Below are 115343 nucleotides of genomic sequence, written 5' to 3'. Positions count from 1 at the left end.
TGCGTGGTTGGCAGCGATCAATAGAGCCCCTTGAGGCACTCGCACCAAAAGATTGAATCAGTTATAAAGAAACATACGTTTATTACTTTTAGGCTTATGTATGAACATTAGCCTTATCTCGGCTGCCCCCCCTGTAGAGAGAATGTGACAATTTGTCGCACGCATCACATCGGGTCCTGCGCGCATAATTCGAGCCTTCTCCCATCCAGGGCGAGTCAACGTGCCTCGCCCCATGAAGACTTAAAACATCATGGAAGTCAGTCCTTACGGCCTTCAGAGTTTGTGGGCGCAGGGTGACATCGTCACGCGCGCAGTTGCCGTCCTGCTGATAAGCATGTCCATCGCCTCCTGGCATGTCATGCTGACCAAGGCACTTGACCTGCTACGCATGCGTAAATCTGCGGAGGCCGCCCGTCGTGATTTTTGGATAGTCGCCGACCTGGAGGGCGCCCTGGCTACTTTAGGGCATGACAATCCATTTGCCGCGCTCGCCCGTGCGGGCAGGACTGCGCTGTTTCATCATCAACAGCATCGTGGATATTTGCATGAACAGCTCGCTGTCAGCGACTGGGTCACCCTGGGCTTGCGACAGTCCATCGATGAAGCTGCTGCGCGTCTGCAAGCAGGCATGGCCGTTCTGGCATCCGTAGGGTCCACAGCGCCGTTCGTCGGTCTGTTCGGAACAGTCTGGGGTATCTATCACGCACTGGTCTCCATCGGTACCACCGGCCAGTCAAGCATCGACAAGGTTGCCGGCCCCGTTGGAGAGGCGCTGATCATGACTGCGCTGGGACTGGCGGTAGCCATTCCCGCCACCTTTGGCTATAACGCGCTGGTTCGAGGCAACAAGAGCACGCTGGCACGCCTGAACAAGTTCGGTTTCGACCTGCATGCGTTGTTCGTGACTGGCGCTCGTGCAGCGGCGTACCAAGTCAATGAATTGACCTTGAGCGTGGCGCCGTCCCCGCGGTAGAACATACGCGAGCCTGGCATGTCGCTCCGGCGGTAAGGCTGATGAGCCGTTATCCGACCTTCTCCGAGTTCCTGTCCAACAGCCAGAGAATTGAAAAATCAGTTTGCTTTACGGTTGCCAGAAAATTACTTTAAACGATGAAAAAGACTTCCATCGCAGCCGCCATCGCATTGATCTATCCATTTGTAACAGCCGTCATGGCGCAATCCAGCAACGCCACCTCGACACCCATCACCAATGCGGTTGCTGCTGAAAGCATTTCAGACAAGCAGCCCGTGTCTTCGGAGCTTCCTGAGGTTGTCGTTACAGAGGAGAGTCCGGGCTACGCTGCTTCACGGTCCAGCTCGGCGACGCGCACGGATACACCGTTGCTGCAGACACCGCAGTCTGTCTCTGTATTGAAGCGATCCCTCCTTGATGACCAGGACGTCCACAGCCTCTCCGATGCACTCGTCAACGTTTCCGGGGTGATGCCGACCAAGCCGGAGGAAGCATTGCTGATCGCTCCCATCATTCGAGGGTTTCCTGCTGAGACCTATCTGGATGGCCTGTCCATCTTCGGCGGAAATCAACAAGCATTCAATCCAGCAGGCTTGGTCGGCGTCGAACGCATCGAAGTGCTGAAGGGACCAAGTTCGACCCTGTATGGTGGTGGCCTGGGCTCTCCCTTGGGCGGACTCATCAACATCGAGTCGACGCGTCCCGAGATTGGCAGCAATGGCGGCTTTCTTGGTGTACGAGCCGGCAGCTACTCCACCACCAACCCCTATGGCGACTACAACGTAACACTGAGCGACAAGCTGGCAATACGTCTCGCAGGGGAATACCAGGACAATACAAGCTGGATCGACAAGGTCCACGGGAAACGCGTATTTTTCCAGCCCAGCATCCTGTTCAAGCCCGACGCGCAGACCGAGATTCTTTTTTCTGGCCAGTACAACCGTACCCAGCAGCTTGAGTACTCAGGGCTGCCGGCTCAACAGGCGCTGGCGGGTCAGCTTTATCGCAATGCCTTTCCAGGTGCGCCCAATGGCCAGCCCATGACGGATATCAACAATCGTCTCGGAAAGATCGAGTTGCGCCACAAGTTTGACGACGGCGTTCGCCTGGAGGCGTCCGCACAGTTCTACACCAGTGACGTTGGCCAATACGGAAGCTTCATCTATCCGGCACTGGCAGCGCCCAATGCTTCTACACCGACCACCTATCCGATCTTCCCGCTCACCATGCCTTCCGCGCACCATTCGGTTTCATCGGCTCAACAGTACCCAAGCCCGAGACCTCCAGGAACATCGAGCTTGGTATCAAGCTTGACGATAAAGTGCGGAAACTGTCGGGCACGCTGGCCGTGTTCGAACAGACCCGCGACAACGTCGCTACAGCGGATCCCAGCAATCCCCTCGTGTCGATTCAGACGGGGCAGCAACGCGCACGCGGATTCGAGGCCGACATGACCTGGGAACCGGTGCGAGCGTTGTCCTTGCTGGCGAACTACGCCTATACCCAAGCGGTGGTCACGCAAGACAACACGATCCCGGTTGGGGACACACTGGCCCGCGTGCCAAGGCATAGCGGACGCCTGGCCTTCCGCTATCGCGTACTGGATGGCGCCGCTGAGGGATTGTCGTTCGGAGCCGGTATCACGGCACTCGGTCGCCGTCAGCTGACCTTGCCCAATACCGTCTCCGTGCCAGGCATGGCGACTGTGGATGCCCAGGCAGCCTATGATTTTGGTCGGTACACCCTTCAGCTTTCCGGATACAACCTGACGGGACGACGAAGCTACGAGTCCTATCAGTATTTTGGCTTTCCGGTCGTCATTCCGACACAGCCGAGATCGTTTTACCTGACGCTCAAAGTCAATATCTGAGCACGGCAGGTGGTGTTGTCATGGAGGTCAAGGTTATTAGAACGCATCTCACGCCTATTTATGAAATGGGTTCTACAGACGTAATTCGAAGCAGAGCTGGTCGCCGCAGCATCGTGCCTTGTTCCAGTGTAACGGGGAAGCTGCGGGTATTGGCAAAGCGGGAGGGCTCGAACTGCCCTTCCGCTTTCATCGAGTGTTGCGTGTAATCAAAGCGTCGGGTTCGGCCCCTTTTGCAATTCTGTCTCAGGCAGCCAGCTTTTCTGTATCCCACTGCGCCGGCGCCCTGCCCTGCATGAGTTGCTCCAAGACTTGCGCCAGCCGTGTCATCCAGAGCCGCTTCAGGGCATCGTGAGCATGCCTGTCTGCAGACAAGCGGAGACGATTGCCGCGCTGTCCCTGGATTGCGGCCAGGATTTCCGGTGGACATTCCAGTGCTTTGAGCAACTCCACGGCTGTCCGTCGGAGATCGTTGGGCGTCCAGTCCGAAATTGGCAGGCGTGGTCGCTGATATTCAGGACGTGAGTCACAGTCCTCTCGCGCATTCCAGACCGCCACGCCGACGTTCTTGGGATCGAAGCGTCCGCCCTTGCGTCCTTTGAACAGGTAACCATTCGTGCTGGCCAGCAGCCGACGCTGCACGATCTCCAGAGCCCGTCCCACCAGGGGGATACGAAAATCGCTCGCGGCACCGCGTCGTTGGGGACGCAACTTTGCCTCCGGGATGATCCACCACCAGCCGTCCTCCTCCTGGCTGATCTCGCTGGCGTACATGGCGCAAATTTCCTTTCCAGGAGCACATGTCCACGCAAACAGCGTCAGGATGTCTTCATTGGCGCTGGTGAAATGATGCAACCACGGCAGCAGGATGGCGAGCTCATCGACCGACAGCAGACGTTTCTCGGCGCCACGATGCACGCCCTTGACACGAACGCCCTTGCTCTTGAACTCCCCACGCAGGATACCGCGCCAGACATTGACGTTCTCCGCAGGAAGCAATCCATGGGTAATGGCGTAGTCCCATGCCGCGCCCAGTTCGCGTCGCGTGATGGTGCCTTGGGTGGGCCGGTCCAGGAACCCGCGAAGAAAGTCAGCAGCCAGGTCTGCATCGACCTTCTGTGCGGGTAGGCTACCGAATTCACCGAGCGTGCGAGCGAAAATGCGCCATACTTCCCTGGCCCCTCTCTCGCCCCAATGATGCTTGACGTGCCCCTCGTAATAACGCAAGCCAATTTGCTGCACCGACAGTTGCGCAGCGGATTCATTGGGCATGGCGATGGAAGCCCGTCGTGGGTGTTCCGTTTGCCGATGTACTGTTGAGGGATCGACGCCCTGATCACGCAGACTCTTGAGCTGCCTCCAATGGCGAACGGCCGGGGTCAATGACATGTTGGGCCACTCGCCCAGCTTGACCTGACGGATCCTGCCATCATCCGGATTCTTGTAGCGATAGATCCAGTTGTACATGCTTTCGTTGGCACGCAAACGCAAGCCGCGATGCTTGGGAATGGTGAGATGCTCGCCGGCGGCCAGCGACTGGACTGCAACTGCGACTGCATTAAACATGTTTTCTTCTCCGTTGGAGCAATTCGATCTGACCAAATTCATTTGGCTTTGCTGATCAATGCAATTGACCGCCAGTTTGAATTCGGCGTCGGAATAGCTCGCATCAAGGCGCCAAACTCTGCGTGAGACGACTTCAGCTTGTTCATGTGCTATTTCGGTCGATATTTCTGCTCATAACGAGCTGCCGGTGGCACTGCAAACCTCCATCCAGCTGATCTGGCTATTGGAGGCCAGCGCCCGCGAAATGCTTGGAGCGGCAGCGACAAAGAGCATCACGCATAGCGCAAGCCATGCGATCAGTCGATGAAGGCGTTTACTCAAACTCATGTTCGGAGGTCCGGAAACAGCAGACAAAGTCACGTTGAGGGCCGCTTATGATAAGCCTGCTTTTCTAGCTGATGACACTGCATCGATCTGGTTGCGTCAATTTGCCGCAGTCAGGAAATTGACGTTGTGCGCTCCGTAGTGGCGCAACGCGGGAGAATCTGGCAAAGCGCGATGGATCGGGATACCGCGCCGGCGGTACCGACGCCAGCCGCGGCAGCGGCGGATCAGCGCAGCGCACAGGTCGATCCGGAGTTCGTCTTGAACCGCCCACATGGCAGCGTTTTCAATTCGGTTGCAACATTCCCAGCCAAGCCAGCAACACCAGCGCAAAACAGGACAGCAAGATTTCCGCCATGGTCAGAAGGCGTATCCGATGCAGCGCATTGCGCTGTTGACGCATCGCCGGCACCAGTACATACCTGTTGAATACAGCAATCGCCACCATGAAGCCCGCCACCATGATCTTGATGGTCAGCAACGCTTGATAGCGAAAATGGAAGTCCAACGGCAGCCTTCCAAGAATCAGGATCGTATTGACCAAGCCTGTCAGCAAAACCAACGCAACCACTGCGTGACCGACATTTGAAAAGCGCCGCAGAATCGCGCTGACCAGCTCAGGATACGCGCAGCGATATTGCCCTGAAAGGATCAGCAAGACGATCGGCAGGGCCCCCATCCATGCCCCTACGCTCCAAACGTGGAGAAGGTCATTGGCCTGATGCAGCAGTCCCTCCCCTCCCTCATTCATGACGGCATGTCCGGTCAGCGCCAGACTCGCGAGTACGATACCGCTGCCCCCGAGACATGCCAGCAAGCGCATGCGATCCGTTTGCGTCACGCTGAGCAACAGCAGGGAAACGGCTAATAACTGGAACCACCATGCCGTACCGATCGAGGTGCCATTGGCGACCGCAGCGAGCGTGTCGAAGCGCCAGGCATCAGCCCAGCCGTCCCCCAGAATACTGGCTTGCAGCGGCAAACTTGAAAGGACGGCGATGAACAGGAGTCCATACAAAAAGCGTCGCCATCCGGCCAGGCGTTGCCACAGATGGCTCCTGAGCGGCTCGGCCACCAGCACCAGCAGCGTCAGGCTCGCTCCCCACAGGAACAGTGCCGCACCATCGACAGACAGGCGGCACAGGCCCAACAAAAGCGTTGATGAAATCAAGGTGTCACGGAGAAGCTGTACGCACCCTCGGTTTTGTGTCCATCCACGGACAAGGCATGCCATTGCACGGTGTAGGTGCCCGGCGTCAGCCGTGCTGGAATCCCGACCATGAGAGACTTTCCTTCGTCCATGAGCGTGACTTGGCCCAGGTGGACTTCCTTCTGGTCCGGACCGGAGAGCTTGAGGCCGCTAAACTTCAGATTCAAGCCTTCGGAGAAGTTGAGGGTCAGCTCTGCTGGTGATGTCACTACCGCCTTGTCGGCGGGGATGGTCGTCTTCAGGTGGGCATGCGCCCAGACGGATGGCGCCAGGAACAGGCTGGACAGAACTACCAATGACAGGAGGCGTTTGATATTTTTCATGATCGTCAATTCCACTAGGGCATCAGTTGAGGAAGTGCACGAACCCTGAGCCGGGCTGACCACTTGAGCCATGAAAAGTGAGGGAACCCGGGTCAGCGCGTACATCTTCGCGGGCCACAAGTTTGCCACGACCAGAGCGCTGCGCCTGCGACATATTGTCGCAGAGAAGCGAAATACGCATTACCCGCATACGCATGATCGCGTGGCTCAGCATTGATCGTTCAGCGCTGCATGAGCAAACAGGCCCTAACCGCGATCAGACCCGGTCGACTTCATCCGCCTGTACAGCGTACGTTCACTCATCCCCAGGCTGGCCGCCAGTTCCTTGCGACTCCCCTTGAACTGGCGCGCCATCTCCATCAAATCAGCTACTTCGGACACAGGCTTGTCCATTCCGGGCGAACGTGTCGGCTGGAAAAGCTCCAACGCCAGATGCTCACTCTTGATCACCCCGTCATCGGCAAACAGCCTCGCACGCTCAATCACGTTGCGAAGTTCGCGGATATTGCCCGGCCAGTCGTGGTGCATCAATTGCGCCATGGCCTCCGGCGAGGTTTGCAGCGGTTTGCTTCCGACCCCGGCGCCGCGCTGAAGCAATGATTCGACCAGCAAGGGTATGTCGTCGCGCCGTTCCCGTAACGGCGGCAAATGGATGGGAAAGGCGCTGATACGGTAATACAGATCCTGGCGGAACTCGCCCTTGGCGACCATTTGCTGCAAGGGCTTGTGCGTGGCCGCCACCAGGCGGAATTCGGCCTGCTGCGTATCGACCGCACCGACACGCCGAAAGGTGGCCGATTCGATCAGCCGCAGCAGCTTGACCTGCATTCCCAATGGCACGTCGCCGATCTCGTCCAGGAACAAGGTGCCGCCCTTGGCCGTTTCCACCAGCCCCGCCTTGCGAACGTGGGCCCCGGTGAAGGCCCCCTTTTCGTAGCCAAACAGTTCACTTTCGAACAGGCTCTCGGTCAATCCCGAGCAATCCACGACCACGAAAGGACCGCGCGCCCGCGGACTGGCCTCGTGTACCGCGCGTGCAAACAGTTCCTTGCCGCTGCCAGACTCCCCCAGCAGCAGGACCGGCAAGTCCGACATGGCCACGCGCTGCAACTCGCCCAGCGCACGATTGAAGGCCGGTGCCTTGCCAACCAGCCCCTGCCGACTGGCCTGCACCGAGGCATGGCGCACAGTCTGCAAGCGCTCGACGAAACCCACCACGCGATGCTGCTGATCGATGATCGGCCGCAACTCCACATCCACATGCTCCGGCCCGCGCGGAGTGTGATGGATGTGCAGCACCCGATCCGGTCCCTTGGTCACCAGAGCACTCTGCAAAGGACAGTGCTCTCCAGCCTGGTCGCAAGGCACCTGGTAATGATGAGACATGGCATAGCACTTCTGACCGATCGGCGCCCTGCCCGCCGTGGCGAACTGGCGCCGGTAAGCCGTATTGGCCGCCAGAATCTCGTAATCGGTGTTCATCACGATCATCGGTGTCGGCTCGTGGTCCAGATAGGAAATCAGGGCCTGTACTTCGAACGGTTGCAATACATCCGGTAATGACGACACGACGCTCTCGCTTTCTTCCATAAAAATCCAGGCGCATAGCCCTCTCATGACCCACTCACCCTGTCACTGCCACTGCCATTCGGACTGCCTTCGGCACTGCCAATTGGCAGTATGTCACTGCCAGTTGGCAGTGTCACTGGCAGCCGGGGGAAGCACTCATTGCGCCCGAAGAGAAATTTATTCAAATAAATCAACAACTTGAATGAAGGCATCGCATTGGCACAGATTTTGATATGAAGAAAATATCTGACAATCAGAGGAGGACAACATGGACAACCTGCATATTGAAGGCCATTTCGACCCTGCCACCAGTACCGTGAGCTATCTCGTACTGGATCGCGCGACCCGGCAATGCGCGCTGCTCGACAGCGTGCTGGACTACGATCCCAAATCCGGACGCACTTCCACCAGCAGCGCCGATCACCTGATCCGGCGCGTGCAGGAACTCGATGCCTCGGTGCAATGGATCCTGGAAACCCATGCCCATGCCGATCATCTGTCGGCAGCGCCCTATCTCAAGCGCAAGCTGGGCGGACGTATCGCCATCGGTGAACATATCCGCCAGGTGCAAGACGTATTCGGGGCGCTTTTCAATGCCGGCAGTGAATTTGCGCACGATGGCAGCCAGTTCGATCACCTCTTCGCCGACGGCGAGCATTTCCAGATCGGGACCTTGCAGGCGCGTGTCATGCACACGCCCGGCCACACTCCGGCCTGTATTACCTATGTCGTGGAGGAAGGCGACCAGATCGCCGCCTTCGTCGGCGATACCCTGTTCATGCCCGACTACGGGACCGCGCGCTGCGATTTCCCCGGCGGGAATGCCCGCACGCTCTTCCATTCCATCAACAAGGTCCTGAGCCTGCCGCCGCATACCCGCATCTATCTGTGCCACGACTACCAGCCCAACGGCCGGCAGCTTCAATTCGTCACCACCGTGGCCGAAGAGCGCAGCAACAACATTCACGTCCGCGATGGCATCAGCGAAGAGGAATTCGTGGCCATGCGCAGCGCCCGTGACGCCACTCTGGCCATGCCGGTGCTGCTGCTGCCGTCGGTGCAAGTCAATATGCGTGCCGGCCAATTGCCACCGGCCGAGGCCAATGGCGTGCGCTATCTGAAGATCCCGCTGGACGCAGTCTGATCCCCAACCCTGAGGAGTCATCGTGAAATGCAATGTAGGCGGTATCGACCGCATCTTGAGAATCATCGTCGGCCTCGTGCTGGTCATCCTTGCGGCTACCGGCACCGTGGGATGGTGGGGCTGGCTGGGCCTGATCCCGATAGGGACCGGCCTGCTGCGCTTCTGTCCGCTATATCCGCTACTGGGCATCAGCAGTTGCGCTACCCGGGATCGCTGATCCCCCTCCCCTTGCTGGTCGACGCCGGGGCGTCGCCGCCAGGGATACATCCATCGAGGAGACATTCCATGAACATCAAGCAACTGACGGCCAACCTGTCCGTCTCGGCCCAGGTCATGCCTGCCGATATGGCAGAGATCGCTGCGGCCGGCTTCAAATCCATCATCTGCAATCGTCCGGACGGGGAAGCCGGCGACCAGCCCAGTTTCAGAGAGGTCGAGCAACAAGCACAGGCTGCCGGCATCGAGGCTCGCTATCTGCCGGTGATCCCGGGTCAGGTGGCCGATACCCAGGCTGACGAATTCGACCGTCTTCTCGAGGATCTGCCCAAGCCCGTGCTGGCCTATTGCCGCAGCGGCATGCGCAGTACCACGCTGTGGGGGCTTTCACGTGCCGGCCGTATGCCCACGGGAGAAATATTGAGCCGCGCCGAGCAAGCAGGTTACGACCTGAGCGCGCTGGTGCGCAGAATCAACCAGAGCAATGCCACGCCATTCGATGTGGCCGACTCGACGCACAAGGTGGTCATCGTCGGTGGCGGTGCTGCCGGGATCTCGGTGGCGTCGAGCCTGCTGGCGCGCCAGCCTGGGCTGGATATCGTCATCATCGATCCGGCCGATGTGCACTATTACCAGCCCGGCTGGACTTTGGTGGGCGGCGGCGTATTCACACCCGCGCAGACGGCCCGGGTGATGGGATCACTCATCCCGCGCGGGGTACGCTGGATCAAGTCGGCCGTGGCCGGCTTTGAGCCGGAGCGCAATGCGGTGCTGCTGGAAGGATGTCGCGTGGTGAAGTATGAACAACTGGTGGTCTGCCCCGGCCTGAAACTGAACTGGGACGGCATCGAAGGTCTTACCGACACCCTGGGTCGCAATGGCGTGACTTCCAATTATCGCTATGACCTGGCGCCCTATACCTGGGAGCTGGTGGAGCGCTTCAAAGGGGGGAATGCCGTTTTCACCCAGCCGCCCATGCCCATCAAATGCGCCGGGGCCCCGCAAAAGGCCATGTATCTCTCTTGTGATGCGTGGCGACACGCCGGTGTACTGGAGAAGTCGAATGTGCAGTTCCGCTCGGCCGGTGCCGTGCTCTTCGGCGTGGCCGAGTACGTGCCAGCCTTGATGGAGTATGTGCAAGCCTATGGCATCGATCTCAACTTCGGACAGACCCTGACCGCCATCGATGGCGGACGCAAGATCGCCACCTTTGCCGTCAGCTCCCCCGATGGTAGCTCGCAGAAAGTGGAAGTGCCCTTTGACATGATCCACGTGGTGCCGCCGCAGACGGCACCGGACTTCATCCGCAGCAGTCCTCTGGCCGATCCGGCCGGGTGGATCGATGTTGATCAGTCGACCTTGCAGCACAAGCGCTTTTCCAACATCTTCGGACTCGGCGATGCGGCCAACTCGCCCAACGCCAAGACCGCTGCCGCGGCCCGCAAACAGGCACCCGTGGTCGCCCACAATGTGCTCCACAACCTGGGCCGTCAATCCGTTCAGGCCCGCTACAACGGTTATGGATCTTGTCCCTTGACCGTGGAGCGCGGCAAGATCGTTCTGGCCGAATTCAACTATGGTGGCAAGCTGGCGCCCAGTTTCCCGGCGTGGATGCTGGATGGCACGCGGCCATCGCGGCTGGCCTGGCTGCTCAAGGAGCGCATTCTGCCGCCGCTGTACTGGGAGGGCATGCTCAAGGGACACGAGTGGCTGGCGCAACCCGAAATGGTCGGTTGAGGAGACAGAGATGAGCATGAGCCTGTTACTGGGTGCCTTGGTGGGCTGCATCATGGGCCTCACCGGCGCCGGTGGCGGTATCCTGGCCATTCCGCTGCTGGTGTTCGGCCTGCATCTGAGCGTGCCGCAGGCCGGTCCCATCGGCTTGCTGGCCGTAGGCATGGCTTCGGCCATGGGGGCGGTGATCGGTTTGCGGGCCGGCATCGTGCGCTATCGGGCTGCCGCGCTGATCGCTGCCGTCGGCATCGTCCTCACGCCGCTGGGAACGTGGCTGGCGCATCAGCTCGATACGCGCTACCTGACGCTGCTGTTCGCCCTGGTCATGGTGTGGGTAGCCATCAAGGGCATGCGGGATGCCCGGCGCAGCAAGACAGCCGCGGCCACCGTATCGGATGACTGCCCCTGCCTGCGTGACAAGAGCGGGCGCTTCGTCTGGACACCCCGTTGTGCCAGTCGTCTGGCCGTCATGGGTGGCGTGGCGGGCGTGCTCTCGGGTCTGCTCGGCGTGGGGGGCGGGTTCGTCATCGTACCGGCCTTGCAGCGCGTGACCGACCTCGCCATGCAGTCCGTCATCTCGACTTCGCTGGCGGTCATTGCGTTGATTTCACTGGTCAGCGTCGGCACCAGCATGGTCAGTGGTCACTTCGACATGGGCATTGGCCTGCCATTTTCTGCCGGAGCGATCGCGGGCATGTTGCTCGGAGGAAGGCTTGCGGTACGCTGGCATCCTGCCCACCTGAAGCTGGCGTTTTCGGTCGTCTGCATGATGGTCTCGGCGGGCTTGATCGTGAAATCCGTTCACTGATCTATCTCTGGCTCGCTGGCGCTCTGGTTGCGCCACTGCTGCTGCAACGCTTCATGCGTTTCCAGCCGCGCGCGTGCCGCCGCCAGATCGCGCTCCCCTTGCTGCCATTGCTGACGCATGCAGGCGGCCTCTTCCTCGGCCTTGCTTGCGCGGGATTGCAACTGCTTGAAGGCCTCGTTGCTGGCAGCCAGTTGCGCCTCGAGCACGAGTTTGGCCGAGGCGACCTGTTGCAGCGAGTCCAGCTGCTGCTCCCGACGCGTTGCCAGCGTGAGCTGCTCAGCCAGCGCCTGGCGGCTGTGCGACAACTCGGCGATCAGGCGCACGCCTTCCTGGTTCAGGCGGGTGATATCCTCCTGGCGAATCACCGCTTCCTGACGCAACTGGCGCAACTCGGCCTGCAGGCTCTGGAGTTGTTGTTCGTGGCGCCGCTGATCCTGCTCGCGCTGCTCCCTGGCCGCACTGCGGTAGTGCTCCAGGGCCTGGCGTGCGTGCTGGTGCTTTTCTTCCAGCGACTGGCGATGCTGTTCGTTCTCGTCCAGACGTTCCTGCAAGGCGGCCAGACGGACCTCCAGCGTGCGGACAACGGCAGCCTGTTCCTGGCGCTCCTCACGGGTCTTGTCATGCGCGGCGCGCTCGGCAATGAGGGCCTGTTGCGTCTGGCCCAGATGCAACCCCTGCTCGGCATGGGCCGCACGCAGCGTCTCCAGCTCCTGGCGCATCCGCGTCGTTGCCGCCTCGGCGTCGGCGCGCACGGTCTGTACCTGGATCGCGGCTTCGGCCTGCAACTGGGCCGCCAGGCGACCGACCAGATCCTGCAAGGTGTCGCTAATGCTGCGCGGCCGGTCCTGGCCGCCCTCTTCTTCTTCCAGTTCTTTCAGATATTTGTGGATGGTCGTCTTGGAACCGGTATTGCCCAGTTCCACCCGCACCGCATCCACCGATGGATGACGGCCTAGTGCCAGCAAGGCATCACGGGCTTTCTTCACTTCCGATTTGTAGAGGCCGGTGCGCGCCATGGTTTCAATCCGTTATTTGATAATGTATTACATAATACGTAATTACATAATATATTCAAGGATTTTTCCTGGATTATCTTTTCAATATTAAGATTGAATATTGGATCATTATTCAATCTTATCGGCTAAAATCGCCCGAGATCCTCCCATCGGGCTGTAATGCCCGTTCATTGCGCCCTTGTCATGATCGATATCGACGACTACCTGCACGCTGCCACCCGTGACAACACGCGCCGCAGCTATCGCGCCGCCGTGCGTCACTTCGAAGTCGAATGGGGAGGCTTCCTGCCGGCCACGGCCGACAGTCTCTTGCGTTATCTGGCCCACCACGCCGGAAAACTGGCGCACAACACCCTCAAGCAGAGGATCTCGGCGCTGGGGCAGTGGCATGTAGACCAGGGATTTCCCGATCCGACCAAGGCGCCCGTGGTGCGCAAGATGCTGCGCGGCATCCAGGAGCTGCACCCGACGCAGGAAAAGCGGGCCAAGCCCTTGCAACTGGCCGCCCTGGAACAAACCGTGACCTATCTCGACCAGCAACGCGAACTGGCTCGCCAGCAGTCTCGTTTCACCGATCTGCTGCGCCATACGCGGGACAAGGCCCTGCTGCTGATCGGATTCTGGCGGGGCTTTCGCAGCGACGAACTGGCGCGCCTGGATATTGCCCGCATCGAGGCCGTGGCAGGCGAAGGCATGCGCATCCACCTGCCGCGCACCAAGACCGACCGCAATCTCAAGGGCAGCACCTACAAGACGCCGGCGCTCTCGCGGCTGTGTCCGGTGGCGGCCTATCTGGACTGGCTGGCAGTCAGCGGCCTGAGCAGCGGGCCGGTGATCCGCGGCATCGATCGCTGGGGCCGCATCAGCGAAGAGGCGATCCATGCGGTGAGCATCATTCCGCTATTGCGGCGGATCCTGAGTTCGGCCGGCATTGACGATACCCATCTCTACAGCTCGCACTCACTGCGCCGCGGCTTTGCCAGCTGGGCCAGCGCCAACGGCTGGGAGATGCGCGCCCTCATGGAGTACGTGGGATGGAAAAACATTCATTCGGCGGCACGCTATGTGGAATCGCAAGACCCCTACCACCGCGCCATGCTGGAACGCCTGCTGCCGGAGCAGCCCGCCACATTGGGCACAGCAGATGAGGCTGACCTGCCATAGGATCAGCCCGCGTCAACGCAAGACGCACGGAAAGACTTACTCGCAGTCCGGATTGCCGTGCGTCTTGACGCACTGGCTGCGCGCGCAGGCGGCAATGACCTGGTTGCGGCCATATTCATTGATGTCGACTGTCACGTAGACAGGATATTGCTGATACTCGGTGCGCAGGATGTCCTGGCATACCGTATCGGTGCGATTGCCGTTGACCACCGAGCTGCAGCGGGTCTGTCCGGTCGGCACCTGGATGGCGCGGGTCCGCATCTCCATACGGGTCTGCTGGATGATCGGGTACTGCGCATAGGCCGCCGGAGCGCACTGGCTCTCCGTGGCGCGATAGGCTTCGGTGGCGCAGCCACCCAGCGCCAGCAGCAGGGCCAGCCACGGGAGTACGGCGTGGTTTTTCATCGAGAGGGTCTCATTGCTTGTTTGCCGGGCAGAGATTGTAGCCGCGCCGCACGGCCAACACCATCGACTCTCCCCTGCCTGATGATGGGAGTGAAATCGGCAAGCGCCTGCCGATGTTGTATGACATTCACACTCGCGTACTCTCAAATGAAGAGTTGGCAAGACATTCCGTGCAAGCTCGCCTATGCTGGGACCGCCGCATCCATGGCCGCCAGCGCCATCGACGGCACCCATAAACAGATCAATATTCAGAGACAGAGACCTTCATGAACCGATTCCTGCGCATTGCCCTTGCCTCCACCTTGTTGTCGGCCGCCGTAGCCCAGGCTGCGGACCGCCTGCCGGTGATTCCGCCCGACCAGTACACACCGGAACAGAAAAAAGCCGCCGATGAATTCCTCGCTGCGCGCAAGGTGCCTGTGTTCGGCCCCTTCGAACCCCTGATGCACAGTCCCCAGGTGATGACAGAGGCGCGCTCCATGGGCGACTATCTGCGTTACAAGTCGGCCATCGGCAACACCCTCAGCGAGCTGGTGATTCTGATCACGGCGCGCGAATGGACCCAGGATTACGAGTGGTACGTGCACTATCCCATCGCCATCAAGGCCGGTATCAAGCCGGAAGTGGCCGCCGCCATCGCCGACGGCCGCCGTCCGGAAGGCCTGAGCGAGGATGAGCAGATCGTCTATGACTTTTCGCTCGAACTGCATCGCAACAAGCGTGTTTCCGACCAGACCTTTGCCCGCGCCGAAAAACGCTTCGGCAAAAAAGGCGTGGTCGATCTCACCGGCATCAATGCCTACTACACGCTGCTGGCCATGCAGATGAATGTCGCGCAATACCAGACACCCAAGGACGCCAAGCGACTGGTGCGATTCCCCGACTAAGAGAAAAAACGGCCTCCCACATGGGAGGCCGTTTTGCTTCAGTACCGCCGGCGCCTGTCTGGAGAAGTCATTCCCAGGCCGTCTCAGGCACGATCCCCAGCGACTGGAACGCCGGTCTGGCAAACCAGTACCCCTGCATCAGGTCGATTCCCAGTGCCGCCAGATGATCTCGTTCGGCACGGGTCTCCACGCCCTCGGCCAGGATCTCGATGCCGAGCTCACGACAGATGGCGGCAATGCCGGCCACGATGGCCTGGCGCGGCTTGTCGGTATCAATGTTGCGGACCAGGTCCATGTCGATCTTGATCAGATCGGGCTGGTATTCGGCCAGCAGGTTCAGGCCCGCATAACCGGCACCGAAATCGTCGATGGCAGTGCGAAAACCGAAGCGGCTGTATTCCTTGAAGATGTTCACCAGATGCGGACGGTCGTCCACCCGCTCGCCTTCGGTCACCTCGAAGATGATGCGTTCGATCGGAAAATCATGTTTGCGCGCCGCCTTGAAGGTGCTCTGGATACAGACCTCCGGACGATAGACCGCATTGGGCAGGAAGTTGATCGACAGGAACTGCGTCATGCCCAGCTGCGCCGCCCCCTCCACGGCCTTGGTGCGGCAAGCCTGGTCGAAACGATAGCGATTGCCGTCGTTGACCTGGGCCAGTACGGTATGGGCGGGCTCCCCCTGGGGGCCGCGCACCAGCGCTTCGTATGCGTACACCGAGCGCGTGGACAGGCGCACGATGGGCTGATAGGCATACTCGAATTCGATGTCCAGCGTGCCCTCCTCCGAGCAACCCTCGCAGGAGCGGCGCGCAGCGTCCTCTCCCGGGTTGGCTTGGGAGGCTGGGAGTATGGGAATCATTCTCTCTCCGGCAATCATGAATTGCAAAACGGCATCCATGCTACATCATCTCGCCAACGATACCAGAAGTTTCACAAAGCAATTGATTTCCAGCCCTCGCGCCGCCACTGCTCCAGGCCCTCTTGGCCAAAGCGCCAGAGGTGCAGCCAGCCGTGCTCCAGCAACTGCCGCACGATGGCATGGCGGGTGACGATGGCGTCGATGGCCTCGGCCGGGGCATCGATCACCACGGTCAGGCGCAGCGGCTCATGTATCCACTGCTGACCATCATGCAGGGACTGACGCGACAGGCCGATGCGCAAATCTCCGCCATTGCCCTCGAACACGCCGATGGTGCCGCCCACCACGTTGTGCAGCAGCTTGTTGCCACTTCCCAGGCGCAGCGGGTCGCTGGTGGAGGCGTGGTACTGCCAGTTGATCCAGTGGGTCACCAGCATGGGTGCGGTCATCAGCAGCTCCAGTACGCTGCCGTCGTGATCCTGGCAGGCATCGTAGTCGTGCAGGAAGCAGCGTCCGCCCAGATCCAGGCCACGGCTGCGCGCGCGCGGCGCGATCAGGAAGGCGGCGTTGCCGGTCAGGCCCCACTCGGGACGCGTCTGGGCGCCGTCATTGGCGCGGCGACGCAATTGCTTGAGCAGGACCGGTGCGGCCTGGGTCGGATCCATGCCCAGGCGCAGCGCACGTTCACGGCGCACACGATCACCGGCCTCGGCCAGCACCGGTTGCAGGGCTTGCCAGCGCGACCGCGCGGCCGTCGGCAGCAGGTCCAGATCGAAGGCTTCGATTTCGTCGGTGGTGGTGTTGTGCAGGACGGCCAGGAAATGGCTCTCTTCAGGCAGGAAGATCTGCCGCTCCAGCAGGCCGCGTCGCACGTCGTGCTCGTTGAGCAGTTGCGCCAGCGTGCGCGCGTTGACTTCGCCGGTCTGGCCACAGCAGGCCCCGCAATCCAGCGCCGCCGCGTGGGCGTTGTTGGCCGACTGGCTGCCATGTCCGACCAGCAGGACCAGCGGCGCCACCTGGCGGTCCAGTCCCATGGCGTGCAGGACGCGGGCGGCCAGCGCCACCTTGTCTTCCAGCGGGACGCCGACCAGTTGCGGCCGGCACAGGTCGCGATACCGCGCCGGCAGCCCGGCCAGATCATCGCGCGCACGCTCGGCCTGACCCGGTCGCAGCCATTGCCACAAGCCGCCCAGCGCCGTCACACCCGCCACCTCCACGAACGAAAACGCCGAACCCGGCCAGCGTGTGTTGCCCGACCACTGCTCTCTGAAGGCCAGCGTCTTGCGCCGCGCCCGTGCCACGGCGCTGGCCAGCACGCCGCCGTCGGCGGTTGCAGCGGCCGGCATGAACACATCCTGCACCTGATAGGCCGGAGCCAGCAGGCCCGGCAACTGCGGGCGACTGGCCTCGGTCGCCAGCGGCGTATAGGCCACCGGCAGGCCAAAGAAACCGGCAAAGCCCAGCGTCTGCATGCCCGGATGCACGGCCTCCAGTGCCCGCCGCAAGGGTTCGCTGCGCACGTCGATGCAGAAGGCGGCCTGCACCTCCACCGTGGGCGTGCCGCCGGCATCCTGCTGTAGCAAGGCGGCCGCCAGCTTGCGCTGGTAGCCGGCCTCCAGCGCGACCTGCCACAGTTCATCGACCAGCAGATCCTGGCGAACCTGCTCCAGCCGTTCCTGCGAACGTGCCCAGGCCTGCTGTACGGTATGGAAGGCGTGGCTGGCGGCTTCATCATCCTTGCACTCCAGCAGCAAGGCGCCCCACGCCATGCGAATGGCCAGCAGCTCACGCAGGTGCTCGTCGCTGCCGCCTTCCAGTTTGGCCTGCCAGCCCAGGTAGGCACACCAGGAGGCCCAGCCATTGACAGTCAGCAGTACCGACTCCAGGTAATCGGCCCAGACCTCGGGTGGCAGGTCCATGTGCCGCATGACCCACCGTTCGGCCTCGCGTGCACAGGCAGGCAAGGTACGGATGCCCTCGGCAATATGCGGCAGGCCCATGAGCAGGCCGATACCGTGGTCGTGCTCCAGCGTCTCGCGCCAGAAGGCGTACAGGCCCATGCCGCGCTCGGGCTGCCAGTCGGCCTGGTGGCGGTCGAAATAGGCGGCGCAGGTCTGGCTGACCTGGTGCGTGATGGCCTGCCGCCAGGAGAGCCGAGTATGACGCTGGGGGTCGTTGTCCAGCACATCGATGAGCAGCGGCAGGCGTGGCGCCGGGCTGGCCGAGGCCAGTACGGCAAGACAGTGGGCGACGTCGAAGCCACGCTCCTGGGCCTCGACGGACTGCGCCAGCGCGTACTCCAGGTCGGCCTGCGTGACACGGCCCTGGTCCCAGGCCTGCTGCAGTTGATCCTTCGGCGGAAACACCTGGATGCCGCCCAGCAGCGCCATGCGCGCCGCCACCTGGCGCAGCGGCATGCCGACCCGTGACCAGTGCGGATTGACCGCAATGGCGCGATCCAGCGGCCAGGCCGGAGCGATGGCGCCGCAGGCATCCTGGCAGGCTTGCTGCAGCTGCTGCTCCAGTTCAGCGTTCCAGGCGGCGACCGGCATGGTGGCCTGCGGCTGGCGATGTTGGACAAATTGGTTCATGCAGATTCTCCGGTGAGTCGGGTTCAGCCCTGGCCACGGCCATCGCTGGCAAGATTGTTCATTTGTTGCCCGGTGGCGGCCCGGCGGGCGCTGGGTGCCCAGTTGGAGGGCCAGAGTTGCAAGGCCAGCCGGGTGTAGGCTTCATCCAGATAGAAGCCGGCGTAGCTGCGGCGGCGCCAGGCGGCCATGGCCTGCGGCGCCAGTTGCATCAGACCCATGCAGACATACAGGGCCAGCATCGCCAGCAGCGCCGTCACGCCAAACACGGCGCGCGGGTAATCGTTGATATGCAGCGGCAGCAGGTGGGCCAGCAGCGCGGCCAGGGTGAGCCCGGCGGCCCCCAGCAGGCCCAGCAGCCAGCCGCGCACCCGGCCACTGCCCTTGGCCGTGGAGCACCACAGCAGCGGCGCCCAGGCCAGCCCGAGAATGCCGCTCCACCACCACGGCCAGGCGGCATGCGGGCTCAAGCTGTGCAGGCCCAGCACCAGGGCGATACTGACCACGGGTGCCAGGATCACGCTCCAGGCCGACGGAGTCGCGGCGCTGTAAAGGGCCGACAGGCGGGTCTCCCGCACCACCGAGGAAGCCGACAGAAAGGCATGCGCCTTGTAGAGCGAGTGACCGATCAGGTGCAACGCAGCGAACAGGTACAGGCCGGCCGCGCATTCCAGCAACATGAATCCCATCTGCGCCACGGTCGACCAGGCCAGCTTGACCTTGATACTGATGCGGGTGAGCATCACCAGCCCGGCCAACAGAACGGTGCCGGCGCTGACGATGAGCAGCACGGCGCGCGCGGCGACGGCCTGCTCCAGCAGGGGCGCAAAGCGCACCAGCACGAATCCGCCCAGGTTGACCACGCCCGCATGCAGCAAGGCCGACACCGGGGTGGGCGCCTCCATCACCTGGATCAGCCAGCCGTGCACCGGCAGCAAAGCCGTGCGCAGGATCACCGCCAGGGTCAGGCACAGTGCGCTCATCTGCAAGGCGCTCGACATGCCGTGCTGGTCCAGGTACAGCCACAAGTCCGAGAACGAGCCGCTGCCCACGCTCACCCAGGCCAGTGCAGCGGCGGCGATCAGCAGGCAGTCGGCGATACGGTCGGCAATGCTCTTCTTGTAGGAGGCCAGCCGTGCAAACGGACGGTCCGGATAGAAACACAGCAAGCGCTGCAAGGCCAGGCCGACCACTGCCCAGGCGGCGATGAGCACCACCCAGTGATCGGCCAGCAGCAGCAGGTGCACGGCCGTGAGCACCAGCGCCAGGGCGGCGGCATATTGACGCTGCCCCTGCTCGCCTTGCAGATAGCGCGCGGAGAAGCTGCCGATCACCGTGCCCAGTCCCTGCACCAGCAGGGCCAGCACCAGCCCCAGCGTGGTCGGGTGCAATACGCCCGGCCAGGGCGCGCCAGCGCGGCCCGCCACCAGATTGAACAAGGCCGACAGCAAGGCCAGCAGGGACAGCAACCGGAACAGCGTCCAGACGCGTGGCGGCGCCAGCCGGGACAGGCCCAGCACCAGGGCGGCGGCCATCGTCAGTGCGGGCGGTGCCCAGGCACTGCAGGAGATCAGCGGGATGGTCGTCATGACAAGCAACCTCATGAATTGGAATGCCATCATGATGCTTGCCATCGATCGTTCTGTAAATTACATTTATGAGAACAAATTCATTCAAAAATAAGAACGATGCGTCTAGAACAGCTTAACTTTCATCATCTGCGTTATTTCTGGCGGGTTGCCAAGCTCGGCCATCTCACCCGGGCGGCGGAAGAGCTTCATACTTCACAGTCGGCCGTATCGGCCCAGATTCGGCAGCTGGAGAAGCAGCTGGATGAAGATCTCTTCATCCGTGAAGGTCGCCGCCTGAGCTTGACCGATACCGGGCAGTTGGTGTTCAACTATGCCGACAACATCTTTGGCCTCAGCCAGGAAATGCTGGGCCGGCTGGAGGGGCGCTCGGCCGGCGTGACGCGTCTGCGGGTGGGCAGCGTGGCCACGCTGTCGCGTAACTATCAGGAAAACTGGATCCGGCCCATGCTCTCGGATCCCTCGGTCTCCCTGACGCTGGAGTCGGGCTTGCTGGAGGGCTTGCTGGAACGACTCATGCAGCACCAGCTTGATGTGGTGCTGGCCAACGAAACCGTCCCCTCCGATCCCGACCGGCCGCTGCACTGCCGCTTCCTGGGCAGCCAGGCGGTCTCGGTGGTGGGGCCGGCGCATCGCTGGGAAGCCCGCAGCCTGCGTATTCCGCAGGATCTGGAAGGGGTCGACATGGCTCTGCCCGGTCCGCGCCACGCCTTGCGCATGCAGTTCGATGCGCTGTGCATTTCCAACGATGTGCGCCCGCGCATGCGCGCCGAGGTCGATGACATGGCCATGCTGCGTCTGATCGCCCGTGACAGCGGCTGGCTCACGGTGCTGCCCGAGGTGGTGGTACAGGACGAGTTGCGCAATGGCACACTGGTGGTAGCCGGCCAGACCAGCGAGCTGGTGGAAAGCTTCTTCGCCATCACCACCCCCCATCATCACTACGACGAATTGCTGGACCGGCTCTTGGCCGGCGGCCCGCATTCTGCCTGAGGCTGCCTGAGCATCTCGGGCATGCCTGGCCGCCGCCGGTTACCACTCAGCAATAAATGTTACTAATGGGTAGAATGGAAAGCATAGTAGCGACTATATGCAATCTAATGCCATTATTGACAAGCTGGTAATGGCGTACACTTTGGCAACTCAGGAGCAAGTGCTGTCGAGCTTGCTGCTTCACCATAAGAAACCCGGCGGGCAGGATGAGGAAGGCACTTTTCAGGTATCGCGACGAGCTGGTCAGAATAGAGCTCAAGTGTCCGAGTGACACCGGCAGCGGCTGGACCTGGGATCTCTACATCAACGGCAAGCTGCAATTCTGCGGTGAGGATGCTCCTTTTGCCTTTGCCGAAGAAGCCATGGCCGCCGCCAAGCAGGCCAGCCGGCACCTGATCGACCTGCTGCACGCCGCCTCCTGAGCCGCGCTCACTGGCCGCCCGACCTTTTCCCTTTTTCTTCACTTGCGCTTGTGCTTAGGCTTGCAATTGCCATGCGGTCCATATATTATACATTTAAATATATTATTGAAAAGCATATTGAATCCCATGACCACCTCTTCCCCGCTGCAAGCCGAGCAGATGCGCCGTGCCGCCGGCCAGGCCGTGGCTGCGCTCAAGGTGCTCGCCAATGAAGACCGGCTGCTGCTGATGTGCCAGCTCTCGCAAACCGAAATGTGCGTGAGCGAGCTGGAGGAAGCACTCGACATCCGCCAGCCCACCCTGTCGCAGCAACTCGGTGTCTTGCGCAATGAAGGCGTGGTCAGTACGCGGCGGGAAGGCAAGCGTGTGTATTACCGTGTCGCCGATCCCAGGCTGCTGGAGATGCTGGGCCTGATGTATCAACTTTATTGCCCGAAGGAATGACCATGGAGATTGCCTGGAATAGCTTCACCCCTGCTGCCGCCTTGGGCGGTGGCCTGCTGATCGGACTGGCCGCGAGCGTGCTGGTCCTGTGCAATGGCCGCATCGCCGGGATCAGCGGCATCGTGGCGGGGCTGCTGCCACCGCAGGCAGCGGACCGTGCCTGGCGCCTGCTGTTCGTACTGGGCTTGCTGCTCGCACCGGTCCTGTATGCGCTCATACACGCCCTGCCCGCCCTGCGCATTGATGCCGGCTATGCGGAAATCATTCTGGCCGGCTTGCTGGTCGGCGTAGGCACCCGCTACGGCGCCGGCTGCACCAGCGGTCATGGCGTGTGCGGGCTGTCGCGCCTGTCGCCGCGCTCGGCGGTGGCCACGGCCTGCTTCATGGGCGCCGGTTTCCTGAGCGTCTATCTGCTGCGTCACGTACTGGATCTGCAAGGAGCGCTGCCATGAATTTCCTGCGCATGTTGGCCGCGCTGGTCGCGGGTCTGTTGTTTGGTCTTGGTCTGATCGTCTCCGGCATGGCCGATCCGGCCAAGGTATTGGGTTTTCTGGACCTGGCGGGTCATTGGGATCCCTCGCTGGCCCTGGTGATGGCCGGCGCCATCGCCATCGGCATGCCCGCCTTCACCTTGGCGCGCCGCCGCTCACGCGCCTGGCTGGATGCCCCCATGCAGTTGCCTGCCACGCGCACGATCGACCGTCGGCTGGTGCTGGGCAGCCTGCTCTTCGGTGTCGGCTGGGGTATCGCCGGCATTTGCCCGGGACCGGCGCTGGTCTTGCTGGGCATGGCGTCGGGCAAGGGGCTGATATTCGTGCTGGCCATGCTGGCGGGCATGCTGCTGTTCGGCCGAATCGAGGGTTTCGGGGCGAAATGAAGCTGGATGCAGGCGGATGCCGTCAATAGCGGCACTTGCCGCCCCTGCCCGGTTGGAATATGAAGAAATTTCACCAGGAATGGCCATGGACAATCGGCACGTCGCTGGCCGTGTCGACCTGGCCGCCTGCATCAGATTGCGCGCGATGGACCGTGACCGCAATGGGCGGTAGCTGCAAAGCGAATCCGGCCCGCCCCGGCCACAATGGCTGCCGGGCAAATACGAATTGCCCTCATTTTCGCTAATTGTCGTGGCCTTTGCGTCAGTGCGGCCCTAGAATCTGCGCCATTCTGCAACCTCGCAATTGAAGTGCCATGGCCAAATTCCATCTCGAACATCACAAGGTCGACGCCATCTCCTGGCTGCGCGCCGCCGTCCTCGGTGCCAACGACGGCATTGTCTCCACTGCCAGCCTGCTGGTGGGCGTGGTGGCGGCCAGTGCATCGCATGAGAACGTACTTCTCACCGGCGTAGCCGGGCTGGTGGCGGGGGCCATGTCGATGGCCACCGGAGAATACGTATCCGTCCATTCGCAGGCCGACAGCGAGCATGCGGCCCTGAGCCAGGAGCGCGAGGAACTGGCGACCGATCCGGAAGGCGAGCATCGGGAGCTGATGGGCATCTACATGCGGCGGGGGCTGAACCAGGAAACCGCGCATCAGGTCGCTACCCAGTTGATGGCCCACGATGCGCTGGATGCGCATGCGCGTGATGAGCTGGGCATTTCCGAAACCACGGCGGCGCGGCCAGTGCAGGCGGCCGTGGTGTCGGCCTTGAGCTTTGCGGCCGGTGCGGCCTTGCCGCTGGCGGTGGTGCTGCTGGCGCCGGCGGCCAGCCTGTTGCCGGCCATTGTAATTGCGGCCCTGCTGTCGCTGGCGGTACTGGGCGCGGTCGCCGCCAAAACAGGCGGTGCCAATCTGTGGAAGGGCGCTTTGCGCGTGAGTCTGTGGAGCTCGCTGGCCATGGGCTGTACGGCCGCCATCGGGTCTTTCTTTGGCGCTGCAGTCTAGGGCCTGTGGTGGCCTACAGCCAACCCAGCCATTGTCCCCACAGCAGCTGACCGAGATAGCGTGACGGCAGCAAGGTGAACGCGCCTGCCACCAGGCAGGCTCCGATGTAGACCCGCTGCATGGTGCGCCGATGCAGCGCGATATCGCCGCGCAGCACCGCCGAGAGCCCACGGTAGAGCAGGAAAGTCGTAGCTGGCACCAGCAGATGCAGCGGCGTGTATCCCGCGATGTTGGGCAGGTCATGCGAACGGATGAAGAGTGCCGACAGGACCGTGATGGCCATGCAGCTGAACCAGGCATAGCCCAGGATACGGTGCCATCGTGGCCGCGCCGTGCGACCCAGCCGGGCCCAGAAGGCGAAGGGGCCCATGACGACGGCAGCGAGCGCGACGCTCAGGTGGAGTGCAATGAGGGGTGTGAGGGACATGGCAGGCTTTCAGCGAATCGGTGGAGCGATTCTGCTGAGGCCGCTGGCAGGACGATAGCGGGATGCGACGAAATGCAGAGGGAATGCCGCAGAATGCAGCGTCAGTGCCAGCTTGTAGCGATGACGGTAGCCAAGGCCGTCTGATAGCCGGGTGTCAAAGTCGCCTGGCCGGTTGGTGGCGGTGCAAAAGCGGCCATGGCAGAGACAAGCGCCTCCACCTCAGGTGCACCCAGCCATCTGCCGTTGCTCAACTCCATGCGGTCCCAGCGCTTGGAATCGTCGGCGAACCACTCCTTGAAGCTGAGTTTGTCCCCCGATGCAAACAGGCTCAGTTCAAGATCCTCTTCCACCCGGCGCAGCCAGATCTGTTGCTCGAGAACGCCCGCCCCGATCCTGATGCGATCATCATCCGCACCGTCCCCGTCATTGATGTCGATGATATCCGTACCTGAACCTGGCCCGAAGAGATAAGTATCGCCGCCACCACCACCGGCAAGATAGTCGTCACCGGCACCGCCATCGAGGACGTTCCTGCCCCAGTTTCCCAGGAGGCGATTGGCCCCAGCATTGCCCCGGCCATCGATGTCCCCGGTCCCGGTCAGTTCAAGGTGCTCCAGCTCGGACGTCAGGATGAAGCTCATGCTGCTCATGACCTTGTCCACGCCCTCGCCGCGTTTCTCCACGATGACGTCGCCGGCATGATTGACGACATAGGTGTCATCGCCGGCCAGCCCTTCAAGCCGGTCGGCACCGCCGGTCCCGACGAGATAATCGTCATGACGAGTAGCTATTGCGGATCGTTCCGTCAGCTTCCCGGCATCCCAGGCGGTACCGTCGCAAAACCTGATCTGGTCGATGGCACTCCCGGCATCGGAGAACCAGCCTGACAGCATCAGTTTGTCGGACGTGCCCACCACGTTGAGGACCAGGTCATCCCAACGGTTGCGGGACACGTGCAGGTCATCCTGAGCGATACCAGGGCCCAGGGTCACCACATCCATCGATGCTCTCGCCGCGGCGCTGCGGTCGGCCTCATTGATCGTGTCTTCGCCGCTGCCACGACCGAACAGGTAAATATCGCCGCCCGTGCCACCGTCCAGCCAGTCGTTATCTGGCCCGCCGTCCAGGGTGTCGGACCCTGCGCCACCATGGAGGGTATCGTTGCCACCGCCCCCGCTGAGCCGATTGTCGCCCTGGTTGCCATTGATCGAGTTGGGGCCTTCGTTGCCGCTACCGTCGATAGCCATGGTACCCGTCAGGGTCAAGCTCTCCACATTGTCGGACAAGGTATGGCTGACGCTGGCATACACCGTGTCGATACCCTCGAAAAGCCCCTCGACGATCACGTCGCCGGCGTGGTTCACGATGTATTCGTCATGGCCCTGCAGTCCGACCAGCCGATCCGCGCCGGCCGTGCCAGCCAGATAATCATTGCCTGAACTGCTCACAATGCTGCGTCCCAGCGGCCCGAGGTTGTCCCATGGGATGCCCAGCTTGCCGAGAGGCGGCTGTACCAGTTTGAGCGTACTCCCAAGGGCATCGGCAGACCACTGCGGTTGGTTGCCAAGCACTCCGTGCAGGTCAACCGCCGTATTGCTGACGGCCAGGGGCTCACCCGGTATCAGCTCGCCGCTGAAGGGCACGGCGCTGACCGGCTCGTGACTGGCGCTGCCAATCTTTTCGCTCACGGCGCTGACCCGGCTCTCCTTCTTGCCATCCTCCATCATCGACTGCATGGTGGCGCGCAAGCGATGCCCGACCAGGTCAGCGCCCAGCAGCAACAACGCTTCGGTTGCACCGGCAATGACCGTCCAGTCGAGGCCATTGGCGGAGCGTTCCCAGCGATAGGAGATATTGCCCAGGCCATCCGGCTTGGACAGCGCAGTATTGAGGGAGACGGTCTGTCCTTGCCTGAGCTGGCCGGTGATGGTCAATGGCCCGGCAAGGGTCGGGACATACCCGGATCCATCGGCCCGCGCATGCCACACGGTGCCATCGGCGAACTGTATCCGGTCGACCAGTTTGCCGGCCTTCGCTTCCATTTCCACGCTGCCGCCTGCCAGGGCCAGCGTCAGCCGTCCTCCCTGCACCGTGGTGCGCACCGATGAGGCCGCAATCCCTTCGCCCAGGAGCAAGGTATCGTTGCCGTCGGCATCCTGGATCACATCGGCACCGTCTCCCGCCTGGTAGCGATAGGTATCGTCACCGCTGCCACCATCAAGGCGATCATTGCCCGCGCCGCCGGTCAGGATGTCATCGCCTGCCGCTCCCGAGAGTACATCGTCACCCGCCATGCCTTGGAGCACATTGTTGCCGCGATTGCCGACGATGTTGTTGTCCAGTTCATTGCCGGTGGCGTCGATGTTTTCCTGCCAGTATTTGACCGGCTCCAGCGTATGGATGGCGTAGGCGTTGGGCAAGTCCGCAGCACGCCGCAAGCTGCCGATATCGACGAAGCGCGTCATGTCGCTCACGCGACCGCGGCCGGAGTCGGTCAGATAGAACCCCAGCAGTGCGCCATCGGATTCGCCGACCACGGCACCGGTCAAGGTCACCGCATGGTTGACCGCACCGTTTCCCTTGTAGGCTTCCTCACCCCACAACAGGCCCGCATTGACGGCCAGGATCACCCCGCGTCCGCTGCGCAGGAGATTGGCCATGCCCACCTCGTTATAGCCGGTCACGACGTCATTGCGCAGGCCGTAGCTGCTCAGGAGCTTGCGCTGCTCTTCCACATTGGTCCCGCCCAGCTGGTGGGCCGGCAGCGCCGGATTGTTGACGGTCCAGTTGTTGTTGATGGCCAGCCTCACTACCTGCGCCTCCGTGGTCGGTCGCCCGGCCTGGGTCAGCAGGTTGGCAATCGAGGTCAAGGCGCAGGTACCGGTGTAGTTGTCGACGGCGTCGCCTTGCATGTAATCCAATTCATTGCGCTTGGGATAGCCGTAGACCAGCACGTTCCTGCCATCTACCGAGCCCTTCTCAGGCTTGGAAAAATCCAGCAGCAAGAGATCTTCCACCTGGGCGCCCAAGCGATAGCTGACGCTGGACTGCACCATGTCCCGGCCTTCGCCGGCACGCTCACTGACTACGTCACCGGCGTTGTCGACATAGTAGGTATCGTTGCCCGCACCGCCGCGCATGAGGTCGGCACCGGTCACGCCATCCAGGATGTTGTCGGCGCTGTTGCCAATGAGCGTGTTGTCGAGGGCGTTGCCGGTCGCATGGATGCGGTAACCTTCCAGCAGACGCAGCTCCTCCACATGGGCATTGAGCAGATAGTTGCTGCTGGCGATGACGGTGTCATAGCCTTCACCCTCTTGCTCGTAGACCGTATCGTTGACGCTGTTGACGATGTAGACATCATCACCCTTGCCACCGACCATGGTATCTGCCCCTGCGCCACCATCGAGGTAGTCGCTGCCCACGCCGCCCACCAGGATATCGGTGCCGGCACCGCCATAGAGGAAATCGTCGTCCGTCTCACCGGCCATCAGGCGCTGCTGGGATTCATTGCTGGCCGTGAAGCCTTGCAGATAGTCGTCGCCCTCACCCCCATAGAGCGTATCGTTTCCGGCCTGCCCGAACAGGTTGTCGTTGCCGCCTTCGCCCATGAGCATGTCATCGCCGGCGCCGCCCTGCAGCTCGTCACGATCATCGCCGCCATACAATTGGTCCGACCCCACTCCGCCGATGAGCACATCGCTGCCGGCCCCACCGTACAGGACATCATCATCGGTCTCACCGGCCAGCAAGGTCTGCTTGGGGTCATTGCCGGCAGTGAAGCCGATCAGCAGATCATTGCCCTCGCCGCCCCACAGCCTGTCATTGCCTGCCTGGCCGAACAGCTTGTCGTGTCCGCTGCCACCGTCCATCTGGTCATTGCCTGCGCCACCCTGCAACTCGTCATCGTCGCTGCCGCCCCACAGGCTGTCCTGCCCTTCGTCGCCCAGCAACAGGTCGCGGCCCGACTCGCCACTGAGCTGATCATCACCCGGTCCGCCGAAGAGATTGTCGTTGCCTGCACCGCCTTGGAGGACATCGTCATCGGACTCTCCTGCGACCAGACCTTGCCGTGCCTCGTTACTGGCCATGAAGCCGACCAGCACATCGTCGCCATCGCCCCCGATGAGCAGATCATTGCCCAACTGGCCGAAGAGCCGGTCATTGCCTGCCCCGCCCAACAGCGCATCACCGCCTTCATTGCCTTGCAAGTCGTCGGCGCCATCGCCACCCCATAGCGTGTCGTTGCCGGCCTGGCCATAAAGGCGGTCATTGCCAGCCTGCCCCAGCAGCAGATCATTGCCCTCATTGCCTTGCAACTCATCGGCCCCCTCCCCGCCCCAAACCAGGTCTTCCCCGGCACCGCCCAGCAGCAGGTCATTCCCGGCGCCCCCATCAAGCTGATCGTTACCGTCGTGGCCGAGGACGGTGTCATCACCTTCCTCGCCGTACAGAAGATCGGCTCCGGCATAGCCGTACAGCGTGTCATTGCCCGTCCCACCCCACAAGGTATCTGCGCGGTCGGAACCACCCATGACATCATTGCCCGCGCCGGCCATGAAGAATCTGACCCGGCCGGTGTACCGGCTGAGATAGGCCGGTGCCGCAGCAAAGTAGTTGACGTCGAAACGGTCATCACCGTTGGTACCGATCATGTAGTCATACTGGTTCCTGTTCCATCCGAGCATGATCTCGCCGGCCTTCCACAGGAAAATCCCCGAGAACATGGGATAGACCTGCATCCGCTTGCGCAGCTCCTGATCATTGCTCGGGGGAACGCCCGCATAGGCCGGCTCGCTGCGCGTGTGGGCAGGTGGTGCCGCCATGCTCATGGCGTTCGCAACGACCCGTCCGCTGCCGCGCGTCAGGAAACCGTAATCGTCGCGGGAGATGTTCCTGGTCACGCTCATGAGTTCGTTGCTGCCCAACTGCCCGTCCTCGTTGATGTCTGCCCACAGCCGCAGCGCCCCGGCTTCGCCGGAGCTGACCTGCCCGTCACGATTGACGTCCAGCGCTGCCAGTTGGCTGGCGGACAGCGCCTGGCCAGTGGCCGACATGGCGCGTACGGTTGCCAGGGCGATACTGGCGCTGCGGTCGTAGCTGGCACTCTGACTGTCGTAGAAGGCTCCGATCGGGTCGGACCAGCCTGCCGGCAGTTTGAACCCGAGCTCGCCGGCCGGCTTGAAACCCAAGCCGCCTGCGGCGCCGAGCAACCATCGTGTGGTCAGGCTGCTGAAGTCAAGCCAGTAGCGCTGGTTCAGTCGACCATCATCATGGAGCGAAGAGAGCTGGTATTCCGCATGGGCACGCTGGCCGGGGTCGTAGAGGTCATAGCTGGTCTTGCCGAGTTGGATCGCACTGCTGACGGGGCTGCCACTGGCGTCGCGATAGGTATCGGTCTGATAGCCGGCATCGGAGAACCAATCGCGGCGGGTATTGGCGGGAGGCGAAACTGGCCCTGTCGTTTGGGCATGGTGGAAGGTCAAGATGAATTGACTGACCTTGATCTGGATGTCCTGCCAGTGCGGCAAAAGTCCGGGAGGATAAAGTGTGCTGACCCAGATATTCAGGTCCAGCGATTCCAAGCTCCACTCGTGCTGACATAGGGAATATCGCCGGGTACCGCTGCGGAAATTGCAATTGATGTATGTGGTGGGCCTCCCGCTCGAATCACGGTGAAAGTAGGTATCTCCGGACCCGATCGAGGAATACCGCCATGACTCGCCGGTGGTCGGATGTGCACCCAGATCAACAAACAGTTCAAGCCCAGGAATCTCTGACTCTATGGGCACGAGCTGGTCACCCATTACCCGGGTTTCGGGGTGCGAAGTCGTTGCTTGATACAAGCGATCCATCGCTCCGTGCCCCGGATAACGAGAACCGGACCTAATCCCGCCACCAATCCAAGGATTGGTCCATCTGAGCTCCGCCCCGAGTGAAGAAGACAACGGGTGATATTTTTCGTAATCTGCTTGCGCATCCTTGTCGGCGCGCGTTTTCATATCGGGGTACCGGACCTCGAAAGCGAAGCTGCTCAGGCGCGAGCTGTAGGTACGTTCAGGACGAGGTCCTCTGCGCCTCTCGCCCCAGCCAGGATCGCCGTCGTACTCGATGAATTGGACAATTCCGTGATCAATCTTGACCGGCATCCCGCCCAGATCACCAATCACATACTCGGGAGGCGAATTGGCCGTCCTTACTGGTGGCGGAGGCGCTATCAATTCGGGATTGTCAATCACGACATAGCACACGGACGCGAACCCGATGCTCAACACCGCCAGCAGTCCAAACACGATCAGGACCATAACCCCTCCTTCATGCGATCTGCATCATCTGAGCTGTTTGCATGGATCAGAGGCGCTGAGTCCACAACGACGGAGGTGACGCCAGCGCGGCCTTTCCGACAACTCTGCCCCGGGACGACGCTGGCGCACATCAGACATTGCACCACCCTGCGTTCTTTCCTCACGCACGGACAAGCGCACCGGCAACTGAGACATGGACCGGACCACCACACCGTGGCGACAAAAGACAAAGCCGAGAGGGAACGAAGCGAGGATGTATCAGGCACCAGCGTCGCAGTCGACGCGTGGCCTGCCGAGAGTTCCTGCATGCAGCACTCCAACGATGACAGAGTGCCGATGATTGCTCAAGAATGAGAAGCCCGCCTCTCAATATAGAGAACAAGCCTTCATTTTTCGAAATTATTTAAATCATTTTTTGATGGCCGACCATTTCGTTTTGCCAGCCGTACCAACACCCGTCGGAGACGGTCTTGCCGTGAGGGGCAATCAGTGCGGTGCAGCGCCATCGTCCCCGATCAGCTCCTTCACCCTGCGCGCCAGCACATCGGCCGCAAACGGCTTGGTCAGCACCTGCATGCCGCGCTCAAGATGCCCATGATTGAGCACCGCATTCTCGGCATAGCCGGTCACGAACAAGACGGGTAATTCCGGACGTGGCGCACGGATGGCATCGGCCAGTTGTCGACCGTTCATGCCGTTGGGGAGCCCCACATCGGTGACCAGCAAATCCAGCTCGGGATAGGCGGCCAATACGCGCAAGGCCGAGGGGCCATCTTCGGCCTCCATGACGCTGTATCCCAGGTCGCTCAGGACCTCCACCGTCACCATGCGCACCAGCGGTTCATCATCGACTACCAGGATGGTCTTGCTGCCAGGCGCAGCCGCAGCACTGCTGTCCTCGGGCAGCGGCAGATCGTCGTCCCCGGCCTGGCCCACGTAACGCGGAAGATAGATGCACAAGGTGGCGCCCTGCCCCAGCTCGGAGTAGATGCGTACGGCGCCGCCAGACTGGCCGGCAAAACCATACACCATCGACAGCCCCAGCCCCGTGCCCTGCCCGGTCGGCTTGGTGGTGAAGAAAGGATCGAAGGCGCGCGCTACCACGTCCGGCGACATGCCGGTGCCGGTATCACTCACGCACAGCGACACGTATTGCCCCGGTGCCACACCGCGCTGCATGGCGGCGATGTCGTCGAGCCAGCGGTTGGCGGTCTCGATGGTCAGCCGCCCGCCATGCGGCATGGCGTCGCGGGCATTGATGCACAGGTTGAGCAAGGCATTCTCAAGTTGACCAATGTCGACGAAGGTATTCCAGAGACCGCCGGCGGCGATGGTTTCGACCGTGATGGCCGGGCCGACGCTGCGGCCGATCAGCTCGTGCATGTCGGCCACGATCCGGTTCAGATCGGCCGACTTGGGATCGAGCGTCTGCCGCCGCGAGAAGGCCAGCAGCCGTTGCGTCAAGGCCGCCGCGCGCTTGACGGCGGACTGCGCACCATTGAGGTGGCGCTCGATGTCGGAAATGCGGCCTTGGGCCAGCCGCACTTTCATCAATTCAAGACTGCCGCTGATGCCGGCCAGGATGTTGTTGAAGTCATGCGCCAGCCCGCCGGTGAGCTGCCCCACGGCCTCCATCTTCTGCGCCTGACGCAGGGCTTCCTCGGCCTCCAGCAAGGCAGTGGTGCGCTCCTGCACGCGTTGTTCGAGGGTGTCGTTGAGGGCGCGCAGCGCGGCCAGGGCACGGTCGCGTTCGGCTTCCACCGCACGCCGCCCCTCGATGTCGATCAGTACGCCCGGGAAGGTGCTGGCCTGGCCATCCGGCATCAGTTCCACCCGGCCATTGGCTTCCAGCCAGTAGTAACGGCCATCGCGCCGGCGGGTGCGGTATTGGTGGGCATAGGCACCACCACGTGCCAGGGCTTCGCGGATGCGGGTGGAAAGCAACTCGCGGTCATCCGGATGGACCGACTGCATGAGGTCGTCCAGTTTCAGACCGGTCAGGCCCTTTTCCGGCGGCACGCCGAAGGCCGCTGCAAAGCCCTCATCCACGTTGAAACGATCCGAAGGGATATCCCAGATCCAGGTACCAATGATCGCCCCCGCTTCCATGGCCAGCTGCACACGCTGAACGTTTTCTCGCAGGGCGGCTTCGGTGCGGCGGCGTGCGGTAATGTCACGGAACAACACCGAGACCTGGCGCATCTCCACCGGCCCCACTCGGGTGGCCGAGACTTCGATGTGGCGGCCCACGGCCTGGAATTCCTGTTCGAAACGCAGCGGCTGGCCTGTCAGCAGGACCTGGCCATAGACATCCAGCCAGACCTGGGCATTGTCCGGTTCGATTTCCCGCAGGCGCTTGCCAACGATGCCCTCAATACCGGTATGCCGGTAATAACCCGAGTTGGCTTCGATGTGCACATAGTCACTGAGCGGCCCATGCGGACCATCGATGAATTCGATGATGCAGAAACCGTCATCGATCGCCTCCAGCAAGGCGTGTCGATACGCTCTGCTCAGGGGAGAATTGCCTTCCATTGCTGCTTGCTGATCCAAGATAACGCCCTTCCTCGTCGCACCGGTCTGATTGAGCGTCCTCCGCCAACACGGCTGCGTGATCACGGTAGAGCTTGTCGGCATCTTGATGGAATCACCGACCCTGAGGTCAGCTTCCCTGACGACTCCCCCCTGCCATGACCGCGCATGTGGGCGGGCACGCTCTGTCTTGTTGATTGGCTTCTATGACTGTCACTTCCTGCAAAACGCTCCCGCCGCGCTGAAATAATCCTGCCCGTACCAGTTCAAGAGGGTGCTGCGGCCGCGTGGGGGGCGCAGTCGTCGGGGATCTTCTGTCCCGGCGTAATGAGCGGAATCACCGCCGCCACCGGTGCCACCAGCGCCAGGGCGGCGGCGGCACCGGCCCGCGCTGCCAGGGCTTGCTTGCTGGCACCGATGTCCGGTTTTGCGAATGTGCCACGTACATACAAGGGCGTGCGCAGCGACAGGATGCGAAGCTGCTTGGTGCGCGGGACCACGTCGAGGGACAGGGTCTCCCGGCCCAGATCGACCTGGCCACGGATATCGATGGCGGCATCCTCGGTGTTGAGAATGCCGTGGCGCACCTCTGCCAGACCATCCTTGATGCGGATATCGGCGGCACCACACAGCAGCTTGACCTGCTGGTCGCGATACAGCTTGGCGAACACTGCGTTGGCCAGGTTCAGCCCCGTTGCCTCCAGGATGAATTGACTGATGGTGCCCTGGCTGAGATCGGCCTTGATCTCGCCGTTGGCATGCGCCAGCATGGCCGCGACCGAATTGCCGCTACCGCTCAGATCGGCCCGGCCATCGACCTTGCCGAAGCTGGCATCGAAGCGGGCCAGGCGCGGGAACAGCTCACGCACCTGCACCCCCTGCAATTGCAGTTGCAGCTTGCCCCCGATATCAGACTGACGCCCATCCAGACTGATCTCGCCCTCTCCCTTGCCGCCAGCCAGCGCAAAGCGCAGTGGTGCGGCCGTCAGCACCTGGTCCTGCAGGCGCAGCGTGGTGCTGGCGTCCTGCAGGGCAATGTCCGGATGCAGCTGCAGCCGCTCTGCATGCAGGCCGATCTCAGCATCCAGCTTGGCCCAGCGCTGTGGCTTGGCCTGCTGTTCGGGCAATACCCGTGCGTCGGACTTGTATGGATGCCCGGCGGATTTCTTCCCTACATCGGGCAGGTAGTCCGACAGGCGCAGGAGCTTGGCTTGCGCCGTCACGCGCAGGCGGTTCTTGGGCGGGCCCCGATAGTAGTGGGCATCCCCGGAAAAATCGCTGTCGCCGACCTTGCCGGTGAAGTGGGCATAGTGCCAGTCCCAGGCGCGGGTGTCGGGATCGATGCGGGTGATGGTGAGCGCGCCTTCGGTACTGAAGGGTCGCGTGGCGGGAAGCGGCACGCCGCTGGCGGCGTAGAGACGATCGAGGCTATCGCCGTTGAGCCGCAGCTGCAGTTCTGCTCGACTCAATTGATGAGGGTTGATGAGTTTGCCCGAGAGCACCGCGTGGACTTCACCCACCTCGCCCTCGGCCTGCAAGGGATAGACGCTGTCTTCGTTGAGCAGATCGGGCAAGGCGCCGCCGCGCAGATTGCCCTGGATGCTGGCTTGGCCAAGGCGCCCGGTGACGGCGGCCTGCACGACCGGTGCGGACGGGGCGGCCGGCGCGAGGCGCAGTTCTGCTGACTGATTGGTCGGGCTGACCAGGGGCCGGGCATCGAAGCGCAGATCCATGTCCAGCGGCTGGTCCACGTAACGGATCAGCGCGCGCTCGAAGACGATCTGCTGTATGTCGAAACTCCAGCGCGAACGCGGCTGGTCGGAAAAGCGCCAGCTCTTGTGGCGTTCATCGACGCGCTCCATGACCAGATCCAGTCCCTCCACGCGCAGGTCGCTGATGTGCCAATGCCAGCGCAGCAAGGGCAAGGGAGAAAAGTGCAAGTCCAGCGTGCGGGCCCGCAGGAGGTGGTCCGCACTGCGGGCCCAATCGGGATTGCCGATGTGCAGTTCGCGCGCGGTGAAATGCAGTTGCGGCAGCCAGCGACTGCTGCCGTCCCTGTGCGCGGGGGCCAGCGACCAGCCCAGCGTGATGGGGCCATCGACCCGGATCTCGCGCGCCAGCACGGAAGAAAGCTCACGCGTGATCCAGGGCTTGGCCAGGTTCCAGTCGAACAGGGCAATGAGCAGTGCCAGCATGACCATCAATGCCAGCAGCGTCAGGGCCACCCAGGTCAGGAACCTGCCGACCCTCCTCGTCATCCTTGCCGTCTGTCCGCCTGCTCGCATGTCTCCCTTCCCCGTGGTCGCTTTGCATCGACTGATTCCTGCCCTGCAAACGCAACAGTATCAGCTGGCGGGCCGGCCACGGCTATAGGAGATTGCGCCGCCTCCCTGTCGGAATAGCGGCAGCCGGGCAAGAGCGTGCCGGACGCAGCGGCTCAGAAGGTTTCCCAGAGATCTTCGTCAGCGCGTACGGCGGCCTTGCTGGCAGGGGCAGGGGCAGACGCGGGCGCCGCCACTGCCGGTCTGCGCAGAACGGGGACCGTCGCAGCTTTCCGGGTCGCCACAGTCGAACGGGCCAGCACTGCCGGTTTGGCCGGTGCCGCCACGGATACCGTGGCAGTTTGTGCCAGCCTGAAAATGCTGATCGCCGAGGCCAGCGCGGCCGCCTGCTCCTGCAAGGCTCCCGCTGCCGCGGCGGCCTGTTCGACCAGGGCGGCGTTTTGCTGGGTGCTTTGATCCATCTGGCCGACCGCCCGGTTGATTTCCTCGATCCCGGTACTCTGCTCGACGCTGGCGGCCGAGATCTCGCCGACGATGTCGGTGACGCTGCGAACGCTGCTGACCACCTGCTCCATGGTATGGCCCGCTTCAGCCACCAGCAGGCTGCCGCCCTCGACCTTGGCCACGGAGTCGCTGATGAGACCCTTGATTTCCTTGGCTGCCGCCGCCGAACGCTGCGCCAGCGAGCGCACTTCGGAGGCCACGACCGCAAAGCCACGCCCCTGCTCGCCAGCACGAGCCGCCTCCACAGCTGCATTCAAGGCCAGGATGTTGGTCTGGAAGGCGATGCCGTCGATGACGCCGATGATGTCGACGATCTTGCGGGAAGACTGATTGATTTCCTCCATGGTGGTCACCACCCGGCCGACGATTTCACCTCCCTGCAAGGCTACCTGCGAGGCGGTGGCCGCCAGCTGGTTGGCCTGACGGGCATTGTCGGCATTCTGGCGTACGGTTGAAGTCATCTCCTCCATGGCCGAGGCGGTTTCTTCCAGTGATCCCGCCTGCTGCTCGGTGCGGGACGACAGATCCATGTTGCCGCTGGCGATTTCTCCCGAGGCGGTGGCGATGGAGTCGGTACTGCGTCGCACACCAGTGACGATATCGACCAGGTTGTCGTTCATCTTGCGCAAGGCCGCCATCAACTGGCCCGTCTCGTCTCTGGAATGGGGTTCGATGCGCGTGGTCAGGTCACCGGCAGCGACATTTTCGGCCACACGGACGGCCTCGTTGAGCGGCTTGATGATAGAGCGTGCCATCAAATACCCCAGCAGGATGGCGGCCAGTACGGCAGCCACCGAGCAGGCCAGGGTCACCTGGATTGCCAGCGCGCCGTCAGCGACGGCCTTCGCACCTTCGGCGCGCAACTGGCTGTCCTGCGAATCGGCAAAGGCCGTGGCCAGAGAAAGGTACTTGTTCTGGCTGTCGGTAATCTTGCGCAAGACGAATTCGTCTGCCGCACTCCCCTGACCCGCCCGGATCAGGGCCAGAAACTGCTCCCGACTGGCATCGAAGACCTGCCGTGCATCGTCGAGCACCTTGGCCTTCTTCTGGCCGACCGCAGTGACCTGGCGCGCCGTGATCTTGTCGAGGGCTTCCTTGCTGGCGCGAACGGCACCGTCGAGCTGGCCGATGCGCTTTTCATTGCCGGCCAGGTTGCCGATATCGATGGCCATGCCGCGCAGGTACTTGATCTGCTCATTGACGCCATCGCGCAGATCGAACGCCCAGCGCACCTTCAGGTAACGGTCATTGACGATCTGGTCGATCGCGCGATTGATGTTGTTGATCTTGATGAAGGCGGTCACGCTCACCACCGCCAGCAGTGCCACGATGAAGGCAAATACGATCGCCAGGCGCGCGCCGACCTTGAGATTCCCGAAATATCCAAACATGCTGCTTCCCTATGCTGTTCATTTATTGTCTGTCTCTTCCAGTCCTCGAAGATCCAGCTTCTTGTTATCGAACAGGGATGCGAACCCCACTGCATTTTTTATTCTGGAGCCCGCATGATGCGCCAAGGAAACTCATCGCACAACTATTGCATCACACTATTTCAGCAAGTGTCGCAAAGTCATCACACAACTAGTTGTATCAATGTGTTTTCTTGTCACTTATTTGTTCAGAACACTACGCCGGCGCCCAGGATGATGTTGGCATAAGGCGTGCATTCACCGGTGCGGATATGAGCTTTGGCGCGCGCGGTAGCCTGCTTGAAAGCCTCGTGCGACATGCTGCGCGCTTGTGGCAGGTCCAGCGTGGCGATCTGTGCGGCCAGTGCCGGGCTGACGCTCTGCATCTCATCGGCCACGATGTGGAATTCGACCTGCAATTCCGTGAGCACCGTGGTGAGCACCGTCATGAAGTCGGGCACGCCGCGGGTCACGGCGAGATCGATCACCGGTACACCCGCTGGTGCCGGCAGGCCGACATCACCGATGACCAGGGTATCGCCATGCCCCATGGTGGCAATGACCTGGGAAATGGCGGCGTTGAGCAAGGCTGTCTTTTTCATGGCAATGAGAATGGAAAGCGATCAGAGCACGACTTCGTCGCGCAGGGGAATGGAAGTCTGGGCGCCCACGCGGGTCACGCTCAGGGCGGCCGCCGCCTGGGCATAGGCAAGCGCATCGAACTGGTCGCGACCTTGTGCGATGGCACCGATGAAACCGCCGATGAAGGTGTCGCCGGCTGCGGTGGTATCGACCGCCTGCACCTTGCGCGCCGGCAGATGCCGCTGCCGACCGTCGGCGAAGGAACCGTAGACCCCCTTTTCGCCCAGCGTCACCACCACATTGCGCGCGCCCAGGTCGTGCAACTTGTGCGCCAGCAAGGCAATGTCGTCGGACTGTTCCTCGGCCAGCATGGCGGCTTCGATCTCGTTCAAGATCAGGTAGTCGATCTTCTGCAGCAGTTCACGTGGCAGGGACTGCGCCGGTGCCGGATTGAGCACCACGATCTTGCCCAGGGCATGCGCCAGTTCGATGCTGTGGATGACGGTGGCCATCGGCACTTCCAGTTGCAGCAGGACGATGGATGCCTGTTCGATCAAGGGTCGGGCGCGTTCGATGCGCTCCACGTCCAGGCGGCCATTGGCGCCGGCGGCGATGACGATGCTGTTCTGGGCGTTGGCGTCTACCATGATGGAGGCGATGCCCGTGGCTTCACCGGCCACCTCATCGATGTAGCGGTCATCGATGCCACAGGCGGTAATCGACTGGCGCATCTGCTGACCGAAGGCATCCTCCCCCACGCAGGCCACCATGGCCACGGCCGTACCGGGCGCGGACAGTCGGGCGCAGGCCACAGCCTGATTGGCACCCTTGCCGCCGGGGATGGTCATGAATTTGTCGCCGGCCAGGGTTTCGCCCGGCAAGGGCATGCGCGGAACGCGCAGGACCAGGTCCATGTTGACGCTGCCGATGATGACGATCATGTGTACTCTCTTGTGCTCTCTGGTGTTCTGTTGCGTGATGCCGTGTTCAGGGGGTTTTCCGACGTGGGGCGGTCGAGCCGCGCAGCTGGAGCTGTGGCGCCACCGTCTCGCGCCGCGCCGGCAGAGCAGGATCGGCGATGCGTTCCAGCAGGAACTGCGCCGTCAGGTTGCCCAGCTTGCGGGTATTCTGTGCCACCGTGGTCAGCGGCGGATGGACGAACTGGGCCAGTTCGATATCGTCGAAGCCCACCACCGACAATTCGCCCGGCACGTCGATCTGCAATTCACCCGCCGCGCGCAGCACGCCGATGGCCATCATGTCGTTGCAGCAGAAGATGGCGTCCGGACGTGCACTGCGCTGACGGCCTTGCAGCAGCTGCATGGCCGCCTGATAGCCGCCGATGCCGCTGAAGTCCGCATGCAGCAGGTCGCTGTCGGCCAACGCCAGTCCGCCCGACTGCAAGGTCCGGCGGAAACCTTCCACCCGTTCGTCCGACAGTTCCAGGCCATCCGGTCCGGCAATGCAGGCCACGTGACGGCACTGCAACTCCAGCAGATGACTTGCCGCCAGGCTGCCGCCGAGGGCGTTGTCGGTGCTGACCAGATCAATATCGAGCTCCTTGGGCGCCCGGTCCAGCAGTACCGTCGGGATATCCAGCTTGCCGGTCGGGTTGAGGTCGGCCTGGTTCAGGGTGGCGATGATGAGTCCATCGCAGCGCTTGGTCTGCAAGACCTGCAGATAGTCGCGCTGCTTGTCCGGATCATCGTCGGAATTGCAGAGGATGACGCTGTAGCCGGCCCCGTAGCAGTGATCTTCGATCCCGCGCGCCAGCTCCGAGAAGTACGGATTGGTGTTGTTGGGAATGATCAGGCCGATACTGCCCGTGACCTTGCTGCGCAGCGAGCGCGCCAGGGCACTGGGCACGTAGTCCAGTTCCTTGACCGCGGCCAGTACGCGCTCGCGGGCGTCGCTGCTGACCGGGCGCGTCTGGTTGAGCACATGCGAAACCGTGGTGTAGGACACCCCGGCCAGCCTGGCGACATCCTTGATGGTGGCCATGGCGGTTTCGCTTAGCGTGCGTGGCGTTGACCGCGACGGCGATAGGTATCCAGGATCACGGCCACCACGATGACGGCGCCGGTGATGATGCGCTTCATCGGTTCGCTCACGCCGACCTGGGCCAGGCCGGCTTCCAGCACCGAGATGATGAGCACGCCGATGAAGGTGCTGACCACCGAACCACGACCGCCCATCAGGCTGGTGCCGCCAATGACCACGGCAGCAATCACCTGCAGTTCCATGCCCACGCCGCCGTTGGGATCGGCCGCTTCCAGGCGCGACACCTGGAACAGCGCCGCGATACCGGCCAGCGCGCCCATCAGGGCAAAGGCCAGGATCTTGCTGGGATTGGGGTTCACACCGGACAGGCGCACCGCTTCTTCATTGGTGCCGATGCCGATCCAGTAGCGACCCAGCACGGTGCGGGTCAGCACCAGTTGGGCGATGATGACGATGGCAATGGCCGCCAGGAAGGCCGGCGACATGCCCAACAGAATGGGAGAGCTGACCACGTCCACGGCGCTGCCGATGTATTCGGTGCGCGAATTGGTGACCTGGTAGGCCAGGCCGCGTGCGATTTCCAGCACACCCAGCGAGACGATGAAGGAAGGAATGCGCCAGTGCACCGAGACCATGCCGGTGAGCGTGCCGCACAGCGCAGCCACCACCACACCCAGGGGCGCGGCAGCATACAACGGCCAGCCCCAGCGCACCATGGCCATGGACAGCATGGAGGCTGCCAGCGCCATTACCGAGCCCACCGACAGGTCGATGCCACCGATGATGAGGATGAAGGTCATGCCCACCGACATGACCACCAGTGGCGGGATGTCATTGGACAGCGTAATGAAGGTCGCCGCACTGAGGAAGTTCTCGCTCAGGAAGGCGAACATCACGCACATGGCCAGGAGCGCTGCGATCAGGCCCAGGTAATTCTTGAAACCGGCCAGATAGGCCGCTTGCCGGCTGACGGCGGGGGTAGAGGAAGAGGTTTGCATCTGTCTCGTTGATTCTTGGCAGTTGATAGTCGGGCCGAGGGTGCCGGCCGCTCAGGCGGTATTGCCGGCCACGTGCGCCGTCGCGACGGCTTCCTGGCGGCCCACGTAACCACTGAAGGCAGCCGCAAGAATGCGCTCCTGCGACCAGTCATCGCGACTGAAGGTGTCGGCAATGCGGCCAGCGCTCATGACGGCAATGCGGTCACAGATCTGCATGAGCTCGCGCAGGTCGCTGGAGACCACCAGCAGGCCCTTGCCTTGTGCGGCCAGTTCGGCAAAGAGGCGGTAGATATCGGACTTGGCGCCGATGTCGATGCCGCGCGTGGGTTCGTCGAACAGCATGATGGGGCAATCGCGGTACAGCCAGCGGGCGATCACCACCTTCTGCTGGTTGCCGCCCGACAGCTCTCCCGCGGCTTGCGCCACGCTGCCGCTGCGGATGCGCAGTTTCTTCACATAGTCTTGCGCCACGCTGCTCTCGCTCGCGTGATCAAGCATGCCGACGCGGCTCACGCTGCCCAGATTGGCCAGCGAGGTATTGACGCTGATGGCTTGCGGCAGCAGCAGGCCCTGCCCTTTACGGTCCTCGGTGACCATGGCGATGCCAGCCTTGACCGCATCCCTGGGACTGCGAATGCGTGCAGGCTGCTGGCTGTCGCCGATCAAGATTTCACCTTGATCGGCACGATCGGCACCGAAGATAAGACGCAGCAATTCGGTGCGACCGGAACCGATCAGGCCGGCAATGCCCAGCACTTCACCGGCATGCAGCGCCAGGCTGGCCGGCTGCACGACGGGGGCGCGACCCAGGCCGCGGATACGCAGCACAGGGGCGCCGATGCGCCGATGTCCGGCATCCAGATCGACCTTGGTCAATTCACCGGCCATCAGTTGCACCAGTTGTTCGGTGGAATAACGGCCGATGTCGTCATTGCAGACCAGCTTGCCATCGCGCAGGACCACGATGCGGTCGGCGATGCGCTTCAACTCTTCCAGTCGGTGCGAAATGTAGATGATGGCCACACCTTCGGCGCGCAGTCGCTCGATGCGGGAGAACAGCAGTTCCACCTCGCGGTTGGTCAGCATGGCCGTGGGTTCGTCCAGGATCAGGCAGCGACAGCTGCCAATCAGGTTGCGCGCGATCTCGACCATCTGTTGATGGCCCAGGCCCAGATCACCGACCGGGGTCCAGGGGTCCAGCTCGCCCAGTCCCACCACTTCCATCTGGGCGCGGGCGGACTCGGCCAGCTTCTTGCGGTCGATCCAGCCGAAACGACGCGGCAATTTTTCCAGAAACAGGTTTTCGGCAATCGACAGCGTGGGAATCAGGTTCAGTTCCTGCATCACCATGCGGATGCCGAGGGATTCAGCCTGAGTGCGCGAGACCGGTTCATAGGGCAGACCGTCCAGCGTCATGCGACCGGCGCTGGCATCGACCAGACCGCAGATGATCTTGGAGAGCGTACTCTTGCCGGCGCCGTTTTCGCCGGTCAGTGCCAGCACCTGGCCCGGATGCAGATCCAGGTCGATGCCATCGAGCACCGGTGCGGCGTAGCGCTTGCCGATGCCGGACAATGTCAGCAGGGGCGAGCCTTGGGAGGGGGAGTCGTTGGGCTGCATGGTTCTGTAGCGCACAAGGAGGGAGAGGCAAAGCCCTGCGCCCGGTCACGGGCGCAGGCACCTTGCAAGGAAGACGCGCGAGGCGTCGGTGTTACTTGGTGACCAGCGAGACCTTGGTCTCGACCACGCCACCCAGGGCGCTTTGCGGCTTCTTCTCGGCGATCGCCTTGAGGGCGGTCTCGATGCCGAAGACGGCTTGCTGCTGGGCGAACTGGTCGACGGTGGCCAGCACGCGGCCATCCTTCAACATCGGCTTGATGGCGTTGATGTTGTCGTAGCCCACCAGCAGCACCTTGCCGGTCTTGCCGGCGGCGCGGATGGCGGCCACGGCGCCCAGCGCCATGTTGTCATTGCCGGCCAGGATGGCCTTGATGTCCGGATGGGCGTTCAGGATCGAGGCAGCGACCTTGTTGCCCTGGTCGATTTCCCACTGGCCGGACTGCACCGTGACCACGTTGGCGCCGACATCCTTCATGGCATCCTGGAAGCCCAGGGTGCGCTGCTGTGCGTTGAAGGTGGTGGAGACGCCTTCGATGATGGCAACCTTGTCACCCTTCTGCAGCTTCTTGCCCAGGTAGTCGCCGGCCAGCTTGGCGCCCTTGCGGTTGTCGGGGCCCACGAACGGCACGGTGATGCCCTTTTCCTTCAGGGCGGCGTCGTCCAGCTTGTTGTCGATGTTGACCACGATGATGCCGGCGTCGATGGCCTTCTTGACCACCGGCACCAGAGCCTTGGAGTCAGCCGGCGCGATCACCAGGGCATTGACCTTGGAGACGATCATCTGCTCGACGATCTTGATCTGGTTGGCAGTGTCCTGTTCGTCCTTGATGCCATTGGCGATCAGGTCGAACTTGCTGGCATTGGCCTTCTGGTATTCGCGGGCGCCGTTCTCCATGTTGAGGAAGAACTCGTTGGCCAGCGACTTCATGACCAGCGCCACCTTGGGCTTGGCCGGGGTCTGCGCCATGGCGGCGCCGGGGAGGACTGCACAGGCCAGAGCGGCGATGGCGAAATGGCGGCGGGTGAATTTGTTCATCTGGGTCTCCAGTATTGATGTTGCCGGCGTTTCCTAGAAGATAGACGCCGTTATCGGTGCGCAAACGTTTGCGCGGATTGGAGAATAGCACCGCAAAATCAGAAAATAAAGCTGCGGTGCAGCTTTTTTTTCATCTCGGATGAACGCGTAAGGAAGGATTCGGCAGACCGGCACCGGCACCGGAACGACAAACGGCGGGGAGCGCCGAGCGGACGCTCCCCGCCGTTGCGAGAAGAAAATGCGGTAGTGAAACGACCAAGCGCGCAGGTCACCAGCACGGCACCGTTCCCATGTCCACGCCCTTGCGCAGGATGGAAAACGGCATGCTTCAGGCCAGTACTGGTACGGACTCCCCGGCTTGCCTCGAACACGCAGCACCGGCCACAAGGCCAGTCTGCGTCAGGATGATGGTGAGAGGATCAGTGACCGAAATGCGTACGGCGCCAGACGTAGGCACCAAAGGCGCAGCTGCCCACGACCACGTACATCGCGTACCACACCAGTGCCTGGCTACCGTAGCTCATGAGCAATTCCATCAGTTTCATGCTTGTCTCCTCTGCTTTTGATGGCCGGACTGTTATTCGCCCGGCTTATCGTCCCAAGGGGTGAAAATGTCGAAACGACAATATCCCCGGCTTGCTGCGGGCGCTGTTGTCAGTAGTATCAGCGTCAGCGCCCTTCCACGCCGCGCCGCTACAGGCCCGTGCAAGTATCTTGCTACTGCCAAAAGCTGATGTAAACAAGGGCTTGTTCTGCGCAGCAGCAATTCATGGCCGAGCTCATAGTGCGCATTTCGTTGTCGTAGGGATTCACTTCGTCATGTGGAAGCGAAAGCCCGCGAGAGGCCCGTTTCCGGGTGGAATCGCACTAATGGTGTGCAATAACTTATTTTTTATATAATTTTTTGCATTGCAAAACAAAAAGTCGGTAAATCGTCGCCAAATAGCGACTTGGTGCGTCTCGTAAGCGTATTTATGATGTTTATGTAGGACATCGCGCCAAGTGGATACGAGGAAAAAGAGACGCACCGAGATGTTCACGCCGCTTATATCTCCTTGCGCCACAGCACCAGGGTTCCCAGCATTCCGGCCAGGATGGAGCCGCCCAGTACGCCCAGTTTGAGCTTGGCTTCGAAGTCCGGGCTCAATCCCTGGAAGGCCAGGCCGCCGATGAAGAGGCTCATGGTGAAGCCGATGCCGCAGAGCACGCAGACGCCCACGAACTGTCGGGTGCTGGCGCCGGCAGGCGCGGCCGCCAGTCCGCTGCGGATCATCAGCCAGGCCGCACCGAACACGCCGATGGTCTTGCCCAGCACCAGCCCGCCGGCGATGCCCAGCGGAATCGGTTCGAACAGACTGCCCAGCGACATGCCCTGCAAGGACACGCCGGCATTGGCGAAGGCAAACATGGGCAGCACCAGGAAGGCCACCCAGGGATGCAGGCCATGCTCCAGGGCGCCTGCCAGCGGCTGGTCGTCGGCATCGCGCATGGGGATGGCCAGCGCGGTGACCACACCGGCCAGGGTGGCGTGAATGCCGGACTTGAGCACGCACACCCAGATCACCAGCCCGACGACGATGTAGATATCGGCGCGCCGCACACCGCTGCGATTGAGCAGCAGCAGCATCAGCGTCCCGACTCCGGCACCGGCCAGCATGCCCAGCGAGAGATGGTCGGTATAGAAGAGCGCGATGACCACAATGGCGCCCAGGTCATCAATGATGGCCACGGCCGTGAGGAAGACCTTGAGCGAGGTCGGCACGCGCGAACCCAGCAACATCACGATGCCGATGGCAAAGGCGATGTCGGTGGCCGCCGGAATGGCCCAGCCGCGCAGGGCCACCGGGTCGCCCAGGTTGATGAGGGCATAGATGCCGGCCGGCACCAGCATGCCGCCCAGGGCCGCCGCCGCTGGCAGGATGGCCTGCTTGCGCGAGGCCAGTTCGCCCTCGACGAATTCACGCTTGATTTCCAGCCCGACCAGGAAGAAGAAAACCGCCATCCACAGATCGTTGACCCACAGCAGCAAGGGCTTGGAAAGGACCACCAGGCCGCCGATGTCGACCGTGCCCGGGATGCGGGTGAAAGCCTCGTAGGTGTCTCGCCAGCCGCTGTTGCTGATGATCAGGGCCAGTACGGCCGCGATGCCCAGAACGATGCCGCCAGCGGCTTCATGGGCGAAGAATCGGGCAAAGGCGTTGCCGCCTTGGTGCTGGTGAGGGGATGGGGTCAATGCGGGCTCCTTGTTGTCGTCATCAAAACAAGGCCTGACTGTAACAAAGGCGGCGGCTTTTCTCCAATCTTTCGGCCGAAGGCTGGCCATGCGCGGACAAAAAAAATGGGCCGTCCCTCTCCACAGGAACGGCCCGACCCTCCACACCACAAACCTTCATGACGGTATCTTGAACCGTCCGATGCGCACGCATTTCATGCGCATCTCTTCATCTCCTCATCTTTTCGGCAATCAGCGATACCAATCAGCGATACACCAGCACGGGAACCTTGCTGTGTGCCAGCAGCTTCTGCGTCTGGCTGCCCAGCAGCAGCCGCCCCAGTGTGGAACGCGCCTTGGAGGCCATGATGATGGCATCACAATGCTCGCGCTCGGCTACGCGCATGATTTCTTCGTAGGGACGTCCGCCCTGTGCCACCTGCACGGTGCAGGGCACGCCTTCTTTACGGGCCATCGCGGTGATCATCTCGACGCTGGCCATTGCGCGTTCACGCCCGGCCTCATCGGTACGCGCCACATCCACGCCGACGCTGACTTCGGGAATCGACAGGGCCCGCAGGTTGCCTGCCACCGACAAGCCGACCAGAGTGCTGCCGCAGCTCTTGGCCAGCGCGATGGCAGCCTTCACGGACTCGTTGCATAGACGGGAACCATCGGTTGCCAACAGGATGTTCTTGAACATGATGACCTCAGCAGGTGACTGGAATGCGTTGACTTGGTATGACTGCATACTAAGCCTCACCTGCATGGACGGATTTGACATGTATCAAGCCGTACCGGCTGCAGCGTCACAGCCGCCCTGCCTTTGCGCTGGATCAAATGGCGCCGGCCGCGGCGGGTCGAAACGCCATGAAGCGCCTCACCAGTTGCGCCAGCACCGGCCTGACCTGCTCTGCCAGCGCGGCCTGCAGGGCGTAGGGCGACTGTTCCTGCATGTAGCTGCGCTGGGCCAGCTCCAGCTGGATGGCGTACACCTGCTGTGCCGGTTGTCCGTAATGCCGGGTGATGTAGCCGCCCTTGAAACGGCCATTGAGCACCGCCGGACTATGCGGTGCCAGTTGCTGCGCCAGCGCCAGCAAGTCCTCGCCCACGCCGGGGGCGCAGGCGGCGCCGCTGGCCGTGCCGAAATTGAAGACCGGCAGCTCGCCGTCAAACAGGTGCGGAATCACCGAACGGATCGAATGGGCGTCCCACAGCAGCGCGTAACCGTGCAGTGACTTCAACCGTGCCAGCTCGGCCTGCAGGGCGGCGTGATAGGGATGCCAGTAGCGTTGCAGGCGCCGTGCGATCTCGGTGGCATCGGGCTCGCAGCCATCACGGTAGAGCGGCAGATTGTCGAAGGTCGTCAGCGGACACAATCCGGTGGTGTTCTGCCCCGGGTACAGGCTCTGTCCGTCCGCCGGCCGGTTGAGATCGATCACGTAACGTGAATGAAAAGGACGAATTACCGACGCCCCAAGATCGGCCGCAAAGTCATAGAGTTCGGCGATGTGCCAATCGGTATCGTCGACCTGCAAGCCGACCGGGCTGTAGGAGGACCGCAGTTCCTCCGGTAGCAGCGTACCGACGTGTGGCATGGAAATGAGCAGCGGCGAGCTGCCCTGGTGAAGCTGGTAGATCGCATTGGGCATGTCTTGCATGGAACTTCCTCACTCTTTCAACAAATCGGCCATCGTGTCGCGATAGGCGCGGCGCGCCTGGTCCTGCAAGGGGTGCTGCCCGGCGCTGACGACCCGACGCCCGCCGACATGGACATCCCGGATGGGCTGGCCATCGTGTTCGCAAAATACCAGCGCCGAGAGCAGTTGCGCCGGACTGCGGTCGGCCAGGTTGACATCATCGCCGTCGAGGATCACGAAATCGGCCTGCTGTCCCACGGCCAGCCCGGCGACCGCGCGGCCGCAGGCGGCGGCACCACCGGCGACGGCCTGGATGAACAGACGGTCGGCCGTGGCCGGTGCCGCTTCGGACGCCAGGACATTGCGTCGCCGGTGATGCAGCCGCTGTCCGTACTCCAGCAGCCGCAATTCGGACCGCGGGTTGATGGCGATATGGCTGTCCGAACCAATGCCCCAGGGCGTACGGGAATGCAGCAACTGCCCGGCATCGATGATGCCATCACCCAGATTGGCCTCGGTGGTGGGGCACAGTCCCACCACCGCGCCACTGGCCGCCAGCGCCTGGTATTCCGCCTGATCCATGTGGGTGGCGTGGATCAGGCACCAGCGGCCATCCACTTCCTGCAGGGAGAGCAGCAACTGCACCGGGCGCTGGCCGCACCAGGCCAGGCAATCCTGGATTTCGCGCCATTGCTCGGCGATGTGGATGTGGACCGGGGCGTCGTGCCCGCCGCGCTGGCGGCGCAAACCGATGACCAGTTCCTCCAGCCCCTGTGGCGACACCGCCCGCAGCGAATGCGGTGCCACGCCATAGCGGCGCATCGGGTTCTCCGGCAAGGCTTGCAGCAGGCGTTCGCGCAGCGCCAGCAGCTCATCGGGGGAGCTGATGAAGCGCGCCTGCTCGCCCGAACTGGGCTGGCCGCCAAATCCGCCGTACTGGTACAGCACCGGCAGCAGGGTCATGCCGATACCGACATCGGCCGCCGCCTGCATCAGCCGCAGGGCCAGTTCGGCGCGATCGGCATAGGGCAAGCCGCCTGGGGCATGATGCAGATAATGGAATTCGCAGACCGAGGTGTAACCGGCCTTGAGCATCTCGATGTACAGATGACGGGCGATGGCTTCCAGATGCTCGGGCTGCAGGCGCTGGGCAAAGCGATACATCAGCTTGCGCCAGCTCCAGAAAGAGTCCGACGGGCTGCCCATGACTTCGGTCAAGCCGGCCATGGCGCGCTGGAAGGCATGTGAATGCAGGTTGGGCATGCCGGCAATCACCGGCCCGGCGGCCTGCCTGGCCGTGCCGCAGGAGCTGCCGGCGCTGACCTCAATGAGCCTGCCGGTATCATCCCAGCGCAGCAGGACGTTGCGCTGCCAGCCATCCGGCAGCAGCGCCAGCGGGCAGAACAGCGCCTGCTGCTGTGGATGCGCCTGCGCTTGTTGCAGTGTTGGTTCGCCAAGCGATGCCATGTGCTCACCTTTGTTATTGGCGGTTGTGTAGTGTATGCCGGACCTCGCTCTGCCGCTTGCAGCGGGTGGAATCAGTGCGATATCGGCGTTTCGAGGCTCACCTGCTCGTTCTTTCCGTCACCTCGGGACGATGCAGACCAGCAATGCAATTGCTCCCGGCGCGCACAGAAGGTCCGGCATTGCTGCGCCATCGCCCGGAGCCAGGCGCGCAAATTCGCCCGCGCGCAGGGATTGTTGCAGGCCATGTTCATCGGACAGGCAGGCCGAGCCCTGCGCCACATACAACAAGGTACTGTTGCCGGGCAGGCGGCGGGAATTGCGCTCGTCCAGTACCACTACCCTGCCCTCTGCGAATTCGCGCCGCACCATCAGGTTGAAGTCCAGCGTCGGTGCACCATGCAGCCGCACCTGGACCGCTTGCTCGCCGGGGAAGGCATGCGGGACAAAGCAGTGCGCCAGATCGTGCACCTGCCGCCCCGCACTGTGCATGGTGAAGCCGCCGCCTTCGAGCAGAACGATGGTGCGGTCGATGCCCTCGAAGCTGGAAAAATCGGCATCCGCGCCCACATCGGCCACGCTCACGCGCCACACGAAACTGGCGAAATCAGCCTCCGGGGGCTCCACGCACAGTTCGCGGGTCTGCCCGCCCTCGTTCTTCCAGGGCACGGCATCCACCTCGCCCAGCGCACCGACAAACCGGATGGCGCCAGTCCGTGACGGCGGCCCGGAGACCGCCAGTCTACCGGCCTTACGCGTCATGGCCCACCTCGCGGGCCAGCATGGTTTGCAAGAAACTGCGGGTGCGCGCCTCACGAGGTGAAGTAAAAATCTCGGAAGGGGGGCCGGATTCGACGATGCTGCCGTGATCCATCACCACCACCACATCGGCCACCTCGCGCGCAAAACCCATCTCGTGCGTGACGATGAGCATGGTCATGCCTTCGCCGGCCAGGTCCTTCATCACTTGCAGCACTTCGCCGACCAGTTCCGGATCCAGCGCCGAGGTGGGTTCGTCGAAGAGCATCACCTTGGGCGCCATGGCCAGCGCACGGGCAATGGCCACCCGCTGCTTCTGGCCACCTGACAGGGTGCCGGGATAGTCCCTGGCCTTGTGCTCCAGCCCGACCTTCCTGAGCAGTTGCAGCCCCTGCTCCTGGGCCGTCCTGCGCGGTACGCCGCGCAGGCAGGTAGGCGCCAGGGTGATGTTGTCCAGCACGCTCAGATGGGGAAACAGGTTGAAGGACTGGAACACCATGCCCACCTCGGCACGCAGGGCGTCGAGCATGGCTTCGGGCATCATGCGTCCGCCCTCCACCACCGGATGTCCGCTCACCACTACCGTGCCGCCCTCGGCGGTCTCCAGCCCGTTGAGGCAGCGCAGGAAAGTACTCTTGCCGCTGCCGCTGGGGCCGATGATGACCACCACCTGACTGGGTGCCACGACAAAATCGATATCCTTGAGGACCAGCTGGCTGCCGAAGGATTTGCGCAAGCCCTTGACGTTGACCATGAGTTCTTGCATCACACCCTCCCTTCCGAACGCAGGACCTTCTCGATGCGGCGCAGCGCCAGCGTGGTCACGCTGGTCAGCACCAGGTAGATGAGCGCGATGACCAGATAGGTCTCCAGCGAGCGGTAGGTAATGCTGATGATCTTCTCGCCTTCGTGCATCAGGTCGGCGATGGTCAGCAGCGAGACCAGAGCCGAGTTCTTGATCAGCGCGATGAATTCATTGCCCAGGGGCGGGATCATGCGTACGAAGGCCTGCGGCAGGACCACGCGCCGCATCGCCATGCGATATGGCAGACCCAGCGAGCGTGCCGCTTCCATCTGCCCGCGCTCGATGGACTGGATGGAGCCGCGCACGATTTCAGAAATGTAGGCGCCGCTATAGATGCCCAGCCCGAGGATTCCGCACACGTAGGCCGGCAGGATCACGCCCACGTGCGGCAACCCGAAGAACCACAGGAACAATTGCACCAGCAAGGGCGTCCCCCGCACCAGCGTGAGATAGAAGGTACACAGTCCGTAGAGCAGGCGGCGCTGCGGGTTGAGCCGGCCCAGTCCGACCAGCAGGCCCAGCACGCAGCCCAGCACCAGCGAGGCGGCGGTGATTTCCACGGTCACCAGGGTGCCGTGGAGGAGCGAGGGCCAGCTGTCCCAGACGCCCGAAAAATCCAGTTTCATGAGGTGCTCCGGCAAAAGGAGGCCCTGGCCCGGCCGGCATCAAGCAGACCAGGTCGAGCATGCACAAGGAAGATGGAGGTGCCCGGTGCAATGGCCGGGCCAGGCGTGGAGGCGCTTACTGTTTCTTGCCGAACCACTTGTCGGTCAGCGCGTCGTAGGTCCCGTTGATGCGCAGCGTCTGCAGCGCCTTGTTGAGATGCTCGGTGAGCACGGTATCGTCCTTGCGCAGGGCAAAGCCATACAGTTCGGTCGTGAGTCCCTTGTCCAGCACCCGCACCAGCGGCTGGGTACGCGCATATTCGACCGCAGCCGGACGGCCGGTCACCACCGCATTGACGCGGCCGGTGGCCAGCAGATCGAACATGGCCTGGTTCTTTTCGACTTCCACGCGTTCCACGCCGGGGAAGTTGTCACGCAGATAGCTCACCGACTTGGTGCCGACCTGGACCGAGACGCGCTTGCCGCGGTTCAGGTCTTCCGGCACCTTGATGCTGTTGTCGTCACGCCGCACCAGCACGGCCAGACCACCACGGTAATAGGGATCGCTGAAGGTGACCACCTTGCGACGCTCGTCGGTCATGTAGATGGCCGAGGCGGCAATGTCGAAACGGTTGGAGATGAGGCCGGGGATCAGGCCCTTGAAGTCGATGTCGACCCACTGGATCTTCTTGCCCATGGTCTTGGCCAGGGCTTCCATCAGTTCGACATCAAAGCCGGTGCGCTTGCCATCCTTGACGAACTCCATCGGCGGGAAGGTGGCATCGGTGCCGACACGGATCACGTTATCGGCAGCGCGGGCGGCCGGCGCGACCGCCACCAGCAGGGACAGGCTGGCCATAAAGGCGCAAAGCAGCTTGGAAAGCTTCATCATGAGTTCCTCGGTAGAAACGACGACATGGACTGGACGCCGGGTTACCGGCGCAAATGGATTATTCATCCCCGGACCCGGACAGGGTCCTCCCGCGTCCAGCCAGCACCGTCTTCTGCGGACGGCGCAGCCTGACTGGCTTAAAAACGATTGCAGATGCGCTGCGCGGACTCCACCGTCATGCGGACCAGTTCCTGCTCGCGATTGCCCACGCGCAGCGCCGGTGCCATCAAGGTGATGGTGCCTTCCAGACGGCCATTGGACGTCATGATGGGCACCGAGACACCCCACACGCCCAGGTCCACTTCGCTCTCGCTGATGGAGTAGCCACGGCGGCGGATTTCATCGAGCTGCGCCTCCAGCGCGGCGGCTTCCTCGGGCTTGTCGCCCAGCTGGTCGGCCACCAGTTTCTGTTGCAGCTTGCGTGGCATGAAAGCCAGCAGGCTCTTGGCCGATGCTCCCTTAAGCAAGGGATGTGCCCGCCCCTTGGTAAAGGAACAGCGCAAAGGCTGGTCACTTTCTTCCATGGCGATGCAGACCATCTGGCCGTTGATCGGTACCAGCAGGCCCACGCTCTCGCCGCTGCGCTGGACCAGGGAAATGATTTCCTCGCGACTCTGGCTGATCAGGTTGGAATTCTGATCGAACCCCCACGCCAGCTGCACACCGGTCGGACCCGGCTCGAAGGTGCCGGAATTCATGTGCTCCTGCAACAAGCCCCACTTCTTCAGGGATGCCAGGTGGCGATAAACGGTACTGACCGGTTGTTGCACCATCGCAGCAATCTGCTTGGCACTGACGGGCTTGCCGGCACGGGCCACGCCGGCGAGTACGTGGAGAACGCGGTCAACGATGGTAGAGGTTTGTGGAGAGTCCATGGCGGCAATATAAGGTTAAATTCTCACTTTGGGCGAACGATTCCCGCATATAAGGAAATAAATAGAAAAATTTTGAGACGCTTCTTCATATATTCCCAGCGGGCGGCTGAATTTTCTCACCTGTAACGAAAATTGCCTCATGCTATTTTTTTACTACCCAGTGCCGAAAATATTATAGTGTCGACACTTCTTCCCTTTTTTGGGCAAAGTGCTATGATGAAACGCATCAATTTCAAAATATTGTCGACACGACGAAAAACCCATGAGCGAGCTGATTGCACTGCCCGGCGCCGAACGTGAGGGAGAAACGCTCTCCGAACACGTTTTTCGCAAGATTCAGAGCGCCATCGTGCAGGGTGAGATTGCGCCAGGCAGCAAGATTTCCGAACCTGAACTGGCGCGCACCTATGGCATCAGCCGGGGGCCCTTGCGTGAGGCCATCCACCGGCTGGAGGGCCAGAACCTGCTGGTACGCGTGCCGCATGTGGGTGCGCGGGTGGTGTCGCTGACGCTGGAGGGGCTGGTGGAACTGTTCCAGATCCGCGAATCGCTGGAAGGCATGGCCTGCCGCCTGGCCGCGCAACGCATGAGCCGGGCCGAGCTGGACGAACTGCGACGGGTGCTCGATACCCACGAGAAAGACGAGGCCTTCCAGGCCGGGCGCGGCTATTACCAACAGGAAGGCGACTACGACTTCCATTACAAGATCATCCAGGCCAGCGGCAACCAGATCCTGACCCGCATCCTCTGCGGTGAGCTGTACCAGCTGGCGCGCATGTACCGCATTCAGTATTCGGCCACCCCCAACCGTCCGCGCCAGGCCTTTGCCGAACATCACCGCATCCTCGATGCCCTGGCAGACGGCGACGGTGAACTGGCCGACCTGCTCATGCGGCGCCACATCGGCGCTTCCCGCCGCAACATCGAACACCAGATCGCCCAGACCGGTCCCGGCGGCTCAGGCCAGCAGCGTGACCAGGCCTGAACGCATCCCCCGCACAAGAACCATTCCATCAACGAGACACGAGCCAACCGCCATGAATACCCAATACCGCAAGCAACTGCCCGGCACCCGACTAGACTACTTCGACGCCCGCGCCGCCGTCGAGGCGATTCGTCCCGGCAGCTGGGAAACCCTGCCCTACACGTCCCGCGTGCTGGCAGAAAACCTGGTGCGCCGCTGTGATCCGGCCACCCTCACCGATTCGCTGCGCCAGTTGATCGAGCGCAAGCGTGAGCTGGATTTCCCGTGGTTCCCGGCGCGCGTGGTGTGCCACGACATCCTGGGCCAGACCGCGCTGGTGGACCTGGCCGGCTTGCGCGACGCGATTGCCGACATGGGCGGCGACCCGGCCAAGGTCAATCCGGTGGTACCGGTGCAACTGATCGTGGACCACTCGCTGGCGGTGGAATGTGGCGGCGATGATCCGCAGGCGTTTGAAAAGAATCGTGCGATTGAAGACCGCCGCAATGAAGACCGCTTCCACTTCATCGACTGGACCAAGCTGGCCTTCGAGAACGTGGACGTGATCCCGCCCGGCAACGGCATCATGCACCAGATCAATCTGGAGAAGATGTCGCCGGTGATCCATGCCAAGGATGGCGTGGCCTTCCCCGACACCCTGGTCGGCACCGACAGCCACACCCCGCACGTGGATGCGCTGGGTGTGATTGCAATCGGCGTGGGCGGCCTGGAAGCCGAAAACGTCATGCTGGGCCGCGCCTCCTGGATGCGCCTGCCCGACATCATCGGGGTGGAACTGACCGGGCGCCGCCAGCCGGGCATTACCGCCACCGACATTGTGCTTACGCTCACCGAATTCCTGCGCAAGCAGAAGGTGGTGGGCGCCTATCTGGAATTCTACGGCGAGGGCGTCGCCAGCCTGACCCTGGGTGACCGCGCCACCATTTCCAACATGGCGCCGGAATATGGCGCCACGGCGGCCATGTTCTCGATCGACCAGCAGACCATCGATTATCTGAAGCTGACCGGCCGCGACGATGAGCAGGTCAAGCTGGTGGAAACCTATGCCAAGCAAGCGGGCCTGTGGTCCGACACTCTGAGCAAAGCCGAGTACGAGCGCGTACTGCGCTTCGACCTCTCCACCGTGGTGCGCACCCTGGCGGGGCCGAGCAATCCGCACAAGCGCCTGCCGGTCTCCGAACTGGCCGCCCAAGGCATCGCCGGCAAGGTCGAGAACGAACCGGGCAAGATGCCCGACGGCGCCGTCATCATCGCCGCCATCACCAGTTGCACCAATACCAGCAACCCGCGCAACGTGATCGCCGCCGGTCTGCTGGCGCGCAACGCCAATCGCCTGGGCCTGACCCGCAAGCCCTGGGTCAAGAGCTCGCTGGCGCCCGGCTCCAAGGCCGTTGAACTGTATCTGGACGAAGCCGGACTGACCGCCGACCTGGAAAAACTGGGCTTTGGCATCGTGGCGTTTGCCTGCACCACCTGCAACGGCATGTCCGGCGCGCTCGATCCCAAGATCCAGCAGGAAATCATCGACCGCGATCTCTACAGCACCGCCGTACTGTCCGGCAACCGCAATTTCGATGGCCGCATCCATCCTTACGCCAAGCAGGCTTTCCTGGCCTCGCCACCGCTGGTGGTGGCCTATGCCATTGCCGGCACCATCCGCTTCGACATCGAACAGGATGTGCTGGGCGTGACCGCCGAGGGCCGCGAAATCCGCCTGAAGGACATCTGGCCCGGCGATGAAGAAATCGACGCCGTGGTGGCCGCCGCCGTCAAGCCGCAGCAGTTCCGCAATGTCTACACGCCGATGTTTGCCGCCCGCGTGGACCGCAGCCAGTCGGTCAGCCCGCTGTATGACTGGCGTCCCCAAAGCACCTACATCCGCCGTCCGCCCTACTGGGAAGGCGCGCTGGCCGGTGAGCGTACGCTCTCGGGCATGCGTCCGCTGGCCGTGCTGGGCGACAACATCACCACCGACCACCTCTCGCCCTCCAACGCCATCCTGCTCGACAGCGCCGCTGGCGAATACCTGGCCAAGATGGGCTTGCCGGAAGAGGACTTCAATTCCTACGCCACCCATCGCGGCGACCACCTGACCGCCCAGCGCGCCACCTTCGCCAATCCCAAGCTGTTCAACGAAATGGTGAGGAAGGCCGACGGCAGCGTGCAGCAAGGGTCACTGGCGCGCCTGGAACCGGACGGCCGTGTCATGCGCATGTGGGAAACCATCGAAACCTACATGGAGCGCAAGCAGCCGCTGATCATCATCGCCGGCGCCGACTACGGCCAGGGTTCTTCGCGCGACTGGGCTGCCAAGGGTGTGCGTCTGGCCGGTGTGGAAGCCATCGTGGCAGAAGGCTTCGAGCGCATCCACCGTACCAACCTGATCGGCATGGGCGTGCTGCCGCTGGAATTCAAGGCCGGTGAAAACCGCAATACCTACGGCATCGACGGTACCGAAACCTATGACGTCATCGGCCAGCGCCGTCCGCGCGCCGACCTGACGCTGGTGATCCACCGCAAGAATGGCGAACGCGTGGAAGTGCCGGTGACCTGCCGCCTCGATACCGCCGAAGAAGTCTCGATCTACGAAGCCGGCGGCGTGCTGCAGCGCTTCGCCCAGGATTTCCTGGAAGCCTCCGCCAACGTCGGCCAGAACGCCAAGGAACAAGCATGAGCCAAGTCCCCCAGATCCGTATCCCCGCCACCTATCTGCGTGGCGGCACCAGCAAGGGCGTCTTCTTCAAGCTGGACGAGCTGCCCGAAGCCGCCCGCGTCCCGGGCCGCGCGCGTGACAAGCTGCTGCAGCGGGTGATCGGCAGTCCCGATCCCTACGGCAAGCAGATCGATGGCATGGGCGGCGCCACCTCCAGCACCAGCAAGACGGTCATCATCTCGCGCAGCGAGCGACCCGGCCATGATGTCGATTACCTGTTCGGCCAGGTCTCCATCGACAAGGATTTCGTCGACTGGAGCGGCAATTGCGGCAACCTGTCGGCGGCGGTCGGCCCCTTCGCGATTTCTGCCGGTCTGGTGGATCCTTCGAAGCTGCCGCAGGATGGTGTGGCCGTCATCACCATCTGGCAGGCCAACATCGGCAAGACCATCGTGGCCCACGTCCCCATTCGCGGCGGACAGGTACAGGAAACCGGTGACTTCGAACTGGATGGTGTCACCTTCCCCGCCGCCGAAGTCCAGCTGGAATTCATGGACCCGGCCGCTGAGGAAGAAGGCGCGGGTGGCGCCATGTTCCCCACCGGCAATGTGGTCGATACCCTGGAAGTGCCCGGCGTGGGCAGCTTCCAGGCCACCATGATCAATGCCGGGATCCCGACCATCTTCCTCAATGCCGACGAGATCGGCTATACCGGCACCGAACTGCAGGACGCCATCAACAGCGATCCCGCCGCGCTGGCGCGCTTCGAAACGATCCGCGCGCATGGGGCGATCCGCATGGGCCTGATCAACAAGGTGGAAGAAGCAGCCACCCGCCAGCACACGCCCAAGGTGGCCTTCGTTGCACCGCCCAAGCAATACATCTCCTCCAGTGGCAAGACTGTCACGGAGAAGGACGCTGACGTACTGGTGCGCGCCATGTCCATGGGCAAGCTGCACCACGCCATGATGGGCACGGCTGCCGTGGCCATCGGCACGGCAGCGGCCATTCCGGGGACGCTGGTGAACCTGGCGGCGGGTGGGGGCGAACGCCACAGCGTGCGCTTCGGCCATCCGTCCGGGACCTTGCGTGTCGGTGCGGAAGCGAAGCTGGAAGACGGCCAGTGGGTCGTCACCAAGGCCATCATGAGCCGCAGCGCGCGGGTGCTGATGGAAGGCTGGGTGCGGGTGCCGGGGGATGCGTTCTGATCTGCCTGCGCAGTTCCTGCCCCGAGAGACCTTCCTGGCCTCGGACGCCGCCAGTCTCATGACCGGCGCCATTGTCAATGCAGACGGTGCTTATACCTGCATATGAAGCTTTGTACCGTCCGCGCAGGCAACAAAAAGGCCGGCCACCTTGCGGTGCCGGCCTGATCGGCTGGTTGCTGGTCCAGGGCGGGCTCAGACGCGGTAGATCTTTTCGCCGGTCTGAACGATCCTGAATTTCTCGTTGGTCAGGGGATCCAGCGCACGGCCATCGGTTAGCTTGTAGCTGCGGCTGAAGGCCTGGGCAGCCTGGTCAGCCTCGTCCTGTTGCGTCTGGTACACCTCTACGTGGTAAGGTGCGCCGGTCTTGCCCTTGGCATCGAATTTTTCCACCAGATCCATATGTCGTCTCCTTAGTCGTGGCCTTGCGCCAAGGTCAACGATAGCAGATTTGGCGCGGCTTTCCAGCGCATTGCATGTTGCAGCGCACAGAGATGAAGTTCCGTGCGCTGCCCCGAGGCTCCCCGATCAGAAGTGCAAGGTCACGCCGACACCAAACTGCCGCGTCACCTCAGCCTTGTTCAGACCGAATTTGGCACCGGCATCCAGGTCCACCGTCTTGTTGGGTGACCAGATCGCACCCACCAGGGCATAGGAAGGCAACTTGCGGCTGGAAGCGTCGGGGTTCTGTGCCAGGCCGGTATCGGCCACCAGGCGCCACTGCTCATTGAGGCCATATGCGACGGCTACCGAAGCGCGCCACAGGGTCTTGCGTTGCCCCTCCCGGTCACTTTCCAGCTTGAAGCGGTTGTAGCGCAGGCCCAGGTTGCCATGCAGCGCCCACGGGCCCGTCTCGTAGGAGGCGATGCCGGTGAGGGCCATGCTGTTTCTGCCGGTGCCCAGGCCCTTCTCTTCGTCGCCGCTGGGCATGAACAATTCTGGCTTGAGCGCCAGCGCCAGGCCATCGGCTTCATGGAAACGCCATTTGGCGCCCACTGACACATCCCCCACCCCGGTGCCGCTTGGAGCCTGGAAGGTCTGCGGCAGGTTGAAGAACATGTCCAGCTTGTCCGTCACGCCGTAGGTGAAGGTCAATCCGCCCACATGAGCGGCGTTGCCGTCCTGCCTGCTCCAGTCGGTATTCATTTCCAGCTGCATGCCGCCACTGCCTTGTACGCCGGCATCATCGGTGACCAGCGGATGAGCGGCAAAGGCCGGATGACTGGCGGCCAGCAGCAGTGCGGTCAGGCAGGACACTCGGATGGTTTTGTTTTTCATGAAAGACCCCACTTTCTTGTACTTTATTTTGATCGGTACGGCATTCGCGTGGCCACGATGACACACCCGTGCCTGCCGCAGACGTGACGGAGCACGTCGCAGGCGACGGAGACAACATTGTGGTCGGAGCGAACCGAAGGGAAATCGCGCCGCTGCCATGCCGGGGACACATTAGCAAAGGAAATTGCCAGGCATTCCGGACAGGAAAGGCGCAGGCAAGGCCCTATTGATGAATATGTCCTCGTTGGTGGCTGCGGTAAATGCCGTGGCTTTTACGGAAGGAACATCAATCTGGCTGGGTTCATCGAGCCTTGCGAGCCGCCGGAAGCGAAGTCAGGACAGAGTCTGATGATGACGGGGAGATGCGGGCCACGGGCGGTTCCTGCAACGTTCCTGACGATCAACAGAGGCGCTTCACTTCCAGAGCGAGGGGGATAGTACCATCGGCACCTGACAAATCAGCAACGAAAAACTTCGATTTTTCATGACTAAATCTGACGCTGACTGCAATCCATTCACTCGGGCCGTTGCGCCGCAGCGAGCAGCTCCGGGCCAATCTCGCGCAGCACGCGGGTCGGCACCTTGAGCAATGCTCCCCATTCACTCCAGTCCCAGGACACGCGGCCGCACAGGTATTGCAGACTGGAGAGCGGCAACTCGAAACGTTCACCCAGTTCCAGCAGACGCGGCAGCAGGGCCGGCCGCTGGGCATCGCTGGCCACGCAGACGTCGGCCACGCAGGCAGCCAGTTCCAGCAGGCGGATCAGGCGCTGCTGACGGTCTTGCTCATCCATGCCGGTGTTGTCGGCCTGGCCGTGATACAGGACGCTTTCGCAGAAGAGCTTGGGGAACAGCCAGTCCTGCATCATCGCTGCGGCCAGTTCAAGATGGTTGAATCCGAACAGTGCCTTTTCTTCCTGTCGCAACGAGGCGCCCTGCACGCCGGTGCGCAGCAGCTCGCCGTAACGTTTGGGACGCGCCGAGGCCAGCCCCAGCCGGCCGATATCGGCCAGCAGACCGATGGTGAACATTTCTGCCGGCGGCGCCACCTGCAGCAGGTCGCCCAGGGCCTGACCGGCGCAGGCCATGGCCGTGCAACGGCTCCAGAACAGGTCATAGTCGAACTGCTCGCAATCCCCGCGCCGCGCCGATTCGGTCAGCGAGATCGCCAGCGCCATCTGACGCACCGCATGCAGACCGACCATCAGCAACAGCTCGATATTGACGGCGGCCACCATGCGCCCCTTGTTGATGTTGGGGATGTTGGCAATCTGGATCAGGCGACCGGCCAGCACCGGATCACCCTGCACCTGCGCCACCAGCTCCGGCAGCGCAATGTCTTCCTGCTGGCACATCTGCATGATCTTCAGACGCACACCCGAAGGCGCAGGCAAGACTTCAGAGTCTTGCAGTTCACGGAAAACCAGGGGATCGACGTAATGAGACATGAGGATTCGTGTGATTCTTTTGAGTTCGATGCTTGGCGCAATGCCAATTTGAGTTCACCACAAGCATACCCAAATAATGTGCATTGTGCGTTGCGGCAATGCAAACGGAAATCAAGTTTCATCAGGACACGTCGGCCTGCTCACTGACAGGAATGCAGGGCGGGCACTGACAGTGGCGTGCGGTGCTTGCCGTTAAGCTGACAAGTGGAACCGGCATCGGCAACTCGGCAACTCTGCAAAAAGCTTCATATAACTTGCGACAAAGCCGCGACAAGACCGCTGCAGGCATGGACAAAGCGGGCCGGACACGGCAAAACGGAGCCGCACGATTTTTTCAAGGCAGAGCAAGGACAACTCCCGCATGGAAGACATGGTAGTGGTGCGCAAGGAAGGGCTGTATTGCGTCCCCGGCGATTTCTACATCGATCCCTGGCGCCCGGTGGCGCGCGCGGTCATTACGCACGCCCACGCCGACCATGCCCGTGTGGGCCATGGGCACTATCTGGCGGCGGCACCGGGCGCGGGCATCCTGCGGGCGCGCCTGGGTGCGGATATCCCCCTGCAAACGTTGCCTTATGGCGAGCGCATCAACCACAATGGCGTACGGCTGTCGCTGCACCCCGCTGGACACGTGCTGGGCTCGGCACAACTGCGCATGGAGCACGAAGGCCGTATCTGGGTGGCCTCGGGTGACTACAAGCTGGAACCTGACGGTACCTGCGCGCCCTTCGAGCCGGTGCGATGCCACGCCTTCATCACCGAATCCACCTTCGGCATGCCGATCTACCGCTGGCAAGCGCAGCAGGAGATCTTCGACGAGATCAACCGTTGGTGGCGCAGCAACGCCGCGCAAGGGCGCGCCAGCGTGCTGTTCTGCTATTCCTTTGGCAAGGCGCAGCGCATTCTGCATGGCATCGACGCCAGCATCGGTCCCATCATCTGCCATGGCGCAGTGGAGCCGCTCAACCTGCTCTATCGCGAAGCCGGCATCGCCCTGCCGGAGACGCTCACCGCAGGCCAAGCGGAGGCCGACAAACGCAGCAAGGCCACCGTCTACGCCGGCAGCCTGGTGATCGCGCCGCCTTCGGCGGCGGGTTCGCCCTGGATACGCCGGTTTGGCGACTACAGCGATGCCTTCGCCAGCGGCTGGATGCGCCTGCGAGGGACACGTCGGCGGCGCGGGGTCGACCGTGGCTTCGTCCTCTCCGACCATGCGGACTGGCCGGCCCTGCACGAGGCGATCCGCGCCACCGGCGCCGAGCGGGTCATCGTGACCCATGGTCAGGTCGCCACCATGGTGCGCTGGCTGCGGCAGCAAGGGCTCGATGCCGGCGCCTTTGCCACCGAATACGGAGATGAAGAAACGCAAGACAGCACTACCCCGGCTGCGCCCGTAGCAGCGCAGGAAAGCGGCCATGCGTGAATTTTCGCGGCTCTATGCCGAACTGGATGCCACCACCTCCACCACCCGCAAGCTGGCCGCCCTGCAGGACTACTTTGATCGTGCTCAAGCCGCCGATGCGGCCTGGGCAGTGTACTTCCTGGCCGGGGGCAAGCCGCGCCAGACGGTTCCTACCAGCTTGCTCAAGCAATGCGCGATGCAATACGCGCAGATCGATGAATGGCTGTTCGAAGAGTGCTATCACAGCGTGGGCGACCTGGCCGAGACCATCGCCCACGTCCTGCCGCCGCCCTCCGGCGCCAGCGACCTCGGGCTGGCGCGCTGGATGGAGGAGCGCATCGCGCCCTTGCGTGGCGCCGATCCGGCCGTCATCCGCAGCGCCCTGTTCGCCGCCTGGGATGAACTGGACTGGCAGGGACGCTTCCTGCTGTCCAAACTGATCGGCGGCGGTTTTCGCGTGGGCGTGTCGCGCCTGCTGGTCACACGGGCGCTGGCTGGCGTTGCCCGGCTCGATCCCAAGCTGGTCGCACAACGCATGGTTGGCTGGACCGATGGCCGCACCCGGCCCGATGCCCTGCGCTTTGCCGCACTGATTGCGCCGGCCGCGGGTCAGGATACGCAGTTGCAGGGTGGGCAGCCCTATCCTTTCTTCCTGGCCCATCCGCTGATGGAGGTGCCAGACACTCTGGGAGCGCTCTCGGACTGGCAAGTCGAATGGAAATACGATGGCATCCGCGCCCAGCTGGTGCGCCGACAGGGGAGCAACTGGCTGTGGTCGCGCGGAGAAGAACTGATCACCGACCGTTTTCCCGAACTGGCCAGGCTGGCCCTGCCCGATGGCACCGTCATCGATGGCGAGATCGTCATCCGCCTGGCCGATTGCGGACCGCAAGCTGATCGCGTGGCGCCTTTCGCCGACCTGCAAAAACGCATCGGTCGCAAGAACCTCACCGCCCGCCTGCTGGCTGACCTGCCCGCCGGTCTGATCGCCTACGATCTGCTGGAACAGGACGGCCAGGATCTGCGCGGCCTGCCCCAGCATGAACGCCGCCACCGACTGGAAACCCTGGTGCAGGCCCATGCCGCGCCCGCCCTGATGCTGGCGCCCCGCATCGTCGCCTCTGACTGGAGCAGCCTGGCGCAGCTGCGCAGCAGCGCGCGCGAGCGTGGCGTGGAAGGCATGATGTTGAAGCAGCGGGAGGCACACTACGGCATTGGGCGCACCCGCGATGTCGGAACCTGGTGGAAGTGGAAGGTCGATCCCTATTCCATCGATGCCGTGCTGATCTACGCCCAGGCAGGTCATGGGCGGCGTGCCTCGCTGTACACCGACTACACGTTTGCGGTGTGGGACGCTCCGGACGAACACGGCGAGCGTCGGCTGGTGCCCTTCGCCAAGGCCTATTCCGGCCTCACCGATGCCGAGATTGCGGTGGTCGACCAGGTCATCCGCAAGACCACCATCGAGAAATTCGGTCCGGTGCGCAGTGTCAGGCCGAGCATGGTGTTCGAGATCGGCTTTGAGGGCATCGCCCTGTCGTCCCGCCACAAGGCGGGCATCGCCGTGCGCTTCCCGCGCATCCTGCGCCAGCGCCCGGACAAGACGGTCGAACAGGCCGATACCCTGACCAGTCTGCGGGAGCTGCTGGGGCCAACCGCCAGCCTGCCCTCCGAGGAAAAACAGAAAGAACTGCATCGTGCCACGCAAGACGACTAATTCCCGTTCCAGCGGGAAGATCGCCCTGTCTCAGGCTGAACAATGGTTCAGCCAGCGCGGCTGGGAGGTTTTCGATTTCCAGCGCGCCGTCTGGCAGGCCGCCACCTTGGGCAAGAGCGGCCTGCTGCATTCCGGCACGGGCTCGGGCAAGACCTATGCGGTCTGGTTCGCCGCACTGCTGCACGCCGAACCCAGGCTGGGGCAGCCGGACCTGCCCACCCATGTGAGCGGCCTGCGGGTCTTGTGGATCACCCCCATGCGCGCCCTGGCCACCGACACTTTGCGCGCCCTGCAAGCGCCGCTGGCCGACCTGCTGCCGCACTGGCAGGCTGGCATGCGCACGGGAGACACCGCCGCTGGCGAGCGTGCGCGCCAGATGAAATCCCTGCCCCAGGCCCTGGTGACGACCCCGGAAAGCCTGTCGCTGCTGCTGTCGCAAGCCGATGCCCAACAACGCTTTGCGAAGCTCGATGCCGTGATCGTGGATGAGTGGCATGAACTGATGGGCAACAAGCGTGGCGTACAGGTGCAGCTTGCCCTGGCGCGCCTGCGACGCTGGCGGCCAGGGATGGTGGTGTGGGGGCTGTCGGCCACGCTGGGCAATCTTGAGCAATCGCTGCAAGTCCTGCTCGGTCCTGCGGCTGCCGGACAGGGCGTGCTGGTACGGGGCGAGCAACGCAAGCGCATCGTCATCGATACCCTGTTGCCACCGCAGCCGACCCGCTTTGCCTGGGCTGGCCACCTCGGCATGCAGATGCTGCCGGCCGTGGTGCAGGAGATTGAGGCCAGCGGCAGTACGCTGGTCTTCACCAACACACGTTCCCAAGCTGAACTCTGGTACCAGAATCTGTTGGACGCCCGGCCCGACTGGGCGGGCATCATCGCCCTGCATCATGGCTCCCTGGACCGTGAAGTGCGGGACTGGGTCGAACACGGCCTGCGTGATGGCCGACTCAAGGCCGTGGTCTGTACCTCCAGCCTGGACCTGGGGGTGGATTTCACCCCGGTGGAGCGGGTGTTGCAGATCGGCAGCCCACGTGGCGTGGCCCGGCTGCTGCAGCGCGCCGGGCGCTCCGGCCACTCACCGGGGCGCAGCTCGCGCGCCACGCTGGTGCCGACCAACAGCCTGGAGCTGGTGGAAGCCATCGCCGCCCAGGATGCGGTAGCAGCCGGCCGCGTCGAAGAACGTGCGGTACCCGGGACACCGCTGGACGTACTGGTCCAGCATCTGGTGACCATCGCCCTGGGAGGCGGTTTCCGCGCCGATGAGCTGTTGCAGGAAGTGCGCCAGGCCTGGTCTTATCGCGACTTGCACGAGGACCAGTGGCAATGGGCGCTGGACTTCGTGGCGCGCGGCGGCCGGAGCCTGAGCGCCTATCCGGAATACCACCGGGTCGCCCTGGGGCAAGACGGGTTCTACCGCGTTGACGTGCCGGCCATTGCGCGGCGGCACCGGATGAACATCGGCACCATTGTCGCCGACGCCAGCCTGCACGTGCAGTACCTGAAAGGCGGACGCATTGGCACGATTGAAGAAGGATTCATCGCGCGCCTGCGTCCGGGTGATCGTTTTCTCTTTGGCGGGCGCGTACTGGAGTTCGTCCGGGTCCATGAGATGACGGCCTGGGTGCGCCGCAGTACTGCTGGCAGCGGCGCCGTCCCGCGCTGGCAAGGCGGGCGCATGCCCTTGTCCTCGACCTTGGCGCAGGCCGTGCTGGAGCGCCTGCAACAAGCCGAACAACAGCATTTCGACGGCCCGGAAATGCAGGCGGTGCGGCCACTGCTGGCGCTGCAGGATGCCTGGTCGGCACTGCCCACCGGTCAGCGGCTGGTGGTGGAAGCACTCAAGAGCCGGGAGGGCCATCACCTGTTCTTCTATCCCTTCGCCGGCCGCCTGGTTCACCTGGGACTGGCGTCTCTGCTGGCCTGGCGCCTGGCCAGTACGCGGGCAGCCACGTTCTCGATGGCCGTCAACGATTACGGTATCGAACTGCTGGCGGCGGAGCAAGTGGAGTGGGCGCGCCTGGCCCCGGACCAGGCACAAGCGCTCTTCAGCGAGGAGCACTTGCTGGACGACATACTCTGCAGCCTGAACGCCACCGAACTGTCGCAGCGACGTTTCCGCGAGATCGCTCGCATTGCCGGGTTGATCAGCCAGGGCTATCCCGGCCAGCACAAGAGCGCGCGCCAGTTGCAGGCTTCGTCGGCGCTGTTCTTCGAGGTCTTCCGCAAGCATGATGCCGGCAATCTGCTGCTCACCCAGGCCCAGCGCGAGGTGCTGGAACAGGAGCTGGAACTGGAGCGCCTGCGCAGCACCCTGGCCGAGCTGCGCGCACGCACTCTGAGGCTGGTGCAGCTGGAGCGCCCTACCCCGTTTGCCCTGCCGCTGATGGTGGAACGCTTCCGCGAGAAGCTCTCGACCGAGAAACTGGCCGACCGCGTGGCGCGCATGCTGCGCGAGCTGGAAGGTGCCGCCGACAAGACCGCCTCGCGTGAACAACCCAAGCCCGCCACCCGGCGCAAGGCCAAGCCCGAGACTGCCGCATGATGCCCTACCCCAGCTTCGACGCCGATGGCGCCATCCTGACCATGCTGCCCGAACGCGCGCTGCTGTGGCGCCAGCGTGCCATGCTGATCCTGGCCGATGTGCATTTCGGCAAGGCAGCGGCCTTTCGGGCCGGCGGCATTCCGGTGCCGCACGGCACCACGCGGGCCAACCTGGAGGCCATCGATGCGCTGGTACAGCAGCATGCAGTGCGTCACATCGTGTTCCTGGGGGATTTCCTGCATGCCCGCGCGGGGCGTGCTGCTGGAACGCTCTCGGCACTGGCGCAATGGCGTGGCCGCAACGCGGGACTGACGCTCACGCTGGTGCGTGGCAATCACGACCATCATGCGGGTGATCCGCCCGAAGTCCTGGGCATGGAACTGGTCGATGAGCCCTGGCGGGTCGGCCCGCTGGCGTTCTGCCATCATCCGCAGACGGTGGACGGTGCCTTTGCCATTGTGGGCCATGTGCATCCGGTGTATCGCCTGTCCTCGGCGGGCGACAGCTTGCGGCTGCCCTGCTTCGTGGTGGACGGGCGCTGGGCGATGCTGCCGGCATTTGGCGCGTTCACGGGCGGCTATCGTGTCGATGCCTTGCCGGGACAGCGCATCTATCTGGCGGCCGAGGATTGTGTCTTGCCGCTGCCGGGCTGAGCCGCCACGCAATAAGGGGTATCATCGACGCGCTGATATTCATACGAGGAGACAAAGACAATGACATGCAAACACCGCCTGCTGGCCCTTTCGATTGCACTCGGCCTGGGCGTTCTCGCCAACGCGCCGGCACAGGCAGATGCGCTGGCCGACATCCAGAAGGCTGGCGTGGTCCGCATCGGCGTACCGCAGGACTTTGCACCTTTCGGTTCAGTCAATACGGACCTGCAATTGCAGGGGCTGGACATCGACGTGGCCAAGCTGATCGCCCAGAAAATGGGCGTCAAAGTGCAACTGGTGCCGGTGGCCAGCGCCAACCGCATCGCCTACCTGCAGACCCACAAGGCCGACCTGGTCATTTCCACCCTGGGCAAGAATGCCGAGCGTGAGAAGGTGATCGATTTTTCCCAGCCCTATGCGCCCTACAACAACAGCGTGTTCGGTGTGGCCAGTGTGGCGGTGAGCGGCCCTGCCGACCTGGCCGGCAAGACCGTGGGCGTGGCGCGCGGTACCTTCCAGGACCTGCAACTGACTGACACGGCGCCCAAGAGCGCCACCATCAAGCGCTACGAGGACAACAATGCCATGATCTCGGCCTATGTCTCAGGCCAGGTGCAGCTGGTGGGCACGGGGGACTTTGTCGCCTATGCGCTGGCCGAAAAGGCACCCGGCAACAAGCCGGTGCTCAAGTACATCATCCATGAATCAGCCTGCAGCGTCGGCTTGAACAAAGGCGAAACCGCCTTGCTCGGCAAGGTCAACGAGGTGCTGACCTCCGCCAAGAAGAACGGCGAACTCAATGCCATCGTGCAGAAGTGGCTCAATGTGCCGCTGCCGGCGAAGATGGCCAGCACGTTCCAGTAAGCAGCAAATCTGTTTGAAGCTTCATGCCGCGATGTTGCGTCATGAAGCTTTATTTTTTCACCCATATTTCAGTCATGAATTAACGAAATTTTTCGATGGAGGTAGCCAGCCCGGATTGGCAAAATGCACGGCACAAAAATGAGCGGCCTGATTGCTGAGCGCCGCTGCCATGCAGCAGTCGATGACAGGGGATAGCACGGGGACAACTTGATGCCAGCGTGGTGTTGAAAACCAACACACGTTCGTTCGCAGCACAGCGAATGGCGGACCATCAAGATGAGGCTCTCCCGTGACGCAAGATGCAGCACCGCCCCGCCGGCAGCACAGCGCGCCTGTTGCACCGCGCTTGCTTTCCGCGCTCCTTTCTGGTTTCCCCTCTACGCTCTTCGGCCCCGGACTGTCGCAACACGCTCGCCTGATCACGCTGGCCAGCGCCCAGGAAGCTGGCTTGCCTGAATCCTTGGTCGTGGAGCGCTTCCACGGCCAGGAGAGCGTCAATGACAACTTCCAGTTCGACATCGACGCCCTTTCGGTTTCTACCGATCTCGATCTCAAGCAATTCATCGGCACCGAGCTGACCCTGCGGCTGCTTCAGGCTGACGGCAGCCGGCGCGCCTGGCATGAAAAATAAAAGGTGCCAAAGAACTCAAAGGAATGAGTGATGCGGCTAAAAAAACATACCAGTTGAAGACTGATTACTATGCGTTGGGACCAAATTGTACGACGCTAAGTATCGACGGGGCGAAAACGGCATTCCCCGAATTCGATAAAGGGGGTGAGAAATACATCCGTCTAGATGAGGTACTAAGTTTTGGAGAAAGATTGGCGCTTCAAACTATCGGCGGGCCATCACGGCTCTTTCTGCCCGCAAATCTTAAAGATTTTTTATTAAATGGTTCAACGCATAAGTCTGTTCGGATAAATAGCTACGGATCGAGGAAATGAAAAGCAAGATATTTATTTTCTTTGCAGGATGTACTGCCGCAACCTTGTTCTTATGTGGTTATTTTTATTGGAAATCCCAAATGACACATATTCACCGTCTGACGACGCCCTTACAACTTCGTACCAAAGATGTTTCAAATGGATTACTCCCTCTCGGCACAACACTCTATTACGAGACGTCTTTGGCTGAGGGGATCTCGCGCTACAAAATCTACGTCAACATTGATCGGATGCCGCTGCCGCTAGAAGCTCTTCAAGATCCCACGAAGATCGCCCCGATTGAAGCAGCCCCATTTACTCAAAGTGCACTGCTAAGACTGCTCAAAAACCATCCCATTACAAAAGATGACCTGCGAACAATCGTAAGTTCGGGCTATCTTTCCAAGGAGGAGATCCAAGAGGTCTTATACGAATTCACAAAGGGGAAATGAATATTGGCATCGGTGACGAACATTCGTATCCACTTGCGCTCCTAAGCATCGAAGCCTCTTCCGCTGTAACGCGATTAGAACTCATTTCATAAATAGCGCCGCATGAGGATGACGGAGAAAGCGAGATGAACAAAGCCGGTGTAATGATCGGCGCAACGCTCCCATCGGGTCAGTACACGCTTGAAGGCATTAAGCCAGGCAAAGAGCCGTTCGATCTTCCATCGGCGCCGGTATCGGCGCAGCGCCCGGCCATCTTGAGTGACCGCTCTTTTTCGATTGCTCTTGTGTGGTGCGATCAGTTCAATGCCTTTGGCAGCAAGTCTTTGATCGAGCGGATCACTATCGTAGGCGCGATCCCCAATAATTCGTTCGGGTCGTCCCACGGTGACAATCTCATCGAGGGTAGCCTCGACAAGGGTGACTTCATGTGGGCTAGCAGAAGACGTGTGCACGCCGAGTGGAAGACCAGTAGCGTCTGCAATAACCATGAGCTTCGTACCCTTGCCCCGCTTGGTCTTTCCGACCTTTGGGCCCCTTTTTTTGCCAACACAAACGTGCCGTCAATAAAGCATTCAGAAAGATTGATTTGGCCAACCTCTTCGAGGTGTTGCGCCAGTGCTTCGAGTATGTGCCGTAGCACGCCATTCTTGACCCAGCGCGAGAATCGTCGGAAGCATGTCGTGCCAGAGGGGAACCGATCTGGCAAATCACACCAGGCCGCACCGGTGCGGAGCACCCAGAGAATTCCGTTCATGACGGCGCGGTTGCTGTGCAATTCCGGGCGCCAACGCCCATCATCGCGTCTAGGTGTTTCTGGTATCAGCGGCTCCAGAATCGCCCATTGTTCGTCTGTTAGTTCTTCTCTTCGCGCCATACGAAGAAGTTAACACGCACGACAAAAAGTTAACAGACCCTATTTATGAAATGAGTTCTAGTTAATCCTCATGAACGATCACTAGCTCCGAGACGATTGACCGAAACATTGATTTCCTACCGTGTATTAAGTGATGAAAAATAAGATTTTGATTTTCTCAATACTACTATCAGCACTTCCTGTTTCAGGTACGGCTAACGCCGCGAATCTCGATTCGCGCAGTTCGTTCAGCAGCGGGAAGAATTCGTTTTCGTTCAAACAGGGAAGGCGGACGGTTAGATTTCATCTCGACATCCACGTCAATGGTTGGTCCATCAACTGCACAAGAACTCGGGCCGTCGTCTGGGGGGTCGATCTTGGCCTAAGTCAATCAGGTGTACCGTCAGTAAGCAAGGTTTACATCATTAACCTTGATAGCAGAAAAATCATTAATCACTACACGATCACACGTGGTCCATTTAGTGCCGCATTCAGCGCGGATCATGGAACGGTGATAGTAGATGACTATGTGGTAGACCAAAAATCGGGAAAAGTGCTGAGCATGACGGATAACGTAAAGATAGCCACTGAAGCTTGTCCATCATTCCCCGGAAAGCATTCGGAACAAAAGTAATTGATTAGTACTTCAGAAGCAGGTCAGCTCCGCAACACCACGTACGCAATTCTCATCGCCCTTGCTGCTCATCAGGCCAATGCAAGCGCAGCCATGGCTTCGCCATTAACATCAATTTGGAGAAAAAATGACACTCCGCAATACCGCGCAAGCGATCCTGATCACCCTTGCAGCGCCTCGAACATTGAACTTCGCAATTCGTTCCGCGGCGGAGCAAATGGATTCGCGTTCAAAGCAGGAACACGTACAGTTTCAATTCCGCTCGGTATCCGAGTGAGCGACTGGGCCGTCAACTGTTCAAGAACCCGTGCCATTGCATGGGGACAAGATCTAAGTAAAGCACGGATAGGTGCCCCGCCCGTTAATAAGGTTTACGTCATTGATCTAACAAAGAGAAAGCCGATTAATCATTTCACGAGAACGAGGGGCCCCTACGAAGCGGCCTTCAGCAGGAATCACAAAACAGCGATAGTGGATCACGATATCGTGGACCTGACGACAGGAAAGGTGGTCGACGTGATTTACGACATGAATCTTGATTTGGAAACTTGTCCCGCATTTCCCGGAAAGCAGTCGAACTAGTACGACTTCAGCTCTGTCAGCGCATAAATTCCCAATCACCTCAAATCGGATTCCAAGGCAGCTCGGATTTCGGTTTCCTGGTGTTGCGCAACGATGATCAATCCATGTTTTGAATCAGCCTTTCCTTCATGAAAAGAACTGCTCTACTGATCATGGCTACGGTTTTAGGCATCGCCACGGCCCTGCTCCTTGCAAGCGCAACAAAAGTCGAACAGTCATTCCCACCGCTGGAGGTGCAAGGCACAACGTATCAAAATGCCTGCACAGCGCCTGAGCGTTCCGAGCTGCGCCGCGAACTACCGCACGAGGCGCATGAATTGATCGAGACCTTGCTCTGCGCAAGCAAAACTCCCGCCCGCAAGGCCTATCTCAAGCAGCATGTCACGCCCAACGTCAACGCCGAATACAGTGGAAGCGGCCAAGAGGACCTACAAGAAGTACTTCAAGGTGACGACGAACTGCTCGATCACCTGATGAAAGCCGGTGAAGCCTGGCAAGTCACCACAACCGTCACCGATGAGCAAATTGAGGTGATGTTCTTCGTCAACGAAGCCTGCGTGCAAAGCCGCAGTCTCCGACTCGACCAAGGAAAATGGATGCTCTACGGGCTTGGTGCAGGATGCGATTAAGCAACGCGACAGCGCGCCGCCCCCGTCACTGCTGCCTCCGCTAATCAGAACTTGCTCGACACCCCCAACCCCCACTTGCGCTCCGCATCCCCGCTATCGGGCAGCAAGCCATTCGAATAATCCAGGCTCAGGCCCACGTTCTGGTTGAAGTTGTAAGTCAGCACCGACTTCCAGTAATGAATGCTGCGATTGCCCTGCAAGGCCTTCAACCCGGTATAGGTCGTGGTGAAATCAAACGGCAAGGCCGGATTGGTGGAAGACAGCGTGAACCCCGCCTGCGCCCCCAGGCGAATGAAGTCGCGATGCTGGTCAACCACATCCGCATCGCCCCGGTTGATGTAGATACCATTGCGGCTCTGACCAATCAGGATGGGCTTGAAGGCCAACCCATTGTTCCAGCGCAGGAAATCGTTGAGCACGCCGGGACGCACCGGTGTCAACGTGAAGTTGACCGTCAGCAGCCGGCTGCCGTCGGTACTGTTGACCAGGTAATCGGGACGCGCCGTCAGGTCCTCGGTATTGGCCGTATCAGCATGGGCAAAGTGGAAGGCCGACAGCATCCCTACCTGGCTGGTGCGCGTCGTGGTGATCTCGGCACTGCCACTGTCATAGTTGGTCACCCGGTTCTGCTTGAACCCGACATAAGGCACCGCCTCATAGGTGCTGCCGGGCGTCCCCAGGGGGCGCTTGTCCAGCGCATAGCCGGCAAAAACCACCACGTCATTGGTGCGTGATTGCGCTACATAGTCATTGGCCAGCGCCACCCGCGCGCGGTCGACCGAGGAGAAGCCAGCCTTGTCCCGATGGTCGATGGAAAGCTGGTCAGGATTGCCCCGAATCCGCACACGATCCATCCAGCCGGCCGGCTGTGCCGGACCGCCAGTCCCGTTAGCCGGTGGCGTTGCAGGACCAGCCGCCGGGGTAGGCACCGCCACCGGCGCTACGCCCATGCGCAAGGCCGTCTCTGCATGCGCCAGCGTCGGTGCCGCACCCGTCCCTTCACAACGCAGCGCCACGCGGCTGTTGTCCCGGAAAAAAGCCACCACATCACTGCGACCACTGGGCTGGAAGCGCGCATCCTTGCCGTCGAGCAGCGCCTGTACATCCGCAGCCATATGGTCAACGTTGCAGCTGTCGCCCTGGCAGCCCTGCCCCCCAGACTTCTCCATGGCGCGCTTTTGCAACAACCAGGCCACCAGGGCGCGCGGCGAGTTCAACGGGGCCGGATCCTGGCCAACCGATAAATAGGCCGTGCTCACCGGATAGGTACGGATCAGGGTGGCGGCGAGCCGGTCCTTGTCCAGCGTCTGCTCAGCGTTGCAGAAGCCGGTATCGGCTGCATGGGCCAGGTTCAAGCCAAGAGGAGCAAGCAGCAGGATAGCCGCTACAGGATGAGGAAGTCGTCGTTGCATCAGATCGAATGGAGAAAACGCAGAAAAACGGTGGAATTCAAACAGACGGGGTCCAGAACAGCCGACCAGGCCCGCCCGCCGAAGACACCCGGCCCGGCACAGACCTGCTTCAACTCTGCGCCAGCGGCAGGCCCGGCAGCGGACGCAATTCCAGCTGCCCCAGCAGGTAAGGCTGAATGACCAGCTTGTAGCTTTCCAGGTCAAAACCCTTGAGGCTGGCGGCCGGACGGCGGATCAGTTGCCGATGGTCACGGTCCAGCGACCCAAGATAACGCCAATGATCGATGACATGCAGCTGCTGCCAGCCATCGCCCTGCTCCACCAGTCCCATCGGACCGGCGTAAGGCCAAGGCAGGATGCGCAAGTCTTCCAGCGCCTGCATCAGGCGATGCTGGTGCTGTTCATGGGATTCCTCCCCGGTGCAGGCGCCCCGGCAGCGACGGATCTGACGACCGAAGCAGGCCATGCCGATGCCATCGGCCTGTTCCAGCCCCGTCACGATGGAGCACAGACCGTGGCGCTCGACCAGCTTGTTCAACGCTTCCCGGGCGGCGCGCTCGCTGGTATAGATGCCGAAGAGGTTCTCGGCCCGACTGAAGTGGCGCTCATCCACCTGCGCCACCCAGGGCTGGCCCGCAGGACTGAGCCGCAGCGTGAACAGGCCACGCCTGGTGCGCGGCTTCTTGTTGTGGGAAGGACGCAGATCGTGCAGCAGGCAGTTCTCCAGCAGGGCCGCGCCCAGCTCACCGGCCGTACGACGGCATTCGATACGGCGCGTGCGGCCGATCAGGTACTGTTCCTCGTGACTGTGCAGATGAGCCAGCACGCGGCTGCGCAGATTGACGCTGCGTCCCACATACAGGGCCTCGTCATCCACACCGCGCAGGATGTAGACACCGCAGGCGGCGGGCAAGGCGTCAATGCTGGCACGGTCGATGTGCAGCGGATAGCTGAAGGTGGCCGCGCGATGCGCTGCCGGCTGAGGGGCGTTGAAAGTGGCACAGGGCAGATCGAGATGGCGCAGGCCGCGCTGCCCTTCCTGCTCCAGCAGGCGCTCCACCAGGGCGGCAGGCAGCTTGCGCGGCTGAGCGGCTGGCGCCTGCGGCATCAGGGCCGGCATCGCGGCCTGCAGGGGGTGGGTCAACAGCTGGGTCAGTGAGGTGCGGTGGCGGATGGTATTCATGGCACTGGCCAAATCCTTCTTGTTGTTCATGTCACGGCGGGTGGGGCGTACTCTGTCAGGTTGCAGACGGTCCGGATCGGCCGGCCCCTCAAGTTGAAGTGGATTATGAAGTCGACCCTCTGCCACCACAGTCGGCAGGAAGATGAAGATCGTGTAGGACATTGCCGCCTGGCAGCGCCGCCACGGGTCTTCTCCTACAAGGATTTACCGCTCTTGCCGATACTGGGCGGGGCCTGCCTGGACTTACTCTTGGGCGATTCCGTCCTCTTTCCTCTTCATGGAGTCGCCATGCCCGCCACCGTTGCAGACATCCTCATCGACACCCTCTACGACATCGGCGTACGCCAGATCTTCGGTGTTGTCGGTGATGCCTTGAATCCTCTGACCGACGCCATCCGTCGCGACAAGCGTATCGAATGGATCGGTGTACGCCACGAGGAAGGTGCCGCCCTGGCCGCCGCCGGACAGGCCAAACTGACCGGCCGCCTGGCCGTCTGCTGCGGCACCACCGGCCCCGGTGCCAACCATCTGGTCGCCGGACTTTACGAAGCCCGCAAGGACCACGCGCCGGTACTGGCCATCTCGGGAGGCGTGCCGGCAGCGCGGCGCGGCACCGATTATCTGCAGGAAAATTCACCCGACATGCTGTTCCGTGACGTCGCCGCCTACAGCCAGGTCGTCACCAGTGCAGAACAGGCGCCAGCCGTGTTCCATCAGGCCATTGCCCAGGCTTATGCGCAACGCGGCGTAGCACACCTGAACATTCCTGCAGACATCATCGGCGCCAGGCTCAGCGGCACCGTGCCCAGTATTGCTACGCTGCGCGAGCGCAGTGAACTGGCACCGCCGCCCGCCGACATTGCCGCCGCCGCTGAACTGATCAATGCCGCCGGATCGGTCGCCATCTTTGCCGGCCATGGCTGCCGGGGTGCCATCGACCAGGTGCTGGCGCTGGCAAGCAAGTTGCAGGCGCCGGTCATGCACACTTTCCGGGGCAAGGACCTGGTGGCGTACGACCATCCGCACTGGATCGGAGGCGTCGGCCTCATCGGTGGCGCGCCCGGCACCGATGCCCTGCATGCGGCCGAGGTGATGCTGATGCTGGGCTCGGACTATCCCTATTCGGAATTCCTGCCCACCCGCTCCAAGGTAATCCAGATCGACGAACGCAGTTTCGTGCTGGGTCGCCGCGCCCCGGTCACGCTGGGCATCACCGGCTCGGTCGGTCCGGCCGTGCGGGCCTTGCTAGAGCAGGTCGAGGGCAAGACCGATGGCAGTTTCCTGCAAAAGACCAATGCCGACCGCGAACGCTGGAACAGCAAGCTCGATAACGCCGCCGAGATCAAGCGCCATCACAAGAAGATCAAACCGCAAAGCGTGGCCCGTGCCGTGAGCGACCTGGCCGAGGACGATGCCCGCTTCGTCATCGATACCGGCGTGGTCACGCTCTGGTGCGGCAACTGGATCCGCCAGCGTGGCCAGCAACGCCTGCTGGCCTCGTTCAACAATGCAGCGGTCGGCACTTCCTTGGGCCAGGCCAACGGCATCCAGGCCCTGGACCGTGAACGGCAGGTGATCGTGGCCGTGGGTGATGGCGGCTTCACCATGCTGCTGGGCGAATTCATGACCAGCGTGGAGCACAGATTGCCGGTGAAGGTGATTGTCTTCAACAACCGCGAATGGGGCCTGGTGCATCTGGAGATGGAAGAAGCCGGCCTGCCCGCCTTCGAAGGTTCAGAATTCCCCAATGCCGACTTCGCCGCCTTCGCCCGCGCCTGCGGCGGCCAGGGCTTTACCGCCCGCACGCCCGAGCAGTTGCAGGAAAGCCTGCAGCAATTGCTGGCCGCGCCCGGCCCGGCAGTACTGGATGTGTTCATCGATCCGTCGGAACTGCCGGTCATGCCGCACATCAAGATGGAGCAAATCTGGCGGTTCGGCCTGGCCAAGGTCAAGGAAAGCCTCATTGCCATGCAGGGAGGATGAGCATGAACGCCATCGAACAGCAACGAGAGCAATACGCAGCGCAACTACGCGCCCGCTTCGAGGACTACAAGCGCTGGGCCATGGCGCACTGGCCGGTGACCGATCAGCCGCTGCAGGACAGTGCCTTCATCGCCGCCGAACGCGAGCTGGAACTGATTACCGGCAGCATGCTGCACCCGGGCCGCAAACCCGACGGCATTCCCGCAGCCAGTGCACAGCCGGGGCAATTCGAAGAGGTCACCCCGGCGCCCTGGCCCTGAGTCCCGGCCGCCTCGCGCATTCTTACGTACGGTTGCGCCGCCCGCTTATAGGGAGGCAAAGGCGCACGCAGTAAGCTGTCTTTCACGGGCCGCACCCACTGATGCAGAGCTCGGCCCTGTCCATCAGAACAGAAGGAGAACAGCATGAGCGCAAGCAAATCCGACAAGAATCATCGTCCCAACCAGTACGACACCCCGTCCGAAGTGGCCCTGGATGAAGCCAATGAGATGAGCTTTCCTGGCAGTGATCCGGTAGCCACCTCCAACATCACCCGCATCGAGAAGGCACCCGAGATGGAAAAGGCCAGGGACGACCATCAGAATAGCCACCGGGTCAAGCAGAACACACCCAAAGCGGGCTGATTCCTGTCCGCCCGTCCCATTTGCAGGGGCGGCCGGTGCATGCCGGCCGCCTTTCTTTTTTGAAGGGAGAAGCATGATGAGCAATCGCTACAACCAGTTGAAAGTCGCCGTCCTGGTGACCGACGGCTTCGAGCAGGCCGAACTGCTGGAACCCAAGAAGGCCCTGGAGGCTGCCGGTGCCACCGTCCACATCCTCTCCGACAAGAGTGACAGCGTCCAAGGCTTCAAGCATGTCGACAAGGGCGAGGTCGTCAGTGTCGATGGGCGCCTGGATGCGGCCAACCCGGCCGATTATTCCGCCGTGCTCCTGCCCGGTGGCGTGGTCAACGGCGACGCCATGCGCCTCTTGCCCGAGGCGCGTAATTTCGTGCGCGCCGCCAACGACGCGGAAAAGCCCATCGCCTCCATCTGCCACGGCGGCTGGCTGCTGATTTCGGCTGGTATCGCCAAGGGCCGCACGGTCACCAGTTGGCCCAGCCTGCAGGACGACTTCAAGAATGCCGGCGGCCAATGGGTCGACCAGGAGGTGGTGCGGGACGAAAACTTCGTCTCCTCGCGCAAACCCGCCGATATTGCGGCCTTCAACAATGAATTCATGAAACTGCTGGATGAGCAGCAGCGCCGTGAACAGCGCCAGCAGCCCGTCGGCAGTGCCACGGACGCTTCTGCCTCAACGGCAAGCGGCAAGCCGCAACTGTCCGACAAGGGCCGTGCTCCCGCCGCGCCGCCCGATCATGAAAATGAAGCCTTTGCCGTGGCCCACGGAGAATCGGCGCAAAGTGACGGCTGAGGGCGGTTTCAAGGCGATATGAAGGAAAATTAAAATCGAGGGGCGCTCCCCTCGATTTTTTTGGGCTGGCGCCGGATTTCGCATGAAGCCAGACCATGCAGCGTGAAGGAATTGGCTGAAATCCGGATGCCGTAGAAACAGCAAGGCCGCCCGGTTCGAGCCGGACGGCACCAAGACCATCTGGAATGCCTGCCCGCAGGCTGGTCCGCGTGGGCGAGCTACCTTGTCTGTTCTCCCTGGTACCTGTGCATGGCCTCGGCCAGCAAGGCCAGGGCGGCCTTCTCTGCCGCCTTGCGCTTCTTGCAGATGCGCACCGGTTGTGTGCCCAGGTCGTGCAGATCCATGTGCCAGAGTTCATCGATCCGGGTATCGATGTAGGCGACATATTTGTGCTTGTCCAGCTTGGCGACACGCGGCATGAAATGACCGGCTTGCTGCTGTTGGACAGATCTGGCGAAGTGTTTCATGGCAAGTCTCCAGGGCGCACGGGGCGTGGGGGACGTCATGACGAAGGGTCGGAAGCAGGGCTGCCTTCAGCTTAGTCGATCAGCGTCGCAAAGGAAGTTTTATTTCATTGCGACGCACGGTTGACTGAAGAAGATGTCACTCATTCATTCGCTTGTTTCTTGGCGGCATCCATGCTCTGCTTCAGTTCGCGGCCCATTTTCAGGTGTTCCTGCAGTCCCGGGAGGGTCTTGGTGGCGAAGTTCTTCACATCCGGGTCTTGCGCTTGCTTGGAGGACTTCTGGAACAGCTTGACCGCATCCTCATGGGCGGATACGCCGATCATGCTGGCATAGCGCTTGTCGAAGGTATGGCCCGAGAGCTTGTCCAGGATGGCGATCTTGGCGCGCTGGGCCATGCTGGGTTCGGTGGGCAAGGTGACATCCTTGCTGGAAGCCAGTTGCTTGAGCTGTTCATCGACCGTGGTGTGCTGGTCGATCATCTTCTGGGCGTAGTCCTTGACGGCCTGGTTGCTGCTTTTTTCCAGCGCGATCTTGCTGGCTTCGATTTCGGCATGGCCTGCCTCGGCGGCATTGGTCATGAAGCTTTTATCCTTGCTGTTGACCGATTCGGCGACGGCGTTCAAGGACAGGGCGGCACCGGCCAGCATCAGGACGCCGGCGCCGATCAGGCGACGACCGGTACGGGCTTGCAGGCGAGGATGAAGGATCTGGATAGGCTGCATGAAGGGCTCCTTTACTGGATGGATGAGAAATCTGCTTGCGACCCGCGCCGGGCCGTCATGCTTTCACTTTAGTCATGAAGTGGAACGGCTTGCATCAGACAGCGCCAATGACCGATGTAAGAATCGATGAGCGCTTTTTGCGCAGCGGCTGAAATCACCGCTGGCGGAAATTTCGCTGCCGGCAGCGCCGGTGCGTCCGGCGCCGCAAGTGTCGCCATCTGGCGACTACGAACTGCCGGAAGTGCACAATGCCGACATGCACCAGGTCAATATCGGCCATGGCTAGAGCCGGTGCGGCTTTGGGCGGCATGGGAGCGCTTGCGGTGTAGGCGTTTTCCTACGCATTAATTGGGCACTGTCCGATGCTCTTTTTTGCAGCGCACCGCTACCATGTCTTCAACGTACTCGAAACCGAGGACCTCACATTCCGACATGAACGTCCCCCTCCGTCATGTCATGAATACAGTCCATCCCCCATCGGTTTATCCCCACGAGTCGTTTTCATAAGCAGAAATTCTCCGAAGATTCCCCCGATCCTCGGCGTCTTATATCCCTCCCCCTCAGGCCGCCTCCCCCAGGCGGTCTTTTTTTTGTTCATCGCCCCCGACAACAACACCCGCCCCCCTGACTCAGGTCAGGCATTGCTGCATCCTTCACCGCATCGGGCCAGGAAGAAGTATTCTTGTCAGCATAAGAAACACTGAAGGCAAAGGCAGCAAGACGCCACCGTCGATCTGCGCAGGAATGGGCGAAGACAAGCGACTCCCTCTCCAGCGTGAGCGCGACGAACCGGCGACCTGGGGATGCTGCCGCCTGGTGTGCTTGCCTCTACGTCTGGATCCGTCATGCCCATCGATTACCTGCGCCGCCTCACCAGCCCGGCGCGCACCGACCTCTCCAACCGCCACCTGGGGCGCTCGCTGGCCTTCATCGCCGGCGCCGTCAATGCCGGGGGCTTTCTCGCGGTGGGCCAATACACGTCTCACATGTCGGGCATTGTCTCCTCGCTGGCCGACAACCTGGTGCTGGGGGAAACCCTGCTGCTGGTGGCCGGCGCCAGTGCCTTGCTGTCCTTCCTGCTGGGGGCGGCCTGTTCGGCGATCATGATCAACTGGGCAAGGCGCCGTGGCCTGCACAGCGAATATGCCATGCCGCTGATGCTGGAGGCGATGCTGTTGCTGTGCTTCGGCATCCTGGGTTCCAACCTGGAGAATCACCGCTTGCTGTTCGTGCCGGTCACGGCGGCCCTGTTGTGTTTCGTGATGGGCCTGCAAAATGCCATGATCAGCAAGATCTCCCGCTCGGAGATTCGCACCACCCACGTCACGGGGCTGGTGACCGACATCGGCATCGAGATCGGCAAGATGTGCTACTGGACCCTGGCGCCGCGCCAGCCCGGCGAAGCGATGGCGGAAGATCCCGTGCCCGGCGCACGACGCAAGTTCATGCTGCTGTCCTCGTTGCTGCTGATGTTCTTCCTGGGGGGCGTGACCGGGGCCTTCGGTTTCAAGGCCCTGGGTTTCGTGGCGACCATGCCGCTGGCGGCCGGGCTGTTCCTGCTGGCGCTGGTGCCGATGATGGATGATCTGGCGCGGCACTGAGGCGCAACCGGCCCTCTGCGGGCAGAAACAACAAAAAAGGCGCTGTCCGCGCCTTTCGTTTTCTTGTTATCAGCTTCTTGCACTGACGGTACGAGCCTGGGCCCTGTTCTTGATATTTTTTGATATTTTTTGATGTTCTGCACCGTACTGCGCCCGCTGCCTGAGGCGGCCGGGTTCTTTCCTTTCAGCCTTGCTGCTGCGGGGTGCTGTCCGACTGCTGGGGTTGCTGGAGGGCGCCATTGCCCTCTTGCGGTGTGCTCTGGTGCATCTGCGCTGGAGCAGAGCTCGCGGCGCCGTTGCCGCCACTGCCATTCTGCGCTGCCGCCGCTGCCGCTGCAGCGTTCTTGCGACCATGGCTGTTCAGGCCACCCTTGCGTCCGGCTTCCCGGGCTTCGGCCGAGCTGAACTCATGCGCCGCCCCCTTGGCATGGGCAGCCTTGCCTCCCATGCTGGCGATCTGACGCTGTTTCTCCTTGTCCATGGCGGCAAAGCCGCGATTGCTGTTGCCCGGATTCTCTGAATTTGCCATGTGTGACTCCTTGTCTTGGATGATCGAATGGATCGAATGGAGCAGACATTTGCCATCCACCCGCCCTACTGCCCTGCGCGAGCATGTGGGTGGCAACCCAACTTCTTGTCCACGTCTGCAGTGTAAAAAGCCTCACCGATACTCACTATCGGAAGAGCTCCCCAGCCCATGTCAGCAATGGCCGTCAGACATGTAGGAAAACTTGAAGATGAGCTTGTGTTTTGGATATCGATCTTCGGGATTGATGACATTTGCAGAGATTGCCTGAAGCAAATTTCATTTTCCTGATGGCTCATGACGTGAAGACAGTTTTTGTCACACCTCAAAAATTTTACTGTATATTTATACAGTCATTTGTTTTTCCTGCATTCAGCGTCCTCCCGTTCATTTCATGTTGACCTCCGCCTCTCCGGTTCGCACTCCGGAAATCATCCACCCTTCGCTCTGGCTGGCCTCCCAGCTGGCAAGAGGAGGTGCGCGCGGGATCGCCAGCGGTTTTGAAGCGCTCGATGCCGAACTGCCCGAACGTGGCTGGCCACCCGGCGTATTGATCGAGTTGCTGTTGCCGCAGGACGGCATCGGCGAACTGCGCCTGTTGCGCCCGGTGCTGGCGCGTCCACCGACCAGTGACCAGCACCGGACGCGCGCGCAGCGCATTGTGCTGCTGCAGGCGCCGCACCCGATCAATGCGCCCGGCTGGGCGCAGATGGGGGTGGAGGCCGCACGGCTGCTGCAGTTGCAGGCCGCTCATGCGGCCGATGCCTGCTGGGCCGCCGAGCAGGTGCTGCGGGCCGACAGTTGCCAGGTCCTGCTGATGTGGCAGCCGCGCCTGCGCAAGGGTGACCACGACCTGCTGCGGCGCCTGCATGGGGCGGCCCAGGCCGGGCAGACCCTGTTCTTCATGCTGCGGCCCCTGTCCTGCGCCCGCGAACCTTCACCCGCGCCCCTGCGGCTGACGCTCAAGTCGGCGCGTGACGGACTGGAGATCGGTTTTCTCAAGCGTCGCGGCCCCCTGCGCGAACAGAGCCTGTTTCTCCCTTTGCTGCCTTCACCGAATCTGCAACGCCATGTCTCCCCTGTGGATCGCCGTACACCTGCCACTGCTGCCGCTGGAAGTCTTCCGTCCGAACTGGCTGGATGAGGCCCCCGCCGTGGTCTTCGAGCGCGACCGCGTGACCGCGCTGACAGCGCCGGCGCGGGGGCTGGGCGTGCAGGAAGGGATGCGGCGCGGCGGCGTGCAATTGCTGGCTCCCGAGGCCCATCTGCACGAGCGCGACACCTTGCGCGAAGACACCACGCTGCAGCAGGCCGCCCTGGCCCTGCTGCAATACACGCCCCAGGTCACGCTGGCCGCAGAGGCGTGCATCCTGCTGGAGGTGGGCGCCAGCCTGCGCCTGTTCGGCGGCATCCGCGCCTTGTGCCGCAAGATCCGCGTGACCATCGCCCGGCTGGGCCTGTCGGCCATCCTGTCCTGCGCCGTCACGGCGACCGGGGCCTGGCTGCTGGCACGCTACGGCTACGTGCGCACCCTGGGCCCGACATCCCTGCAACGGCGCCTGGACCGGCTGCCGGTAGTACTGCTCAGCGCTGCGCGCCCCCATCTGGAATGGCTGCACGGACTGGGCTGCCGCCAGCTCGGCCAGGTGCGACGCCTGCCCCGCGCCGGATTGCAGCGCCGCTGCGGCAAGGACCTGCTGCTCATGCTGGACCGGGCCTATGGCGCTGCCCCCGAAGTCCATGACTGGATCGTGGCTCCACCCAGCTTCCAGGCCCGGGTGGAGCTGCCGGACCGCATCGAGCAGACCGACGTCCTGGCCGCCTATGCCCAGGGTTTGCTGGCGCAACTGGCCGGCTGGCTGGCCGCGCGTCAGCTGGCCATCAAGAAACTGCGTCTGTGGCTGGAACATGAACGCGGACGCCAGGCGGTCCCTCCTACCGAATTGCAGGTGGCGCTATCGGTGCCGGCCTGGCAGGAAGACCATCTGCACACCCTGGTCAAGGAAAAACTGGCCCGCTCCTTACTGCCCGCCCCGGCCATCGCCCTGGGCCTGGCCGCCGATGAACTGGAAAGCCGGCAAGCCGCCAGCGAGATGCTCTTCCCCGAGCCCGGCGGCAGTGCCGAGGATCACCAGCGCCTGCTGGAGCTGCTGGTAGCGCGGCTGGGCGCGGACAAGGTACAGCAGGCCGCGCCACGCGCCGATCACCGGCCCGAGATCGCCAACCGCTGGTGCAGCGTGATGCAGTCCGCCGCCAGCCTGCCCGCGCCCTTGGGCAGCGATCCGGCACGGCTGCCGCCACGCCCGCTGTGGCTGCTGCAGGAACCCCTGCCGCTGCGGGTACAGCAGCACAAGCCCTTCTATCGGAGTGCACTGGAATTCACCTCGCCGCCCGAACGCATCGAAGCCGGCTGGTGGGAAGGCCGGCCCCTGACGCGCGACTACTTCACGGCGCGCGATGCCGGCCACGCCTATTACTGGATCTTCCGCCAGTGGCGTGGCGGCGAGTGGTCCGATGAAGAACCGCAGTGGTTCCTGCACGGCTTGTTTGGCTAGGAGAAACGCATGCAAACCGCTCTGCCCGACTATGCCGAACTGTATTGCCGCACCAACTTCAGCTTCCTGCACGGCGCCTCGCATGCGCAGGAACTGGTAGAACGCGCCATCGAGCTGGGCTACCGTGCCCTGGCCATCACCGATGAATGCAGCATGGCGGGTGTGGTGCGCGCCCATGCCGCCTGGATTGAGCAGTTCGAACGCGGCAAGGCCAAGGATTTCAAGCTGCTCATCGGCAGCAGCTTTCGTTTCACGGCCCTCCAGGAAAATCCGGCCCATCCCCTGGCCGCCATGACCCTGGTGGCGCTGGCCAGGAACCGCGAAGGCTATGGCAACCTCTGCGAACTCATCACCCTGGCCCGCACCCGCGCCGAGAAAGGCCGCTACCTGCTGTCACCGGAGGATCTGAGCCAGCCTCCGCCCGCCTTGTCGCACCTGCGTGCCCTGCCCGATTGCCAGCTGATCCTGGTGCCGGACTATCCGGCCAACGAAGAGACGCTGGATGCCCAACTGCGCTGGTTCTCCACCCTGGCACCCGGTCGTTCCTGGGTCGGCATGACGCGGCTGTATCGCCCTCTGGACGACCTGCACCGCGCCGCGCTGGACGCAGCGGCGCGCCGGCATGGCCTGCCGCTGGTAGCGGTGGGCGACGTGCAGATGCACCAGCGGTCACGCAAATACCTGCAGGACGTGGTCACCGCCATCCGCCTGGGCAAGCCGGTGCAGGAATGCGGACTGGCCCTGGCCCCCAATGCCGAACAACACCTGCGCCCGCGCATGCGGCTCTCGCTGGTGCATAGCCCGGCGACGCTGGCCCAGACCCTGACAGTGGCGGCCGATTGCCATTTCAGCCTGGCGGAATTGCGATATGAATATCCTGACGAGCTGGTGCCGCTGGGCATGAGCCCGGCCGACTACCTGCGTCAGGAAACCCTGGCCGGTGCCGTCAAACGCTATCCACAGGGGATTCCTGGCGAGGTGCGCGAACAGATCGAGATGGAACTGTCCTTGATCGCCAAAAAGGAATATGAAGCTTATTTCCTGACCGTCTACGACCTGGTCAAGTTCGCCCGTTCACGCGGCATCCTCTGCCAGGGACGCGGCTCGGCGGCCAACTCGGCGGTATGCTACTGCCTGGGGGTGACCGAAGTCGATCCGACTTCCACCCGGCTGCTGTTTGCCCGCTTCATCAGCGAAAAGCGCGAGGAACCGCCCGACATCGATGTCGACTTCGAGCACCAGCGCCGCGAAGAAGTCATCCAGCACATCTACCGCAAGTACGGCCGTCGCCGCGCCGCGCTGGCCGCCGCCGTGCACAGCTACCGGCCACGCGGGGCCTTGCGCGAGGTCGGCAAGGCATTGGGGGTGGATGCGGCCATCGTCGATACGGTGGCCAAGTCGCAGCACTGGTTCGACAGCCGGGAAGAATTGCTGGCCCGCTTTGCCGAAGCCGGGTTGGACCCCGAATTGCCGCAGATCGGGCTGTGGGCCAGCATTACCGGCAAACTGCTGCGCTTCCCGCGCCACCTGTCGCAGCACACCGGCGGTTTCGTGATCGCGCGCGGGCAGTTGTCACGGCTGGTGCCGATCCAGAAGGCAGCCATGCAAGACCGTTCCGTCATCGAATGGGACAAGGATGACCTGGAGTCGCTCAGACTGCTCAAGGTCGACGTGCTGGCACTGGGCATGCTGACCGCCCTGCGCCGTTCGCTGGAACTGGTGAGCCTGCGGCGCGGCTTGCCGCAGGTGATGCAGATGCACGACATCCCCCGCGAAGACCCGGCCACCTTCGAAATGATCTGCAAGGCCGATACCATCGGCGTATTCCAGATCGAGAGCCGGGCCCAGATGAGCATGCTGCCGCGCATGCAGCCGCGCACCCAGTACGACCTGGTGGTGCAGGTGGCCATCGTGCGGCCCGGTCCGATCCAGGGCGGCATGGTTCACCCCTATCTGCGGCGGCGTGAACTGGTGCGCGAGGGCGGCAGCTTCGACTACCCGGACAACACCCGCAAGAGCGGCAAGATCAAGAAGGTGCTGGAGCGCACCCTGGGCATCCCGATCTTCCAGGAACAGGTGATGGATGTGGCCATCGAGGCGGCCGGCTATTCGCCCAGCGAAGCCGATGACCTGCGCCGCTCCATGGCCGCCTGGAAGCGCAAGGGCGGCATGGGTCCGCACCATGAACGGCTGGTGCTGGGCATGACCGACAATGGGTATTCCCGCGAATTCGCCGAAAGCATCTTCAACCAGATCGAGGGTTTCGGCGAATACGGTTTCCCCGAGAGCCATGCCGCCAGCTTTGCCCTGCTGACCTATTTCAGCAGCTGGCTCAAATGCCATGAGCCGGAAGCCTTCCTGTGCGGCCTGCTCAACAGCCAGCCCATGGGCTTCTACTCGCCCTCGCAGTTGATCCAGGATGCGCGTCGGCATGGGGTGAAAGTGCTGCCCGTCAATGTCTTGCGCAGTCGCTGGGAATCCATCCTGGAGCTGGATTCCACAGGGCATGCGCGGCCTGCGGTGCGGCTGGGCATGAGCCTGTTGCGCGGCATGCCGGAACAGGCGGCGCAGCGCATCGAAGAAGCCCGCAGAGAACGGCCCTTTGCCGATGTCGATGACCTGGCCCGGCGCGCTGCGCTGGACCGCCACGCCCTGCAGGCCCTGGCGGCAGGCGACGCCTTGCGTGAACTGGCCGGCCACCGGCGCGCCGCGCTGTGGCATGCCGTGGGCGCAGTACCTGATCGTGACCTGCTGCGCACGGCGCCACGCGGAGATGATGCAGTTCAATTGGAAGCGCCCGGCGAAGGCGACCAGATCATCGACGACTACCGCGCCATGAACCTGACCCTGCGCCGCCATCCGCTGGCGCTGCTGCGCGAGACCCTGCGGCGGCGCCGCTTCATGAGCGTGGCCGATCTCAACGGCTTGCAGAATCGCCAGTTCGCCTGCTGCTGCGGCATCGTCACGGTGCGCCAGCGCCCGGGCACGGCCAAGGGTGTGATCTTCATGACGCTGGAGGATGAAACCGGCTCGGCCAATGTGATCATCTGGCCTGCCGTGCTGGAGCGGCAGCGCAGCGAGGTCTTGAATGCGCGCTTGCTGGGGGTGTATGGCAGCTGGCAGTGCCAGGGCGAGGTGCGCCATCTGGTGGCCGGACGTCTGGAAGACTGGACCCATCTGCTGGGCGAGCTGCAACCGCGCAGCCGGGATTTCTTCTGAAGCAACGTGACTCGATCAGGCCGCCAGCGCCATGCGGAAGGCATTGCGCCCTTCACTCTTGGCGCGATACAGGGCCTGGTCGGCTTCGTGCACCAGGGCATCCCAGCTCTTGGCACAACCCGGCCGCAAGACGGCCAGCCCGACGCTGATGGTGACCGTCTGTCCATGGCCGAAGTCGTGACTGCACACGGTTTCCAGCAGGTGCTGGGCGATCCGGCGCCCTTCTTCCTCGGCCCCGTCCGGGAAGACCGCGCAGAATTCCTCGCCGCCGTAGCGCCCGACCATGCCCCTCTGGCCACAGTGCTCACGCAGCAAGGCACCGATGTCGGCCAGTACGCGATCGCCGACCAGGTGGCCGTGGGTGTCGTTGATGCGCTTGAAATGGTCCACGTCGATGAAGGCCAGCGTCAGCACCCGCCCGCCCTGCACCGCCTGGGCCAGGGCCTGTTCGCCGCAGCGCACCAGCTCGCGGCGGTTGAGGGTGCCGGTCAGTTCATCTTCGGTGGCCAGGCGCTGCTTGTCGGCCAGCAGGCGTTCGAAGTAGATCATCATCAGCGACACCGACAGCAGCAAGGTGCCACTGATGGGAATCAGGTAGATCAGGGCCACGCCCAGCATGCGCATCTGGGGCGGCATGAACAGTTCCGGATGCGACAGCGAAAGCAGCAGCCGGCTCACATGAGTGGCGCTGAGAATGAGCAAGGCAGCCATACCGATCCAGCGGCCAAAGGTCCAGCGCGGATAGCGCCGTGCCAGCGGGCCGGACAGACCCTTGAAGAATTCATGCAGCACCAGGCAGAACACCAGCTGCAGCCCGCCCACGGCGAGGTAGGAACGATGGGTGAAGTCGGCGCCGCCGATGAGCAGTGCGACGAAGAGCAGAACATAGACGATGATGAGCCAATGCGGCCAGCCACCCGACTGGCGCTGGTAGAAACTGCGCAGGCCGCACCAGGCCACGATGCCCGACGAAAAGACCAGCGTGTTGCCCACCAGCAGACCGAGCAAACGCAGGTTGCCCGCCAGCCCCGCGTACACCCCGACGGTAATGCAGATACCCAGCGCCGAAAATACCCCCGACAACGCCCACAGCCGCGTGAAGCGTTCTGACGGCGTGCTGATGAACAGGCCGGTCATGATCACGCCACTGCAAAACTGAACGATGGCCAGCGCGATGCTGGCGGTGAAAGGATTCATGCGGATTCGCTCGCCCCTGCGGGCTGGTGTTGATGACATCGCGGCAAGCGATGCAGAGGATGCGCCCCCAAGCGCATCGGCGGCGTCCTCTGTAGGCGGGGGGCTCAAGGACAACCGGGGTCGCCACCAGTGTAACCGATGCCGCCAGCTCGGCAGTTATTTTCAGCAATTCATCAAAAAATCTGAATTTTCATACCGAAAAACCGGGGGGCTCATTCAGTTTTATTCACGTTCCAGCACCCGCGTATGCCCCCACTGGCCTGAGCGGCACAGTGCGTCCGTCACATCCAGCACCAGCTTTTCTACTGCAGCGGCGGCGGTGGTGAGGGGGATATTGCGGGAAGCGCACAACACCAGGGTGCGCGAGATCTGTTCTCCGGCGATGCGATGCGCCACCATCTCGCCGCGCTCGATGTCGGCCAAGAGCGGAGCCACCGGCAGGATGGTGGCCCCGATATCGGCCAGGATGGCGGACTTGAGGATGGCCACCGAGTTGATCTCGATGACGTTATCCAGGCTCATGCCCTGGCTACGCACCAGGTTTTCGATGCGCGGTCGCACGCCATGGGCCAGTCCCGGCAGGATCAGCGGGGCCTGGATGGCCTGGGCCAGCGGCACCCCCTTGCGGCCCTTGACACCGTACTGCGATCGGGCGCGGGTGATGTACATCATCTCTTCCTCGATCATGGGTGTGGCCGCGAAGGAAGAGAGCTGGCCATCATCGAACAGCACGGCCAGGTTCAGGCGTCCTGATTTCAGCTGGGTGATGAGGTTGCCAGTCAATTCCTCGGTCAGTTGCAGGGTGATCTCGGGATAGATCGAGCGTACCGCGTTCAACAGCGGCAAGGCCAGCGCATTGGACACGCTCTGCGGAATGCCCAGCGCCACCGTGCCCGAGGGTTTGTCGGTGGATTGCGCCACGGCCTGCTTGGCGTCCTGCACCTGCTTGAGGATCGCCAGTGCATGCTCATAGAAGACCTTGCCGGCATCGGTGGCGATCACGCCCTGGGCCGAGCGGTGCAGCAGCTGTGCCGCCATCTCGTCTTCCAGCTGGCGGATCTGCTGGGTCAGCGCCGGCTGGGCGATGTGCAGCACCCGCGCCGCGCGCGAGAGCGAACCGTGATCGACGATGGCCACGAAGTAGCGCAGTTGACGTAATTCCATGCGATGAGTTTTTCCGGCCAGAGTGTTGAGTAGTCAATTCAATTGACAGCTTTGATGACAACCAGCCCTACAAGCCAGGCCGGCTGTTGAACATGCGCGTACGGGCGTTCTCGATGTGGCCGCGCATGGCCCGCCGGGCGCCCTCGGCATCCTGCTGGCGGATCAGCTCGAAGATCTGGCGGTGCTCGTCCATGGCATCCTGCGAGCGCTTCCAGGGCGGGATGTGCATCAGGTGGCGCAACATGTTGACGGCGTGGCTGACGTCGTATTCCAGAGTCTTCATCACCTGCACGAAGCGCAGGTTGCCGGTGGCCTGGGCGATGGCTTCATGGAACCCGAAATCGTAATGGTGGGCAATGCCGCCCACGCGGTTGGCTTCCTCGAAGCCGAGCAGCAAGGTATCCAGTTTTTCCAGATCCTGCTTGTTGCGCCGCAGGGCGGCCATGTAGGCGCATTCCGGTTCCAGCACCAGGCGCAGTTCCAGGCCATTCATGATGTGGCCGATGCGGGTCTCGGGTTCGCCGTCCGGTCGCGCCGGGGCCAGTCCCGCCTTTTCCTTCACATAGGTCCCCGAGCCGCGCAGGGACTCCACCAGTTGATCCTCACGCAGCCGGTCCAGCGCCTGCCGCACCACCGGGCGCGAGACCTCGAACAGCGTGGCCAGGTCATTTTCCGAGGGCAGCTTGCTGCCGACGGCGATGCGGCCTTCGACGATGGCATGGAACAAGGTTTCATAGACCCGTTCAGCGAAGCGTTCCGGACGCACCGGTCCCAGGCCGGCCGCAGCCAGGCTCAGGATTTCATTGGAAGCGCCGGGGCGCGCAGACTTGCTCGATAAAGGCATCGACCCTCCAGGACAGTGGCAAGGTGACAGAAACGACATGGCGCATGGTAGCGGATTTGTCATCCTCACCGCCAGCGGCAGGCTACAGGCAGTCAGCAAAGCAGTAAATTCATTTGACATCTTCCGCGTACCGGCTTAGATTCGGTCACCACCAAAACAGCAGTTCAACACAAGACATCAGGAGACACGCCCCTGCCAGGCCATGCCCGGACCACTGGTCCGGCGCTCTCTGCGCTCGCCTTGCATGCCGCCCTGCCGCCTGCGTTGCCCTGCCCTTCCAGTGAACCGCACCCCAAGGACCCCACCGCCATGCAGCAGCACTTCATCGACAATCGCTGGGTCGCTCCCGCCTCCGGCGAGAGCATCCCTGTCATCGATCCCTCCGACGGCCAGACCTTCGAGGCCATCGCCCGCGGCAATGCGGCCGATATCGACCAGGCCGTGCAAGCCGCCCGCCTTGCCTATGAAGGCCCCTGGGGGCGACTCTCGGCCGCCGAACGCAGCCGCCTGCTGATGAAGCTGGCCTACAAGCTGCAAGATCACCAGGAAGAACTGGCCCAGCTCGAAGGCCGCGACTGCGGCAAGCCCATGAAGCAGGCGCGCGCCGATGCCGCAGCCATCGTGCGCTACTTCGAGTTCTACGCCGGTGCCGCCGACAAGCTGCATGGCCACACCATTCCCTACCAGGCCGGATATACGGTCCTGACCTTGCGCGAGCCGCATGGCGTGACCGCTCACATCGTGCCCTGGAACTACCCGATGCAGATCTTCGGGCGCTGCGTGGGCGGGGCACTGGCCGCCGGCAACACCTGCGTGGTCAAGCCGGCCGAGGATGCCTGCCTGTCCATTCTGCGGGTGGCCGAACTGGCCGCCGAGGTCGGCTTCCCGGCGGGCACGTTGAACATCGTCACCGGTTATGGCCACGAGGCCGGCGACTTGCTGGTCAAGCATCCGGATGTGGATCACGTGTCCTTCACCGGCTCGCCCAACGTCGGCAAGCTGGTCGTGCGCGGGGCCGCCGAGCATCACACGCCCGTGACGCTGGAACTGGGCGGCAAGTCGCCGCAGGTGGTATTCGAGGATGCCGATATGGAGGCCCTGCTGCCGGTGGTGGTCAATGCCATCGTGCAGAACGCCGGTCAGACCTGCTCGGCGGGCAGCCGGCTGCTGGTGCAGCGCGGGGCTTATGAGCAGGTGCTGGAGCGTCTGTCGGGACTGTTCTCTGCGCTCAAGGTCGGCTCTTCGCAGATGGACCTGGACTGTGGCCCGCTGATCCGCAAGACCCAGCAGGAGCGCGTGGCCGGTTTCCTCTCGGATGCGCGGCGCGACGGCATTGCGCTGGTGGCGCAAGGCGAGATCGCCGCCGCTGCCCCGGCCGGCGGCTTCTACCAGGCCCCGGCCCTGCTGCGCGATGTCCCGCCGCGCCATCGCCTGGCGCAGGAAGAAGTCTTCGGTCCGGTGCTGGCGGCCATGCCCTTCGAGGATGAAGCCGAGGCCATTGCCCTGGCCAACGGCACCGACTACGGCCTGGTGGCCAGCGTCTGGACGCGTGACGGTGGCCGCCAACTGCGGCTGGCGCGCGCCATTCGCAGCGGCCAGGTCTTCATCAACAACTATGGCGCCGGCGGCGGCGTGGAACTGCCCTTCGGCGGCGTGAAGGCCAGCGGGCACGGACGCGAGAAGGGCTTCGAGGCACTCTATGGCTTCACGGTCCTCAAGACCATTGCCATCCGCCACGGCTGATCCCCCTTCCCTTCATCCAACACGCAATTTTCAAGGAGACACATCATGCGTTTGCAAGACAAGGTAGCCATCGTCACCGGTGGCGGTTCGGGTTTCGGAGAAGGCATCGCCAAGGTCTACGCCCGTGAAGGCGCCGCCGTGGTGGTGGCCGACATCGGTGAGGCCGGTGGCCTGCGGGTAGTGGAAGAAATCAAGGCCGCCGGTGGCCGCGCCGTCTTTGCCAGGGCCGACGTCTCCAAACGCGCCGACATGGATCAGTTGCTGGCCAGTGCCCTGGAACACTTCGGCAAGCTCGACATCGTGGTCAACAATGCCGGCACCACCCACCGCAACCGCCCCATGCTGGAAGTGGAAGAAGACGAATTCGACCGCGTCTATGCCGTCAACGTGAAAAGCATCTTCCTCTCGGCCAAGACCTTCGTGCCGTATTTCCGCCAGGTCGGCGGCGGCGCCTTCGTCAATATCGCCTCCACCGCCGGCATTCGTCCGCGTCCGGGACTGACCTGGTACAACGGCAGCAAGGGTGCGGTCATTACCACCAGCAAGTCGATGGCCGCCGAACTGGGTCCCGACAAGATCCGCGTGAACTGCGTCAACCCGGTCATCTCGGCCACCGGACTGCTCGCCGAGTTCATGGGCGTGCCCGATACCCCGGAAAACCGCAAGAAGTTCGTCGCCACCATTCCCATGGGCCGCTTCTCCACCCCCGAGGACATCGCCAATGCCTGCCTCTACCTGGGCTCGGATGAAGCGCAATTCGTCACTGGCGTCTGCATCGAAGTCGACGGAGGACGCTGCGTGTAAGTCGGCAGTGTAAAAAACTTCATGCCAGCGGTGAGGATAATGATTTGACAATACCCTCACCGCCACTACAATGCGGGGCACCGTGTACCGGCCACCAAGAGCCGGCAACGTACAACAACGATACGTCAAACAACCTCTGGAGTGAGACATGAGCTACCAAGCAGGTGCCGCCGCCGACGGCGTGGGCACATCCTTTGAAGACGCGACCTACAGCAAGGTCACCTGGCGGCTGCTGCCGCTGCTGTTCCTGTGCTATGTGGCGTCCTACCTGGACCGGGTCAACGTTGGCTTTGCCAAACTGCAGATGCTGCAGGACCTCAAGTTCAGCGATACCGTCTACGGCCTGGGCGCGGGCATTTTCTTCCTGGGCTACTTCATCTTCGAAGTGCCCAGCAACATGATCCTGCACAAGGTGGGAGCACGCCTGTGGATCGCCCGCATCATGATCACCTGGGGCATCATCTCCGGCGCCATGGCCTATGTCACCACGCCGGAGATGTTCTACATCATGCGTTTCCTGCTGGGGGTGGCCGAGGCCGGCTTCTTCCCTGGCGTGATTCTCTATCTGACCTACTGGTATCCGGCTGCCCGGCGCGGCAAGATCACCGCACTGTTCATGACCGGCATCGCACTCTCGGGCGTGATCGGTGGCCCGCTCTCGGGCTGGATCATGCACGCCATGCCGGGCGTGTGGGGTCATACCGGCTGGCAGTGGATGTTTATCCTGGAAGCCATTCCTTCGCTGATCCTGGGCGTGCTGATCATCCTCTACATGAAGGATCGCATCCGTGATGCCGAATGGCTCACCGAGGAGGAAAAACGCCTGCTGGAAACCAACATCAGCCACGAAGAAAGCCAGAAGGAGCACCTGTCTCTGGGTGCCATGTTCGCCAATGGCCGGGTCTGGCTGGGCGCGCTGATCTACTTCTGCTTCGTCATGGGCCTGTATGGCGTGAGCTTCTGGCTGCCCACCATCATCAAGGCTACCGGCGTGAGCGATCCTCTCAACGTGGGCTTGCTCACCGCCATCCCTTACGCCTTCTCGGCCGCCGCCATGGTGCTCATCGCCCGCAGCGCCGACGCCCGCCGCGAACGTCGCTGGCACGTGGCCATTCCGGCCTTCGCGGGCTGCATCGGCCTGCTGCTGTCGACCCTGTACGGCCACAACACCGCGCTGGCCATGGCCTCGCTGACCCTGGCCAGCGTCGGCATCCTGACCACCCTGCCGCTGTTCTGGAGCCTGCCGACGGCCTTCCTGTCGGGTACGGCCGCCGCGGCCGGGATCGCGCTGATCAACTCGCTGGGCAACCTGGCCGGCTTCGTCAGCCCCTTCCTGGTGGGCTGGCTCAAGGACACCACCCAGAGCACCAATGCCGGCATGTATGTGCTGGCGGCCTCGCTGGTCGTCGGCGGCCTGCTGACGCTCACGCTGCCGGCCAAACTGGTCAACAAGTAAGCATCAAGGCATCAGCGACAACGGCGGCCCGCTGCAAGCGCGCCGCCGTTTTTTTTCTTCCATCGGGATCAGGATTGCCGCGCCGCTTGCGGCTCCAGCAGTTGCCGCATGGCCAGCCGCACCAGCTCGGCATGCGCGGCCTGCGCAAAGCGCTGCCGCTGGCGCGCGATCAACTGGTCGACCCGGGTACGGTCGCCGTGGCAGAGTTCGGTCATGCGGGCGGTCATTTCCAGATAGCCCTGCGGATCGTAGAGGGGCAGGTCCTGCCGCTGCACATGACGCAACCAGGCGCGGTCAGCCGCGTAGACGGCCAGGATGGCGAGGCAAATCAACAGGGGCCAGAGCAGCATGACGGTCTCCCGAAGAGGTCAAGCGCAGATTGTGTCCGCCCCGCGCCGGCCCGACCATCGCGACTGCACGAGAATTGCCTGGTTTTGCCGACGCTGGTCTCAGAGCGCCAGCCATTCCTGCTGCAGCGCCTGGTCCGCCGCCAGTTGCGCCGGGGTGCCATGGAAGACCATCTCGCCGCGCCCCATCACATAGAGCCGCTGCGACATCTCCAGCGCCAGCGCCTGCTTCTGCTCGATCAGCAGCACCGCCACCTGGCGCTGGCGCAGCCGTTCCAGGCAATGCGCCACCTGCTCGACCATCTGCGGCGCCAGCCCTTCGGTGGGTTCGTCGATCAGCAGCAGCAAGGGATTGCCCATGAGCGCCCGGCCCAGCGCCAGCATCTGCTGCTCGCCACCCGAGAGCGCGCCGGCGGCCACCTTGTGGCGCCGCGCCAGGGCCGGGAACAGCGCCAGCACCTCTTGCTCGCGCCAGCCATCGGCCGGTGGCCGACCGCCCTTGCGCCCCAGTAGCAGGTTCTGCTGCACGGTAAGGGTGGGAAAGACATCACGACTTTCCGGTACATAAGCGATGCCGCGTCGTGCGATGGCATGGGTGGGCAGTCCGGCCAGCGGACGTCCTTCGAAAAGGATCTCGCCGCTGCTGCGCACCTGGCCCATCAAGGCCTTGAGCAAGGTGGAGCGGCCCGCGCCGTTGCGGCCCAGGATGCTGACGATCTCGCCCGCCTGCACCTCCAGCGAAATGGCCTGCAATACATGGCTCTGGCCATACCAGGCCTGCAAACCTGTCACTGCGAGCAGGGGATGGCGCTTATCCATGGCGCCTCCGGTCCAGGTACAGCGCCTGGACGTCGGCATTGGCGCGGATGCGCTCGGCACTGTCACAGGCGATCACGCGACCGTTGTCCATGACGGCGATGCGGTCGGCCAGGCCGAAGACGACCTGCATGTCGTGCTCCACCATCAGCAGGGTCTTGCCGACGGTGACTTCGCGGATCAGCGCCACCATGGCCGCGCTCTCGGCGCGGCTCATGCCGGCGGTGGGTTCGTCGAGCAGGATGACGGAGGCATCCGCAGCCATGGTCACGGCCAGTTCCAGCGCGCGCTGTTCGGCGTAGCTCAATTCGCCCGCCGCCACCTCGGCGCGCGCTGCCAGACCAACCTGTTCCAGCACCGCCAGCGCGCGCGCGCTGGCATCGCGCAACTGGCCGATGCGGCGCCAGAAGGCATAGCGGTAACCCAGCGTCCACAGCAGCGCACAGCGCACGTTCTCAAAGGCGCTCAGGCGCGGGAACAGACTGGTGATCTGGAAGCTGCGTGCCAGCCCCAGGCGGTGGATGCGCTGGGGCGGCTCGCGCGTGACGTCGCGCCCGTGCAGCAGCACACGGCCGCTATCGGCCCGATAGCGGCCCGAGATGACATGAAAGAGACTGGACTTGCCCGCGCCATTGGGACCGATCAGGGCGCAGCGCTCGCCAGGCTGCAATTGCAGGTCGACACCGCGCAGAATCTCGCTGCGGCCAAAGGCTTTATGGATGCCCTGCAGCACCAGCGGGGAAGATGTCGTCATCATGTCCTCCCCTTGCGATGCCAGGCCAGCAAGCCCGCGCTGCCCACGCCGATCAGTGCCATGGCGATGATCCAGGGTCGGGCCGCATGCACGTCGATGGCGCAGCCCCAGAGCAGCAGCGGTGCAGCGCCCTCGCCTGTGTCGGCCAGGCTGCCCAGGCTGGCCTGGTAAGCCATCTCGGTAGCCAGGATCACGCCGGCCAGCGTGCACAGTGCTGCAGCCAGCCACAAGCCCAGGCGCCACGCCTGCCGGGCATCCAGGCCACCGCCGCGCAGCAGGCGCCAGCTGCGGTCGATCAGGCTGGCCAGTCCGCCCGGCGCCGTCATCACGATCAGGATGAAGAAAGCGCCGAGGTAGAACTGCCAGGCCTGCGTGAAGGTCGACAGCCAGGAAGAAAACAGCACCCCCACCACGCCCCCCAGGATGGGGCCGTAAAAATAGGCGGTGCCGCCAATGAAGGTGAACAGCAGGATGGTGCCGGAACGCAGCGCGCCCACGTATTCGGCACTGACGATTTCAAAGTTGATGGCCGAGAGCCCGCCCGAGACACCCGCAAAGAAGGCCGACAGGATCAACGCCAGGTAGCGCACCCGCTGCGGATCGTAGCCGAGGAAGGCGGCGCGCTCGGGATTGTCGCGCACGGCGTTGAGGATGCGGCCCAGGGGCGTATGACGCAGGGCGTAGATGGCAATGGCGCAGACCAGCAGCCAGCCGGCGATCAGGTAATACACCTGGATTTGGGGTCCGTAGCTGATGCCCAGCACGGGCTGGCCGATGACACGGTTTCCCGAAATCCCGCCCTCGCCGCCAAAGACCTCCGGCAACATCAGTACGCTGGCCGAGACCAGCTCCACCAGCCCCAGCGTGATCATGGCGAAGGTGGTACCGGCGCGACGCGTGGTGAGATAACCCAGAACCACCGCACAGAGCGCCCCGGTCAGGCCGCCTGCGAGCGGCACCAGCGTCACCGGGAAGGCCAGCGCGCCAGCGTCCATGCGATTCATGAGGTCAATGGCGCCGAAGGCGCCGAGCCCGGAATACACCGCATGACCAAAGGAGAGCATGCCGCCCTCACCGAGGAGCATGTTGCAGGACAGACAGAGCAGCACCATCGTGCCCATCTGCGACAGCAGCGACAAGGCCGCGCTCTGCGGGAACACCAGGGGGGCGGCCAGCAGCACCAGGGCAAACAAAAGCCAGGCAAGCAGGCTTGATCGCATCGTTCAGCCCTCCCGCCGGCCCATGAGACCCTTGGGCCGCACGATCAGCATGGCCACCAGCAGCAGATAGGGCAGCACCGGCGCCACCTGTGCCAGCGTCAGCCGCACCAGCGGTGCCAGGGCACTGCCCGCCGGCACCTGCACGCCCAGGCTGGCCAGGGAGATATCCAGCGCCACCGCAAAGGTCTGCATCATGCCGATCAGCAGCGAAGTGATGAATGCTCCGGCCAGCGAGCCCAGGCCGCCGACCACCACCACCACGAAGATGATGCTGCCCACCGAGGCAGCCATGCCCGGTTCGGTGACGAAAGCATTGCCGCCGATGACCCCGGCCAGCGCGGCCAGTGCGCAGCCACCGCCAAAGACCAGCATGAACACGCGCGGCACGTTGTGGCCCAGCGCCTCGACCATCTGCGGATGGGTCAGCGCGGCCTGGATCACCAGTCCGATGCGGGTATGGCGCAGCAACAGCCACAAGGCCAGCAGCATGAGCGCCGCCACCAGCAGCATGAAGCCGCGATAGACCGGGAAGGCAGTCGAATAGAGCGTAAAGAGCGTGCCGTCCAGCTCGGGCGGAATGCGATAAGGCACGGGTGAGCGTCCCCACACCAGCTGCACCAGTTCCACCACCAGATAGGACAGGCCGAAGGTGAACAACAATTCCGGCACATGCCCGTAGCGATGCACGATGCGCAGGCCGTAATGCTCCACCAGCGCCCCGGCCACGCCCACGAGCAGCGGCGCCAGCAGCAGCGCCCACCAGAATCCCAGGACCCCGGCCAGCGCATAGGCCACGTAGGCGCCCAGCATGTAGAAACTGGCGTGGGCGAAGTTGGGCACGCCCATCATGCTGTAGATGAGGGTCAGGCCCGAGGACAGCAGGAACAGCAAAAAGCCGTAGCCCAGGCCGTTGAGGAAGGTGATCAGCGCGAATTCCAAAGTACCAGCCTTGCCGGGATGTCGTGTCAAAGAGGAAGAAAAGCTTGCCGCGCCCGGCCAAGCCCGGCCGCACGCAAAAGTGGAGCGATCCTATGGGATTCGCGCTTCTCTGTCAAAATAGCGGATTGCGGCCCGGTTCGGGCCGCGCGCCACAGGCTGACCATGACGCAACCCTATCCGCTTCCCGTCTTCGAGAACCGTTTCGCCGCACTGCCGCCGGCTTTCCATACCCGGCTGCAGCCCACCCCCTTGCCCGCGCCCTACCTGGTCGGCTTCAGCGAGGCCGCAGCGGCCACTGTGGGACTGTCGCGACCGGCTCACGAGGATGACAGCTTCCTCGACGTCTTTGCCGGCAACCGGATCGCACCGGGTTCCTTGCCGCTGTCGGCGGTCTATTCCGGGCATCAGTTCGGTGTCTGGGCGGGCCAGTTGGGAGATGGCCGTGCCATCACCCTGGGCGACCTGCCGGCGGCCGACGGCCAGGGCCGCATCGAGCTGCAACTCAAGGGGGCCGGCCAGACGCCCTATTCGCGCATGGGCGATGGCCGCGCCGTGCTGCGCTCCTCGATCCGTGAGTTCCTCTGCTCGGAGGCCATGGCCGCGCTCGGTATCCCGACCACCCGCGCCCTGACCGTGATCGGCTCGGACCAGCGCGTGCTGCGCGAAACGCCGGAAACCGCCGCCGTCGTCACCCGCATGGCGCCCAGCTTCATCCGCTTCGGCTCCTTCGAACACTGGTACTACAACCAGCGCTTCGATGACTTGAAGATCCTGGCCGATACCGTGCTGGAACAGTTCTATCCGCAGCTGCTGACCGAAGCGAACCCGTATCAGGCCCTGCTCAGGGAAGTCACCCGCCGCACCGCCACCCTGATGGCGCAATGGCAGGCGGTGGGCTTCATGCACGGCGTGATGAATACGGACAACATGTCCATCCTCGGCCTGACGCTGGATTACGGCCCCTTCGGCTTCATGGAAGCCTTCGACGCACGCCACATCTGCAACCATACCGACAGCCAGGGCCGCTACAGCTACCAGATGCAGCCGCGCATCGGCCAGTGGAACTGCTTCGCGCTGGGCCAGGCCATGCTGCCGCTGATCGGCTCGGTGGAGCAGACCGAGGCGGCGCTGGCCGATTACGAGGCGATCTTCCAGGCCCGCCACGACGCGCTGCTGCATGCCAAGCTGGGCCTGAACACACGCCAGCCCGATGACGATCAACTGATCCAGGCCCTGTTTGCCATTCTGCAAGCCAACCACGTCGATTTCACCCTGTTCTTCCGTCGCCTGGGCGACTTGCGCATCGGCAATCCCGAGCAGGACGAGCCGCTGCGCGATCTCATCCTCGACCGCCCCGCCTTTGATGCCTGGGCCGCGCAATACCGCCAGCGCCTGCGCGCCGAGGATAGCGACGACGAGGCCCGCCGGCTTGCAATGCAGGCGGTCAACCCCAAATACGTGCTACGCAATTACCTCGCCCAGGTCGCCATCGACAAGGCGCAACAGAAAGACTTCAGCGAAGTGGCGCGCCTGCAGCAGATCCTGCGCCATCCCTTCGACGAGCAACCCGAATTCGACCGCTATGCCGACCTGCCGCCGGACTGGGCCAGCCATCTGGAGGTGAGTTGCTCTTCCTGAGACCGGCCTGACTTTTGGCACTTCTGAAACTTTCTTCCTGAGCGGGCCGCCGTTGCCCGCCGTCCGTCATCCCCAAGGAGTCAAGCATGAACAAACGTGTAGAAAAGACCGAAGCGCAATGGCGCGACCAACTGGACCCGATGGAATATCAGGTCACCCGCGAAGCCGCCACCGAGCGCGCCTTCACCGGCCGCTACTGGGATCACCATGAAGCCGGCATCTATACCTGCGTCTGTTGCGACACCCCGCTCTTCACGTCGGACGCCAAGTTCGACTCCGGCTGCGGCTGGCCCAGCTACTTCGAACCCATCGATCCGGCCAACGTACGCGAGAAAGTGGACCGCAGTTATGGCATGATTCGCACCGAGATCATCTGCAACGTCTGCGACGCCCATCTGGGCCATGTCTTCCCCGACGGCCCGCCGCCGACCGGACTGCGCTACTGCATCAATTCGGCTTCGCTGCGCTTCGACCCGGCGTAAGCCGGCCCTCCAACGATTTTTTGACATACTGAAGAAGCCCAAGCGATGAAGTTCCTGTTCGACCTGTTCCCCGTCATCCTGTTTTTCGGCGTCTTCAAATGGGCCGAAGGCCATCCCTCGGCTGCCCAGGATCTGGTGATGCAATACCTCGGCGGGGCCATGTCGGCCGGCGCCGTCACCGCCACCCAGGCGCCCATCCTGCTGTCGACGGCGGTGGCCATCGTCGCCTCGCTGGGCCAGATCGGCTGGCTGCTGTTGCGCCGGCGCAAGGTCGATGGCATGTTGTGGGTGTCCCTGGCCATCATCGTGGTCTTTGGCGGGGCCACCATCTATTTCCGTGACGACACCTTCATCAAGTGGAAGCCGACCATCCTCTACTGGGCCTTCGGCCTGGCCTTGCTGGTGTCGCAGCTGTTCATGAAGAAGAACCTGATCCGCGTCATGATGGAAAAGCAGGTCACCCTGCCCGAACCCATCTGGCCGCGCCTGAACCTGGCCTGGATGGTCTTCTTTGCGGTCATGGGCGTGCTGAACCTGTATATCGCCTTCAATTACTCGCTCGATACCTGGGTCAACTTCAAGATGTTCGGCAGCATGGGCCTGATGTTTGCCTTCATCATCGGCCAGAGCCTGTTCCTCTCCAAGTACATGAAGGATGAGCAATGAGCGCCGCCGATACCCGTGTGGCGCGCATGACCGAGCGCCTGACTGCAACTTTCTCGCCCTCGGTCTGTCTGGTAGAGGATGAGTCGGCGCTGCATGCAGGACATGCCGGTGCCGCCTCTGGCGGAGGACATTACAGGATCCGCCTGGTTTCCAATCTGTTCGAAGGCAAAAATCGTTTGAACCGTCATCGGCTGGTGTATGATTGCCTGTCCGACCTGATGCAGCAGGAGATTCATGCGCTGGCCATAGTGGCGCTCTCCCCGTCAGAGGCAACGAACTGAGACCAAGAACAAAGACCGACACCTGCTTATCCAGCCCCTCCTGTTTTTCTTCTCCGTTTTGATTCTTTCCTTTATTTTCTAGGATTCAACAATGACATTCAAACCCGCTCGTCTGCTGGTGCTGCTGTTCGCTATCGCTTCCATCCCGGCCTTCGCACAAAACCTCGCCGTCGTGAACGGCAAGGCGATCCCCTCTTCCCGCGCCGATCTGATGGTCAAGCAGATGACTGCGCAAGGCCAGCCCGACAGCCCGCAGCTGCGCGGTGCCATCAAGGAAGAGCTGATCAACCGTGAAATCCTGATGCAGGAAGCCGACAAGCAGGGCCTGTCCAACAGCACCGACGTCAAGAACCAGCTGGAACTGGCCCGCCAGTCCATCGTGATCCGCGCCCTGATCGCCGACTACCTGAAGAAGAACCCGGTCTCGGACGCCGACATCAAGGCTGAATACGACAAGTTCAAGGCCCAGGCCGGCGACAAGGAATACCACGCCCGCCACATCCTGGTGGACAAGAAGGAAGACGCCGAAGCCATCATCGCCAAGCTCAAGGCCGGTACCAAGTTCGAAGACCTGGCCAAGCAATCCAAGGACACCGGTTCGGCAGCCAACGGCGGCGATCTGGACTGGGCTACCCCGGCTTCCTTCGTCAAGCCTTTCTCCGACGCCATGGTCGCCCTGAAGAAGGGTGAAATCACCCAGACGCCGGTACAGACCCAGTTCGGCTGGCACGTGATCCAGCTGGAAGACGTGCGTCCGGCCAAGGTCCCGACCCTGGAAGAAGTCAAGCCGCAGATCGCTGAAGCCCTGCAACAGAAGAAGCTGCAGGCCTACCAGGAACAACTGCGCGCCAAGGCCAAGGTGCAGTAAGCCTCGCGCCCGGATCGTCGAAGAGGAAGGCCCGCACGGCACTCCTCTTGGCCCGCTCTCCCGCATGCCCGGCCAGGTTTCCTGACCGGGCATGTTGTTTTTTGGCTGGCGCTGAGCGAGTCCGGAACGAGTCCGGAACGACTGCAGAAAAAAAAACGCAGTTCCTTTCGGAACTGCGTTTTTTTTCACCTGGCTTTTTCAGCCCCTGCCCGAGTACCCGCCGTAGCGGGCAATCGAAACAGGAAACTTCATCTCAAGCCATTTCAGGCTCAACCCACCCACTTGCGGGCATTGCGGAACATGCGCATCCATGGCGAATCCTCGCCCCACGACTCCGGGTGCCAGGACTGGGTCACGGTGCGGAAGACGCGTTCGGCGTGCGGCATCAGGACCGTGAAGCGACCATCCGGGGTGGTCACCGAGGTGATGCCCTGGGGCGAACCGTTGGGGTTGAACGGATAGGCTTCGGTGGCCGCGCCGCGATGGTCGACGTAGCGCATGGCGATGATGGCACGGTCGATGTCACCGGTCTGGGAGAAGTCGGCAAAACCTTCTCCGTGGGCGGTGGCAATCGGTGCCTGGGTACCGGCCATGCCCTGCATGAAGATGGACGGCGAATCGGCCACTTCCACCATCACGAAACGCGCCTCGAACTGCTCGGACTTGTTGCGGGTGAACTTGGGCCAGGCTTCGGCGCCCGGGATCATGGACTTCAGATTGCTCATCATCTGGCAACCGTTGCAGATACCCAGCGAGAAGGTGTCCTGGCGCTGGAAGAAGCGCGAGAACTGTTCGGCCAGCTGCGCGTTGAACAGGATGGTCTTGGCCCAGCCTTCGCCAGCGCCCAGCACGTCACCGTAGGAGAAACCGCCCACGGCGATGAAGCCCTTGAAGTCATCCAGCTTGGCGCGATTGGCGATGAGGTCGCTCATGTGCACGTCCACGGCGGTGAAGCCGGCCTTGTGCATGGCATAGGCGGTCTCGATGTGCGAGTTCACGCCCTGCTCGCGCAGGATGGCGACCTTGGGACGGGCGGCTGCGCCCAGCGACAGGTAGGGTGCGGCGATGTCTTCCTGCGGATCGAACGTCAGCTTGGGCGTCATGCCGGGATCGGCTGCATCCAGCAGGCGATCGTATTCGGCATCGGCGCAGGCCGGGTTGTCGCGCAGACGGGCGATGCGCCAGCTGGTCTCGCTCCAGACGCGATGCAGCTCGGCGCGCGGCTGGCTGTAGATGTTCTTGGCATCGCGCATGAATTCGATCACGTCGCGGTCATTGGGCTTGCCGATGATGTGGCTGCACGCGCCCAGGTTGTAGCTGCGCAGCACGTTCATGACCTCCGACTTCTGCTCGGCCGGGACCTGGATCACGGCGCCCAGCTCTTCGCTGAACAGCGCGCGCAGGGTCAGCTCATTGCGGCGCTCGGCCACTTGCGTGGTCCAGTTCTTGGAATCGCCCCAGTCGGCGGCGTGCTCGGCTTCCATGGTCAGGATGTCGAGGTTGACCGAGATGCCGGTATGACCTGCAAAGGCCATTTCGGCCAGGGTCGCATACAGGCCACCATCGGAGCGGTCATGGTAGGCCAGCAGGCGGTCTTCGGTGTTGAGTTGCTGAATGGCGTTGAAGAAGGCCTTCAGGTCTTCGGCGCTATCCACATCGGGGGTCTCGTTGCCGATCTGCTGCATCACTTGCGTGAGCGCCGAGGCACCCATGCGGTTCTTGCCACGGCCCAGGTCGATCAGGATGAGGACAGTGTCGCCCTTGTCCTTGCGCAGTTGCGGGGTCAGCACGCGGCGCACGTCGGTCACCGGTGCGAAACCGGAAACGATCAGCGAGACCGGCGAAGTCACCGACTTGGCACCCTCTTCATCGCTCCAGGTGCTGCGCATGGACAGGGAATCCTTGCCGACGGGGATCGACATGCCCAGCGCCGGGCACAGTTCCATGCCCACGGCCTTGACGGTATCGAACAGCGCGGCATCCTGGCCAGGCTGGCCGCAGGCCGCCATCCAGTTGGCCGAGAGCTTGATGTCGCCGATTTCGGCAATCGGTGCGGCAGCAATGTTGGTGATGGCTTCACCGACGGCCATGCGGCCCGAGGCCGGGGCATCGATCACCGCCAGCGGGGTGCGCTCGCCCATGGCCATGGCTTCGCCCAGATAGCCTTCCAGACCCATGGCGGTCACGGCCACGTCGGCCACCGGCACCTGCCAGGGACCGACCATCTGGTCGCGCACGGTCATGGCGCCGACGCTGCGGTCACCGATGGTAATCAGGAAAGACTTGTCGGCCACGGCCGGCAGGCGCAGCACGCGCTGGGCCACCTCCACCAGGTCCATGCCGGTCAGGTCCACCGGCGGCAACTGCTTTTGCACGTGCTGCACGTCACGGTGCATCTTGGGCGGCTTGCCCAGCAGCACGTCCATGGGCATGTCGACCGGGTTGTTGTTGTGCTCGGGGTCGATCACCTTCAGCTGGCGTTCTTCGGTGGCGGTACCGACCACGGCGAAGGGTGCGCGCTCGCGTTCGCACAGGTACTGGAACAGTTCCAGGTGTTCCGGCAGGATGGCCAGCACGTAGCGCTCCTGGGATTCATTGCTCCAGATCTCGCGCGGGGCCAGGCCGCTTTCTTCCAGCGGCACACGGCGCAAATCGAAGATGGCGCCGCGCTTGGCGTCGTTGGTGATTTCCGGGAAGGCGTTGGAGAGGCCGCCCGCACCCACGTCGTGGATGGACTGGATGGGGTTGTCGTCACCCAGCGCCCAGCAGGCGTTGATGACTTCCTGAGCGCGGCGCTCCATTTCCGGGTTGCCACGCTGGACCGAATCGAAGTCCAGGTCAGCGGTGTTCACGCCGGTGGCCATCGAGGAGGCAGCGCCGCCGCCCATGCCGATGCGCATGCCGGGGCCGCCCAGCTGGATCAGCAGGCTGCCCACCGGCAGGTCGTTCTTCTTGGTGTGCTTGGCCGAGATGTTGCCCATGCCGCCGGCAATCATGATGGGCTTGTGATAGCCCATGACCTGGCCGCCCACGTTCTGCTCGTAGGTGCGGAAGTAACCGCCCAGGTTGGGACGGCCGAATTCATTGTTGAAGGCGGCGCCACCGAGCGGGCCGTCGATCATGATCTGCAAGGGCGAGGCAATGCGCTCGGGCTTGCCGTAGATGCCGCCCTGGGCGTGCTCATCGCGCTGCACCACCGGCTGGGCCACGTCACGGGCGTTTTCCCAGGGTTGCACGGCGTGGGTGACCATCAGGTTGGAGACGGTGAAGCCAGTCAGGCCGGCCTTGGGCTTGGAGCCACGGCCGGTCGCGCCTTCATCGCGGATCTCGCCGCCAGCGCCGGTGGAAGCGCCCGGGAAGGGGGAAATCGCGGTCGGGTGATTGTGGGTTTCCACCTTCATCAGGATGTGGGTCAGCTCGTCGGAGGCTTCATAGACGTTGCCCTTGGTAGCGCCGCGCTGGTAGAAGCGCGAGACGGTGGCTCCCTCGATGATGGAGGAGTTATCAGAATAGGCCACCACGGTGCCCTTGGGCGCCAGCTGGTGGGTGTTCTTGATCATGCCGAAGAGCGACTTGTCCTGCTTCTCACCATCGATGGTCCAGTCGGCGTTGAAGATCTTGTGGCGGCAGTGTTCGCTGTTGGCCTGGGCGAACATCATCAGTTCGACGTCGGTGGGGTTGCGCTGGGCCTTGGTGAAGGCGTCCACCAGGTAATCGATCTCATCATCCGACAGGGCCAGGCCCAGTTCGGTGTTGGCGCGTTCCAGCGCGGCACGGCCGCCGCCGATCACGTCGACCGACTCCAGCGGCCTGGCTTGCAGCTCCGTGAACAAGCCGGCAGCGTCCTGCGGATCACGCAGCACGGTCTCGGTCATGCGGTCATGCAGCAGCGCGGCCACGGCCGCAATGCTGGCTTCATTGAGCTTCTTGGCTCCGCCCAACAGGCCCGTCTTGACCTGCACGCGGAAGATGATGCCGCGCTCCACGCGGTGGATGTGACCCATACCGCAATTGCGCACGATGTCGGTGGCCTTGCTGGCCCAGGGCGAGATGGTGCCGAAACGCGGAATCACCACGAAGGCATCGCCCTCGTCGCTGCCGTTGAAGGGGTCGCCATAGGTCAGCAGGCCGTTGAGGCGGGCCTCATCCTCTTGCGTCAGGGCCTTGGCGTCGACGAAATGCAGGTAGCGGCCGCACACGCCGGTGATGGCGGCATCCACGGCTTGCAATTGGCTCAGAAGGCGTTGGGTACGGAAAGCGGAAAGGGCATTGGAGCCCGGCAGGATCAGCATGGCGAGGTCGAGGCAGTTAGCTTGAATCGGGAAAACCGTCGCAGCATCGCGGCAGTGACCGGTCCACCGACACCGGCCGCCCCGAATGACGCATTGCACAAGGAAAAATCGTGCAGGTCGGAGACTGGCGAGATGATGGATCGTGCGCGCGTTTGCTGGCAAAGCCGGCATTATACCGTGGACACCGCGCCAAGTCCCGTGCAAAGCGAGCCGGCCCGCAAGCCTGCCTGTGGCGGCCTGTAGCGGCCTGTAGGGGCAAGATGGATGGCCTGGCCTGCCCTTTGGTGGGGATTGACGCACTTGACCGGGGCCTGTTGTCATCGCAGCCGCAGCACCGAGCGTTGTCCCTCTGGAGAGCAGTTCGCTTCAGTCGGTGGCAGGTCGATATGTAGCACTGCGGCAATATCCAAACGACAGCGATATTTCGCGGTATCATTCGGCCCGCATCGGCCCCTGCCAGAGCAGGTGCAAGAGGCGCCCGAGCCACTGCCCGATGCCCATGACCACAGCGGCCAGACCGCTTCCAAGACGAATAGAGTGAACAGTACACAACGACAGATCGCCATCATCGGCGGGGGACTTTCAGGGATTTGCAGCGCCTACTTCCTGGCCGCGAAGGGCTATGAAGTGGCCGTCATCGAACGCCGTGCGCATGTGGCCGAGGAAGCCACCTTCGGTGACGCCGGCCTGCTGGCCCCGGGCGCGGCCATGCCGCTGACCTTGCCGGGTGCCATGGCAACCTTCGCCTGCCGCTTCCGCGATGAGCCACGCGTGCTGCTGGCCCCCGGTGCCGATTTCGGTCGTCGGCGCTGGATGCGCGCCACGCGCCAGGCCCAGCACCACCACTTTGCCCAGAACAAGCTGCGCCTGACGCGCCTGTCGGCCTACGGCCAGAGCCTGGTGCTGCAATTGCAGGCCCACCACAACCTGGACAATGAAAACGGCCAGGGCGTCTTCCACCTCTTCCGCCATCCCTCCGAGGCGGCGCGCATGACGCATTTGCAGCAAGCCGCGCAAGAATGCGAGTTCAAGCACCAGGCGCTGGACGCCGCCGGCATCCGCGCGCTGGAACCGGCCTTTTCCTCGGAAGCGACACTCTCCGGCGCGCTCTACTATCCTGAGGACATGGCCGGCAACTGCGTGCTCTTTGCCAAGCAGATGCGCAATGCGGCCCAGGAGCTGGGGGTGAGTTTCCATTTCGACTCCACCGTGACGGCCATCGACGCCGAATTCGGTGGCCGCCTGGCGCTGAGCGTGAACTCGCCCCATCTGGCCTCGCAGATGCGGGTCGATGCCGTGGTGGTGGCCGCCGGCATGTCCAGTGCCGAGCTCTTGCGCCCGCTTGATACCGCCCTGCCGCTGCGGGCGGTACAAAGCTATTCGGCGCTGGTGCCGGTCAAGAATCCGGATGATGCCCCCAGCATGGCGCTCTATGACGACAGCTACAAGGTCGCCATGACACGCCTGGGCGGACGCATCCGCATCAGCGGCCTGCTGGGCTTCGTGCCGCCGGGTCAGACCCTGCCGCCCAAGGCCCTGCGCAACCTGCTCAAGATCGCCGGCGACTATTACCCCAATGCGGCCAACTACAACCAGGCGCATTTCTGGAGCAATACCATGGCGCTCTTGCCGCACGGCCTGCCCGTGGTCGGGCCGACCCGGCATGGCAATGTCTTCGTCAACGTCGGCCATGGTGCCACCGGCTGGGCCGCCAGCGTGGGTTCGGCGCGCCTGCTGGCTGACCTGGTCAGCGGCGACCAGACCGAGATTGCCGCCGAGGGCTTGCTGCCGCGCGACGTACTGGCCTGAGCAGGCTGTCTCTGCCGTCTGCTGCGGCCCTGGTCGCGTGCCTTCTTTTCATCGATAAAGATCGCGCAAGGGCCTGCACGGACAGAACAATTCACTTAAAATCAAGCACCCGCGTAACCAGCGCCTGAGCGTGTGAATTTTTCTGCACTTGGCTCTCCAGCGCCGACCTTGCGCGGTGTTCCAGCGGTCTTCTCGCTGCACTGACGCCCATCCACTCAACGTCCCCGCCACCCCGATCATGAGCGCGCTCCATACCGTTGCCGAGATCCGCCAGGTTGAACAAGCGGCCCTGTCCGCCCTGCCCCCTTACACCCTGATGCAGCGCGCCGGCGCCGCCATTGCCGAGCAAGCCCAGCAGTTGCTGTGTTCGGCCACGGCCTCTTCGCCGGCGGTGCTGATCCTGGCCGGGCCCGGCAACAATGGTGGCGATGCGCTGGAAGCGGCCTGCCTGCTGGAAGAAGCCGGCATCGAAGTGAGCGTGCAGCTGCATGCCGACGAAAGCCGCCAGCCCGCCGATGCGCGCCGGGCGTTGGCGCGTGCCCGCGAAGCGGAAATCCAGTTCATCGAAGGCCATGGCGATGCGCCGCTGCGGGCGCACTCCTGGGCCCTGGTGATCGACGGGCTGTTCGGCATCGGCCTGGCGCGTCCGCCCGGACCAGCCTTGCGCCCCATCATCGAGTACGTCAACAGCTTGCGCTGCCCGGTGCTGTCCATCGATGTCCCCAGCGGACTCAATGCCGACACCGGCAGCATCGTGGGCGGCCGCGAGGGCGTGGCCGTCCAGGCCACGCATACCCTGAGCTTCATCGGCGACAAGCCCGGTCTGCATACCTGTGACGGCAGTGACCACAGCGGCCAGATCGTGGTCGAGCCACTGGACATCGACGCGGCGCTGCTACCCCCGGCGCGCGCCTTCCTCAATGGTCCGCAAAGTTTTGCCACCGCGCTCAAGCCGCGCGCCAACAACAGCCACAAAGGCAGCTATGGCGATGTGATCGTGGTGGGCGGTGCGCGCGGCATGGCCGGTGCGCCGGTACTGGCGGCGCGCACGGCAGCTTTTGGCGGGGCCGGACGGGTCTATGTGGCCTTCGTGGACGAGGGACCGGCCTATGACGACAAGCACCCCGAACTGATGTTCCGCCTGGCCGACCGGGTGGAATTCGGCGCCAGCGCGGCCCTGGTAGTCGGCCCCGGCATGGGCACCTCGCGCCATGCGCATGACATCCTGGCGCGCGCCCTCGACAGCGAAGCCGATATCGTCGTCGATGCCGATGCCCTCAATCTGATCTCGGCCGAGCCCACGCTGCAGCACAAGCTGCACCGCCGCAGCCAGCGCGGTACGCAGCCGTGCAGCATCATCACGCCCCATCCACTGGAGGCCGCCCGCCTGCTCGACAGCACCACCCAGCAGATCCAGCAGGACCGCCCGCAGGCGGCGCGGCTGCTGGCCCGGCAGTTCAATGCCATCACCGTGCTCAAGGGGGCGGGCACGGTCATCGCCTTCCCCGATGGCGAGATCGCCATCAACCCCAGCGGCAATCCGGCGCTGTCCACCGCCGGTACCGGCGACGTGCTCTCGGGATTGTGCGGGGCCTTGCTGGCGCAGGGCTGGCCGACCGCGTCGGCCGCCCTGGCCGCCACCTGGATCCACGGCGCCGCCGCCGACCAGTTGGTGGCGGCAGGACAGGGACCGGTGGGGCTGACCGCCAGTGAATTCATCCCGGCCATCCGTGCCGTCTTCAACCAGATTCTCCGAGACCATGTCCAGCGCCGTCCTGCCCTACCCACGCATCGCCCCCAGCCATAAGCTGGGTATCCTGTTCCTGATTTCGGGGCTGTGGACACTGTCACTGCTCGATACCGCCGGCAAGCTGCTGGCCCTGGCGGGGTATCACGTGGTGATGATTGCCTGGATGCGCTACACCATCAATCTGTTCTTCATGGCGGCCACGCTGGCGCCCTTGTACCGGCGCCGTCACGGGCGCAGCATCCTGCAGTCCAACCGGCTCGGACTGCAATTGGGACGGGGTGCGCTGCTGCTGGCGTCGACGCTGATTTTCTTTTCGGTACTGAAGATCGTGCCATTGGCCGAGGGCACGGCCATGAATTTTTGCGCACCGCTGATCGTGCTGGCCATCTCGCCGTGGCTGCTGGGCGAACGCAGCTATCTGTCGCGCTGGATTGCGGTATTGATCGGATTTACGGGCATGCTCATCGTGATTCGCCCCAGTGGCGACATCCCGCCCTATGGCGTGGCGCTGGGCCTGGTCTCGGCCTTCACCCAGGCCATGCTGTCCATCCTCAACCGCAAGGCCAGCCAGGCCGATAACCCGATGGTGACGCTGTTTTATGGCGCGCTGGTGGGCAGCATCGTCTCGACGCTGCTGGTGCCCTTCTTCTGGACCAGTCATGCGCCCACGATGGTGGAACTGGCGATCCTGGTCTCCACCGGCATCACCAGCACCATCGGCCACTTCCTGCAGAACTCGGCCTACCGGCATGCCGAAGCCTCGGTGCTGACGCCCTTCTTCTATGCCCAGATCATCTCGGCCTGCGGCATGGGGTGGCTGGTCTTCGGGCAGTTCCCGGACCAGATCACGGTCCTGGGCATCGCCATCATCTGCGCCAGCGGGATCGGCATCGCCTACATCGAACACAAGCGCGCGCACCCGCTGCCGCCGGCCGATCCGATGGAGTCCGTCTAATCAGTCCTGCACCAGCCGCCCGGCGGCAATGGTCAGGGTGCGCTCGCAACGGGCGGCAATGCCGGGGTCATGGGTCACCAGCACCAGCGTGGAGCCGCGCTCGCGGTTCAGTTCAAACATCAGCTGAATGACCGATTCGCCGGTAGCCGCATCGAGGCTGCCGGTCGGTTCATCGGCAAACAGCAGGGGCGGTTCGGTCACAAAGGCGCGTGCCAGCGCCACGCGCTGCTGCTCGCCGCCGGAGAGGTATTTGGGATAATGCTTCAGGCGGCTGCCCAGGCCCACGCGACCCAGCATCTCTTGCGCCTTGGCCCGCGCCTGGTTGTCACCGCGCAGTTCCAGCGGCAGCATCACGTTTTCCAGGGCATTGAGGTGTCCTAGCAGCTGGAAGGACTGAAACACGAAGCCCAGTTTGCGCTTCCTCAACAGCGCCCGGCCATCTTCATCGAGGGCGTAGATGTCTTCGCCATCGAGGCGTACGGAACCTGCGCTGGGCGTATCCAGTCCAGCCAGCAGGCCCAGCAGGGTCGACTTGCCGGAACCGGAAGCGCCGACGATGGCCACCGTGGTTGCGGCGGCCACGGTAAAATCGATGTCGCTCAGGATGGTCAGGCGACCGGATGGAGCGGCCACATCGGCAACATGTTTGGACAACTGAAGGACTTCAATGGCGGCAATGACGGCAGAACTGGCGGGAGCGGAAGCGGGCATGCAGGGCAATCGGGCAAGTGGGTCCGGGACAGGTGCGCGGCGCAACGGGCTGGTGGGCGCGGTGTTGCGTCTGCTGGCGGGCGTCGTGCTGATGGTAGCGGCGACGAGCGCTTATTCTGCCCCAAAAAACCTGCTCGTGCTCGGTGACAGCCTGTCCGCCGAATATGGCCTGCAGCGCGGCACCGGCTGGACCGGCCTGCTGCAGAAGCGGCTGCAGCAGAACAAGCTGGATTACCAGGTGGTCAATGCCAGCATCAGCGGCGACACCACCATCGGCGGGCGCAACCGCCTGCCACCGCTGATGGCGCAGCACAAGCCGGCCGTCGTGGTGATCGAACTGGGCGCCAACGACGCCCTGCGCGGCCTGCCGCTCAAGACCAGCCAGGACAACCTGCAAGCCATGATCGATCTGGCGCACCAGCAAAAGGCCAAGGTACTGCTGGTGGGGATGCAGATTCCACCCAATTACGGCCCCGACTACACGCACCGTTTCGCGGCGATGTACCAGGAGCTGGCCAAGAGCAACAAGGTGGCGCTGGTGCCGTTCTTCTTCGAGGGGATCGCGGCCGATCTCTCACAGTTCCAGGCTGATCGCATTCATCCCAATGAACAGGCGCAGCCCAGGCTGCTGGACAATGTCTGGCCGCATCTCAAGCCGCTGGTCGGGCTGAAGTAAGCGCGATCGTCCGGCCACAAAGCCCCAGTGCCGTCGCGGGCATCAGGGGCTCTTTTCCTGATGGCGAAGGTGTTTCAATGCCGCGCGTACAACGCCAGGAAGCGTCGCAGCAGCCCGGCCGATTGCGGCGTCTCGCTGACCTTCTCGCACAGCGCCTGTGCATCGATGCCGCAGCCACGGTAGATATCGGCGTAGTAATGCAGATGGGCGCGCACGAACTCGGGCGAGAACTCGGGATGGAACTGCGTCGAATAGACGTTGTGCTTGTGCTTGATGACGTGGTGCGGGTCCATAGGCGAGCGGGCCATGACGATGGCGTCCTTGGGCGGACGCAGCACCGACTGCATGTGCAGCATGTGGGCCGGGAATTCGTCCGGCAGCACGCCCAGCAACTCATCCTGGCGACAGCATTCCAGCGTCCTCACGTGCATGGTGCCGGCGGCGCGGCCGGCCGGGTTGTAGCCGACTTCGCCGCCAAAGGCATGGGTCAGCAACTGGTGGCCATAACAGATGCCGAACATGGGCGTGTCCAGTTCGGCAGCGTCGCGAATCCATTCGGCAGTGCGCTCGCTCCAGTCTTCCTTGTCAGTCACCATGGCCGGTGAACCGGTAATGAAAACCGCGCGGTAACTGCGCGGGCAGGACGGGCGCTCGCCTTCATAGACGGTCACCACTTCGATCTCGGTACGGCACAGACCGGCAGCGCAGCCTATCTGGTCGACATAGCCACCATAGTTGGTCTTGAGGGAAGGATTGGCATCTCCGGTGCGAATGATCAGGACTGGGGCAGGCATAAAAACTGGGTCGTATTCAGGGCAAGTCTCGCATCGGAAGCACTCCTCGTGGAAATACCCCCTGCGATGCTTTTCGAATGTCGACTGGAGAAAGCGACAACTTGTACGGCAGCCGTTTGTTTCCGAAACGGCGCAACATGACGTGCGGATGACAGGAATTTCATCTCGACAGCACAAAAGCTGCATGTTCCCACACGGTGGAAAGCTGACGAAACGCCAACGGACGATGGAAGAATTGAAGCGGATTCCCCGGTGCCGGCTCCCTGTTGCATCCCGCTCGAATGCAGCGCCGGTGTCCATGATGAAACAAAAAAGGCCGCTGGAAAAGCGGCCTGTGTAAATTTTTTAGCAAATTGTGGCGGTCATGCCGACAACTCCCCGTGCTGGGGCAGCACAGCGCACCGATTCACGATCCCGGTGCGCTCCTTGCACTGGCTGCCCCACGGCGGGCCGTGCGATTAGCTCACTTGGCGCTCACTTGGCAGCATCATCCGCGCTCACCGCAGCAGCCCCCTTGAGCAGCTTGGTCTTGGCCTTCTCGCGCAGGTAGTCCAGGTAGCCCAGGGCATCCTGCTGCGACAAGGCGGCGGTGATCTGCTCCTGTTCGGCCTTGCGACGTGCGGTGTCGACGGTCTTGGGCTGTTCCACCTTGGTGATACGGTAGATCTGGTAGCCCAGGCCGCGCGTCTCGGCGCCCACGTAGACCGGCAGCTTGGCGGTATCGGCCTTCATGACGGCGTTGAAGGCTTCCTGGGTCCAGCCGTCGGACTTCACGCGGGACACCACCTTGGGCTCGCTGAAGCCGCTGGCATCATCCTTGGCCTGCAGCTGGGCCAGGCGTTCCTGGCCCGCCTTCACTGCCAGGGATTGCTCTTCGGCTGCCACCACGTCCTTCTGCACCTCCGCCTTGACTTCCTCGAACGGGCGCTTGGACACCGGCTTGTAGCTGGTCATGCGCGCGGCCACCAGGGTGTTGGGAGCGGTCTGCACGGCTTCAGTGTTGTGCTTGCCCTTGATCACGTCGTCGGTGAACAGTGCGCTCAGGAACTTGGCATTGTTGTAGGGTGCCGCACCGGCTGCCGGGTTGGGCAGGCGGGTCACGCCGGAGGCGGTCTGGATCTTCAGCTTGAGCTTGTCGGAGACGGCTTTGAGGCTGTCGGCGTTTTCATAGACCAGGTTGTTGAACTGGTCGGCCATGTCCGAATACTTCTTGGCGGCGATCTGCTTCTTGATGTCGGCACCGATCTCGGCCTTGACCGATTCCAGCGGCTTGACCGACGCCGGCTTGATGCCGGTCACCTCGATGACGTGATAGCCGAAGTCGGACTCCACCGGATCGCTGATCTCGCCCTGCTTCAGGCTGAAGGCGGCATCGGCGAAGGGTTTGACCATGGCGTCGCGGCTGAAGTAACCGAGGTCGCCACCGTTGGCGGCCGAGCCGGGGTCCTGCGAATTGGCTTTGGCCAGCTTGGCAAAGTCACCCGGATTCTTGCGCAGCTGCGCCACCAGAGCATCGGCCTTGCTCTTGGCTGCAGCCTTGTCGGCCGCCGAGGCATCCTTCTTGACGGTGATCAGGATGTGGCTGGCGCGACGCTGTTCTTCGGTGGCGTACTGCTTCTGGTTCTGCTCGTAGTAGGACTTGATATCGTCATCGGTGACAGTGGCCTGGGCAGCCACGGCCGCCGCATCCAGGACCACGTACTCGATGTCGGCCTGTTCCGGGGTCTCGAAACGGGCGGTGTTCTTGTCGTAGTAGGCCTTGAGCATGTCGTCGGTCACCTTGACCTGGCTGGCGTAGCTGTCCGGCTTGAAGTTGAGCATCTGGACGGTACGTTCCTGATCGTTCAGGTTGGACAGGTTCTCGGCCACGGTCCTGGGCGCGAAAGCGGTGCTCTGGATGGCAGCATTCAACTGCTGCACGGCCATTTCGCGGCGCAGGCCGGCTTCGTAGGACTTCTGGGTCATGCCCTGCGCGGCCAGCAGCACGCGGTACTGCTCATTGTCGAAGGTCCCGTCCGGTTTGGTCAGGCCGGGAATCTGCAGGATGCTTTGCTGCAGTACCTGGTCCGGCACCACCAGCTTGCTGGCCACCACCTCGGCGCCCAGGGCGCGCTGGGCGATCAGGTTGTCGAGGATGGCGCGGCGCGCCTGCGGGCTATCGAAGATCTTGCTGTCGAACTGATTGCCATACACCTGGCGCATGCGTTCGAGCTGCTGGCGATGCGCGGCATCCCACTCTTCCTTGGTGATGGTCTGGCCGGCCACCTTGGCCACGCCGCTGTCGTCGGTC

General features: G+C 62.8%; 98 protein-coding genes and 3 pseudogenes (2 of these 101 only partly in view). 49 read left to right on the top strand and 52 right to left on the bottom strand.

The window, feature by feature from the left end:
• The 4 genes and pseudogenes from tnpC to GWL_RS23765 all read left to right on the top strand — a co-directional run.
• Positions 1-56, top strand: the 3' end of a protein-coding gene (gene tnpC / locus GWL_RS08435) for a Tn3 family transposase post-transcriptional regulator TnpC (RefSeq protein ID WP_034350311.1). The gene continues 295 nt to the left of window position 1, outside the view; the window shows 56 of its 351 coding nt (coding positions 296-351); the start codon falls outside the window, past its left edge; the stop codon is at positions 54-56.
• Positions 57-250: 194 nt separating this feature from the next.
• Positions 251-973: a MotA/TolQ/ExbB proton channel family protein gene (locus GWL_RS08430; RefSeq protein ID WP_008328752.1), complete on the top strand. Its 723-nt coding sequence runs from the start codon at positions 251-253 to the stop codon at positions 971-973.
• A gap of 137 nt (positions 974-1110) precedes the next feature.
• Positions 1111-1617 (top strand): annotated as a pseudogene (locus GWL_RS23860) (TonB-dependent receptor plug domain-containing protein); the annotation flags it as partial.
• 677 nt (positions 1618-2294) lie between these two features.
• Positions 2295-2843 (top strand): TonB-dependent siderophore receptor, encoded by a 549-nt coding sequence (locus tag GWL_RS23765; RefSeq protein ID WP_237713542.1) that lies wholly within the window; start codon positions 2295-2297, stop codon positions 2841-2843.
• A gap of 243 nt (positions 2844-3086) precedes the next feature.
• Here the strand turns inward: GWL_RS23765 and GWL_RS08410 are convergent, their stop codons facing one another.
• The 5 genes from GWL_RS08410 to GWL_RS08395 all read right to left on the bottom strand — a co-directional run bounded on the left by GWL_RS08410 (position 3087) and on the right by GWL_RS08395 (position 7853).
• Positions 3087-4406 carry an integrase family protein gene (locus GWL_RS08410; protein WP_008328746.1) on the bottom strand — a complete coding sequence of 440 codons (1320 nt, stop codon included), beginning with the start codon at positions 4404-4406 and terminating at the stop codon, positions 3087-3089.
• A 171-nt stretch (positions 4407-4577) separates the two neighbouring features.
• Positions 4578-4733, bottom strand: a complete 156-nt coding sequence (locus tag GWL_RS24100; protein WP_157174209.1) for a DUF2946 family protein — start codon at positions 4731-4733, stop codon at positions 4578-4580.
• Positions 4734-5016: 283 nt separating this feature from the next.
• Positions 5017-5901 carry a copper homeostasis membrane protein CopD gene (gene copD / locus GWL_RS08405; protein WP_034350305.1) on the bottom strand — a complete coding sequence of 295 codons (885 nt, stop codon included), beginning with the start codon at positions 5899-5901 and terminating at the stop codon, positions 5017-5019.
• Positions 5898-6263 carry a copper homeostasis periplasmic binding protein CopC gene (copC, locus tag GWL_RS08400; protein ID WP_034350606.1) on the bottom strand — a complete coding sequence of 122 codons (366 nt, stop codon included), beginning with the start codon at positions 6261-6263 and terminating at the stop codon, positions 5898-5900. Before copC ends, copD begins: the two co-directional genes overlap by 4 nt.
• 246 nt (positions 6264-6509) lie before the next feature.
• Positions 6510-7853, bottom strand: coding sequence for a sigma-54-dependent Fis family transcriptional regulator (locus tag GWL_RS08395; protein WP_008328739.1), 1344 nt, complete (start codon positions 7851-7853; stop codon positions 6510-6512).
• 247 nt (positions 7854-8100) lie between these two features.
• Between GWL_RS08395 and GWL_RS08390 the strand changes: the two genes are divergently transcribed.
• From GWL_RS08390 to GWL_RS08375, 4 genes are all read left to right on the top strand, one after another.
• Complete coding sequence (locus GWL_RS08390) at positions 8101-8976, top strand: MBL fold metallo-hydrolase (protein ID WP_008328738.1); 876 nt, start codon at positions 8101-8103, stop codon at positions 8974-8976.
• A 22-nt stretch (positions 8977-8998) separates the two neighbouring features.
• A complete protein-coding gene (locus GWL_RS08385) occupies positions 8999-9193 on the top strand; it encodes a DUF2892 domain-containing protein (protein WP_008328737.1) in 195 nt (64 codons plus the stop codon).
• A 68-nt stretch (positions 9194-9261) separates the two neighbouring features.
• Positions 9262-10929, top strand: coding sequence for a bifunctional protein tyrosine phosphatase family protein/NAD(P)/FAD-dependent oxidoreductase (locus GWL_RS08380; protein ID WP_008328735.1), 1668 nt, complete (start codon positions 9262-9264; stop codon positions 10927-10929).
• A 10-nt stretch (positions 10930-10939) separates the two neighbouring features.
• On the top strand, positions 10940-11734 hold the full coding sequence (locus GWL_RS08375; RefSeq protein WP_008328733.1) for a sulfite exporter TauE/SafE family protein: 795 nt from the start codon (positions 10940-10942) through the stop codon (positions 11732-11734).
• Here the strand turns inward: GWL_RS08375 and GWL_RS08370 are convergent.
• Positions 11728-12750 carry a DNA-binding protein gene (locus GWL_RS08370; RefSeq protein WP_008328731.1) on the bottom strand — a complete coding sequence of 341 codons (1023 nt, stop codon included), beginning with the start codon at positions 12748-12750 and terminating at the stop codon, positions 11728-11730. The two genes, GWL_RS08375 and GWL_RS08370, sit on opposite strands and share 7 nt — an antisense overlap.
• A gap of 183 nt (positions 12751-12933) precedes the next feature.
• On the opposite strand from GWL_RS08370, the gene GWL_RS08365 reads away from it, so the two are divergent.
• Entirely contained in the window at positions 12934-13914 is a 981-nt protein-coding gene (locus tag GWL_RS08365) for a site-specific integrase (protein WP_008328729.1), read from the top strand.
• Between the two features lie 36 nt (positions 13915-13950).
• Here GWL_RS08365 and GWL_RS08360 read toward each other — a convergent pair whose 3' ends face one another.
• Complete coding sequence (locus GWL_RS08360; protein WP_008328727.1) at positions 13951-14319, bottom strand: hypothetical protein; 369 nt, start codon at positions 14317-14319, stop codon at positions 13951-13953.
• Positions 14320-14585: 266 nt separating this feature from the next.
• Between GWL_RS08360 and GWL_RS08355 the strand changes: the two genes are divergently transcribed.
• Positions 14586-15206 (top strand): carboxymuconolactone decarboxylase family protein, encoded by a 621-nt coding sequence (locus GWL_RS08355; protein ID WP_008328726.1) that lies wholly within the window; start codon positions 14586-14588, stop codon positions 15204-15206.
• A 67-nt stretch (positions 15207-15273) separates the two neighbouring features.
• Here GWL_RS08355 and GWL_RS08350 read toward each other — a convergent pair whose 3' ends face one another.
• The 3 genes from GWL_RS08350 to GWL_RS08340 all read right to left on the bottom strand — a co-directional run bounded on the left by GWL_RS08350 (position 15274) and on the right by GWL_RS08340 (position 20245).
• Complete coding sequence (locus GWL_RS08350; protein WP_050978075.1) at positions 15274-16068, bottom strand: EAL domain-containing protein; 795 nt, start codon at positions 16066-16068, stop codon at positions 15274-15276.
• 71 nt (positions 16069-16139) lie between these two features.
• Positions 16140-18620 (bottom strand): YbcC family protein, encoded by a 2481-nt coding sequence (locus GWL_RS08345; RefSeq protein ID WP_237713562.1) that lies wholly within the window; start codon positions 18618-18620, stop codon positions 16140-16142.
• Between the two features lie 62 nt (positions 18621-18682).
• Positions 18683-20245 (bottom strand): NADH-quinone oxidoreductase subunit L, encoded by a 1563-nt coding sequence (locus GWL_RS08340; protein WP_034350302.1) that lies wholly within the window; start codon positions 20243-20245, stop codon positions 18683-18685.
• 99 nt (positions 20246-20344) lie between these two features.
• On the opposite strand from GWL_RS08340, the gene GWL_RS08335 reads away from it, so the two are divergent.
• The 6 genes from GWL_RS08335 to GWL_RS08310 all read left to right on the top strand — a co-directional run bounded on the left by GWL_RS08335 (position 20345) and on the right by GWL_RS08310 (position 23991).
• Positions 20345-21238: a LysR family transcriptional regulator gene (locus GWL_RS08335; RefSeq protein ID WP_008328721.1), complete on the top strand. Its 894-nt coding sequence runs from the start codon at positions 20345-20347 to the stop codon at positions 21236-21238.
• Between the two features lie 206 nt (positions 21239-21444).
• A complete protein-coding gene (locus tag GWL_RS08330; protein ID WP_008328720.1) occupies positions 21445-21660 on the top strand; it encodes a hypothetical protein in 216 nt (71 codons plus the stop codon).
• 126 nt (positions 21661-21786) lie between these two features.
• Positions 21787-22104, top strand: a complete 318-nt coding sequence (locus tag GWL_RS08325; protein WP_008328717.1) for a metalloregulator ArsR/SmtB family transcription factor — start codon at positions 21787-21789, stop codon at positions 22102-22104.
• A gap of 2 nt (positions 22105-22106) precedes the next feature.
• Positions 22107-22556, top strand: a complete 450-nt coding sequence (locus tag GWL_RS08320; RefSeq protein WP_008328707.1) for a YeeE/YedE family protein — start codon at positions 22107-22109, stop codon at positions 22554-22556.
• On the top strand, positions 22553-22981 hold the full coding sequence (locus GWL_RS08315; RefSeq protein WP_008328705.1) for a DUF6691 family protein: 429 nt from the start codon (positions 22553-22555) through the stop codon (positions 22979-22981). The genes GWL_RS08320 and GWL_RS08315 overlap by 4 nt, the downstream gene beginning before the upstream one ends.
• Before the next feature lie 314 nt (positions 22982-23295).
• Complete coding sequence (locus GWL_RS08310) at positions 23296-23991, top strand: VIT family protein (protein WP_008328702.1); 696 nt, start codon at positions 23296-23298, stop codon at positions 23989-23991.
• A gap of 13 nt (positions 23992-24004) precedes the next feature.
• On the opposite strand, the gene GWL_RS08305 is transcribed toward GWL_RS08310, so the two are convergent.
• The 21 genes from GWL_RS08305 to GWL_RS08205 form a co-directional block, all read right to left on the bottom strand.
• On the bottom strand, positions 24005-24418 hold the full coding sequence (locus GWL_RS08305; protein WP_081486046.1) for a DUF2306 domain-containing protein: 414 nt from the start codon (positions 24416-24418) through the stop codon (positions 24005-24007).
• A gap of 101 nt (positions 24419-24519) precedes the next feature.
• Complete coding sequence (locus tag GWL_RS22705) at positions 24520-30003, bottom strand: calcium-binding protein (RefSeq protein WP_008328699.1); 5484 nt, start codon at positions 30001-30003, stop codon at positions 24520-24522.
• Between the two features lie 1206 nt (positions 30004-31209).
• Positions 31210-33258 (bottom strand): response regulator, encoded by a 2049-nt coding sequence (locus GWL_RS08290; protein ID WP_008328697.1) that lies wholly within the window; start codon positions 33256-33258, stop codon positions 31210-31212.
• 263 nt (positions 33259-33521) lie between these two features.
• On the bottom strand, positions 33522-35513 hold the full coding sequence (locus tag GWL_RS08285) for an AsmA family protein (RefSeq protein WP_050978073.1): 1992 nt from the start codon (positions 35511-35513) through the stop codon (positions 33522-33524).
• A 179-nt stretch (positions 35514-35692) separates the two neighbouring features.
• On the bottom strand, positions 35693-37432 hold the full coding sequence (locus GWL_RS08280) for a methyl-accepting chemotaxis protein (RefSeq protein WP_008328694.1): 1740 nt from the start codon (positions 37430-37432) through the stop codon (positions 35693-35695).
• Between the two features lie 227 nt (positions 37433-37659).
• Positions 37660-38052, bottom strand: a complete 393-nt coding sequence (gene rbsD / locus GWL_RS08275) for a D-ribose pyranase (RefSeq protein ID WP_034350298.1) — start codon at positions 38050-38052, stop codon at positions 37660-37662.
• A gap of 21 nt (positions 38053-38073) precedes the next feature.
• Positions 38074-38973, bottom strand: a complete 900-nt coding sequence (gene rbsK, locus GWL_RS08270; protein WP_008328691.1) for a ribokinase — start codon at positions 38971-38973, stop codon at positions 38074-38076.
• Positions 38974-39019: 46 nt separating this feature from the next.
• Complete coding sequence (locus GWL_RS08265) at positions 39020-40033, bottom strand: LacI family DNA-binding transcriptional regulator (RefSeq protein ID WP_008328690.1); 1014 nt, start codon at positions 40031-40033, stop codon at positions 39020-39022.
• Between the two features lie 11 nt (positions 40034-40044).
• Positions 40045-41031, bottom strand: coding sequence for an ABC transporter permease (locus tag GWL_RS08260; protein ID WP_008328675.1), 987 nt, complete (start codon positions 41029-41031; stop codon positions 40045-40047).
• Positions 41032-41082: 51 nt separating this feature from the next.
• Positions 41083-42651, bottom strand: coding sequence for a sugar ABC transporter ATP-binding protein (locus tag GWL_RS08255; protein ID WP_008328665.1), 1569 nt, complete (start codon positions 42649-42651; stop codon positions 41083-41085).
• A 91-nt stretch (positions 42652-42742) separates the two neighbouring features.
• Entirely contained in the window at positions 42743-43687 is a 945-nt protein-coding gene (locus GWL_RS08250; RefSeq protein WP_008328663.1) for a sugar ABC transporter substrate-binding protein, read from the bottom strand.
• A gap of 419 nt (positions 43688-44106) precedes the next feature.
• Positions 44107-44232, bottom strand: a complete 126-nt coding sequence (locus GWL_RS24015) for a hypothetical protein (RefSeq protein ID WP_008328661.1) — start codon at positions 44230-44232, stop codon at positions 44107-44109.
• 500 nt (positions 44233-44732) lie between these two features.
• Positions 44733-45920 carry a Na+/H+ antiporter NhaA gene (gene nhaA, locus GWL_RS08245; RefSeq protein WP_008328655.1) on the bottom strand — a complete coding sequence of 396 codons (1188 nt, stop codon included), beginning with the start codon at positions 45918-45920 and terminating at the stop codon, positions 44733-44735.
• Positions 45921-46164: 244 nt separating this feature from the next.
• Positions 46165-46602 (bottom strand): universal stress protein, encoded by a 438-nt coding sequence (locus tag GWL_RS08240; protein WP_008328654.1) that lies wholly within the window; start codon positions 46600-46602, stop codon positions 46165-46167.
• Positions 46603-46735: 133 nt separating this feature from the next.
• A complete protein-coding gene (gene hutG, locus GWL_RS08235) occupies positions 46736-47551 on the bottom strand; it encodes an N-formylglutamate deformylase (protein WP_034350599.1) in 816 nt (271 codons plus the stop codon).
• Positions 47552-47569: 18 nt separating this feature from the next.
• Positions 47570-49006 carry a formimidoylglutamate deiminase gene (locus tag GWL_RS08230; protein ID WP_008328652.1) on the bottom strand — a complete coding sequence of 479 codons (1437 nt, stop codon included), beginning with the start codon at positions 49004-49006 and terminating at the stop codon, positions 47570-47572.
• 117 nt (positions 49007-49123) lie between these two features.
• Positions 49124-49765 carry a HutD family protein gene (locus tag GWL_RS08225; protein WP_050978072.1) on the bottom strand — a complete coding sequence of 214 codons (642 nt, stop codon included), beginning with the start codon at positions 49763-49765 and terminating at the stop codon, positions 49124-49126.
• Positions 49755-50528 carry an amino acid ABC transporter ATP-binding protein gene (locus GWL_RS08220; protein WP_008328650.1) on the bottom strand — a complete coding sequence of 258 codons (774 nt, stop codon included), beginning with the start codon at positions 50526-50528 and terminating at the stop codon, positions 49755-49757. The genes GWL_RS08225 and GWL_RS08220 overlap by 11 nt, the downstream gene beginning before the upstream one ends.
• On the bottom strand, positions 50528-51193 hold the full coding sequence (locus GWL_RS08215) for an amino acid ABC transporter permease (protein ID WP_008328649.1): 666 nt from the start codon (positions 51191-51193) through the stop codon (positions 50528-50530). The genes GWL_RS08220 and GWL_RS08215 overlap by 1 nt, the downstream gene beginning before the upstream one ends.
• A 115-nt stretch (positions 51194-51308) precedes the next feature.
• Positions 51309-52061 (bottom strand): glutamine ABC transporter substrate-binding protein, encoded by a 753-nt coding sequence (locus tag GWL_RS08210; RefSeq protein ID WP_008328648.1) that lies wholly within the window; start codon positions 52059-52061, stop codon positions 51309-51311.
• Positions 52062-52201: 140 nt separating this feature from the next.
• Entirely contained in the window at positions 52202-52939 is a 738-nt protein-coding gene (locus GWL_RS08205) for an IclR family transcriptional regulator (protein ID WP_034332582.1), read from the bottom strand.
• A gap of 262 nt (positions 52940-53201) precedes the next feature.
• On the opposite strand from GWL_RS08205, the gene GWL_RS08200 reads away from it, so the two are divergent.
• From GWL_RS08200 to prpF, 3 genes are read left to right on the top strand one after another with little or no spacing between them, the layout of a single operon-like run.
• Entirely contained in the window at positions 53202-53924 is a 723-nt protein-coding gene (locus GWL_RS08200; protein WP_008328632.1) for a GntR family transcriptional regulator, read from the top strand.
• A gap of 52 nt (positions 53925-53976) precedes the next feature.
• Positions 53977-56598 carry a Fe/S-dependent 2-methylisocitrate dehydratase AcnD gene (acnD, locus tag GWL_RS08195; RefSeq protein WP_008328631.1) on the top strand — a complete coding sequence of 874 codons (2622 nt, stop codon included), beginning with the start codon at positions 53977-53979 and terminating at the stop codon, positions 56596-56598.
• Positions 56595-57785, top strand: a complete 1191-nt coding sequence (prpF, locus tag GWL_RS08190; protein WP_008328630.1) for a 2-methylaconitate cis-trans isomerase PrpF — start codon at positions 56595-56597, stop codon at positions 57783-57785. The genes acnD and prpF overlap by 4 nt, the downstream gene beginning before the upstream one ends.
• 192 nt (positions 57786-57977) lie before the next feature.
• Here the strand turns inward: prpF and GWL_RS08185 are convergent, their stop codons facing one another.
• The 3 genes from GWL_RS08185 to GWL_RS08175 all read right to left on the bottom strand — a co-directional run bounded on the left by GWL_RS08185 (position 57978) and on the right by GWL_RS08175 (position 60508).
• Positions 57978-58184 (bottom strand): hypothetical protein, encoded by a 207-nt coding sequence (locus tag GWL_RS08185; RefSeq protein ID WP_008328628.1) that lies wholly within the window; start codon positions 58182-58184, stop codon positions 57978-57980.
• A gap of 126 nt (positions 58185-58310) precedes the next feature.
• Entirely contained in the window at positions 58311-59060 is a 750-nt protein-coding gene (locus GWL_RS08180; protein ID WP_008328627.1) for a transporter, read from the bottom strand.
• Between the two features lie 515 nt (positions 59061-59575).
• The gene (locus tag GWL_RS08175) at positions 59576-60508 is read right to left on the bottom strand and encodes an HDOD domain-containing protein (protein ID WP_008328626.1); all 933 of its coding nucleotides are present in this window, start codon (positions 60506-60508) and stop codon (positions 59576-59578) included.
• A gap of 361 nt (positions 60509-60869) precedes the next feature.
• On the opposite strand from GWL_RS08175, the gene GWL_RS08170 reads away from it, so the two are divergent.
• From GWL_RS08170 to GWL_RS08140, 7 genes and pseudogenes are all read left to right on the top strand, one after another.
• The gene (locus tag GWL_RS08170; protein WP_008328625.1) at positions 60870-61931 is read left to right on the top strand and encodes a ligase-associated DNA damage response exonuclease; all 1062 of its coding nucleotides are present in this window, start codon (positions 60870-60872) and stop codon (positions 61929-61931) included.
• Positions 61924-63627: an ATP-dependent DNA ligase gene (locus GWL_RS08165; protein WP_008328624.1), complete on the top strand. Its 1704-nt coding sequence runs from the start codon at positions 61924-61926 to the stop codon at positions 63625-63627. The genes GWL_RS08170 and GWL_RS08165 overlap by 8 nt, the downstream gene beginning before the upstream one ends.
• Positions 63608-66175, top strand: coding sequence for a ligase-associated DNA damage response DEXH box helicase (locus GWL_RS08160; protein ID WP_008328623.1), 2568 nt, complete (start codon positions 63608-63610; stop codon positions 66173-66175). Before GWL_RS08165 ends, GWL_RS08160 begins: the two co-directional genes overlap by 20 nt.
• A complete protein-coding gene (gene pdeM, locus GWL_RS08155; protein ID WP_008328622.1) occupies positions 66172-66828 on the top strand; it encodes a ligase-associated DNA damage response endonuclease PdeM in 657 nt (218 codons plus the stop codon). Before GWL_RS08160 ends, pdeM begins: the two co-directional genes overlap by 4 nt.
• A 60-nt stretch (positions 66829-66888) precedes the next feature.
• A complete protein-coding gene (locus GWL_RS08150) occupies positions 66889-67692 on the top strand; it encodes a transporter substrate-binding domain-containing protein (protein WP_008328621.1) in 804 nt (267 codons plus the stop codon).
• 346 nt (positions 67693-68038) lie between these two features.
• Positions 68039-68314, top strand: a pseudogene (locus GWL_RS22945) (contractile injection system protein, VgrG/Pvc8 family); the annotation flags it as partial.
• A gap of 319 nt (positions 68315-68633) precedes the next feature.
• Complete coding sequence (locus GWL_RS08140; protein WP_034350291.1) at positions 68634-69068, top strand: hypothetical protein; 435 nt, start codon at positions 68634-68636, stop codon at positions 69066-69068.
• A gap of 86 nt (positions 69069-69154) precedes the next feature.
• Here GWL_RS08140 and GWL_RS22940 read toward each other — a convergent pair.
• Positions 69155-69942: pseudogene (locus tag GWL_RS22940) on the bottom strand (IS5 family transposase).
• A gap of 133 nt (positions 69943-70075) precedes the next feature.
• Here GWL_RS22940 and GWL_RS23325 point away from each other — a divergent pair.
• The 3 genes from GWL_RS23325 (at position 70076) to GWL_RS08135 (ending at position 71766) form a co-directional block, all read left to right on the top strand.
• Positions 70076-70555, top strand: coding sequence for a hypothetical protein (locus GWL_RS23325; RefSeq protein WP_157174208.1), 480 nt, complete (start codon positions 70076-70078; stop codon positions 70553-70555).
• A complete protein-coding gene (locus GWL_RS23320; RefSeq protein ID WP_157174207.1) occupies positions 70556-71137 on the top strand; it encodes a hypothetical protein in 582 nt (193 codons plus the stop codon).
• A 128-nt stretch (positions 71138-71265) separates the two neighbouring features.
• On the top strand, positions 71266-71766 hold the full coding sequence (locus GWL_RS08135) for a hypothetical protein (RefSeq protein WP_157174206.1): 501 nt from the start codon (positions 71266-71268) through the stop codon (positions 71764-71766).
• A 44-nt stretch (positions 71767-71810) separates the two neighbouring features.
• Here GWL_RS08135 and GWL_RS08130 read toward each other — a convergent pair whose 3' ends face one another.
• Positions 71811-73121 carry a hypothetical protein gene (locus tag GWL_RS08130; RefSeq protein ID WP_008328618.1) on the bottom strand — a complete coding sequence of 437 codons (1311 nt, stop codon included), beginning with the start codon at positions 73119-73121 and terminating at the stop codon, positions 71811-71813.
• Between the two features lie 166 nt (positions 73122-73287).
• On the bottom strand, positions 73288-74361 hold the full coding sequence (locus tag GWL_RS08125) for a nucleotide excision repair endonuclease (RefSeq protein ID WP_237713541.1): 1074 nt from the start codon (positions 74359-74361) through the stop codon (positions 73288-73290).
• Between the two features lie 288 nt (positions 74362-74649).
• Here GWL_RS08125 and GWL_RS08120 point away from each other — a divergent pair, with 288 nt between their 5' ends.
• The 4 genes from GWL_RS08120 (at position 74650) to GWL_RS08105 (ending at position 77757) form a co-directional block, all read left to right on the top strand.
• The gene (locus tag GWL_RS08120; protein WP_008328616.1) at positions 74650-76344 is read left to right on the top strand and encodes a thiamine pyrophosphate-binding protein; all 1695 of its coding nucleotides are present in this window, start codon (positions 74650-74652) and stop codon (positions 76342-76344) included.
• 2 nt (positions 76345-76346) lie between these two features.
• Positions 76347-76604 (top strand): hypothetical protein, encoded by a 258-nt coding sequence (locus GWL_RS08115; protein WP_008328615.1) that lies wholly within the window; start codon positions 76347-76349, stop codon positions 76602-76604.
• A 144-nt stretch (positions 76605-76748) separates the two neighbouring features.
• On the top strand, positions 76749-76967 hold the full coding sequence (locus tag GWL_RS08110) for a hypothetical protein (protein ID WP_008328613.1): 219 nt from the start codon (positions 76749-76751) through the stop codon (positions 76965-76967).
• Positions 76968-77040: 73 nt separating this feature from the next.
• Complete coding sequence (locus GWL_RS08105) at positions 77041-77757, top strand: type 1 glutamine amidotransferase domain-containing protein (protein WP_008328611.1); 717 nt, start codon at positions 77041-77043, stop codon at positions 77755-77757.
• Positions 77758-77975: 218 nt separating this feature from the next.
• On the opposite strand, the gene GWL_RS08100 is transcribed toward GWL_RS08105, so the two are convergent.
• Together GWL_RS08100 and GWL_RS08095 are read right to left on the bottom strand one after the other, a co-directional pair.
• Positions 77976-78224, bottom strand: coding sequence for a hypothetical protein (locus GWL_RS08100; RefSeq protein WP_008328609.1), 249 nt, complete (start codon positions 78222-78224; stop codon positions 77976-77978).
• Between the two features lie 140 nt (positions 78225-78364).
• The gene (locus tag GWL_RS08095) at positions 78365-78946 is read right to left on the bottom strand and encodes a DUF4142 domain-containing protein (protein ID WP_008328608.1); all 582 of its coding nucleotides are present in this window, start codon (positions 78944-78946) and stop codon (positions 78365-78367) included.
• An 845-nt stretch (positions 78947-79791) separates the two neighbouring features.
• On the opposite strand from GWL_RS08095, the gene GWL_RS08090 reads away from it, so the two are divergent.
• Positions 79792-80547 (top strand): YoaK family protein, encoded by a 756-nt coding sequence (locus GWL_RS08090; protein ID WP_008328606.1) that lies wholly within the window; start codon positions 79792-79794, stop codon positions 80545-80547.
• Positions 80548-80731: 184 nt separating this feature from the next.
• Here the strand turns inward: GWL_RS08090 and GWL_RS08085 are convergent, their stop codons facing one another.
• Entirely contained in the window at positions 80732-81076 is a 345-nt protein-coding gene (locus GWL_RS08085) for a KGG domain-containing protein (protein ID WP_008328605.1), read from the bottom strand.
• Between the two features lie 391 nt (positions 81077-81467).
• Here GWL_RS08085 and imuA point away from each other — a divergent pair, with 391 nt between their 5' ends.
• Genes imuA through GWL_RS08070 form a run of 3 tightly spaced genes read left to right on the top strand, consistent with a single transcriptional unit; the run spans position 81468 to position 86847 of the window.
• Positions 81468-82217, top strand: coding sequence for a translesion DNA synthesis-associated protein ImuA (imuA, locus tag GWL_RS08080; RefSeq protein ID WP_008328604.1), 750 nt, complete (start codon positions 81468-81470; stop codon positions 82215-82217).
• Positions 82144-83628, top strand: a complete 1485-nt coding sequence (locus GWL_RS08075) for a DNA polymerase Y family protein (protein WP_034350285.1) — start codon at positions 82144-82146, stop codon at positions 83626-83628. Before imuA ends, GWL_RS08075 begins: the two co-directional genes overlap by 74 nt.
• Positions 83629-83637: 9 nt before the next feature.
• Positions 83638-86847 carry an error-prone DNA polymerase gene (locus tag GWL_RS08070; protein ID WP_008328601.1) on the top strand — a complete coding sequence of 1070 codons (3210 nt, stop codon included), beginning with the start codon at positions 83638-83640 and terminating at the stop codon, positions 86845-86847.
• A gap of 15 nt (positions 86848-86862) precedes the next feature.
• Here the strand turns inward: GWL_RS08070 and GWL_RS08065 are convergent, their stop codons facing one another.
• The 3 genes from GWL_RS08065 to GWL_RS08055 all read right to left on the bottom strand — a co-directional run bounded on the left by GWL_RS08065 (position 86863) and on the right by GWL_RS08055 (position 90052).
• Positions 86863-88044, bottom strand: a complete 1182-nt coding sequence (locus GWL_RS08065) for a diguanylate cyclase (protein WP_008328600.1) — start codon at positions 88042-88044, stop codon at positions 86863-86865.
• 222 nt (positions 88045-88266) lie between these two features.
• Complete coding sequence (locus tag GWL_RS08060) at positions 88267-89208, bottom strand: LysR substrate-binding domain-containing protein (RefSeq protein WP_008328597.1); 942 nt, start codon at positions 89206-89208, stop codon at positions 88267-88269.
• A gap of 67 nt (positions 89209-89275) precedes the next feature.
• Positions 89276-90052: a FadR/GntR family transcriptional regulator gene (locus tag GWL_RS08055; RefSeq protein WP_008328596.1), complete on the bottom strand. Its 777-nt coding sequence runs from the start codon at positions 90050-90052 to the stop codon at positions 89276-89278.
• Between the two features lie 309 nt (positions 90053-90361).
• Between GWL_RS08055 and GWL_RS08050 the strand changes: the two genes are divergently transcribed.
• The 3 genes from GWL_RS08050 to GWL_RS08040 all read left to right on the top strand — a co-directional run bounded on the left by GWL_RS08050 (position 90362) and on the right by GWL_RS08040 (position 94055).
• Positions 90362-91795, top strand: coding sequence for an aldehyde dehydrogenase family protein (locus GWL_RS08050; RefSeq protein WP_008328591.1), 1434 nt, complete (start codon positions 90362-90364; stop codon positions 91793-91795).
• A gap of 45 nt (positions 91796-91840) precedes the next feature.
• Positions 91841-92599: an SDR family oxidoreductase gene (locus GWL_RS08045; RefSeq protein ID WP_008328589.1), complete on the top strand. Its 759-nt coding sequence runs from the start codon at positions 91841-91843 to the stop codon at positions 92597-92599.
• A 148-nt stretch (positions 92600-92747) separates the two neighbouring features.
• Positions 92748-94055, top strand: a complete 1308-nt coding sequence (locus tag GWL_RS08040) for an MFS transporter (RefSeq protein WP_008328587.1) — start codon at positions 92748-92750, stop codon at positions 94053-94055.
• A 68-nt stretch (positions 94056-94123) separates the two neighbouring features.
• Here GWL_RS08040 and GWL_RS08035 read toward each other — a convergent pair whose 3' ends face one another.
• From GWL_RS08035 to GWL_RS08015, 5 genes are all read right to left on the bottom strand, one after another.
• Positions 94124-94405 (bottom strand): hypothetical protein, encoded by a 282-nt coding sequence (locus GWL_RS08035; RefSeq protein ID WP_008328583.1) that lies wholly within the window; start codon positions 94403-94405, stop codon positions 94124-94126.
• Positions 94406-94504: 99 nt separating this feature from the next.
• The gene (locus GWL_RS08030; RefSeq protein ID WP_008328581.1) at positions 94505-95221 is read right to left on the bottom strand and encodes an ABC transporter ATP-binding protein; all 717 of its coding nucleotides are present in this window, start codon (positions 95219-95221) and stop codon (positions 94505-94507) included.
• Complete coding sequence (locus GWL_RS08025; RefSeq protein ID WP_008328579.1) at positions 95214-95972, bottom strand: ABC transporter ATP-binding protein; 759 nt, start codon at positions 95970-95972, stop codon at positions 95214-95216. The genes GWL_RS08030 and GWL_RS08025 overlap by 8 nt, the downstream gene beginning before the upstream one ends.
• Positions 95972-97192 carry a branched-chain amino acid ABC transporter permease gene (locus GWL_RS08020; RefSeq protein ID WP_008328578.1) on the bottom strand — a complete coding sequence of 407 codons (1221 nt, stop codon included), beginning with the start codon at positions 97190-97192 and terminating at the stop codon, positions 95972-95974. Before GWL_RS08020 ends, GWL_RS08025 begins: the two co-directional genes overlap by 1 nt.
• Before the next feature lie 3 nt (positions 97193-97195).
• A complete protein-coding gene (locus GWL_RS08015) occupies positions 97196-98131 on the bottom strand; it encodes a branched-chain amino acid ABC transporter permease (RefSeq protein ID WP_008328577.1) in 936 nt (311 codons plus the stop codon).
• 162 nt (positions 98132-98293) lie between these two features.
• Here GWL_RS08015 and GWL_RS08010 point away from each other — a divergent pair, with 162 nt between their 5' ends.
• The 5 genes from GWL_RS08010 to GWL_RS07990 all read left to right on the top strand — a co-directional run bounded on the left by GWL_RS08010 (position 98294) and on the right by GWL_RS07990 (position 102066).
• The gene (locus GWL_RS08010; RefSeq protein WP_008328576.1) at positions 98294-99769 is read left to right on the top strand and encodes a YdiU family protein; all 1476 of its coding nucleotides are present in this window, start codon (positions 98294-98296) and stop codon (positions 99767-99769) included.
• Positions 99770-99855: 86 nt separating this feature from the next.
• Entirely contained in the window at positions 99856-100251 is a 396-nt protein-coding gene (gene msrB / locus GWL_RS08005; protein WP_008328575.1) for a peptide-methionine (R)-S-oxide reductase MsrB, read from the top strand.
• 45 nt (positions 100252-100296) lie between these two features.
• Positions 100297-100917: a septation protein A gene (locus tag GWL_RS08000; RefSeq protein ID WP_008328574.1), complete on the top strand. Its 621-nt coding sequence runs from the start codon at positions 100297-100299 to the stop codon at positions 100915-100917.
• Complete coding sequence (locus GWL_RS07995) at positions 100914-101198, top strand: BolA family transcriptional regulator (protein WP_008328564.1); 285 nt, start codon at positions 100914-100916, stop codon at positions 101196-101198. Before GWL_RS08000 ends, GWL_RS07995 begins: the two co-directional genes overlap by 4 nt.
• A gap of 91 nt (positions 101199-101289) precedes the next feature.
• Positions 101290-102066: a peptidylprolyl isomerase gene (locus GWL_RS07990; RefSeq protein WP_008328562.1), complete on the top strand. Its 777-nt coding sequence runs from the start codon at positions 101290-101292 to the stop codon at positions 102064-102066.
• Positions 102067-102335: 269 nt separating this feature from the next.
• Here GWL_RS07990 and purL read toward each other — a convergent pair whose 3' ends face one another.
• Positions 102336-106358 carry a phosphoribosylformylglycinamidine synthase gene (purL, locus tag GWL_RS07985; RefSeq protein WP_008328561.1) on the bottom strand — a complete coding sequence of 1341 codons (4023 nt, stop codon included), beginning with the start codon at positions 106356-106358 and terminating at the stop codon, positions 102336-102338.
• 537 nt (positions 106359-106895) lie between these two features.
• Between purL and GWL_RS07980 the strand changes: the two genes are divergently transcribed.
• The 3 genes from GWL_RS07980 to GWL_RS07970 all read left to right on the top strand — a co-directional run bounded on the left by GWL_RS07980 (position 106896) and on the right by GWL_RS07970 (position 110872).
• Positions 106896-108167: an FAD-dependent oxidoreductase gene (locus GWL_RS07980; RefSeq protein ID WP_008328559.1), complete on the top strand. Its 1272-nt coding sequence runs from the start codon at positions 106896-106898 to the stop codon at positions 108165-108167.
• Positions 108168-108405: 238 nt separating this feature from the next.
• Positions 108406-109974, top strand: coding sequence for a bifunctional ADP-dependent NAD(P)H-hydrate dehydratase/NAD(P)H-hydrate epimerase (locus GWL_RS07975; protein WP_008328558.1), 1569 nt, complete (start codon positions 108406-108408; stop codon positions 109972-109974).
• The gene (locus GWL_RS07970) at positions 109928-110872 is read left to right on the top strand and encodes a DMT family transporter (RefSeq protein WP_008328555.1); all 945 of its coding nucleotides are present in this window, start codon (positions 109928-109930) and stop codon (positions 110870-110872) included. Before GWL_RS07975 ends, GWL_RS07970 begins: the two co-directional genes overlap by 47 nt.
• Here GWL_RS07970 and GWL_RS07965 read toward each other — a convergent pair whose 3' ends face one another.
• The gene (locus GWL_RS07965) at positions 110873-111583 is read right to left on the bottom strand and encodes an ABC transporter ATP-binding protein (protein ID WP_034350281.1); all 711 of its coding nucleotides are present in this window, start codon (positions 111581-111583) and stop codon (positions 110873-110875) included. It abuts the gene before it with no gap.
• 91 nt (positions 111584-111674) lie between these two features.
• Between GWL_RS07965 and GWL_RS07960 the strand changes: the two genes are divergently transcribed.
• Entirely contained in the window at positions 111675-112259 is a 585-nt protein-coding gene (locus GWL_RS07960) for an arylesterase (RefSeq protein WP_304412051.1), read from the top strand.
• 74 nt (positions 112260-112333) lie between these two features.
• Here the strand turns inward: GWL_RS07960 and GWL_RS07955 are convergent, their stop codons facing one another.
• Together GWL_RS07955 and GWL_RS07950 are read right to left on the bottom strand one after the other, a co-directional pair.
• Positions 112334-113053 carry a glutamine amidotransferase gene (locus GWL_RS07955; protein WP_008328552.1) on the bottom strand — a complete coding sequence of 240 codons (720 nt, stop codon included), beginning with the start codon at positions 113051-113053 and terminating at the stop codon, positions 112334-112336.
• 474 nt (positions 113054-113527) lie between these two features.
• Positions 113528-115343 carry the 3' portion of a SurA N-terminal domain-containing protein gene (locus GWL_RS07950; protein ID WP_008328551.1) on the bottom strand. Its footprint extends 104 nt past the window's final position, so 1816 of the gene's 1920 nt are visible here — the last part of the coding sequence; its start codon lies beyond the right edge, outside the window; its stop codon occupies positions 113528-113530.

The organism is Herbaspirillum sp. GW103, assembly GCF_000261365.1.
Taxonomy (GTDB): Bacteria; Pseudomonadota; Gammaproteobacteria; order Burkholderiales; family Burkholderiaceae_D; genus Herbaspirillum.
The sequence above is the reverse complement of the archived record's forward strand: the minus strand, read 5'-3'. Positions and strand labels throughout refer to the sequence as shown.

Bases quoted from the DNA above. Each gene is read 5' to 3' on its own strand.
- GWL_RS08075 (WP_034350285.1), top strand. From the start codon at position 82,144: ATGTCTCCCCTGTGGATCGCCGTACACCTGCCACTGCTGCCGCTGGAA.
- hutG (WP_034350599.1), bottom strand. From the start codon at position 47,551: ATGCCCAATGCGATCTACCAGCTTCACCAGGGCAGCTCGCCGCTGCTC.
- GWL_RS08115 (WP_008328615.1), top strand. From the start codon at position 76,347: ATGAACGCCATCGAACAGCAACGAGAGCAATACGCAGCGCAACTACGC.
- GWL_RS08100 (WP_008328609.1), bottom strand. From the start codon at position 78,224: ATGAAACACTTCGCCAGATCTGTCCAACAGCAGCAAGCCGGTCATTTC.
- GWL_RS08380 (WP_008328735.1), top strand. From the start codon at position 9,262: ATGAACATCAAGCAACTGACGGCCAACCTGTCCGTCTCGGCCCAGGTC.
- GWL_RS08065 (WP_008328600.1), bottom strand. From the start codon at position 88,044: ATGAATCCTTTCACCGCCAGCATCGCGCTGGCCATCGTTCAGTTTTGC.
- GWL_RS08185 (WP_008328628.1), bottom strand. From the start codon at position 58,184: ATGGATCTGGTGGAAAAATTCGATGCCAAGGGCAAGACCGGCGCACCT.
- GWL_RS07975 (WP_008328558.1), top strand. From the start codon at position 108,406: ATGAGCGCGCTCCATACCGTTGCCGAGATCCGCCAGGTTGAACAAGCG.
- GWL_RS07955 (WP_008328552.1), bottom strand. From the start codon at position 113,053: ATGCCTGCCCCAGTCCTGATCATTCGCACCGGAGATGCCAATCCTTCC.
- GWL_RS08350 (WP_050978075.1), bottom strand. From the start codon at position 16,068: ATGATTCCCATACTCCCAGCCTCCCAAGCCAACCCGGGAGAGGACGCT.
- GWL_RS08265 (WP_008328690.1), bottom strand. From the start codon at position 40,033: ATGGCCACCATCAAGGATGTCGCCAGGCTGGCCGGGGTGTCCTACACC.
- GWL_RS08020 (WP_008328578.1), bottom strand. From the start codon at position 97,192: ATGCGATCAAGCCTGCTTGCCTGGCTTTTGTTTGCCCTGGTGCTGCTG.
- GWL_RS08280 (WP_008328694.1), bottom strand. From the start codon at position 37,432: ATGTTTGGATATTTCGGGAATCTCAAGGTCGGCGCGCGCCTGGCGATC.
- GWL_RS08315 (WP_008328705.1), top strand. From the start codon at position 22,553: ATGAATTTCCTGCGCATGTTGGCCGCGCTGGTCGCGGGTCTGTTGTTT.
- purL (WP_008328561.1), bottom strand. From the start codon at position 106,358: ATGCTGATCCTGCCGGGCTCCAATGCCCTTTCCGCTTTCCGTACCCAA.
- GWL_RS08085 (WP_008328605.1), bottom strand. From the start codon at position 81,076: ATGGCAAATTCAGAGAATCCGGGCAACAGCAATCGCGGCTTTGCCGCC.
- GWL_RS08120 (WP_008328616.1), top strand. From the start codon at position 74,650: ATGCCCGCCACCGTTGCAGACATCCTCATCGACACCCTCTACGACATC.
- GWL_RS08330 (WP_008328720.1), top strand. From the start codon at position 21,445: ATGAGGAAGGCACTTTTCAGGTATCGCGACGAGCTGGTCAGAATAGAG.
- GWL_RS24015 (WP_008328661.1), bottom strand. From the start codon at position 44,232: ATGAAACTGATGGAATTGCTCATGAGCTACGGTAGCCAGGCACTGGTG.
- GWL_RS08035 (WP_008328583.1), bottom strand. From the start codon at position 94,405: ATGCTGCTCTGGCCCCTGTTGATTTGCCTCGCCATCCTGGCCGTCTAC.
- prpF (WP_008328630.1), top strand. From the start codon at position 56,595: ATGAGCCAAGTCCCCCAGATCCGTATCCCCGCCACCTATCTGCGTGGC.
- GWL_RS08220 (WP_008328650.1), bottom strand. From the start codon at position 50,528: ATGCAAGAACTCATGGTCAACGTCAAGGGCTTGCGCAAATCCTTCGGC.
- GWL_RS23325 (WP_157174208.1), top strand. From the start codon at position 70,076: ATGAAAAATAAGATTTTGATTTTCTCAATACTACTATCAGCACTTCCT.
- GWL_RS07965 (WP_034350281.1), bottom strand. From the start codon at position 111,583: ATGCCCGCTTCCGCTCCCGCCAGTTCTGCCGTCATTGCCGCCATTGAA.
- acnD (WP_008328631.1), top strand. From the start codon at position 53,977: ATGAATACCCAATACCGCAAGCAACTGCCCGGCACCCGACTAGACTAC.
- GWL_RS08355 (WP_008328726.1), top strand. From the start codon at position 14,586: ATGAACCGATTCCTGCGCATTGCCCTTGCCTCCACCTTGTTGTCGGCC.
- GWL_RS08290 (WP_008328697.1), bottom strand. From the start codon at position 33,258: ATGGAAGGCAATTCTCCCCTGAGCAGAGCGTATCGACACGCCTTGCTG.
- GWL_RS08030 (WP_008328581.1), bottom strand. From the start codon at position 95,221: ATGGATAAGCGCCATCCCCTGCTCGCAGTGACAGGTTTGCAGGCCTGG.
- GWL_RS07960 (WP_304412051.1), top strand. From the start codon at position 111,675: ATGGTAGCGGCGACGAGCGCTTATTCTGCCCCAAAAAACCTGCTCGTG.
- GWL_RS08125 (WP_237713541.1), bottom strand. From the start codon at position 74,361: ATGAATACCATCCGCCACCGCACCTCACTGACCCAGCTGTTGACCCAC.
- GWL_RS08365 (WP_008328729.1), top strand. From the start codon at position 12,934: ATGATCGATATCGACGACTACCTGCACGCTGCCACCCGTGACAACACG.
- GWL_RS08060 (WP_008328597.1), bottom strand. From the start codon at position 89,208: ATGGAATTACGTCAACTGCGCTACTTCGTGGCCATCGTCGATCACGGT.
- GWL_RS08205 (WP_034332582.1), bottom strand. From the start codon at position 52,939: ATGGACTCTCCACAAACCTCTACCATCGTTGACCGCGTTCTCCACGTA.
- GWL_RS08335 (WP_008328721.1), top strand. From the start codon at position 20,345: ATGCGTCTAGAACAGCTTAACTTTCATCATCTGCGTTATTTCTGGCGG.
- GWL_RS08105 (WP_008328611.1), top strand. From the start codon at position 77,041: ATGATGAGCAATCGCTACAACCAGTTGAAAGTCGCCGTCCTGGTGACC.
- GWL_RS08430 (WP_008328752.1), top strand. From the start codon at position 251: ATGGAAGTCAGTCCTTACGGCCTTCAGAGTTTGTGGGCGCAGGGTGAC.
- GWL_RS08255 (WP_008328665.1), bottom strand. From the start codon at position 42,651: ATGCAGCCCAACGACTCCCCCTCCCAAGGCTCGCCCCTGCTGACATTG.
- imuA (WP_008328604.1), top strand. From the start codon at position 81,468: ATGTTGACCTCCGCCTCTCCGGTTCGCACTCCGGAAATCATCCACCCT.
- GWL_RS08215 (WP_008328649.1), bottom strand. From the start codon at position 51,193: ATGAAACTGGATTTTTCGGGCGTCTGGGACAGCTGGCCCTCGCTCCTC.
- GWL_RS07970 (WP_008328555.1), top strand. From the start codon at position 109,928: ATGTCCAGCGCCGTCCTGCCCTACCCACGCATCGCCCCCAGCCATAAG.
- GWL_RS08310 (WP_008328702.1), top strand. From the start codon at position 23,296: ATGGCCAAATTCCATCTCGAACATCACAAGGTCGACGCCATCTCCTGG.
- GWL_RS08040 (WP_008328587.1), top strand. From the start codon at position 92,748: ATGAGCTACCAAGCAGGTGCCGCCGCCGACGGCGTGGGCACATCCTTT.
- GWL_RS08025 (WP_008328579.1), bottom strand. From the start codon at position 95,972: ATGACGACATCTTCCCCGCTGGTGCTGCAGGGCATCCATAAAGCCTTT.
- GWL_RS08225 (WP_050978072.1), bottom strand. From the start codon at position 49,765: ATGACGCGTAAGGCCGGTAGACTGGCGGTCTCCGGGCCGCCGTCACGG.
- GWL_RS08325 (WP_008328717.1), top strand. From the start codon at position 21,787: ATGACCACCTCTTCCCCGCTGCAAGCCGAGCAGATGCGCCGTGCCGCC.
- copC (WP_034350606.1), bottom strand. From the start codon at position 6,263: ATGAAAAATATCAAACGCCTCCTGTCATTGGTAGTTCTGTCCAGCCTG.
- GWL_RS07990 (WP_008328562.1), top strand. From the start codon at position 101,290: ATGACATTCAAACCCGCTCGTCTGCTGGTGCTGCTGTTCGCTATCGCT.
- GWL_RS08180 (WP_008328627.1), bottom strand. From the start codon at position 59,060: ATGAAAAACAAAACCATCCGAGTGTCCTGCCTGACCGCACTGCTGCTG.
- rbsK (WP_008328691.1), bottom strand. From the start codon at position 38,973: ATGATCGTCATCATCGGCAGCGTCAACATGGACCTGGTCCTGCGCGTT.
- GWL_RS08370 (WP_008328731.1), bottom strand. From the start codon at position 12,750: ATGGCGCGCACCGGCCTCTACAAATCGGAAGTGAAGAAAGCCCGTGAT.
- GWL_RS08110 (WP_008328613.1), top strand. From the start codon at position 76,749: ATGAGCGCAAGCAAATCCGACAAGAATCATCGTCCCAACCAGTACGAC.
- GWL_RS08070 (WP_008328601.1), top strand. From the start codon at position 83,638: ATGCAAACCGCTCTGCCCGACTATGCCGAACTGTATTGCCGCACCAAC.
- rbsD (WP_034350298.1), bottom strand. From the start codon at position 38,052: ATGAAAAAGACAGCCTTGCTCAACGCCGCCATTTCCCAGGTCATTGCC.
- GWL_RS08175 (WP_008328626.1), bottom strand. From the start codon at position 60,508: ATGTCTCATTACGTCGATCCCCTGGTTTTCCGTGAACTGCAAGACTCT.
- GWL_RS08210 (WP_008328648.1), bottom strand. From the start codon at position 52,061: ATGAAGCTTTCCAAGCTGCTTTGCGCCTTTATGGCCAGCCTGTCCCTG.
- GWL_RS08140 (WP_034350291.1), top strand. From the start codon at position 68,634: ATGAAAAGCAAGATATTTATTTTCTTTGCAGGATGTACTGCCGCAACC.
- GWL_RS08390 (WP_008328738.1), top strand. From the start codon at position 8,101: ATGGACAACCTGCATATTGAAGGCCATTTCGACCCTGCCACCAGTACC.
- GWL_RS08000 (WP_008328574.1), top strand. From the start codon at position 100,297: ATGAAGTTCCTGTTCGACCTGTTCCCCGTCATCCTGTTTTTCGGCGTC.
- GWL_RS08345 (WP_237713562.1), bottom strand. From the start codon at position 18,620: ATGCCGGTCGCCGCCTGGAACGCTGAACTGGAGCAGCAGCTGCAGCAA.
- GWL_RS08150 (WP_008328621.1), top strand. From the start codon at position 66,889: ATGACATGCAAACACCGCCTGCTGGCCCTTTCGATTGCACTCGGCCTG.
- GWL_RS07995 (WP_008328564.1), top strand. From the start codon at position 100,914: ATGAGCGCCGCCGATACCCGTGTGGCGCGCATGACCGAGCGCCTGACT.
- GWL_RS08165 (WP_008328624.1), top strand. From the start codon at position 61,924: ATGCGTGAATTTTCGCGGCTCTATGCCGAACTGGATGCCACCACCTCC.
- GWL_RS08095 (WP_008328608.1), bottom strand. From the start codon at position 78,946: ATGCAGCCTATCCAGATCCTTCATCCTCGCCTGCAAGCCCGTACCGGT.
- GWL_RS08375 (WP_008328733.1), top strand. From the start codon at position 10,940: ATGAGCATGAGCCTGTTACTGGGTGCCTTGGTGGGCTGCATCATGGGC.
- GWL_RS08170 (WP_008328625.1), top strand. From the start codon at position 60,870: ATGGAAGACATGGTAGTGGTGCGCAAGGAAGGGCTGTATTGCGTCCCC.
- GWL_RS08250 (WP_008328663.1), bottom strand. From the start codon at position 43,687: ATGAACAAATTCACCCGCCGCCATTTCGCCATCGCCGCTCTGGCCTGT.
- GWL_RS08320 (WP_008328707.1), top strand. From the start codon at position 22,107: ATGGAGATTGCCTGGAATAGCTTCACCCCTGCTGCCGCCTTGGGCGGT.
- GWL_RS08135 (WP_157174206.1), top strand. From the start codon at position 71,266: ATGAAAAGAACTGCTCTACTGATCATGGCTACGGTTTTAGGCATCGCC.
- GWL_RS08045 (WP_008328589.1), top strand. From the start codon at position 91,841: ATGCGTTTGCAAGACAAGGTAGCCATCGTCACCGGTGGCGGTTCGGGT.
- GWL_RS08360 (WP_008328727.1), bottom strand. From the start codon at position 14,319: ATGAAAAACCACGCCGTACTCCCGTGGCTGGCCCTGCTGCTGGCGCTG.
- GWL_RS08305 (WP_081486046.1), bottom strand. From the start codon at position 24,418: ATGTCCCTCACACCCCTCATTGCACTCCACCTGAGCGTCGCGCTCGCT.
- GWL_RS08240 (WP_008328654.1), bottom strand. From the start codon at position 46,602: ATGTTCAAGAACATCCTGTTGGCAACCGATGGTTCCCGTCTATGCAAC.
- GWL_RS08090 (WP_008328606.1), top strand. From the start codon at position 79,792: ATGCCCATCGATTACCTGCGCCGCCTCACCAGCCCGGCGCGCACCGAC.
- GWL_RS08200 (WP_008328632.1), top strand. From the start codon at position 53,202: ATGAGCGAGCTGATTGCACTGCCCGGCGCCGAACGTGAGGGAGAAACG.
- GWL_RS08340 (WP_034350302.1), bottom strand. From the start codon at position 20,245: ATGACGACCATCCCGCTGATCTCCTGCAGTGCCTGGGCACCGCCCGCA.
- pdeM (WP_008328622.1), top strand. From the start codon at position 66,172: ATGATGCCCTACCCCAGCTTCGACGCCGATGGCGCCATCCTGACCATG.
- GWL_RS08055 (WP_008328596.1), bottom strand. From the start codon at position 90,052: ATGCCTTTATCGAGCAAGTCTGCGCGCCCCGGCGCTTCCAATGAAATC.
- GWL_RS08285 (WP_050978073.1), bottom strand. From the start codon at position 35,513: ATGACGAGGAGGGTCGGCAGGTTCCTGACCTGGGTGGCCCTGACGCTG.
- msrB (WP_008328575.1), top strand. From the start codon at position 99,856: ATGAACAAACGTGTAGAAAAGACCGAAGCGCAATGGCGCGACCAACTG.
- GWL_RS08010 (WP_008328576.1), top strand. From the start codon at position 98,294: ATGACGCAACCCTATCCGCTTCCCGTCTTCGAGAACCGTTTCGCCGCA.
- GWL_RS24100 (WP_157174209.1), bottom strand. From the start codon at position 4,733: ATGAGTTTGAGTAAACGCCTTCATCGACTGATCGCATGGCTTGCGCTA.
- GWL_RS08230 (WP_008328652.1), bottom strand. From the start codon at position 49,006: ATGGCATCGCTTGGCGAACCAACACTGCAACAAGCGCAGGCGCATCCA.
- GWL_RS08410 (WP_008328746.1), bottom strand. From the start codon at position 4,406: ATGTTTAATGCAGTCGCAGTTGCAGTCCAGTCGCTGGCCGCCGGCGAG.
- GWL_RS08260 (WP_008328675.1), bottom strand. From the start codon at position 41,031: ATGCAAACCTCTTCCTCTACCCCCGCCGTCAGCCGGCAAGCGGCCTAT.
- GWL_RS08395 (WP_008328739.1), bottom strand. From the start codon at position 7,853: ATGGAAGAAAGCGAGAGCGTCGTGTCGTCATTACCGGATGTATTGCAA.
- GWL_RS08050 (WP_008328591.1), top strand. From the start codon at position 90,362: ATGCAGCAGCACTTCATCGACAATCGCTGGGTCGCTCCCGCCTCCGGC.